This window comes from Devosia sp., from assembly GCF_028290625.1.
Lineage (GTDB): Bacteria > Pseudomonadota > Alphaproteobacteria > Rhizobiales > Devosiaceae > Devosia.
Map to the genome: position 1 here is coordinate 230,686 of NZ_JAQGJM010000001.1, position 101,674 is coordinate 332,359.

88 protein-coding genes and 1 tRNA gene (1 of these 89 cut by a window edge) are annotated in these 101,674 nt (G+C 62.7%); 46 read left to right on the forward strand and 43 right to left on the reverse strand.

Annotation, left to right across the window (positions count from 1 at the left end; all coding sequences use genetic code 11):
• The 3 genes from JWR51_RS00850 to JWR51_RS00860 all read left to right on the forward strand — a co-directional run.
• Positions 1-1,823, forward strand: partial view of an MG2 domain-containing protein gene (locus JWR51_RS00850; protein WP_299742323.1) — the final stretch only. Its footprint begins 3,685 nt before the window's first position; 1,823 of the gene's 5,508 nt are visible here — the last part of the coding sequence; its start codon lies off the left edge, out of view; it ends in the stop codon at positions 1,821-1,823.
• Positions 1,820-3,973: a penicillin-binding protein 1C gene (gene pbpC, locus JWR51_RS00855; protein ID WP_299742326.1), complete on the forward strand. Its 2,154-nt coding sequence runs from the start codon at positions 1,820-1,822 to the stop codon at positions 3,971-3,973. Before JWR51_RS00850 ends, pbpC begins: the two co-directional genes overlap by 4 nt.
• Before the next feature lie 117 nt (positions 3,974-4,090).
• A complete protein-coding gene (locus JWR51_RS00860) occupies positions 4,091-6,274 on the forward strand; it encodes an esterase-like activity of phytase family protein (RefSeq protein ID WP_299742328.1) in 2,184 nt (727 codons plus the stop codon).
• A gap of 67 nt (positions 6,275-6,341) precedes the next feature.
• Here JWR51_RS00860 and JWR51_RS00865 read toward each other — a convergent pair whose 3' ends face one another.
• Entirely contained in the window at positions 6,342-7,382 is a 1,041-nt protein-coding gene (locus JWR51_RS00865) for an ABC transporter substrate-binding protein (protein ID WP_299742331.1), read from the reverse strand.
• Between the two features lie 295 nt (positions 7,383-7,677).
• Here JWR51_RS00865 and JWR51_RS00870 point away from each other — a divergent pair, with 295 nt between their 5' ends.
• The 6 genes from JWR51_RS00870 (at position 7,678) to JWR51_RS00895 (ending at position 15,692) form a co-directional block, all read left to right on the forward strand.
• A complete protein-coding gene (locus tag JWR51_RS00870) occupies positions 7,678-8,664 on the forward strand; it encodes an ABC transporter permease (protein ID WP_299742334.1) in 987 nt (328 codons plus the stop codon).
• Positions 8,664-9,656: an ABC transporter permease gene (locus JWR51_RS00875; protein WP_299742337.1), complete on the forward strand. Its 993-nt coding sequence runs from the start codon at positions 8,664-8,666 to the stop codon at positions 9,654-9,656. Before JWR51_RS00870 ends, JWR51_RS00875 begins: the two co-directional genes overlap by 1 nt.
• Positions 9,653-11,410 carry a dipeptide ABC transporter ATP-binding protein gene (locus JWR51_RS00880; RefSeq protein ID WP_299742339.1) on the forward strand — a complete coding sequence of 586 codons (1,758 nt, stop codon included), beginning with the start codon at positions 9,653-9,655 and terminating at the stop codon, positions 11,408-11,410. Before JWR51_RS00875 ends, JWR51_RS00880 begins: the two co-directional genes overlap by 4 nt.
• A 28-nt stretch (positions 11,411-11,438) precedes the next feature.
• A complete protein-coding gene (locus JWR51_RS00885; protein WP_299742342.1) occupies positions 11,439-12,494 on the forward strand; it encodes an aldo/keto reductase in 1,056 nt (351 codons plus the stop codon).
• Between the two features lie 279 nt (positions 12,495-12,773).
• Positions 12,774-14,390 (forward strand): ABC transporter substrate-binding protein, encoded by a 1,617-nt coding sequence (locus tag JWR51_RS00890; RefSeq protein ID WP_299742345.1) that lies wholly within the window; start codon positions 12,774-12,776, stop codon positions 14,388-14,390.
• Positions 14,391-14,456: 66 nt separating this feature from the next.
• On the forward strand, positions 14,457-15,692 hold the full coding sequence (locus JWR51_RS00895) for an acyl-CoA dehydrogenase family protein (RefSeq protein ID WP_299742348.1): 1,236 nt from the start codon (positions 14,457-14,459) through the stop codon (positions 15,690-15,692).
• A gap of 3 nt (positions 15,693-15,695) precedes the next feature.
• Here the strand turns inward: JWR51_RS00895 and JWR51_RS00900 are convergent, their stop codons facing one another.
• The 3 genes from JWR51_RS00900 to JWR51_RS00910 form a co-directional block, all read right to left on the reverse strand.
• A complete protein-coding gene (locus JWR51_RS00900; protein ID WP_299742351.1) occupies positions 15,696-17,585 on the reverse strand; it encodes an ABC transporter ATP-binding protein in 1,890 nt (629 codons plus the stop codon).
• A gap of 284 nt (positions 17,586-17,869) precedes the next feature.
• Complete coding sequence (locus JWR51_RS00905; protein WP_299742354.1) at positions 17,870-18,856, reverse strand: aldo/keto reductase; 987 nt, start codon at positions 18,854-18,856, stop codon at positions 17,870-17,872.
• Positions 18,857-18,907: 51 nt separating this feature from the next.
• On the reverse strand, positions 18,908-19,927 hold the full coding sequence (locus tag JWR51_RS00910; protein ID WP_299742357.1) for a LacI family DNA-binding transcriptional regulator: 1,020 nt from the start codon (positions 19,925-19,927) through the stop codon (positions 18,908-18,910).
• A gap of 133 nt (positions 19,928-20,060) precedes the next feature.
• Between JWR51_RS00910 and JWR51_RS00915 the strand changes: the two genes are divergently transcribed.
• Entirely contained in the window at positions 20,061-20,429 is a 369-nt protein-coding gene (locus JWR51_RS00915; protein WP_299742359.1) for a VOC family protein, read from the forward strand.
• Between the two features lie 173 nt (positions 20,430-20,602).
• On the opposite strand, the gene JWR51_RS00920 is transcribed toward JWR51_RS00915, so the two are convergent.
• The 3 genes from JWR51_RS00920 to ilvA form a co-directional block, all read right to left on the reverse strand.
• Positions 20,603-21,310: a pyrimidine 5'-nucleotidase gene (locus tag JWR51_RS00920; protein WP_299742362.1), complete on the reverse strand. Its 708-nt coding sequence runs from the start codon at positions 21,308-21,310 to the stop codon at positions 20,603-20,605.
• 95 nt (positions 21,311-21,405) lie between these two features.
• A complete protein-coding gene (locus JWR51_RS00925) occupies positions 21,406-22,665 on the reverse strand; it encodes a hypothetical protein (RefSeq protein ID WP_299742365.1) in 1,260 nt (419 codons plus the stop codon).
• 189 nt (positions 22,666-22,854) lie between these two features.
• Entirely contained in the window at positions 22,855-24,378 is a 1,524-nt protein-coding gene (ilvA, locus tag JWR51_RS00930; protein ID WP_299742368.1) for a threonine ammonia-lyase, biosynthetic, read from the reverse strand.
• A gap of 205 nt (positions 24,379-24,583) precedes the next feature.
• On the opposite strand from ilvA, the gene JWR51_RS00935 reads away from it, so the two are divergent.
• The 5 genes from JWR51_RS00935 to JWR51_RS00955 all read left to right on the forward strand — a co-directional run bounded on the left by JWR51_RS00935 (position 24,584) and on the right by JWR51_RS00955 (position 28,626).
• Entirely contained in the window at positions 24,584-25,021 is a 438-nt protein-coding gene (locus JWR51_RS00935) for a DUF4345 domain-containing protein (protein ID WP_299742371.1), read from the forward strand.
• An 83-nt stretch (positions 25,022-25,104) separates the two neighbouring features.
• Positions 25,105-25,719, forward strand: a complete 615-nt coding sequence (locus tag JWR51_RS00940; protein ID WP_299742374.1) for a TetR/AcrR family transcriptional regulator — start codon at positions 25,105-25,107, stop codon at positions 25,717-25,719.
• A gap of 3 nt (positions 25,720-25,722) precedes the next feature.
• On the forward strand, positions 25,723-27,213 hold the full coding sequence (locus tag JWR51_RS00945) for a DHA2 family efflux MFS transporter permease subunit (RefSeq protein WP_299742377.1): 1,491 nt from the start codon (positions 25,723-25,725) through the stop codon (positions 27,211-27,213).
• A gap of 147 nt (positions 27,214-27,360) precedes the next feature.
• Positions 27,361-28,299: a hypothetical protein gene (locus JWR51_RS00950; protein ID WP_299742379.1), complete on the forward strand. Its 939-nt coding sequence runs from the start codon at positions 27,361-27,363 to the stop codon at positions 28,297-28,299.
• A 153-nt stretch (positions 28,300-28,452) separates the two neighbouring features.
• The gene (locus JWR51_RS00955) at positions 28,453-28,626 is read left to right on the forward strand and encodes a DUF2934 domain-containing protein (protein WP_299742382.1); all 174 of its coding nucleotides are present in this window, start codon (positions 28,453-28,455) and stop codon (positions 28,624-28,626) included.
• 54 nt (positions 28,627-28,680) lie between these two features.
• On the opposite strand, the gene argB is transcribed toward JWR51_RS00955, so the two are convergent.
• Entirely contained in the window at positions 28,681-29,583 is a 903-nt protein-coding gene (argB, locus tag JWR51_RS00960) for an acetylglutamate kinase (protein WP_299742385.1), read from the reverse strand.
• 209 nt (positions 29,584-29,792) lie between these two features.
• Between argB and JWR51_RS00965 the strand changes: the two genes are divergently transcribed.
• The 7 genes from JWR51_RS00965 (at position 29,793) to JWR51_RS00995 (ending at position 34,269) form a co-directional block, all read left to right on the forward strand.
• On the forward strand, positions 29,793-30,338 hold the full coding sequence (locus tag JWR51_RS00965) for a sigma-70 family RNA polymerase sigma factor (protein WP_299742573.1): 546 nt from the start codon (positions 29,793-29,795) through the stop codon (positions 30,336-30,338).
• Positions 30,335-31,054, forward strand: a complete 720-nt coding sequence (locus tag JWR51_RS00970; RefSeq protein WP_299742388.1) for an anti-sigma factor — start codon at positions 30,335-30,337, stop codon at positions 31,052-31,054. Before JWR51_RS00965 ends, JWR51_RS00970 begins: the two co-directional genes overlap by 4 nt.
• A 233-nt stretch (positions 31,055-31,287) precedes the next feature.
• The gene (locus tag JWR51_RS00975) at positions 31,288-31,860 is read left to right on the forward strand and encodes a fasciclin domain-containing protein (RefSeq protein ID WP_366525527.1); all 573 of its coding nucleotides are present in this window, start codon (positions 31,288-31,290) and stop codon (positions 31,858-31,860) included.
• 259 nt (positions 31,861-32,119) lie between these two features.
• On the forward strand, positions 32,120-32,542 hold the full coding sequence (msrB, locus tag JWR51_RS00980; RefSeq protein WP_299742579.1) for a peptide-methionine (R)-S-oxide reductase MsrB: 423 nt from the start codon (positions 32,120-32,122) through the stop codon (positions 32,540-32,542).
• 77 nt (positions 32,543-32,619) lie between these two features.
• Positions 32,620-33,327: a type 1 glutamine amidotransferase gene (locus tag JWR51_RS00985; protein ID WP_299742391.1), complete on the forward strand. Its 708-nt coding sequence runs from the start codon at positions 32,620-32,622 to the stop codon at positions 33,325-33,327.
• A 1-nt stretch (position 33,328) separates the two neighbouring features.
• The gene (locus JWR51_RS00990; RefSeq protein ID WP_299742394.1) at positions 33,329-33,724 is read left to right on the forward strand and encodes a DUF1801 domain-containing protein; all 396 of its coding nucleotides are present in this window, start codon (positions 33,329-33,331) and stop codon (positions 33,722-33,724) included.
• Positions 33,725-33,792: 68 nt separating this feature from the next.
• Positions 33,793-34,269, forward strand: a complete 477-nt coding sequence (locus tag JWR51_RS00995; protein WP_299742396.1) for a hypothetical protein — start codon at positions 33,793-33,795, stop codon at positions 34,267-34,269.
• Positions 34,270-34,455: 186 nt separating this feature from the next.
• Here JWR51_RS00995 and yihA read toward each other — a convergent pair whose 3' ends face one another.
• The 4 genes from yihA to rpmH all read right to left on the reverse strand — a co-directional run bounded on the left by yihA (position 34,456) and on the right by rpmH (position 37,881).
• Positions 34,456-35,106: a ribosome biogenesis GTP-binding protein YihA/YsxC gene (gene yihA / locus JWR51_RS01000; protein ID WP_299742398.1), complete on the reverse strand. Its 651-nt coding sequence runs from the start codon at positions 35,104-35,106 to the stop codon at positions 34,456-34,458.
• A 386-nt stretch (positions 35,107-35,492) separates the two neighbouring features.
• The gene (gene yidC / locus JWR51_RS01005) at positions 35,493-37,328 is read right to left on the reverse strand and encodes a membrane protein insertase YidC (protein WP_299742401.1); all 1,836 of its coding nucleotides are present in this window, start codon (positions 37,326-37,328) and stop codon (positions 35,493-35,495) included.
• On the reverse strand, positions 37,325-37,723 hold the full coding sequence (rnpA, locus tag JWR51_RS01010; protein ID WP_299742403.1) for a ribonuclease P protein component: 399 nt from the start codon (positions 37,721-37,723) through the stop codon (positions 37,325-37,327). Before rnpA ends, yidC begins: the two co-directional genes overlap by 4 nt.
• Positions 37,724-37,746: 23 nt before the next feature.
• Positions 37,747-37,881 (reverse strand): 50S ribosomal protein L34, encoded by a 135-nt coding sequence (gene rpmH, locus JWR51_RS01015; RefSeq protein ID WP_299731626.1) that lies wholly within the window; start codon positions 37,879-37,881, stop codon positions 37,747-37,749.
• Positions 37,882-38,147: 266 nt separating this feature from the next.
• Here rpmH and JWR51_RS01020 point away from each other — a divergent pair, with 266 nt between their 5' ends.
• From JWR51_RS01020 to JWR51_RS01030, 3 genes are all read left to right on the forward strand, one after another.
• Positions 38,148-39,584: an NAD(P)/FAD-dependent oxidoreductase gene (locus JWR51_RS01020; protein ID WP_299742406.1), complete on the forward strand. Its 1,437-nt coding sequence runs from the start codon at positions 38,148-38,150 to the stop codon at positions 39,582-39,584.
• 176 nt (positions 39,585-39,760) lie between these two features.
• Complete coding sequence (locus JWR51_RS01025) at positions 39,761-41,188, forward strand: HAMP domain-containing sensor histidine kinase (protein ID WP_299742409.1); 1,428 nt, start codon at positions 39,761-39,763, stop codon at positions 41,186-41,188.
• 151 nt (positions 41,189-41,339) lie between these two features.
• Positions 41,340-41,416, forward strand: a tRNA-Arg gene (locus tag JWR51_RS01030).
• A gap of 99 nt (positions 41,417-41,515) precedes the next feature.
• Here the strand turns inward: JWR51_RS01030 and JWR51_RS01035 are convergent.
• Both JWR51_RS01035 and JWR51_RS01040 read right to left on the reverse strand, forming a co-directional pair.
• Positions 41,516-42,862: a sigma-54 dependent transcriptional regulator gene (locus JWR51_RS01035; protein WP_299742412.1), complete on the reverse strand. Its 1,347-nt coding sequence runs from the start codon at positions 42,860-42,862 to the stop codon at positions 41,516-41,518.
• Positions 42,859-44,721, reverse strand: coding sequence for an ATP-binding protein (locus JWR51_RS01040; protein ID WP_299742415.1), 1,863 nt, complete (start codon positions 44,719-44,721; stop codon positions 42,859-42,861). Before JWR51_RS01040 ends, JWR51_RS01035 begins: the two co-directional genes overlap by 4 nt.
• A gap of 198 nt (positions 44,722-44,919) precedes the next feature.
• On the opposite strand from JWR51_RS01040, the gene JWR51_RS01045 reads away from it, so the two are divergent.
• The 3 genes from JWR51_RS01045 (at position 44,920) to JWR51_RS01055 (ending at position 48,033) form a co-directional block, all read left to right on the forward strand.
• Positions 44,920-45,900 (forward strand): tripartite tricarboxylate transporter substrate-binding protein, encoded by a 981-nt coding sequence (locus JWR51_RS01045; RefSeq protein ID WP_299742418.1) that lies wholly within the window; start codon positions 44,920-44,922, stop codon positions 45,898-45,900.
• A gap of 153 nt (positions 45,901-46,053) precedes the next feature.
• Complete coding sequence (locus JWR51_RS01050) at positions 46,054-46,518, forward strand: tripartite tricarboxylate transporter TctB family protein (protein ID WP_299742421.1); 465 nt, start codon at positions 46,054-46,056, stop codon at positions 46,516-46,518.
• 9 nt (positions 46,519-46,527) lie between these two features.
• Positions 46,528-48,033 (forward strand): tripartite tricarboxylate transporter permease, encoded by a 1,506-nt coding sequence (locus JWR51_RS01055; RefSeq protein ID WP_299742424.1) that lies wholly within the window; start codon positions 46,528-46,530, stop codon positions 48,031-48,033.
• 76 nt (positions 48,034-48,109) lie between these two features.
• Here JWR51_RS01055 and panC read toward each other — a convergent pair whose 3' ends face one another.
• The 4 genes from panC to panB are packed head-to-tail and all read right to left on the reverse strand — an operon-like array spanning position 48,110 to position 51,155.
• Positions 48,110-48,961: a pantoate--beta-alanine ligase gene (panC, locus tag JWR51_RS01060; protein ID WP_299742427.1), complete on the reverse strand. Its 852-nt coding sequence runs from the start codon at positions 48,959-48,961 to the stop codon at positions 48,110-48,112.
• Entirely contained in the window at positions 48,958-50,169 is a 1,212-nt protein-coding gene (coaBC, locus tag JWR51_RS01065; RefSeq protein ID WP_299742430.1) for a bifunctional phosphopantothenoylcysteine decarboxylase/phosphopantothenate--cysteine ligase CoaBC, read from the reverse strand. Before coaBC ends, panC begins: the two co-directional genes overlap by 4 nt.
• Positions 50,162-50,344, reverse strand: coding sequence for a hypothetical protein (locus JWR51_RS01070; protein WP_299742433.1), 183 nt, complete (start codon positions 50,342-50,344; stop codon positions 50,162-50,164). Before JWR51_RS01070 ends, coaBC begins: the two co-directional genes overlap by 8 nt.
• Positions 50,337-51,155: a 3-methyl-2-oxobutanoate hydroxymethyltransferase gene (panB, locus tag JWR51_RS01075; protein WP_299742436.1), complete on the reverse strand. Its 819-nt coding sequence runs from the start codon at positions 51,153-51,155 to the stop codon at positions 50,337-50,339. The genes JWR51_RS01070 and panB overlap by 8 nt, the downstream gene beginning before the upstream one ends.
• A gap of 370 nt (positions 51,156-51,525) precedes the next feature.
• On the opposite strand from panB, the gene JWR51_RS01080 reads away from it, so the two are divergent.
• The 3 genes from JWR51_RS01080 to JWR51_RS01090 all read left to right on the forward strand — a co-directional run bounded on the left by JWR51_RS01080 (position 51,526) and on the right by JWR51_RS01090 (position 55,050).
• Positions 51,526-52,410 carry a lipid kinase gene (locus JWR51_RS01080; RefSeq protein WP_299742439.1) on the forward strand — a complete coding sequence of 295 codons (885 nt, stop codon included), beginning with the start codon at positions 51,526-51,528 and terminating at the stop codon, positions 52,408-52,410.
• A 136-nt stretch (positions 52,411-52,546) separates the two neighbouring features.
• Positions 52,547-53,695, forward strand: a complete 1,149-nt coding sequence (locus JWR51_RS01085; RefSeq protein WP_299742442.1) for an MFS transporter — start codon at positions 52,547-52,549, stop codon at positions 53,693-53,695.
• Between the two features lie 134 nt (positions 53,696-53,829).
• Positions 53,830-55,050: an MFS transporter gene (locus JWR51_RS01090; protein ID WP_299742445.1), complete on the forward strand. Its 1,221-nt coding sequence runs from the start codon at positions 53,830-53,832 to the stop codon at positions 55,048-55,050.
• 135 nt (positions 55,051-55,185) lie between these two features.
• Here the strand turns inward: JWR51_RS01090 and JWR51_RS01095 are convergent, their stop codons facing one another.
• Positions 55,186-55,950, reverse strand: a complete 765-nt coding sequence (locus JWR51_RS01095; protein WP_299742447.1) for an MOSC domain-containing protein — start codon at positions 55,948-55,950, stop codon at positions 55,186-55,188.
• Positions 55,951-56,324: 374 nt separating this feature from the next.
• On the opposite strand from JWR51_RS01095, the gene JWR51_RS01100 reads away from it, so the two are divergent.
• Both JWR51_RS01100 and JWR51_RS01105 read left to right on the forward strand, forming a co-directional pair.
• Positions 56,325-57,197, forward strand: coding sequence for an NAD(P)-binding domain-containing protein (locus JWR51_RS01100; protein ID WP_299742449.1), 873 nt, complete (start codon positions 56,325-56,327; stop codon positions 57,195-57,197).
• 42 nt (positions 57,198-57,239) lie between these two features.
• The gene (locus JWR51_RS01105) at positions 57,240-58,892 is read left to right on the forward strand and encodes a glycoside hydrolase family 3 N-terminal domain-containing protein (RefSeq protein ID WP_299742452.1); all 1,653 of its coding nucleotides are present in this window, start codon (positions 57,240-57,242) and stop codon (positions 58,890-58,892) included.
• Positions 58,893-58,937: 45 nt separating this feature from the next.
• Here JWR51_RS01105 and JWR51_RS01110 read toward each other — a convergent pair whose 3' ends face one another.
• Positions 58,938-59,813 carry an NmrA family NAD(P)-binding protein gene (locus JWR51_RS01110; RefSeq protein WP_299742455.1) on the reverse strand — a complete coding sequence of 292 codons (876 nt, stop codon included), beginning with the start codon at positions 59,811-59,813 and terminating at the stop codon, positions 58,938-58,940.
• A 147-nt stretch (positions 59,814-59,960) separates the two neighbouring features.
• Between JWR51_RS01110 and JWR51_RS01115 the strand changes: the two genes are divergently transcribed.
• Positions 59,961-60,869, forward strand: coding sequence for a LysR family transcriptional regulator (locus JWR51_RS01115; RefSeq protein ID WP_299742458.1), 909 nt, complete (start codon positions 59,961-59,963; stop codon positions 60,867-60,869).
• Positions 60,870-60,947: 78 nt separating this feature from the next.
• Here JWR51_RS01115 and JWR51_RS01120 read toward each other — a convergent pair whose 3' ends face one another.
• The 9 genes from JWR51_RS01120 to hisD (JWR51_RS01160) all read right to left on the reverse strand — a co-directional run bounded on the left by JWR51_RS01120 (position 60,948) and on the right by hisD (JWR51_RS01160) (position 70,650).
• Positions 60,948-61,679, reverse strand: a complete 732-nt coding sequence (locus tag JWR51_RS01120; protein WP_299742459.1) for a hypothetical protein — start codon at positions 61,677-61,679, stop codon at positions 60,948-60,950.
• Positions 61,680-61,730: 51 nt separating this feature from the next.
• A complete protein-coding gene (locus JWR51_RS01125; protein WP_366525529.1) occupies positions 61,731-62,900 on the reverse strand; it encodes a Gfo/Idh/MocA family oxidoreductase in 1,170 nt (389 codons plus the stop codon).
• 37 nt (positions 62,901-62,937) lie between these two features.
• Complete coding sequence (locus JWR51_RS01130; protein WP_299742461.1) at positions 62,938-63,501, reverse strand: VOC family protein; 564 nt, start codon at positions 63,499-63,501, stop codon at positions 62,938-62,940.
• 13 nt (positions 63,502-63,514) lie between these two features.
• Positions 63,515-64,303, reverse strand: coding sequence for an ATP-binding cassette domain-containing protein (locus JWR51_RS01135; protein ID WP_299742464.1), 789 nt, complete (start codon positions 64,301-64,303; stop codon positions 63,515-63,517).
• Positions 64,304-64,383: 80 nt separating this feature from the next.
• A complete protein-coding gene (locus tag JWR51_RS01140; RefSeq protein WP_299742467.1) occupies positions 64,384-65,322 on the reverse strand; it encodes a sugar ABC transporter substrate-binding protein in 939 nt (312 codons plus the stop codon).
• Between the two features lie 87 nt (positions 65,323-65,409).
• On the reverse strand, positions 65,410-66,429 hold the full coding sequence (locus JWR51_RS01145) for an ABC transporter permease (RefSeq protein WP_299742469.1): 1,020 nt from the start codon (positions 66,427-66,429) through the stop codon (positions 65,410-65,412).
• A gap of 320 nt (positions 66,430-66,749) precedes the next feature.
• Entirely contained in the window at positions 66,750-67,448 is a 699-nt protein-coding gene (locus JWR51_RS01150; RefSeq protein ID WP_299742472.1) for a hypothetical protein, read from the reverse strand.
• 34 nt (positions 67,449-67,482) lie between these two features.
• Entirely contained in the window at positions 67,483-69,285 is a 1,803-nt protein-coding gene (locus JWR51_RS01155; protein ID WP_299742475.1) for a thiamine pyrophosphate-binding protein, read from the reverse strand.
• Positions 69,286-69,348: 63 nt separating this feature from the next.
• Positions 69,349-70,650 (reverse strand): histidinol dehydrogenase, encoded by a 1,302-nt coding sequence (gene hisD, locus JWR51_RS01160; protein WP_299742478.1) that lies wholly within the window; start codon positions 70,648-70,650, stop codon positions 69,349-69,351.
• 181 nt (positions 70,651-70,831) lie between these two features.
• Here hisD (JWR51_RS01160) and JWR51_RS01165 point away from each other — a divergent pair, with 181 nt between their 5' ends.
• The gene (locus JWR51_RS01165) at positions 70,832-71,656 is read left to right on the forward strand and encodes an XRE family transcriptional regulator (protein WP_299742481.1); all 825 of its coding nucleotides are present in this window, start codon (positions 70,832-70,834) and stop codon (positions 71,654-71,656) included.
• 35 nt (positions 71,657-71,691) lie between these two features.
• Here the strand turns inward: JWR51_RS01165 and JWR51_RS01170 are convergent, their stop codons facing one another.
• Positions 71,692-73,308, reverse strand: coding sequence for a GMC family oxidoreductase N-terminal domain-containing protein (locus tag JWR51_RS01170; RefSeq protein WP_299742484.1), 1,617 nt, complete (start codon positions 73,306-73,308; stop codon positions 71,692-71,694).
• 105 nt (positions 73,309-73,413) lie between these two features.
• Between JWR51_RS01170 and JWR51_RS01175 the strand changes: the two genes are divergently transcribed.
• A complete protein-coding gene (locus JWR51_RS01175) occupies positions 73,414-74,307 on the forward strand; it encodes a LysR family transcriptional regulator (protein WP_299742486.1) in 894 nt (297 codons plus the stop codon).
• A gap of 208 nt (positions 74,308-74,515) precedes the next feature.
• Complete coding sequence (locus JWR51_RS01180) at positions 74,516-75,958, forward strand: GMC family oxidoreductase (protein WP_366525530.1); 1,443 nt, start codon at positions 74,516-74,518, stop codon at positions 75,956-75,958.
• Between the two features lie 34 nt (positions 75,959-75,992).
• Here JWR51_RS01180 and deoC read toward each other — a convergent pair whose 3' ends face one another.
• The 11 genes from deoC to JWR51_RS01235 form a co-directional block, all read right to left on the reverse strand.
• A complete protein-coding gene (deoC, locus tag JWR51_RS01185; RefSeq protein WP_299742492.1) occupies positions 75,993-76,646 on the reverse strand; it encodes a deoxyribose-phosphate aldolase in 654 nt (217 codons plus the stop codon).
• On the reverse strand, positions 76,646-77,422 hold the full coding sequence (locus tag JWR51_RS01190; protein ID WP_299742495.1) for a nucleoside phosphorylase: 777 nt from the start codon (positions 77,420-77,422) through the stop codon (positions 76,646-76,648). The genes deoC and JWR51_RS01190 overlap by 1 nt, the downstream gene beginning before the upstream one ends.
• Positions 77,423-77,443: 21 nt before the next feature.
• The gene (locus tag JWR51_RS01195) at positions 77,444-78,682 is read right to left on the reverse strand and encodes a M20 family metallo-hydrolase (RefSeq protein WP_299742498.1); all 1,239 of its coding nucleotides are present in this window, start codon (positions 78,680-78,682) and stop codon (positions 77,444-77,446) included.
• Positions 78,679-79,560 (reverse strand): alpha/beta hydrolase, encoded by an 882-nt coding sequence (locus JWR51_RS01200; RefSeq protein ID WP_299742501.1) that lies wholly within the window; start codon positions 79,558-79,560, stop codon positions 78,679-78,681. Before JWR51_RS01200 ends, JWR51_RS01195 begins: the two co-directional genes overlap by 4 nt.
• Positions 79,561-79,570: 10 nt before the next feature.
• Complete coding sequence (locus JWR51_RS01205) at positions 79,571-80,353, reverse strand: SDR family oxidoreductase (RefSeq protein ID WP_299742504.1); 783 nt, start codon at positions 80,351-80,353, stop codon at positions 79,571-79,573.
• Between the two features lie 40 nt (positions 80,354-80,393).
• Positions 80,394-81,572 carry a pyridoxal phosphate-dependent aminotransferase gene (locus tag JWR51_RS01210; protein ID WP_366525531.1) on the reverse strand — a complete coding sequence of 393 codons (1,179 nt, stop codon included), beginning with the start codon at positions 81,570-81,572 and terminating at the stop codon, positions 80,394-80,396.
• Positions 81,573-81,630: 58 nt separating this feature from the next.
• The gene (locus tag JWR51_RS01215; RefSeq protein WP_299742590.1) at positions 81,631-83,091 is read right to left on the reverse strand and encodes an amidohydrolase family protein; all 1,461 of its coding nucleotides are present in this window, start codon (positions 83,089-83,091) and stop codon (positions 81,631-81,633) included.
• A gap of 2 nt (positions 83,092-83,093) precedes the next feature.
• The gene (locus tag JWR51_RS01220; RefSeq protein WP_299742510.1) at positions 83,094-84,365 is read right to left on the reverse strand and encodes an ABC transporter permease; all 1,272 of its coding nucleotides are present in this window, start codon (positions 84,363-84,365) and stop codon (positions 83,094-83,096) included.
• 1 nt (position 84,366) lies between these two features.
• A complete protein-coding gene (locus JWR51_RS01225; RefSeq protein ID WP_299742513.1) occupies positions 84,367-85,473 on the reverse strand; it encodes an ABC transporter permease in 1,107 nt (368 codons plus the stop codon).
• On the reverse strand, positions 85,470-87,008 hold the full coding sequence (locus JWR51_RS01230; protein WP_299742516.1) for an ABC transporter ATP-binding protein: 1,539 nt from the start codon (positions 87,006-87,008) through the stop codon (positions 85,470-85,472). The genes JWR51_RS01225 and JWR51_RS01230 overlap by 4 nt, the downstream gene beginning before the upstream one ends.
• Before the next feature lie 66 nt (positions 87,009-87,074).
• A complete protein-coding gene (locus tag JWR51_RS01235) occupies positions 87,075-88,100 on the reverse strand; it encodes a BMP family ABC transporter substrate-binding protein (RefSeq protein WP_299742518.1) in 1,026 nt (341 codons plus the stop codon).
• Between the two features lie 665 nt (positions 88,101-88,765).
• Here JWR51_RS01235 and JWR51_RS01240 point away from each other — a divergent pair.
• Entirely contained in the window at positions 88,766-89,497 is a 732-nt protein-coding gene (locus JWR51_RS01240) for a GntR family transcriptional regulator (protein WP_299742521.1), read from the forward strand.
• Between the two features lie 300 nt (positions 89,498-89,797).
• On the opposite strand, the gene JWR51_RS01245 is transcribed toward JWR51_RS01240, so the two are convergent.
• Complete coding sequence (locus JWR51_RS01245) at positions 89,798-90,385, reverse strand: DUF1349 domain-containing protein (protein ID WP_299742524.1); 588 nt, start codon at positions 90,383-90,385, stop codon at positions 89,798-89,800.
• Between the two features lie 286 nt (positions 90,386-90,671).
• Between JWR51_RS01245 and hisD (JWR51_RS01250) the strand changes: the two genes are divergently transcribed.
• Positions 90,672-92,012: a histidinol dehydrogenase gene (gene hisD, locus JWR51_RS01250; RefSeq protein WP_299742526.1), complete on the forward strand. Its 1,341-nt coding sequence runs from the start codon at positions 90,672-90,674 to the stop codon at positions 92,010-92,012.
• 16 nt (positions 92,013-92,028) lie between these two features.
• Positions 92,029-93,843, forward strand: a complete 1,815-nt coding sequence (locus JWR51_RS01255) for a thiamine pyrophosphate-binding protein (protein WP_299742529.1) — start codon at positions 92,029-92,031, stop codon at positions 93,841-93,843.
• Between the two features lie 36 nt (positions 93,844-93,879).
• Here JWR51_RS01255 and JWR51_RS01260 read toward each other — a convergent pair whose 3' ends face one another.
• A complete protein-coding gene (locus JWR51_RS01260) occupies positions 93,880-94,665 on the reverse strand; it encodes a hypothetical protein (protein ID WP_299742532.1) in 786 nt (261 codons plus the stop codon).
• Between the two features lie 521 nt (positions 94,666-95,186).
• Between JWR51_RS01260 and JWR51_RS01265 the strand changes: the two genes are divergently transcribed.
• From JWR51_RS01265 to JWR51_RS01290, 6 genes are all read left to right on the forward strand, one after another.
• Positions 95,187-96,137, forward strand: coding sequence for a sugar ABC transporter permease (locus JWR51_RS01265; RefSeq protein WP_366525532.1), 951 nt, complete (start codon positions 95,187-95,189; stop codon positions 96,135-96,137).
• A complete protein-coding gene (locus tag JWR51_RS01270) occupies positions 96,127-97,029 on the forward strand; it encodes a carbohydrate ABC transporter permease (protein WP_299742535.1) in 903 nt (300 codons plus the stop codon). Before JWR51_RS01265 ends, JWR51_RS01270 begins: the two co-directional genes overlap by 11 nt.
• Positions 97,030-97,032: 3 nt before the next feature.
• A complete protein-coding gene (gene ugpC, locus JWR51_RS01275; protein WP_299742538.1) occupies positions 97,033-98,139 on the forward strand; it encodes a sn-glycerol-3-phosphate ABC transporter ATP-binding protein UgpC in 1,107 nt (368 codons plus the stop codon).
• Positions 98,140-98,145: 6 nt separating this feature from the next.
• Entirely contained in the window at positions 98,146-99,699 is a 1,554-nt protein-coding gene (locus JWR51_RS01280; RefSeq protein ID WP_299742541.1) for a GMC family oxidoreductase, read from the forward strand.
• 194 nt (positions 99,700-99,893) lie between these two features.
• Positions 99,894-100,832, forward strand: a complete 939-nt coding sequence (locus JWR51_RS01285) for a dihydrodipicolinate synthase family protein (RefSeq protein ID WP_299742544.1) — start codon at positions 99,894-99,896, stop codon at positions 100,830-100,832.
• 136 nt (positions 100,833-100,968) lie between these two features.
• Positions 100,969-101,674: ABC transporter substrate-binding protein (locus tag JWR51_RS01290; protein WP_299742547.1), on the forward strand; the 706-nt coding region annotated here is incomplete at its 3' end.

Consider the following 101,674-nt stretch of genomic DNA (forward strand, 5'->3'; position numbering starts at 1 on the left):
TGAGCCCGCCGCGCTTCCTGCGGCTGGACGACACTTCGCGCCTGCTGGTCGAGATCAACAATATCTCGGGTCCCGCCGGCGCCTATAAGGTCGCTCTCACCACCGGCGAAGGCCTCTCCACCGACGCGCCCGAAACCAGCGTCGATCTTGCCGCCGGCGCCCGCACCTCCCTCAATCTGGGACTGACCGGCACCGCCATTGGCGATCAGAAGCTGACGCTGACCGTCACCGATCCGACCGGCAAGGCCACCGTCAAGGACCTGACTTTGGGCGTGCGTGCCGCCAGCGGCCCGCGCACCACCAGTAAGCTCCTGACCATCGAACCCGGCGCTACCGTCACCATTGACGGCAGCTATTTCGCTGGTCTCGTCGATCATTCGGCGTCCCTCACCCTCGGGATCGGGCCGGTGGCTCGCCTCGATATCCCCGAACTGCTGCTGGCGCTCGATCGCTACCCCTATGGCTGCTCCGAGCAGATCACCAGCCGCGCCATGCCGCTGCTCTATCTCAACGAGGTGGCGCAGATGATCGGGATGGGCACCGATGCCGAGCTGGATCAGCGCCTCAAGGATGCCGTCACTTCGCTGCTGTCCAACCAGACCTCAACCGGTGGCTTCGGCCTCTGGGGTCCGCTGGGCACGTCCGATCTGTGGCTGGACTCCTACGTCACCGACTTCCTGCTCCGCGCCAAGGCGGCGGGTTATGCGGTGCCGGACCTGGCCATGAACATGGCGCTGGATAATCTGGGCAACCAGGTCTCCTACGCCGCCGATTTCGACAATGGCGGCCAGGACGTGGCCTATGCGCTCTACGACATGGCCCGCGCCGGCCGTGCCGCCATCGGCGATCTGCGCTACTATCTCGAAGCCCGCCTCGATGCCTTCGGCTCACCCTTGGCCAAGGCCCAGCTCGGTGCTGCCCTCGCTCTCTACGGCGACGGCACTCGCGCGGCGACTGCCTTCCAGGCGGCTGTCGAGGCGCTGAAAGAGCCCGAAGCGAAGAACGTCTACCGCACCGATTACGGTAGCCGCATGCGCGACACCGCCGCCGTCCTGGCGCTGGCGTCGGAGTTCAAGCCGGAGGGCGTCGACATCGCCGTCCTGACGGCGAGCCTCGCCAAGGCGCGAGACCTCGCCCGCTACACCTCGACCCAGGAAGACGCCTGGACCCTGGTTGCCGCGGCCGCCGTCGCCCAGAATACAGCCGGTAGCGCCATCACCGTCGATGGCAAGGACCTGACCGGCTCTGTCTACCAGCGCTTCGATCAGGAGCATTTCGACGGCGCCAGCGTGACCATCGTCAACAACGGCACCGAGGCCACGCAGGCCAAAGTGTCGGTGACGGGCATCCCGGCGACCCCGCCGGAAGCCAGCAGCGAAGGCTTCACCATCAAGCGGGAATTCTTCCAGGCCGATGGCACGCCCTTCGATATCGATGGGGCCCAGGTCAGCCAGAACGACCGCTTCGTCGTGCTGCTGACCATGCGGGCCTCGACCACCGGCTCCGGCCAATATGTGGTCGCCGATCCGCTGCCGGCCGGGTTCGAAATCGAAAACCCCGACCTCTCCGCGGCCGGTGTTGGCGACCTGTCCTGGCTCCCGGCGCTGGATCAACCCAGCCACGTGGAATCGCGGACCGATCAATATGTCGCCGCCTTCCAGTACGGCACCGATCAGGCGCCCTTCAAGGTCGCCTATATGGTGCGCGCCACCGCGCCCGGAACCTTCGTGCTCCCGGGCGCCACGGTCGAGGACATGTACCGTCCTGAACTGCGCGCCAATACCGCGGCGGGCAGCATCGAGATACTCGCAACCGGGCCATGACCGACGCGACAATCAGCGAAACGACGCCGGAGCTCACCCCCGAGCCCCGGCGTAAACTGCCAATCTGGCGGCTCCTCGCCGCCGGCCTGGTCGTGTTGCTGTGCCTCGTTGCCGGCGGCGCCTGGTACGGCTTCGGCGTCCTCCGCGACATTCGCGTCGCCCTGCCGGCCACACCCGATATCACCACGCTTCCAGTCTCGACCGCCGTAGTGGATCGTCAGGGCGATCTGCTGCGTCCTTTCACCACCACTGACGGGCGCTGGCGCCTCCCGGTCACTGTGGCACAGGTTGACCGGCATTTTGTCGACATGCTGATCGCCTATGAGGACCAGAATTTCGAGACCAATAATGGCATCGAATGGTCCGCCATGCTGCGCGCTGTCGGCCAGTTCGTCGGTGCTGGCGGCCACGTCGTGTCCGGCGGCTCCACCCTCACCATGCAGGTGGCGCGGCTGATCGAGGGCGAGCCGACGCGCAATCTCTGGGGCAAGGTGCGCCAACTGGTGCATGCCGACGCGCTGGCACATCGCCTGAGCAAGGAACAGATCCTCACGCTCTATCTGGCGCTGGCGCCCTATGGCGGCAATATCGAGGGCATCCGCGCCGCCAGCCTCACCTATTTCGGCAAGGAGCCGACGCGGCTGACCACGGCGGAATCGGCCCTCTTGGTGGCGCTGCCGCAATCGCCCGAAGCGCGCCGTCCCGACCGCGATCCCAAGGCGGCCGAGGCCGGCCGCAATCGCGTGCTCGACCGCCTGGTCAGCCAAGGCGCCATCGCCCAGGAAGAGGCCGACGCCGCCAAGCGCGAGCCCATCCCCACCGCGCGCAAACCCTTCCCCATGCTCGCCGCCCACATGGCGCAGGAAGCCGTCACCGCCCAACCCACCGCACGGCGCATCGAGCTAACCGTTGATCGCCGCCTGCAATCGGCCCTCGAGCGGCTCGGGGCGGGGCGGGCGACGCAGCTCGGCCCCAAGGTCTCCGTGGCCATCGTCGTCGCCGATCAGGCAAGCGGCAATATCCTGGCGTCGGTCGGCTCGGCCGGCCTCTTCGCGGAACAAAGCCACGGCTATGTCGACATGACCTCAGCCGTACGCTCGCCCGGCTCGACGCTGAAGCCGCTGATCTACGGCCTGGCGTTCGAACTGGGCCTCGCCCATCCCGAAAGCTTGATCGAAGATCGTCCCACCGCCTTTGGCGGCTACGTCCCGGTCAATTTCGACGGCTTCAGCCGCGGCACCGTCACCATCCGCCAGGCCCTGAGCGAGTCCCTCAACATCCCTGCCATCGTAGTGCTCGACGCCGTCGGCACGGCGCGGCTGGTGTCGCGCATCAAGCGCGCCAACGCCAATCCACTGCTACCCGACAATACTGCGCCCGGCCTGGCCATCGGGCTAGGCGGTGTCGGCGTCACCCTGCGCGATCTGGTCTCCATCTATGCCGCCATCGCCCGCGGCGGCTCCCCGGTCATGCTCAACGACGGCGTCAAGCCGCGCGTAACCGAGCCCGCCAATGCCGCTCTGGTGCTCGATCCGGCAGCGGCCTGGTACGTGTCCGATATCCTCGCCGACGTGCCGCCGCCGCTCAATGGCTCTCCCGGCCGCATCGCCTACAAGACCGGCACCTCCTATGGCTACCGCGACGCCTGGGCCATCGGCTATGACGGCAAGACCGTGATCGGCGTCTGGGTCGGCCGCCCCGATGGCGAGCCGGTACCCGGTATTTCAGGCATCACCGCCGCCGCCCCGGTGCTGTTCGAAGCCTTCGACCGCCTCGGCACCCCGGCCGTACCGCTGCGCGCCGCGCCGGCCGGCGTGTTGGTCGCCTCCAATTCGCAATTGCCCGCTCCGCTCAAGCGCTTCCGCCATCCCGATGACAATATGGTCAATCGCGACGCCGCCCCCGAAATCGCCTTCCCCACCGATGGCGTCGACGTCGATCTGGGCATTGCCTCGGGCGCCGATATTCCGCTCGTGGTCAAGGTTCGCAACGGTGTGCCGCCCTTCACCTTCTTCGCTAATGGCGCGCCGTTCGGGCGTTCTGCCTTTGCGCGGCAGAATGCCTGGAAGCCGGATGGGCCCGGCTACGTGACGCTTTCGGTGGTCGATTCCGAGGGCCGCTCCGACGACGTCACGGTCTTCCTCGACTGACAGCAGCCCCGCTACGGTGGCACTAATGCTGTCATCTGGTTGTCATCTCAGTGTCATCCCCCGGTTTTCTTGGGTCCGTATTCGGGACCGGTTCATACCGACCCTGGGGGCCATATCATGCACATTAGAAACCTGTCCGTCGTTCTGACGGCCGCATTGCTCAGCTCGACCGCGATTCCGGCTTTTGCCGCTCCGGTGTTCAACCGTATTGCCAGCTTCCCCGTCGAGCTCAACGCGCCCGACGCCGAAGCCACCTCGTCCGAAATCATCACCGCCACCGATGACGGCATGATGCTGATCTATTCCGATAGCCCCAATGGCGGCATCGGCTTCATCGACCTGACCGACGCCAAGGCTCCCAAGCCCGCCGGCTACATGGATATGGGCGGCGAGCCCACTTCGGTGACCGTGATCGGCGCCAAGGCCTACGTGGCCGTCAACACCCGCAAGGATTTCGTCGACCAGTCCGGCAAGCTTGTCGTGGTCGATATCGCCACCAAGACCGTCGATGGTGAATTTCAGCTCGGCGGCCAGCCCGATTCGATCGCCCACAACAAGGCCGGCACCATCCTGGCCATCGCCATCGAAAACGAGCGCGACGAGTCAGTCAATGACGGCGACATCCCGCAGCTTCCTTCCGGTTACCTCGTGCTGGTCAACCTGGTTGACGGCAAGGTGACCGAAGACGGCATCAAGAAGGTCGAGCTGAGCGGCCTGTCCGACATCGCCCCCGAAGATGCCGAAGTCGAATTCGTCGCCTTCAACGACAATGACGAAGTCGCCGTGACGCTGCAGGAAAACAACTGGATCGCCATCGTCGATGCCAAAACCGGCACCGTGACCGGCGGCTTCACTGCCGGCGCGACGTCGGTCGACGGCATCGACACCAAGAATGACGGCACGATCGACTTCGCCGGCTCCAAGAAAGACCTGCTGCGCGAACCCGACGCCATCAAGTGGCTCGATGCCGATCGTCTCGTCGTCGCCAACGAAGGCGACTGGAAGGGTGGCTCGCGCGGCTTCACCATCTTCAATCGCGATGGTTCGGTGAACTGGGATTCGGGCAATGCGCTCGACGTCATGGCCGCCCAGATGGGCCACTATCCCGATCAGCGCAACAAAAAGGGCGTCGAGCCCGAGGGCCTGGAAGTCGCCACTATCGGCGATAGCCAGTTCATCTTCGTTGCCGAAGAACGCTCGTCCCTGATCGCCATCTACAAGGATGTCGCTGGTGCCGCGCCGGAATATTTGCAGTCGGTTGCCTCGGGCATTGGTCCTGAAGGCCTGATCGCCATTCCCGCCCGCAACCTGCTAATCACCGCCAACGAAAACGACCTGCGCGCCGATAGCCTCGCCGGCTCGCACGTCATGATTTATGAACTGGCTGAAGGCACCCCGGCCTATCCGCAGATCGTCTCCGACATGGACGCCGATGGCCATCCGATCGGCTGGGCCGCTCTGTCGGGCGCCGTCTCCGATGCCGAAAAGCCGGGTACGCTCTACGTCGTCAGCGACAGCGCGCTCTATAACGCACCGGCAATCTACACCGTCGATGCGACCCAGACTCCGGCCCACATCACGGCCAAGACCATCGTTACCCGCGACGGCAACCCTGCCCAGAAGCTCGATCTCGAAGGCATCACGCTCGACGGTGAAGGCGGTTTCTGGCTGGCGTCGGAAGGCGACACCGCCAAGCTCGTGCCGCACGCGCTCTATCATGTCGATGCCGAAGGCGCGATCATGGAGGAAGTGGCTTACCCGGCCGAACTGCTGGCTGGCGAAATCCGCTCGGGCTCCGAAGGCATCACCAGCGTCGGCACCGGCGACGACATGACCCTGTGGATCGCCATTCAGCGCGAATGGAAGGACGATCCCAAGGGCCAGCTCAAGCTCGTCTCCTATAAGCCTTCGAGCAAGGAATGGGGCGCCGTACGCTATCCGCTGGAAACCCCGGCTGAAGGCGCTTGGGTCGGCCTGTCGGAAATCACCGTGCATGGCGACTACGCTTACATCATCGAACGCGACAACCAGGCTTCGCTCAAGGCCAAGCTCAAGGCAATCTACCGCGTGCCGGTCAGCGAACTGGTCGGTGCTCCGCTCGGCGGCGAACTGCCCGTCGTGACCAAGGAACTGGTGCGGGACCTGGTCCCTGACCTGCAGGCCAACAACGGCTATGTCGCCGACAAGGTCGAAAGCTTCACCATCGACGCCGCCGGCAACGGTTTTGTCATCACCGACAATGACGGTGTCGACGACAGCTCAGGCGAGACCTTCTTCTGGTCGATCGGCGAAGTGAAGTAAGTCGCTTCCAAACCTCTGAAATGCGATCGGCCGGGCGCAAGCCCGGCCGATTTCGTTTTTGACGAGTTTAGGCGACGGCGCGCTGGCTCAGTGCGTCATAGGGCCGGCGGTCGACCCAGGCGTCGAGGTCAAAGTTCTGTTCGAGGAAGCCCCACTCATAGAGGAAATCCTTGTAGTGGCCGATGGCCGCCACGAGTTCCGGCTCCAGCCCGATGCCCAAATGGTGGTGCAGGTCCGGCCCATTGGCCGACGCCACCACTTCCTCCGAAGCGCCTACTTCCTTTGCCACGAAGCGGCGAACGTCATCGGGATGCGCCACCGCCCAGTCGCTGGCGCGCTGCAGCGTGGCGATCAGCTTGCTCACCAAGTCCGGGCGATCTTCGGCCAGCCGCTCATCGACAGTCAGCACGCGCGGCGATCCCGAATTGATGCGGATTTTTGGATCGGGATGAAAGCCGAACTCGGCCACCGTATGGGTGGCGAACAGGTTGGCGACGTTGATCCCCGATGTTCCCTTGACGAAGATCGCATCGACCTTGCCCGCCAGCAGCGCCGCGATTTCCGGCCCATAGGCCTGCCGGTTGCGCAACCCATAGAGCTGCGGTCCCTCGCGTCCATCGAGCACGCTATCGCTCAGCGGAATATCGACGATCTCGACTTGGCTATGGTTCAACCCTTCGAGCGATAGCGCCGACGTTAACCCCTTGAGCGCAGTCGCCGCCATGAAGTCGACGATTCCCGCCGGGCGGCGCGCGATGCCGAAGCGACGCCCCACCAAGTCCTTCGTCGTCTTGATGCCGCTGCCAGGCAGTGTGATGATCGCCTGGAATTCATCGGTCCAGGTGATACCCACCAGGCGCGTGGTCTTGCCGTCAGAGCGGGCCCGAATGGGGGGCACATTGCCGCCATGGCGGAACGAGTAGCTCAGGTGATGGTCAAAATGGCTTGACCGAATGGTGCGGTCCTGGCTGTCGATGATCGACTTGAGGGTGATGCCCTCCTTGGCGAAGGTCTCGTCCAGATAGCCGAGCTGTACCGCCAGCCCAACCGGGGTTGGCACCGGGCAGCGCGTGTACCAGATTTCCGAAATGCTGTTCTGAAGCGTCATCGTCCCTCTCCTGTGGATACCAAAACCGTTTTCCAACCCGCTTGCCTGCCTTGGAGCATTATTGCTCAGGCTCTGTTGGAGTAGACAAAATTTGCTTTTGACCGATCTATTCGTCCAGTTCCGGAACTGAAAATCCGGAAACAGCCGAATACCAGGATCAGATTTCCCCAACACGTTTGACAAACGCTATAAACTTAGTCAACATTAATCTGCGAGATCACCCGGCCACTCAGCACGTGTCCGGCGGATCGCGGCGGCGCCTTCGGGGCGCTCCGTTCAATCGAGAGACGACGTCATGTCCAGTCTGCCCAGGATAGCCCGAGCGCTGCGGCGCACCGTCTTGCAGGCGATCCCGACCGTCATCGGCATCGTCATCCTCAATTTCTTCCTGCTGCAATTGGCGCCCGGCGATGCTGCCGACGCCATGGCTGCGGAGGCCGGCTCGGCCACCGAAGAGACCATGGCGGCGATGCGCGAGCGCTTTGGTCTCAATCTGCCGATGCTCGATCAATTGCTGACCTATCTCAACAATCTCGCCCATTTCAGCCTCGGCTATTCGCCCCGCTACAGCATGCCTGTGTCGGACCTGATCGGCCAGCGGCTGCCCGGCACGCTGACTCTGATGGCCATGGCACTGGCCATCGCCCTCCTGATCGGCCTGACGCTGGGCTCGCTCATGGCAGCGTTTGCGGGCCGCCTGCCGGATCGGCTGATCTCGATTTTCTCGCTGCTGTTCTATTCGGTGCCCGGCTTCTGGATCGGGCTGATGCTGATTGTGCTGTTCTCGGTCACGCTCGGCTGGCTGCCCAGCGGCGGTTCGGGCACCATTGGGTCGGACCTCAGCGGCTGGGCCGGCATTGTCGACAAGGCGCGCTATATGGTGCTGCCCGCCACCTCCCTCGCGCTGTTCTATGTCGCCATCTATGCCCGCCTGACCCGCGCCGCCATGCTCGAAGTGCGCAACCAGGATTTCGTGCGCACCGCCTATGCCAAGGGCCTGTCGCCCGCGGTCGTGACCGTCAAGCACATCCTGCGCAATGCGCTGATCCCCATCACCACCATGGCCGGCATGCATGTCGGCGGCATGCTGGGCGGGGCAGTGGTGGTGGAGACCGTCTATAGCTGGCCCGGCCTCGGCCGGCTCGCCTTCGAGGCCGTGATGGGCCGCGATTATACAGTTCTGCTGGGCATTCTGTTGCTGTCGTCCTTGCTGGTCATCCTGGCCAATGCGGTTGTCGACATCCTGCAGACCTGGCTCGATCCCCGCATTGGAGAGCTCTGATGTCCACCACCGACCTCAACGCGCCAGCTATTGCCCTGGCGGGGGCACGACAGGGCGCCGCGCGTCCCGAAGCTAGCGCTCTGCCCGAGTGGCACAATGTGCGCGCGCCCGATGCCCGAACCACGCTGACCGCGGCGGTGACGGTGCCGCCCGGCCGCCGTGAACTGCGCATTTTCTTCAGCAATCCCAATGCGCTGTTCGGCGTCACATTCCTGTCGATCATGGTGTTGATGTCCATCTTCGCCCCGCTGATCTCCCCCGGTGACCCGCTCAACATGGTGACGACGCCCTTCCTGTGGCCCGGCCAGGACGCTGCCTATCCGCTCGGCACCGATGCCATGGGCCGCGATGTTCTCGCCGGCATCGTGCACGGTTCGCGCATTTCGCTGTTTGTTGGCCTCGCAGCCACCGCGCTTGGCCTGACGGTCGGTGTCGTGGTTGGCGCCGTCGCGGGCTATTTCGGCGGCTGGGTCGATGACGTGCTGGTCCGCATCATCGAAATCTTCCAGACCCTGCCCAATTTCGTGCTGCTCGTGGTGCTGGTGGCGATTGCCCAGCCTTCGGCGCTCACTGTGACCGTGGCCATCGCCATTGTCAGCTGGCCCATGGTGGCCCGCCTGACCCGCGCCGAATTCCGCGCCATCCGCGCCAAGGATTACGTTATGGCCGCCCGCAGCCTCGGCTTCGGCTGCGCCCGCATCATCTTCACCGAAATCCTGCCCAATGCGCTGCCGCCGCTGATCGTCACCGCCTCGGTCATGGTCGCCTCCGCCATCCTGATGGAATCGGCGCTCAGCTTCATGGGCCTGGGTGATCCCAATGTGGTCAGCTGGGGCTCGATGATCGGCAGCGGCCGCGAACTGGTTCGCACCGCCTGGTATCTGACCGCGCTGCCCGGCCTTGCGATCGTCTTTACTGTGCTCGCCCTCAACCTCATCGGCGATGGCCTCAACGACGCGCTGAACCCACGTTTTTCCGAGGAACGGTCATGAACGCGATCGTCAGTCCCGCCGCCTTCACCCCCGCACCGGGGAACGGGCATCGCCTGCTCGAAGTGGAAGACCTCTCCATTCGCTTTGGCGCCTCCGATCCGGTCAAGCGTCTGAGCTTTTCCATCGATCGCGGCGAAACGCTGGCCGTGGTGGGGGAATCGGGCTCCGGCAAATCGCTCACTGCTTTGGCACTGATGCGCCTTCTGCCGCGCAATGCCCGCATCCCCAATGGCAGCATCCACTTCGAGGGCACCAATCTGCTGGACCTCAAGGACCGGCAGATGCGCGCCGTCCGTGGCCGCGATATCGCCATGATCTTCCAGGAGCCGATGACCTCGCTCAATCCGGTGGCGACTATCGGCGCCCAGATCGTCGAAGTGCTCCGCCTGCACGAAAAGCTGTCGCGCAAGGCCGCCCGCCAGCGCGCCATCGAACTGCTGGACCTCGTCAAGATTCCCGATCCCGCTCAGCGCATCGACGATTATCCGCACCAGCTTTCGGGCGGCCAGCGTCAGCGTGTCATGATCGCCATTGCTGTAGCCTGCAAACCCAAGCTGCTGATTGCCGACGAGCCCACCACCGCGCTCGACGCCACCATCCAGGCGCAAATCCTCGAACTCCTCGATGAATTGCGCCGCAAGCTCTCCATGGGCCTGCTGCTCATCACCCATGATTTGGGCCTCGTGTCGCGCTGGAGCGACCGCGTCGTCGTCATGTATCACGGCGACAAACTGGAGGAACTGGCGACGGCCGATCTCTACGCGCCCGACCGCCACCCCTACACCAAGGGCCTGACCCAGGCCTCGATCCGTCTGGACGAGGAAGTCCACTACACGGCCCAGACGTTGGCCGAAGTTAAAGTGGCCCGAAGCACCGACGGCCGCAATATCTACGACGTCAAGCCGCCCGAACGCCGTGCGCTGCCCATCCCGGCGACCGATCGGGAACAGTTGCTTGTGGTCAAGGACCTGTCCGTGACCTACCAGGGCGGCTCCAAGGCCAGCAAGGCGCTCGACGGCGCCTCGCTCACCCTGGCCAAGGGCGAAACGCTGGGCATCGTCGGTGAAAGCGGCAGCGGCAAGTCCACCCTGTCCAAGGCCATCATGCGCCTGGTCAATTCCCAGGAAGGCAGCATCGTCTTCCAGGGCCGCGACATTTCCCGCCTCGGCGCGCAACAGTTGCAGCCGGTGCGCCGCGACCTACAGATGATCTTCCAGGACCCGTTCGGCTCGCTCAATCCGCGCAAGACCATTCGCGAAATCCTCGAAGCGCCGCTGGTCGTCCACGGCGTCTCCAACGCCGCCGAGCGCCGGCAGCGCCTGGCCGAAACCTTCGAGCATGTGCGCCTGCCCAGCTTCGTGGCCGATCGCTATCCGCATGAATTCTCCGGCGGCCAGCGCCAGCGCATCGGCATTGCCCGCGCGCTGATCCTGCGGCCATCCCTCGTCATCTGCGACGAGCCGGTCTCGGCGCTGGACGTCTCGATCCAGGCGCAGATTTTGAACCTTCTGGTCGAGCTCAAGACCAGCCTGGGGTTATCCTATCTGTTCATTTCCCATGACCTCGCCGTGGTGCAGTATATCTCGGACCGAGTGATCGTGATGAAGGATGCGCGCATCGTCGAGGAGAGCGATCACCGCACCATCTGGCGCTCGCCCAAGACCGATTACACCCGCGCGCTGATCGCCGCGGCCAATGACAAGGGCGGCCGCCCCCTGGCGCCGCGACCCCAGCTCCACGCTGCGGCACTCTAATTCCACGACCAACTTACGGAGAACAATAATGGCCGATTATCGCTATCTCGGGCGCAGTGCGCTCAAGGTTTCCCCCATCACGCTGGGCAGCATGATGTTCGGCAACCAGACCCCCGACGATGTCGCCTTCCGCATCATCGACAAGGCGCGCGAGCGCGGCATCAACTTCATCGATACCGCCGACGTCTATCATGACGGCAAGTCCGAGCAGGTCGTCGGCGCCGGCATCAAGGCGCATCGCGACGATTGGGTCGTCGCCACCAAGTTCGTCAATTCCCGCGGCACCGTTCCCAACAAGGGCGGCTACTCGCGCAAATGGGTCTATGAGACCGTCGAGAACAGCCTGCGCAATCTCAAGACCGATTATATCGACATCCTCTATTTCCACCGCGCCGTCTTCGACGCCTCGCTGGAAGAGCCCGTGCGCGCCATTGCCGATCTGATCAAGGCCGGCAAGCTGCGCTATTTCGGCGTCTCCAATTTCCGCGGCTGGCGCATTGCCGAAGTGGCGCATCTGGCCGACCAGCTCGGCATCGATCGCCCGGTCGCCAGCCAGCCGCTCTACAACATCGTCAACCGCACCGCCGAGGCCGAACAGCTTCCGGCCGCAGTGGCCATGGGCCTGGGTAATGTGTCCTATAGCCCACTGGCACGCGGCATCCTGACCGGCAAATACAATGTGGGCGAAACGCCTGCCGCCGATACCCGCGCCGGTCGTGGCGACAAGCGCATGCACGATGTGGAGTTCCGCGAGGAATCCATCGCCATCGCCAAACAGGTCGCCGCCCATGCGCAGGCCAAGGGCATCGCCCCCGGCGAGTTCGCGCTGGCCTGGGTGCTCAACAATAAGTTGATCACCTCCGCCATCGCCGGCCCGCGTACCGAAGAGCAGTGGGACAGCAATCTGCGCGCCCTCGACATTACGCTCGATGCCGATGATGAAGCGCTGGTCGATCGCCTGGTCGCCACCGGCCACCCCTCGACCCCCGGCTTCACCGATCCGGGTCATCCGGTTGAGGGCCGCGTCGCCCGCTCGTCAGATGCCGCCATCATCCCGCTGACCCGCCCGCAGCGCGTCGCCTGAGCGAGATTTTCGGACCGGGCAACACTGCCCGGTCCAACCCGTCTTGGAATGAATTTGCGTACGGAAGCTTCCCTTCGTGCCCACGCAAGATTTTTTGCTTCTATTGGCCTAAAGCGCGCATCGGCGTTTCAACAGTCGCCCCAGCTTCGCAATGCAGTATCTCGATAAAATTAGTAGGGTTTCGTAGGGTGATGGCGAGGGTTGGTTTGGACCAGCTCGACATCATTCAGCGGGCATCGGGACTTGGGTCCGTGCAACCGCATATCGGGGACTTTTCGCATGACCACTCACCCTCGCGGCGTTCTGGCGCCAACGCGTCGGGCCTTCCTGCTCTCGACCGCTGCGCTCGCTTTGATCGGCACGCTGCCCGGCGTCAGCTTTGGCGCCGAGCCGGTGCAGGGGGGCACGCTCACAGTCAATATCGGCAATGAGCCCCCGGTCCTGGTCCTCATCGCCCACACCGCCGGCCAGTCGGTCTACCTCTCCAGCAAGGTCACCGAGGGCCTGCTGACCTACGATTTCGATTTCAATCCCAAGCCGCTACTGGCCACCGAATGGGACGTTGCCGAGGATGGGCTACGCTACCACTTCAAGCTGCGCGAAGGCGTGAAGTGGCATGACGGCCAGGATTTCACCGCCGATGACGTGGCCTATTCGATCCAGGCGCTGAAGGACAATCACCCCCGCGGCCGGGCCACCTTCGCCCAGGTCAAGACCATCAATGTGCTGGGTCCGCACGAGATCGAACTGCTGCTGGAAAAGCCCTCGCCCTTCTTGATCACTGCGCTGGCCAGCTCGGAATCCCCCATCGTGCCAAAACACCTCTATGAGGGCACCGATCCGGCCACCAATCCCAACAACATCGCCCCCGTCGGCACCGGCCCGTTCATCTTCAAGGAATGGGTGCGCGGCAGCCACGTGCTTTATGAGCGCAATCCCAACTATTGGGACGCGCCAAAGCCCTATCTCGACAAGCTGGTCTACCGCTTCATCACCGATCCCGCAGCCTCCGTCGCCGCCATCGAGACCGGCGAAGTGCTGCTGACCGTCGGCGCCAACATTCCCTTCACCGATATCGCCCGCCTTCAGGCCAGCCCCACGCTGGGCTTCGAAACGCGCGGTTTCGGCTACGGCAATGGCATCACCCGTGCCGAATTCAATTTCGACAACAAATTCCTGGCCGATCCCAAGGTGCGGGTGGCCATCGCCCACGCCGTCGACAAGAACTTCATCGCCAATACGGTCTATCTCGGCCACGCCAAGGTGCTGAACGGCCCGGTCAATCCGGCGCTAGCCAAGTTCTTCACCCCCGACCTGCCGGTCTATGAATTCGATCCCGCCAAGGCCGAGGCAATCCTCGATGAGGCCGGTTACCCGCGCGGTGGCGATGGCACGCGCTTCACGCTCAATATCGACCCGACCCAGCCGGCTGGCGCCCCCAGGCAATCGGCCGAATATATCGCCCAGGCGCTCGACAAGGTCGGCATCAAGACCACGGTGCGTACGCAGGACTACGCCGCCTTCGTCAAGCGCGTCTACACCGATCGCGATTTCGATATCGCGCTCGAAGGCATGAGCAACCTGTTCGATCCCACCGTGGGCATCCAGCGTCTTTACTGGTCGAAAAACTTCAAGCCCGGCGTGCCCTTCTCCAATGGCGCGCACTATCAGAGCGCCGAAACCGACCGCCTGCTCGAAGCCGCTGCCGTCGAGCCCGATGCCAAGAAGCGCTTCGACCTGTTCGTCGATTTCCAGAAACAGGTGGTCGCCGATCTGCCTGCGCTCGACCTAGTCGCGCCCGACAGTTTCGTCATCTTCGACAAGCGCGTCGTCAATCATACCTTGGGTGCCGAAGGCTTCGGCTCCAACGGCGCCGACATCTACCTCGCCTCCTAACACCCTTACCGGCCGCATTTTCCTCCCTGGATGCGGCCGGTTTCCTTTCAGTCAGCGATGAGTGCCATGACCGCAACCGCTCCCAAGCTCGTTCCCGAGACACCCCGATCCCCCGATCTGGCCACCTTGCTGGCCCGTGTCCCGGCGCTCGCCGCCGAAATCGCCAAGGGCGCCTCCAAGCGCGATCTCGATCGCGAGCTGCCCTTCGAGGCGTTCCGCTTGTTCAAGGAATCCGGGCTGGGTGCGTTGCGCATCCCGGTTTCGATGGGCGGCCCCGGCGGTTCGGTCGCCGACTATATCGAACTGATCGTCACCCTCGGCGCCGCTGATTGCAATGTCGCCCATGCGCTACGCTCGCATTTCAACTATGTCGAAGCCCTTGTGCTCAATGGCCCCTCGCAGCGCGACGAAGGCTCGCTCGAGCGCGTGCTCGAGGGCAAGCTGTTTGCCGGCGCCCATACCGAGCAGGGCACTGCCAAGCCCGGGCAGGTGACCACTACGCTCACGCGCGATGGCGACGTTTATCGCCTCAACGGCCGCAAATGGTACGCCACCGGCAGCGCCTTTGCCGATTTCGTCTCGTTCAGCGCCATGGACGACAATGGCGAATTCACCCATGTACTGCTTCCGGTCGACCGCAAGGGCATCCAGATTCTCGATGACTGGGACGGCATGGGCCAGCGCTTAACCGCCAGCGGTGGCGTCATCCTCGACAATGTCGAAGTGTTCCCGCGCGAAGTGGGCAAGCGCAGCATGGAGAACCTGGTCGGCCGCCACACCTCGACCCTGCGCCAGCTCCATCTCGCCGCCGCCGCCGCCGGCGCCGTGCGCAACGTCCTCTCCGACGCCATCGAGTACGTCCGCAAGCAGGGCCGCGCCGCAGCGCACAGCCCGGCGGCGACGGCCCGCGAGGACCATTTCGTGCAGCAGATCATCGGCGAAATCGCTGCCAATTCGCTGGCCATCGATGCGCTGCTGATCGAGAGCGCCAAGGCGCTGGACCACACCGTGGCGGCCTTCGCCACCGGCAATGAGGTCGCTATCGAAACCTCGCTGGTCGCGAGCGCCTTGACCACGGCCCGCACCCAACTCGTGCTGGGCCAGCTCGGGCCGCGCAGCGCCGAGCGCATGTTCGAGATCGGCGGCGGTTCGGCCACCTCGCGCAAGTATAATTTCGACCGCCACTGGCGCAATATCCGCACGGTGCTCAACCACAATCCGCTGCTGCACAAGGCCCGCGTGGTGGGCGATTACTACCTCAACGGCACCACGACGCATCTCAAAGAAGGCAAGGTTTTCTAGGGCTTAGCGATATCCGGCCGCTTGCAGTTCAAACAGTTCGGCATAGCGCCCGCCTAGTGCCAGCAGGTCTTCGTGCGAGCCGGCCTCCAGGATTTTGCCGTTCTCCAGCACCAGTATCCGGTCCGCCATGCGCACCGTCGAGAACCGGTGCGAGATGATCACTGCGGTCTTGGCGGTGGCGAGGCTCTTGAACCGGGCGAAGACTTCGGCCTCGGCCTTGGCGTCGAGTGCGGCGGTGGGTTCGTCCAAAATGATCAGGTCGGCATCGCGCATGTAGGCGCGGCCGATGGCGATCTTTTGCCATTCCCCGCCGGATAAGTCCCTGCCTTTGTTGAACAATCGGCCTAGAGGCTGGTCATATTTCTGCGGCAGCTTGGCGATGACGGTATCGGCGAGGCTGCGTTCAGCGGCATCCTCGATCCGCGGGATATCGGTGCTGTCTTCGATGCGGCCGACGCCAATGTTCTCCGCGGCGGTCAGGCTATAGCGAATGAAATCCTGGAAAATCACGCCGATATGGGCGTGAATATCCTCGATCAGCATGTCGCGCAGGTCGATGCCGTCGATGGTGATGCGGCCCTCGTCGGGGTCGTAGAGGCGCGTGAGTAGCTTGACGATGGTGGTCTTACCGGCCCCATTCTCACCCACTAATGCTAGCGTTTCGTGAGCATTGAGCGTGAAACTGAGTCCCCTGATGGCCCACGTTTCGGTGTCGGGATAGCGAAAGCCCACATTGTCGAACACGATGCCCTGCACGATCGGCGTCGGGAACGGTTTGGGGTGTTCGGGCGGCAGGATGGTGGGCTGGATTTCGAAGAACGAGAACAGATCGTCGAGATAGAGCGACTGCCCGGCGATCTGGGTGAAGCCGAGCAGGATTTTCTGGAACAACCCGTTCAGCCGCAGGAACGAGCCCGACAAAAACGCCAGATCGCCGATGGTGAATTCGCCCGCAATGGTGCGCCAGACGATGAACGCATAGGCGCCATAATAGGTCAGCGTCGAAATCGAGGAGAACAGCGCGCCCCAGATCGACCGGTCCATGGCGAGCTTGCGATTTTCGAGGAAGATGGTCTGCGCCAGGGTCCGGAACCGCTCGACCAGGAACGCGCCCAGCCCAAACAGTTTGATTTCCTTGGCAGTCTCGGCGCTGGCGCCGATCTGGCGGATATATTCCAACTGCCGCCGCTCCGGCGTGCGGCCGCGCGAAATGTAATAGCTGAGCGTGTTGAACCGCGTCTCGCCCCAGATCGCCGGCACGAAGGACAGCGGCAGCAGCAGGATCAGCCACGGCGCGTAGTAGAACAGGCCGGCCGCCAGCGTCACCACGGTGATCATGTCCTGCGCCTGGCCCAGCAATTGGGCCAAGAGCCCACTGCGTCCCGCTGCCTGCCGCCGCGCCCGCTCAAGCCGGTCCTGATATTCGGCGGATTCGAAATGGCGCAGGTCGAGCCGGGCGGCGTGCTGCATCAGCTCGATGCTGACGGTGTTGGAATGCAGTTCCCCCAGGATCGAATCGACCAGCGAGGTGAAGCGGTTGAGCAGGTCGGTGCCGATCACCAGCGCGAACTCAATCGTCAGCAGTTCAGCGATGCGGGTTAGCTCGCCACTGGCCCACCATTGGGCGAAATCGCTGCCCGCAGCCGGCTGCCCGGTCAGCCGCACCACTTCATCGATGATCAGCTTGCCCACATAGAGCATCACCACCGGCTGCAGCGCCCGGACCAGGCGCAGGCCGATGCTCAGCCCCGTCAGCCAGCGGCTGGTCCGCCAGATCTGGGCGACCAGGCGGCCGAGATGGCGCAGATTGTCCAACTGCTCGCGAAAGCTGCCGGTGGGCTCGGATGAGGAGGGCCGCGGGCCGCGGCGGGAGGGAGAGTCGGTGGAGGTCATTGCGGGGAATATAGTTGCGGTCGACGGCGAGTACCACTGGGGTCCGAATGAAGCCCCGCGCCAACCACCACCACTATTCTTCCCGCGGGCTTGATCCGCGGACCTCTCGCCGCTTGTGCCGGTTTGAGAGTGGCCCGCGGGTCAAGCCCCCGGGAGGAATGGTGGGTGGGGGTGTTGAGAACCACGATATCGGATCGTGGCCAAACATCCCCCCACCCTTGATCCCTCCCCGCGAAGGGGGAGGGAGTCGACTGCGGGTTCCGCGGTCCTAGAACCGCGACGGATCAATACCGCTGTGGCGCTGCCGGCTTATTGTCCACGATCGCTTCGATCGCCGCGATCACGTCCGGGGTCAGCTTGTCCTTGGACTTGAGCGCATCGAGGTTATCTTCCAACTGGCTTTTCTTGGAAGCCCCCAGGATCACGGTCGATACATGGGGGTTCTTGAGGCACCACAGCAGCGCCAGGTGATGGATCGGCAGGCCCACATCCTTGGCCAGCTTGGCCAATGCCTTGACCTTTTCCAGCTTCGCCTTGCCGGCGTCGCTCTCCCATTCCTTCTTCAACCATTCATAGCCTGGCAAGTTCATGCGGCTATCCTCGGGGATGCCGTCATTGTATTTGCCGGTCAACACGCCCGAAGCGAGTGGCGACCAGATCGTGGTGCCAAGGCCCATTTCATAGAGCGGCAGGTAGTCGGCTTCGACCTTTTCGCGCACGAACAGGTTGTATTGCGGCTGTTCCATGGTCGGCGGGGTCAGGTGCTCGCGGCGGGCGACGGCCCAGGCTTCGGTCAGCTGCTGCGCCGTCCATTCCGAGGTGCCCCAATACAGCACCTTGCCCTGGGTGATCAGGTTATGCATCGCCCAGACAGTCTCTTCGATCGGGGTATCGATGTCGGGGCGGTGGCAGAAATAGAGATCGAGGTAGTCAACGCGCAAGCGCTTGAGGGCAGCGTGCGCAGCCTCGGTCACGTGCTTGCGGCTGAGGCCCTTCTGCGTCGGCTTCTCGCCGCCCCAGAACACTTTTGACGACACCGCGTAGCTGTCGCGCGAAAAGCCCAGCTTTTCCAGCGCAGCGCCCATCAGAGCTTCGGATGCGCCGGCTTCATAGCCCTCGGCATTGTCGAAGAAATTGACGCCCGCATCATAGGCGGTGGTCATCAGCTTGAGCGCCTTGCTCTCATCGACCTGCTTGCTGAACGTGACCCACGAGCCGAGCGAGAGTTCGCTGACCTTGAGGCCCGATTTGCCCAAACGGCGATATTCCATGATTGTAGTCCTTGGTAGAGGCGGCGAGAGGGCCGCGGGGTTGAAATTGTTCTACGCGCCCAGCCGTGTGCTGTCGCGGATGATCAGGTCCGGATCGATCAGGCTGACCCGGGGCTGGGGTAAAAAATCTTTGGCGGCGATCAATTCCATCAAGCGCTCCACCGCCATTTCGGAGACCTCGCGCGTCGCATAGCGTACGCTGGACAAGGGTACTCCCGCAAAGGCGGCATATTGAATATCGTCATTGCCCATGATCGCCATGTCCCGCGGCACCGCCACATCATTGCGCCGGCACCAGTGCAATGCCCCGATGGCCAGCGAATCGTTGACGCAATAGACCGCCGTCGCGCCGCTTTTGCGGCTCATCAACTCGTCCATCGCCGATATGCCATGCACAGCGGCGTGGCCGGTGACATCGACAGCCAGACCGGTGTCATAGTCAAGCCCGGCCTCGGTCAGCGCCTTGATATAGCCTTCGCGCTTCTCGCCATTGCCGTGCCGGCTGGAGCTGTCGAGCATGCCGATGCGGCGATGCCCCATTTCGATCAGGTGCCGCACCGCCTTCCAGGCGCCACGCCGCTCGTCGACGCAGACGGCGTCAATCCCCGCATCGGGATCGGCCACCAGCAGCACCAGCGGATAATTGGCGCGCCGCAGTGGGCGAATATGGTCGAGCTGGCGATGGCTGGTGGGATAGATCAGCATGCCGTCGACCTGGCGCGAGCGGAACATCTCGACCGTGCGGATTTCCTCCTCCAGCGTGTTGTTGGAGGTGGCGAACAGCGTGCCATAGCCGCGCGCCGCCAGCGCCAGCTCGATGGCCTGGGCGGCATGGGTCAGCGTCGGGTTGGTGATATCGGTCAGCACCAGGCCAATGGTCATGGTCTGCCGGCTGACCAGGGACTTGGCGATCTGGTTCGGCAGGTAATGCAGCTCGGCCGCGGCCTGCTGGATCAGCACTCGCGTCGGCGCGGGAATGCGCGGACTTTCGCGCAGTGCCAGCGAGACCGTGTTGGTGGAAAACCCGGTCTTGTCGGCAATATCCTTGAGCCTTACGATCGCTTTGCCCATGCTGTTCCCGATCGTCCACCCGTGCGCGAGTTTAGCGCTAATACTTGCTGGGTCAAAGCCTGTAAAGCGCAGCGGCTGAACTTTGGCGGCAGCGCAGCGTTTGTCTGGTCTCGTCAACGCAAAGAGAACGATCATGCTCAAGGACAAGAATTCTGCCGCCATCGTCGCGGTGACCGACATGGACCGCGCCCGTCATTTCTATGAAAGCGTGCTGGGCCTCTCCAAGATCAGTGGCGACGACAACGTCATGCAGTTCAAGACCGGCGCCACCACCCTCGTAGTCTACAAGTCCGATTTCGCCGGCACCAACCAGGCCAATGCCGTAGTCTGGGGCGTCGGCGACGAAGTCGAAGCCATCACCGCCGACCTCAAGGCCAAGGGCGTGAGTTTCGAGCACTATCCGGGCATGGGGCTGCAAGGCGATATCCATGTTGCCGGCGACTTCAAGATGGTGTGGTTCAAGGACCCCGACGGGAACATTTTGCATTATAATAGTATGTGAGCGGGCAGGGCGCCTGTGGCACGAACCCCTCACCCTGCTTGCTCCGCTGAACGCGTCGCAAGCTGTCCCTCTCCCACAAGGGGCGAGGGAGGGCTTTGCGTTTGTTTAGCCACGGTGCCCCCCTTCTCCCCTCGTGGGAGAAGGTGCCCGAAGAGCGGATGAGGGGGCCTAATCTAAGGCAGCGCCCGCAAGAACTGTGCCAAATCCTCGGTCACATGATGCACATGCGCGGCGGCGCTACCGCGCCCCAGCTCCCAGGCATCCACCTGCTCATGGGTAAAATCCTCGCCGGCCACCACCTGAACGGTGGACATGCCTACTTCGTGCGGCACCAGCAGGTTCTTTTCCAGGTCGTCAAACATCACCGCGTAATTCGGATCGATGTCATGCGCCTTGAAGAACCCGTCATAGGCCTCGCGATGCGGTTTGGGCACGTAGGTCATGGCGCGGATATCGTAGACGTGCTCGAACAGCTCGTTGCCGCCCAGGCGCTTGAGCACGGCGCGGGCATGGCTGACATCGCCATTGGTCAGGATGAACTTGCGGCCGGGCAGGGCGCGGATAGCCTCGACCAGATCGGGATGCGCCTCGACCGGCGAATAGTCGATGGCGTGCACGGTATTGAGGAAATGGTCGGGATCGACCTTGTGCGCCTGCATCAGCCCGTTCAGCGTGGTGCCGAAATCGCGGTAGTAGATCTTCTGCAGCGCGCGGGCTTCGGCGAAGTCCAGCTGCGTCAGGTCCATCACGTAATTGGTGATGCGCACGTCGATCTGAGCGAACAGGTTGCAGCTGCGCGGATAGAGGGTGTTGTCGAGATCGAACACCCAGTCGGTCACATGGCTGAGGCTGCGGGGAAGCGGTGGCGTGAGGTCATTCATGGTGTGAGTCTAGCAGAAGGCGCGCGCCGTTTCATCTGACAAGTACGGCAAGGCAAAAGAGGAAGGCGGCGCGCCGGAGCGCGCCGCCAAGGCGATTAGTCGTTGTTTTCTTCTTCGTTGGCGGTGACCGTCACGCCCAGCGCGGTGATCAGGCTGGCCGGGTTGGAGGCGGCAGCCATCAGCACCAGCAGGCTCGTGGGCGAGCCCGGAGCGACGTCGACTTCCAGGCTCTTGGGGTCGTCGAGGAAGGTCGAGACCGGGGGCGCCACCAGATCGACCAGCTCGGGAATGCCGACGCTTGCGATCATCTGCGGCACCATGGCCTTGAGGCCTTCGACCATCTGGGCCTTGTCGATACCCTGCGCCTGGGCGAAGAATTCGAGCAGCTTGCCGGCCAGCGAGGCATCGTCATAGCGGATATTGGCGCCACCGATCGACAGGCCCTGCAGCAGTTCCATGCCCATCATCGCCTGGGCCGCCTGGGCGGCTTCGCTTGTGGGGTCGCCGGCAGCCTCGACGGCCTTGTTGGCTTCCTGCAGCTTGGTCAGCAGCGCCGGGGTCAGGCCGGTCAGGTCGACCGTCATGTCGATGGCGCCCACATCGGCGAAGTCGAACAGGAACTGATCGACGGTCATGTGGCCATCGGCCATCGACCAGTTGAACGAGCCGGTGATGTCGCCAGCGATGTTGGTCAGGCCGAGGCCTTCGACGACGGCGCCAGCCTGCGCATCCTCCTCCTTGACGGTGGAGAGGTCAGCGGTGATGCCGGTGATCGACAGGGTCGAGCTCAGGTTGGTCAGGTCGGCGCTGCCCTGGGCCGGCTCGAACGTCGAGCCCGATTCCATGGATTCGATGCCGATGACTTCTTCGCCATTGCGGGTGACTGAAAGCGGGCCGGTCGAGATGGCGCCGACCAGCTGCAGCAACTGGACCGGGGTGACGGTATCGCCGCCGGGCAGGTAGAAGCCGGTCAGCTCGATATCGCTCAGCGATACATGGCCCTTGGTCTTGTCGTCGCCTTCGAAGTCGGCTTCGACGTCCGGCAGCGAGACGCTGTCGGCGGTGTAGCCGCCATCGCCGGTTTCCTTGACGCCGCTGAAGGTCAGCGAGGTGGTGAAGCTGGTCGGCTCGGTGGCGCCTTCAACGCCCTTGACGCCGATGGTGGCATTTTCCACCGTGATGGTGTCGCCGTCGAGCTGGGGGTCGTTGAGGGTGAGTTCATAGCCGAGCGGGCCCCAGACGGCCTGGATGCGATCGACGAAGGCCTGCGCGTCAAGTGCGAAGGCCGGCTGCAGCAGGGCAACGCTCGCGACGCTGGCGAGCAAGGCAAGGCGGGTGATCTTGAAGGACTTCATCGTCGTCTCCGGCATTCTTGTGGTTGTTGTTGTCGGGGGCAGGCAATTGATTAAAACGGTCGCGTTGCGGCGAACTGATGACCAGTTGGCGGGGCCGTTGCAATGACGTGACGCTCGATTATCTCCCGCGTCCTGAACGGAACATGAATTGCTTCGGTTTCAGCAATACATCGGAATTAGGACGCATTTTTAAACGTCGTCACTGTCCAGAAACAGCCGGTAGGCGGGGTTTTGCGTTTCGTCCCAATAGGGGTAGCCCAGGGCCTCCAGATACTCGTGGAACTGCGCTCGATTGGCCTGTGGTACCTGAATTCCGGCTAAAACGCGGCCATAATCGGCGCCGTGGTTACGATAGTGGAACAGTGAGATGTTCCAGTCGTTCCGCAGCCCCTCAAGGAATTTCAGCAGCGCGCCGGGCCGTTCGGGAAACTGGAAGCGATAGACCAGCTCGTCCCCCAGATGGCTGGCGCGGCCGCCCACCATATAGCGCACATGCAGCTTGGCCAGCTCATTGTCGCTCATGTCAAGCACGGCGTGACCGTTGGCTTGCAGCATGGTGATGATGGCCTGCTTTTCGGCCTCACCCTGCCGCAGTTTGACGCCGACGAAAATCTGCGCTGCCGCGCCGTGCGCATAGCGGTAGTTGAACTCGGTGATCGCCCGGTCACCCAGGAGGCGAATGAACGCGCGATAGCTGCCCGGCGCCTCGGGAATGGTGACGGCCAGCAGTGCCTCGCCGCGCTCGCCGATCTCGGCGCGTTCGGCGACATGGCGCAGCCGGTCGAAATTGATATTGGCGCCTGAATTGATGGCGATCAGCGGCCCGGCGGGGGCGGCGCCCTGCTCGACATGCTTGCGCAGTCCTGCGAGCGCCAAGGCGCCTGCAGGTTCGGAGATGGCGCGCGTGTCGTCGAACACATCCTTGATGGCGGCGCAGATTTCGTCGGTGGTGACGGTGACGATGCCGTCGAGCAACTCATTGCAGATGCGGAAGGTTTCGGTGCCGACCTGGCGCACCGCGACGCCATCGGCGAACAGGCCCACCTGGTCGAGATTGACCGGATGGCCCGCCGAAATCGCCGCCTGCATGCTGGCGGCTTCCTCCGGCTCGACGCCGATCACCTTGATCTCGGGGCGGAGGAACTTGACGATCATGGCGATACCCGCCGCCAGACCGCCGCCGCCGATGGGCACATAGATGGCCCCAATCGGACCGGGATGCTGCTGCAACAGCTCCATGCCGATGGTGCCTTGGCCGGCAATCACGGCCGGATCGTCAAACGGATGCACGAAGACCAGACCATCCCGGGCGGCCAATTCGTTGGCGTGGTCGCGTGCCGCGTCGAACGCGTCGCCGAACAACACCACCTCACCACCCATGCGGCGGACGGAGTTGACCTTGATCGATGGCGTCGTGGTGGGCATCACGATGACGGCGCGGATGCCCAACCGGGAAGCCGACAGCGCTACGCCCTGCGCGTGATTGCCCGCCGAGGCGCAAATCACCCCGCGGGCGCGTTCCTCGGCGGTCAGGGTGGCGATCTTGTTATGGGCGCCGCGAATCTTGAACGAGAACACCGGCTGCAGGTCTTCGCGCTTCAGCAACACCGGAATGCCCAGCCGGCCCGAGAGCAGCGCCATGGGTTCCAGCGGCGTTTCCTCGGCCAGGTCATAGACCGAAGAGGTGAGGATGCGGCGAACATAGTCTTGCATGAAAGGCTCCAGTCATCCGGCGCGGGCGCCGTACCGGGGAAAGCGCGCAGCCGGATGATTTTGTCAACCGGCCTCGCGCTCCGCCAATGCGGCCGATGACGATTGTTAAATTAGAGTATTTACACTAATACCGATCTGTGGTGAATGGCGGTCAGATCCAGACGGGCTTCATCCACGCCCGTTCACCCCAACCAATGGTGCCGCCATGCCGAGCAACCGACCCAGTTACCTGCTGCGTGCCGTCCTGATTCTCGCCGGCGCCGCCATCGTCTTCCTCGGCCTCAATGTCGGCCTTGGCGGCATCCAGACGCTGGGCTGGCAAGGCGGCTCAGCGCCGTTCCTTACCGTGCTCGATCCGCAGACCTTCGGCGTGCGCGACAATCATGTCCGCTTCATCGGCGGCGTCTGGCTCGGCCTGGGTCTGGTCATGCTCGCGGGCGGCTTCGCCTTTTCCCGCCTGCGCACGGCGCTGCTCGCCTTTATGGCGATGATTTTCGTCGGCGGGCTGGCCCGTTTCAGCGCGTTCGACCCCGCCGTGCTCCTCAATTCGGCCGTAGCACCGTCGCTGCTGCTGGAACTGGTGCTGTTCCCGCTGCTGGCACTGTGGATCGCCAAGGCGGAACGTCCCCGCAAAATCGCATAGTTGCGGTTCACCTCAATCAATCATTTGATTGAGACAAAAACTTGAGTTATGAAGCGCTCCGAAATCAAACCGGAGCCCGGTCCATGACCATGCCGATTGCCACCGTCAAGCGCGAAAGCGGAGATGACCGCAAGGTCGCCATCGCCCTCGCGGCGCGGGCGCTGATCGTCGAGAAGGGCCTGGAGGGCCTGCGCACCCGCGATATCGCCGAGCGCGTCGGCATCAATATCGCCACGCTGCACTATCACGTGCCGTCCAAGGAAGCGCTGATCGAACTGGTCACCGAAAACATGATCACCGAGTTTCGGGCTCAATCGATCAACCGTCCGCGCGCTCACCTGTCGCCGAACGAGCAACTGGAGCACGAATTCGCCGACTTCCAGGAAATGTACGACGAAAAGTCCGATGTGCTGGCGGTGATGTCCGAGTTGATCGAGCGGGCGCGCCGCGATGAGATCATCCGCGCCACCATCCTGCCGGTGCTCGCCAAATGGCGCTCCATCGTTGCCAATCTGTTTGCCCTTGGCGTCGCCGATGGCAGTTTCCGCCCTGATCTCGATCCCGAGCCCGCAGCCCAGATGCTGATTGGCGCCATGGTCAGCTTCTCGCGCGGTCCCGATCCTACTCCCGAAAATTTCGAGCGGCTCTGCGCCGAATTGCGCCGCGCCGTTCGCAACCCATTTGCCTCGAGGAATTAATCCATGTCCCAAAGCTTCCATGTACCAACCTCAAAGGCCGATGCCGATCCACGCCGCTGGGTCGCGCTGGTCGTCCTGCTCATCGCCAATTTCATGAACCTGATCGACGTGACCATCGTCAATGTCGCCCTGCCCAGCATGCGCGAAGGGCTGGGCGCCACCGATAGCCAGATCGAATGGGTGATCGCCGCCTATATCATGGCCTTTGCACTGGGCCTGCTGCCGTTCGGCCGCCTTGGCGATATCCTGGGCCGCACCAAGCTATTCCTCTGGGGCGTCGCCGCTTTCACCACGGCCTCGGCGCTGTGCGGTATGTCGCCCAATATCGAGTTCCTGATCACCGCCCGCGTGATCCAGGGCCTGGCCGGCGCCATGATGACGCCGCAGGTGCTGGCCATCGCCACCGTCACCTTCCCGCCCGAAGAACGCGGCCAGGCTTTCTCGCTGTTCGGTCTCTCGGCTGGCCTTGCCTCGGTCTGCGGCCCCATCCTGGGCGGCATGCTGATTTCGGGCCACCTGTTCGGGCTCGACTGGCAGCCGATCTTTCTCGTCAACGTGCCGATCGGCATTGCGGCCGTCGTCGCCGGCTGGTTCCTGATCCCACGCCTGCCCGGGCATCCCACGCTCAAGAACGACTATATGGGCATGGTGCTGTTCGGTCTCGGCATCGTCGCCGTGGTTTTTCCGATCGTGGAAGGCCGCGCCTATGGCTGGCCGCTCTGGACCTTCGGCATGATCGCCGCCGGCTTCGTCCTGCTGGTCCTGTTCGTCTTTTGGACCCGCGCCCGCGCCAAGGCCGAAAAGTCGCAATTGCTCAACTATGACCTGATCACCAACAAGCAGTTCATGTTCGGTGCCTTCGTGATGACCGTGTTCGCCTCCGGCATTCCGGGCATGTTCATGGTGATCTCGCTGCTGCTGCAGGGTGGCTTCGATTTCAGTCCGCTCGAATCAGGCCTGACCAATACGCCGTTCTCGATCGGCGTGCTGGCCGCCTCGCTGATCGCCGGCCGCTTCGGGTCGACCTATCTGCGCTCGCGCCTGGCGGCTTCCGGTGGCATGCTGGTGATCGGCATTGGCTGGCTGCATTTCTATATCGCGGGTGTCGGCGACAGCATCGACCATTGGCAGTTCCTGCTGCCGCTGTTGATCGCCGGCACCGGCCTGGGCCTGGGCTTCTCGGCCCTGTTCCAACTGGTGCTGGCCAATGTGCCGCCGCGCGATGCCGGTGCCGGTTCGGGCTCGCTACAGGCCTTCCAGCAGGTCGGTGGTGCGCTCGGCGTGGCGCTGATCGGGCAAATCTTCTTCTCCAATCTCGGCAACACCTTCGCCACCGGCGCCAGCCAGCATGCGGCCTTCTCCAGCGCCTCGAGTCTCGCGCTCTGGTACGTCATCTGCTCGTTCGGCCTGGTGCTGCTGCTGGTGCCGCTGTTCAAGAGCGGCGGCCAGCAAGGGCGCGGCGCGCCAGTCACTCCGGTGCTGGTCGAAGCCTGAACCAAACTGCAAAGGCCGCCCTTCGGGGCGGCCTTTTTCGTGCCCGCTAAGGTTTCCTCAACCTTGCCGACAAAGGCCACATTTCCGCCGCTCTGGCGGCCAGATCCGCCGTCACCAAAGCGGCACCGATCACAATATGGCTCACCGATGAACCGCTTCACCGCCCTTGCCGCAATCCTGCTCGCCGGCACCGCTGCCGTCACTGCCGCACCCGCCAATTTCGTCTATACCAGCGCCGGCGAACTGGCCGCTGCTCAGGCGATCCTGCAACGCCCCGATATCGAGGGCGCCCAGGTGGTCTATAACTGGAAGCGGCTGGAACCCACCGAGGGCATCTACGACTTTTCCGCCATCGAGGACGACCTCGCCCGCACCGACGCGCTGGGCAAGAAGCTCTTCATCCAGGTCCAGGATCGCTTCTTCAGCCCCGACGCGCGCAATATCCCCGCCTACCTGCTGGAAGACCCCAAATATGGCGGTGGCCTCGTGCAGCAGATCGAGGAGGGCAAGACGGAGGGCTATGGCTGGACCACTATGCAATGGCGGCCCGAAGTGCGCGCCCGTTACCAGGCCCTGCTCGCGGCCCTCGCTGCCCGCTTCGATGGCAAGGTCTATGGCGTCAACCTGCCCGAAACCGCCATCGACGTCACCGAGGATCGCAAGGATGCCGGCTTCTCCTGCGACGCCTATTTTTCAGCGGAGCTGGACAATCTGACCGCCGCCCGCGCCGCCTTCCAGCAGTCGCAGGTGGTGCAATACGTCAATTTCTGGCCCTGCGAATGGGACAACGACCACGCCTATATGAGCCGCCTGTTCGAATTCGCCGAGGCCCATGACATCGGCCTCGGCGGCCCCGATATCGTGCCGTGGCGCAAGGGCCAGATGAAAAACTCCTACCCCTTCTTCAACCAGTACAAGGGCAAGCTGCCCTTCGTCGGCATGGCGGTGCAGGAACCCACCCTGGACTACGTCAACGACAAGACCGGCAAGCCGTTTACCCGCGAAGAATTCGTGGATTTCGGCACCGATTATCTGGGGGTCGACGCGGTGTTCTGGAGCACACAGACGCCCTGGCTGAACGAGTAGCCGGGACAGGGCAAGGGGTGACACCGAGTTTGAGCCGGTTTGGTGGGGCTAGCAAACGCCAGCCAGGCTCGCCCCCCATCACAAATGCCGCGTGTTTACCGATCAGCAACCATACGAGCCCACCCTGCCAGGATCATTGCAGGAGTGTTGCTTATGGAAGACCCGATCCGCCATCGTGCCTATGAGCTCTGGGAAGCCGCCGGCAAGCCGGAAGGCGCGGACCAGCATTTCTGGTTCGTGGCTGCCGCCGAAATGGCCGGCGAGGCCGCCAAGGCCATCAAACCGGCGCGCAAGCGCAGCAAACCGGCCGTAAAAAAGGCCGCCTGATCGGGCGGCCTCTTTCGATCTGGAACCCGCCGGCCTGCCGGCGGGTCAATTGCGTCAGCGTACGATCAGCGTGCCGGCGCCGAACTCGGTGAACAGCTCCACCAGCACCACATGCGGCGATTTGCCGTTGAGGATGACGACGCCCTCGACGCCGTTTTCCAGCGCTTCCAGGCACGTTTCCACCTTGGGGATCATGCCGCCCGAAATGGTGCCGTCGGCAATCAATTCCTTGGCTTCGCGTACGCTCAGCTCCGGGATCAGCTTGCCGTTCTTGTCGAGCACGCCGGGCACGTCGGTCAGGAACAGCAGGCGTTTTGCCCCGAGCGAGCCCGCAATGGCGCCCGCAAAGGTATCGGCATTGATATTGTAGGTTGCGCCGTCGCGGCCGGGAGCCACCGGGGCGATCACCGGGATCATTTCCGAACGCGCCAAGAGGTCGAGCAGCGTGCGGTCGACCTCCACGGGCTCGCCCACAAAGCCCAGATCGAGCACGCGCTCGATATTGGAGGTGGGGTCCTTGACGGTCTTGATCGCCTTCTTGGCGAAGACCATGTTGCCGTCCTTGCCGCACAGGCCAATCGCCCATTCGCCTTCGGCATTGATCAGCGCCACGATTTCCTTGTTGATCGAGCCGGCCAAAACCATCTCGACGACTTCCATCGTGCGCGCGTCGGTGACGCGCAAGCCGCCCTCGAACTTTGATTCGATGCCGAGCTTTGCCAGCATGGAGGCGATCTGCGGCCCCCCGCCATGCACCACGATCGGATTGACCTTGGATTGCTTGAGCAGGGCGATATCGCGCGCGAAAGCGGCGCCCAGCTTGGCATCGCCCATGGCATGGCCGCCGTATTTCACGACGACCGTCTTGCCCTCATAGCGCTGCATATAGGGCAGCGCTTGCGCCAGAATGCCGGCATCGTGCGAGAACCGGTCGGTGGAGTTGTCTTGCTCAGTCATGGGCGAACCCAATCTCCTTCGAAAGCGGCGCAAAAAAGTCCGCCTCCGCTCTAATCGATTTTGCGGCGGAGCGAAACGAACTTGTCGGATAAAATGATGACGGTTGATCCATTCGCCGCCATCATGGGTAACGGCGACATCCAGAATTCCACGGTATCGGGGCAAGGGCGGGGTATTCAGGACGGAGGAGGCGCGCTATGAATTCGGCCATGCAGCCGCAGAGCCAGGACATCGCCGATCTGATCGCCCGCTGCGCACTGCGCGATCGCGCTGCCTTCAAGACCTTGTATGAGCGCACCAGCGCGAAACTTTTCGGCGTAGTGCTGCGTATCTTGAAGGACCGCTCGGAAGCCGAAGAGGCTATCCAGGAGGTCTATATCAAGATCTGGCAGCGCGCCGATCGCTACGTCGCCGGGGGCTATAGCCCCATTTCCTGGCTCGTGGCCGTGGCGCGCAATCATAGCCTTGATATTCTGCGGGCGCGACGCCCGGTTTCGGCCGATATCGACGCGGCCCTCGAAGTACCAGACTCCGGTCCCTCCCCGGAGCGGGCGGCCGAGGACAGCGACGAGCGCGGCCGGATCGAACACTGCCTGGGCACGCTCGATCCCGAGCGCGCCGATGCGGTTCGGGGCGCCTATCTCGATGGCTATAGCTATGATGAACTGGCCGCCAAATATGACGTGCCGTTGAATACGATGCGAACCTGGCTGCGCCGCAGCCTGCTGCGATTAAGAGAGTGTCTGACCCAATGAGCACGAGCGAGCATACCGGCAAAGATGAAGGCGGGCGCAATACGCTCGTCGCCGAGTATGTGCTTGGCCTGCTGGACAGCGCTGAACATGAGCGCGTCGGTCGCCTGATCGAGGAGGACGCGGCGCTGCAGCGCGAGCGCGATTTCTGGATTTCGCGCCTTGGCGCGCTCAACCGCGAATATGCGGAGACGCCGGTCCCCGCTCACCTGTTCAGCGCCATCGAAGCGCGGGCGTTTGGCGATGTGGTCAAGGCGCGCGGCGCCGCCAGCTTCTGGGATAGCCTGGTGGTGTGGCGCAGCATTGCGGCCGGTGCGCTGGCAGTGGCGGTGATTGCCGTCGGTTTCCACGTGTTCCAGCCGGCTCCCGATGCCTCGACGCTGACCACCCAATTGGTCGCGGCGCTGGAAGAGGAAGGCAGCAACGTCAAATTCGTCGCGCTCTATGATGGCGCCGGCAATGTGCGGCTGACCGCTTTGTCGGGCGAAGCGGTGCCGGAAAAGGATTTCGAACTCTGGGCCATCCAGGGCGGCAACAATCCGGTGTCGATGGGCGTCATCCCCGTCAATGCGCGCAGCGCCGTCTCGGTGCCTGCCGACGTGATGAAGGGGCTGGGCGAAGGCTCGGTGCTGGCCATCACGCTGGAGGCCAAGGGCGGCTCAACGGATGGCGCGCCGCATGGTCCGATCGTCGCCAAGGGCGCTGTTACGAAGATCTGACGCGCCACCTTACGACCGATCAAAAATATAACTTAAATATTTCTGCCGCCCGGAAAATCCTCGGGCGGCATTGCTATTTATTGGCGTTCGCGCGGGCCAGAATTGTCTACCTACCGGATAGAGAAGAACTTTTTTGCGGAATTTTTCTATTTCCTGAAACTTCGCAAAAAACGCTCCGTTCCTTCGCATGTCCCCACCGACCAAGGGGAAACAAACACAGGAAGGAACTCACAATGAACATCTCTCTCCGCGCTTTCGCCGTTGCCGCCATGCTGACCGTTGGCTCGCTCTCGGGTGCCGCCGTCTATGCCCAGGAAAATCCGCAGGTTGGCGGCGCTGCCATGTTCGCCGACAAGAACATCATCGAGAACGCCGTCAATTCGACTGACCACACCACGCTCGTCGCCGCCGTCAAGGCCGCCGGCCTCGTCGAGACGCTTTCCGGCCCCGGCCCGTTCACTGTGCTGGCTCCCACCAATGAAGCCTTCGCGGCTCTTCCCGCCGGCACCGTCGACACGCTGTTGAAGCCGGAAAACAAGGAAATGCTGTCCACCATCCTGGCTTGCCACGTCATCCCAGCCAAGGCGCTGTCGACCGATATCATGGCAATGGCCAAGGCTGATGGCGGCAAGCACGTCGTTGACACCGTCGGCGGTTGCAAGCTGACCCTGGAAGCCACCGACAAGGGCGTGACCGTCACCGACGAAAACGGCACCGTGGCTCACGTGACCATCGCCGACGTGCTGCAGTCCAATGGCGTGATCCACGTCATCGATGCCGTGCTGACCCCGAAGTCGGCCATGTAACCAAACGCCGCGCCATAACGAATGGCGCTGTAGAAGAGGGTGCGCGGGTTGCGCACTCTCACCAAATCTTGACGTGTCATTGCCTTGCCCAAGGACTTACACTGGCCGTCAACAGCCCCGCGCCTGGTCCTCCTCCCTCCGGTGGCCCAGCGCGGGGCATCTTCGATCAGGGAGATTTCTGATGGACGCCAACCGCCGCACGTTCCTTCTGGCCGGCACCGCTGCCGCAGCGCTCGGTGCCTATGCGCTGTTTCGCCCCATGGGCGTGACCCCGGCCGCCGCTGCCGAAGGCGATTTCCCCTATAAGCTGACCGATGCCGAGTGGCGCGCCAAGCTGTCGCCCGAAGCCTATGACGTGCTGCGCCACGAAGGCACCGAAATGCCCGGCTCCTCGCCGCTGCTCGACGAGCACCGCGCCGGCACCTTCGCCTGCGCTGGCTGCGACCAGGTGCTGTTCGACAGCAAGACCAAGTTCGAAAGCGGCACCGGCTGGCCCAGCTTCTACGACCACCTCCCCGGCGGCATCGCCACCACCACCGACAACACGCTGGGCATGACCCGCACCGAAGTGCACTGCGCCAATTGCGGCGGCCATTTGGGCCACGTGTTCGACGACGGCCCGCAGCCAACCGGCCTGCGCTATTGCATGGACGGCGTGGCGCTCAAGTTCATCGCCGCATAATTGCCGCTAAGCCCCTGTTGATCTGCGATGCCCTTTGCTATGCGAAGGGCATTGTCGTTTGCGCGGGGGCGATTTCGATGAAACTGACCATCATCCAGACTGGCGGCGTACCGGCGCTGCTTGCCGATCGCTTCGTGCCTTATCCCAAGATGTTCGAGACCATGTTCGACGCGACCGGGCAGGGGTTCACCTACGAGACGGTTCCGATCTTCGAGGGCGCTCCGCTACCCGATCCGGCGGGGCTTGAGGCCATCGTCATCACCGGCTCGGCGGCGGGGGTCTATGACGACTATTTCTGGCTCGATCCGCTGCGCGCTTTCATCCGCGATGCCTACGCCCAGAAAACCAGCATGCTGGGGATTTGCTTTGGTCATCAGATCATGGCGGATGCCCTGGGCGGCGACGTGCGGAAGTCCGAAAAGGGCTGGGGCCTGGGTCGGCACACGTACGTGGTCCAGCAGCGCCCAGGCTTCATGGGCAGTGCACCGGCGAGCCTGGCGGTCGCCTGTTCGCACCAGGATCAGGTGATCGTGCCCCCGGCCGAAGCTGAAGTAATCCTGGCCTCGCAATTCACCCCAAATGCCGGGCTGGCCTATAAGAACGGCGCGGCCTTGAGCTTCCAGCCGCATCCTGAATTTGCCGACGACTATACTACGGCGCTGGTCGAGCTGCGGCGGGGCAAGGCCCCTGAGGAAGTGGTGGAAACGGCGTTGAAGTCAGTTGCCAATCCGTCCAATAGTGCGGAGGTTGCTGACTATCTGGGCCAGTTCTTCAAGGGACGCTGACATGGCTGTCGCTGAAATGCTGTCTTTGATCGACAGTTACCTCGAAACCCTGAACCACAGCCGCAAGGCCGAAGTCGAAACATTGCGTCGGTTGATTCTTGATGCCGTGCCGGGCCTGGTCGAACGCATCAAGTGGAACGCGCCCAGTTTCGGTATGGGCAACGACGACCGGATCACAATGCGGCTGCACCCCGGCGATCGCCTGCAACTCATTCTGCACCGCGGCGCCAAGGCGGCCGCCGACGACCTATTCCGCTTCGAAGACCCCGACAAGCTGATCGCCTGGGCAGCTCCGGATCGCGGCGTCATCACCTTCGCCGACGCCGACGATCTGGCGCAAAAATCCGAAGCGCTCGCCGCAATCCTGCGGCGTTGGGTGGCGATGACGACGCGATAGATCAGGCATCCTGACAGCTTCTGTCATGCCGCAATCCTAACCTTTGGGCATCAACCAGCGAGGGCGCCATGGATGTTACGGGCAAGGGCCAGGTCACCGATTTCGATTTTCTGCTCGGCAACTGGACGGTGGAGAACCGCCGGCTGAAGCAGCGCCATGTGGGCAGCGACGATTGGGATGTGTTCCCCGCCACCCAGCAGTTCTGGAAAATGTTGGGCGGGGTGATGAATGTCGACGAGTTCATCTGCCCGGCCCGCGGCTTTTCCGGCGTCAGCATCCGCACGCTGGACCTGAGCACAAGGCGCTGGTCGATCTATTGGGTCAACAGCGCCAGCGGCATCATGTTTCCGCCGGTGCATGGCCAATTCTGCGACGGGCAGGGGGTGTTTTACGGCACCGACGAGGACGATGGCGTTCATGTCGACGTGCGGTTCAACTGGAGTTTCCAGCCCGACGGGCGGCCGCTCTGGAGCCAGGCCTATTCCACCGATGTCGGCGCCAATTGGGAAACCAACTGGACGATGGATTTTACGCGGGTGGGGTGAGCATGCAGTCGTCTCCCTCCCCCCTTTGCGGGGAGGGATCAAGGGTGGGGGGATGTTTAGCCCCGATTTGAAATCGTGGCTCCGAACACCCCCACCCATCCTCCCCCGTCAAGGGGGAGGAGCCGCTCCGTTGGGTGCGGAGCTATTGAGCTTCAGACGATAGGGAATGACGAAAGAGCCACCGATCTAGCTCTCCATCAACAGTGCAATCTCGGCCCGCAGATCGCGAAGGCCTTCGCCCTTGACGCTCGACGTCAGGATGACATGCGGATGTGCAGCGGGGCGCTTGGCGATGGCGGCCTTGGTCATGGCGATAACGGCGTCGAGCTCGTCCCTGGGGGGCTTGTCGGCCTTGGTGAGGACGACCTGGTAGCTGACGGCGGACTTGTCGAGCTCGTTCATCACCGTTAGGTCATTGTCCTTGGGTCCATGGCGGCCATCGACCAGCACATAGACCCGGCGCAGTGTCTGGCGGCCGGTGAGATATTGGTGGATCAACTTGGTCCAGGCGCGCACCTTGGGTTCGGGCGCCTTGGCGTAGCCATAGCCGGGCATGTCGACAATGCGCAGCTCGGCGCTGGTGCTCTCGAAAATGTTGAGCTCCTGCGTACGGCCGGGCGTGTTCGAGGTACGAGCGAGACCCGAAACGCCACACAGGGCGTTGATCAGGCTGGACTTGCCCACATTGGAGCGGCCCGCAAAGGCGATCTCGACCTTGTCCATCGGCGGCAGGTCGGCCAGTTTCACGCAGCCTTTGACGAACACGAAAGGCCGCGCGAACAGCAGGCGGCCGGTTTCGACAATGTCGGGCGAGTAGTCGACGGCATCAGGCTGCATGAGCGGGACGTTCCAAATTGTGAGCGGCAGCGTTGCGTTGGATCAACGCCCACGCTCGCAGAGGTATTGAAGCTTGGTTTGGAGTTCGCATACACCACTCCCCCGATAAGTCCAAGCTTTGGAGTTTTGGAGGGGGGCCGGCAATGGAGCGGGATTTCCACAACCCCAAGGTGCTTACCCCAAGATTAGCCCACCCACCGGCCTTCCCCCGGACTTGATCCGGGGGCCTCCAGACGCTTGCGCTGGATTGGGAGGGGCCCGCGGATCAAGTCCGCGGGAAGAAAGAGAGGAGGGAGGTGGGAGTGTAGAAGGAGGAGGTAGGAGTGTAGGAGGGGAGGCAGCTGCGGCAAACAGAAAGGGCGCCCCGTGGGACGCCCTTTGGATTTCTAGGCCTTGGGTGTTTCCACCGGCTTGGGCTTGCGCTTGAAGGTATCCATGATGTTGCCGAACAAGTTCACCTCCGCGCCGTGGCGCTTCATGATGAACCACTGCTGGGTCACCGAGAGGGTATTGTTCCAGGCCCAGTAGATCACCAGACCCGCCGGGAAAGTGCCCAGCATGAAGGTGAAGATGATCGGCATCAGGCCGAAGATCATCGCCTGGGTCGGATCCGGTGGCGGCGGATTGAGCTTCATCTGGACCCACATGGTGATGCCCATGATGACGGGCCAGACGCCCAGGTGCAGGTAGCCGCCGATGATCGGCAGGAACGTCGGGTCCCAGGCAATGAGGCCGAACAGGGTGAAAATATTAGTCGGATCGGGCGCTGCCAGATCCTGAATCCAGCCGAAGAACGGCGCGTGGCGCATTTCAAGGCTGATGAAAATGACGGTGTAGAGCGAATAGAACACGGGGATCTGGATCAGCATCGGCCAGCAACCCGAGAGCGGATTGATCTTTTCGCGCTTGTACAGCTCCATCATCGCCTGCTGCTGGGCGGGCTTGTCGTCCTTGAAGCGCTCCTGCATCGCCTTCATTTCAGGCTGCACGCGGCGCATCGCGGCCATCGACTTGTAGGAGCGGTTGGCCAGCGGGAAGAACACTGCCTTGACCAGCACGGTCACGCACAGCACGGCGACGCCGAAATTGCCGATCACGCCGTAAAGAATGGTGAGCAGCTTGAACATCGGGTAGGTCAGGAAATGCAGCCAGCCCCAATCGATCATCAGATCGAGACGGTCGAAGCCGTAGGCCTGCTTGTAGCCATCGATGACGGCCACTTCCTTGGCGCCGGCGAAGACATAGCTCTCATTGCTGGCAGTGGCGCCGGGCGCCACGGTAACCGGTGTCGTTTCCACATAGCTGGACTGATAGATATCCATGGTGCCGGTTGGATTGGACCAGGAGAAGCGCGCATTGAGCGGCACGCCCGGCTTGGACAGAACGGCGGTGGCCCAGTATTTGTCTGTGAAGCCGAGCCAGCCCGACGTGTTCTGCAGATCGATCGTCTGATCCTTCTGCATATCGGTATATTTCTTGGCGACCAGGTTGTTGGACGCCAGAACGCCGGTCGGGCCTTCATGCTGGATGAAGAAGTTTGCCACCTTTGGCGTGTCGTGGCGAGCCACGCGCGCATAGGGGAACAGCGACACTTGAGCCGTGCCCTTATTTTCGACGCTCTGGGTGACGGTGAACAGGTAATGCTCATCGACCGCGAAGGTGCGGCGGAAGATCAAGCCTGCGCCATTGTCGAACTTGAGGGTGACGGGGGTCGCCACGGTCAGCTTGGTATTGGCGCCATCCACGGTCCATACCGAGGCATTGGTAGGCAGGGCGATGGCGGCGCCATTGGCCGGGGCCCAGCCCTGCTCGATGTAATAGGCATTGTGCACGCCCGATGGGGTCAGCAGCGTGATGATCGGCGAAGTGGGATCGACCGTCTCCTGGTACTGCTTGAGTTCCAGGTCATCGAGGCGCGCGCCGGTCAGGTTGATCGAGCCGTGCAGGTCTTCGGTGTCGATGGTGACGCGCTGCGTGGCAGCGATGGCAGCGGCGCGATCAGGATAGACCGTGTTGCTGACGGCGGCCTCGGCCGGGCCGGGGGTAGCGGCAACTGTGGTGGCCGGGGTGGGCACCGGCGTGGCAGCCGCAGCCTGGGCGGCAGCGAGTTCCTGCTGCTGCTGGGCGCGCTGCAATTGCGGCCCCGCAACGAAGAATTGCCAGCCGAACAGCACGAGCATGCTGAGCACGATGGCGATAATCACATTGCGATTGTCTGTCATGGTCGAGTGTTCCGATGGCCGGCGCGGCCGGAAGAATGGGGCTTGTCGGCGGATTTGGGGCCATGCACGCGGGCGATGCAAAAGGCCAGATCCGCGACCAGCCGGTCAAAGGGTTGGCTCAGCGCTTCGCGCCGGCCTACCAGCACATAATCATGCGACGGCATAAAGTCATCGGCGCATGCTGTCACAGCTGCGCGAAGGCGACGCTTGATGCGGTTGCGCTCGGGCGAGTTGCCCGATTTCTTGGTCACCGTAAATCCGATGCCGGGCGCGTCTTCGCGCGCAGAAATTGCCTGCAGCCCAAACGCAGAGCGCCCGGCGCGATTGCCCCGGGCGGCCCGAACGAATTGGGATCGCTTTTTCAAGCGGCGCAGAGCGCTACTCGCTTGATCCATGGCCGTCATCCGGCCAGGCGACCTTAGGCCGAGAGCTTCTTGCGGCCGTCGCGACGGCGCTTGTTCAGAATCGCACGGCCGTCCTTGGTGGCCATACGGGCACGGAAACCGTGACGGCGGGCACGCACGAGCTGACTGGGCTGGTATGTACGTTTCATGACATCAGACCGTGCTTGCGCCCGGTTCCTCTTATTGGCTCTGCTTGCGCAAGACTGTGTGGCATCCGTCGAGTTGGCTCGGACGGTGCGGGTTGAGCGCGTCTATAGGGAAAAGGCCGCCCCAAGTCAACGCATCCCAAACCCCAAAACACAGCCTCGCGCGCGTCACATCGCCTTCTTTAGGGACAAAGCGTTTGGCCCGATTGTCATTATAGCCGTCTTTGCCCATAAGAGCGCAGTCGCTCCTCTTTCCAGCCTTGGCGGACATGGCGGATATCCTCAAGCCCGATCTTTGCATTCTCGGCGCCGGCGCTCCCGGCATTGCCCTGGCCATGGCCGCCCGCGAATACGGCGCCTCGGTGGTGCTGATCGATCTCGGGGTCGAAGGCGACAGCCTGAGGACCGGCGCCGTGCCCTCGGCGGCCCTGGCCGCTGCCGCGGCGACGGCCCACACTTTGCGCAATGCCGCAGCCTTCGGCATGGGCAATGGCGACCCCAAGGTCAATTTCCGCGGCGTATACGAACACGTCCAGGCCACCATTGCGGCCATCGCCCCGCGCGACGCCGCCGAACGGCTGCGGGCCCTGGGCATCGAGGTGATCGCTGCACCGGCCGCCTTCATCGACAAGCGCACCGTCAAGGCCGGCGAGACGCTGATCCGCGCCCGCCGCTTCGTCATCGCCAGCGGCTCCAAACCCGTCGTGCCGCCGATCAAGAACCTGGGCGAAGTGCCGTTCTTCACCACCGACAGCATTTTTGCCAATGCCTACAAGCTCTCCCATTTGGTGATTCTGGGCGGCGGGGCCTCAGGCCTGGAATTTGCCCAGTCCTGTCGCCACCTCGGCTGCGAGGTGACGGTGGTCGAAGCCGGCTCGGCCCTGGCCGAAGTGGATTCCGAGGCCGCCGACATTACGCTGCGCCGGCTGCGCGAAGAGGGCGTCGTCATCCACGAGCGCAGCGCGGTCACCGAGATGATGCCGCGCAGCCAGGGCATCGGCGTGATGATCCGCCACGAGGACGGTACCGAAGCCACGCTCGACGCTTCCCACATCCTGCTGGCACTGGGCCGCACACCCAATTTCGGCGGGCTGGCGCTCGACAAGGCCGGTATCCGTTTCGACAAGGGCAATGCCGACCGCTTGTTGCTGCGGCCCAAACTGCTGACCTCCAATGGTCGTGTCCATGTCATCGGCGAAGCGGCTGGCTCGCCGCCCTCGTTGCCGGCCGCCCAGCATGACGCCCGCGTGGTGCTGGAAAGCGCGCTGTTCAACCGCACCGTCAAGCGGGCGGAAACCGATATCCCGGTGACGGTGTTCACCGATCCGCAACTCGCCCAAATCGGCCTGACCGAGGCCGCCGCAAAGCTGCGCCTCAAGAGCGCATACAAGGTGATCCGCGCCAGCTTTGCCGAAAACGACCGCGCCATCGCCACGCGCCGCACGGTCGGTATCGCCAAGATCGTCACCGATCGCCACGGTGTTATCCAGGGCGCCGCCATTGCGGGCCCGGAAGCGGGCGAACTGGTCGCGTTTTTCGGCGTCGCCATGCGCCATGGCATCAAGCTGCCAGACCTCGCCGATGCCGTGGCGCCCTATCCGAGCTTTGCGGGCATTATTGGCCAACTGGTCGAGGCGTGGCGCCAGCAGGCTGGCGCCGAACCCTGGCGGCAGCGCCGGCTGGCACTGGTGCGGCGGCTGCCCTAGGTCAGGCCGGCCGATAGATCTGCGCCACCGCGCTGCCCGGAAACGCCTTCGAGCTCATCAGCTTGAGACGCATTGGCGCGGCGCCCAAATAATCACGGGCGATGCAGTAAAATTGCATGAGGCCCCAGCCGCGCGGGGGCTTACGCAAATTTGCGCTTGCCCTATAATGGCTTGTAATGACAGCCGAACGCAGCGTTTTGCCCGGCCGGTTCTCCGGTCTATCGATCAAGCTGATCGCCACCATCATCATGGTGATCTTTGCGGTCGAAATCGTCGTTTACCTGCCCTCCATCGCCAATTACCGCGCCAGTTGGCTCGATGACCGCCTGCGCGTCGGCGTGGTGGCGGCGCGGGTGCTGGACGCCGTGCCCGACGTGATGGCCCTGCCGCGCGCCCTGACCGACCGCCTGCTCAATTCGGCGGGCGCCGACGCCATCGTCTATCGGCGGGAGGGCCAGAGCCAGTTGATCGAGCTGGATAATGCGGTGACGCCCACCGTGGCGGTGACTGCCGATATGCGCCTGCGCGATCCGATGACGCTGATCATGGGCGCCGTCGATACGCTCTTGGGCGGGGGCGGGCGCACCCTGCGCATCGTGGGGGAGGGCGATCGCGACGAGAGCCTCGTCGAGCTATTAATGCCCGAACGGCCGCTGCGCTATGACCTGTTCACCTATTCGCGCGACTTCTTCCTGATCTCGCTGATCATCGCCTTCATTACCGCGGCGGTGCTTTACCTCGTGGTGCGCTGGGTTTTTATCATGCCGGTGCGGCGGCTCACCGAGAACATGCTGGCCTATCGCCAGGCCCCCGAAAATGCCAGCCTGATCATAACGCCCTCGCAACGCCGCGACGAAATCGGCATCATGGAGCGCGAACTGGCGGCCATGGAGCAGGACCTGTTCTCGATGCTGCGCCAGCGGCGGCACCTGGCCGATCTGGGCCTGGCCGTCGCCAAGATCAACCACGACCTGCGCAATACGCTGACCTCGGCCCAATTGCTGTCCGACCAGGTGGCGACGCTCGACGATCCCAAGGTGCAACGGCTGGCGCCGCGTCTCGTCACCACACTGGACAAGGCCATCGGCTTCGCCCAGTCGGTGCTCGACTATGGCCGCGAAAGCGCCGCCCCGCCGGTGCCCGGCCCGGTCGACCTGCGTACCTTGATCGAGGACGCGGCCTTCGATGCGCGCCTGGTCGGCCATCCGGGCATCGCCTTCGTCAATGGCGCGCCCGAGGGGCTCAGCATCAATGTGGACGCCGGCCAGTTGGCGCGGGTCTTCGTCAACCTGCTCAAGAATGCACGCGAGGCGCTCGAATCGGTCACTGCATTTCCCACGCCGCCCGAAGTGCGGGTCGAGGTGACCCAAAGCGAGGATGGCCTTGTCATTGCCGTGACCGACAATGGACCCGGCCTGCTGCCCCGGGCCCGGGCCAATCTGTTCGTGGCCTTTGAGGGATCGGCCCGCGCCGGCGGCACGGGCCTTGGCCTCGCCATCGCGCGCGAACTGGTGGAAGCCCATGGCGGGCACCTGCAATGGGTCGAACAGAGCCCGGGCACGCGGTTCGAAGTGAGCCTGCCAACCAGCGCCATTTTGCGCTGATCGCGTCGCACTGTTGTATAACTGACATTTCTGCCCACCCGCGCTTGCAAACCGCAAAAGGCCGCTGTATGGGTTGCCCCGCTTCACGAGGAAGCTGGCGCAAGCCGCTCCCGCATCGTGATTGCTTTTCCGAACCTCGGTTCGGACGTGCGCGCCCTTAGCTCAGCTGGATAGAGCACCAGACTACGAATCTGGGGGTCAGGAGTTCGAATCTCTTAGGGCGCGCCATTCACTTCAAAGACTTAGCCGTAGTCTTGCCATTGCCACGGGCAATGGTTTGCAAGATCTGTGCTGCGCGTTTGTTCCTTCCCGCAGTCAAGCGGGCCGTCACCGCTTTACCCCCAGCCGTGCCATTTTCTCGCTCAGCGTTCGTCGTGGCACCTGCAGGGACTCCACGGCTGCGGCAATGCTGTCCCCGTTCCGGGCCAGTTCGGCTTCGATGATGTGGCGCTCATAGGCGGCGACGCGGTCCGCCAGGCTTGCGGTGGATAGTGGACGGGTTCTGGGACCAAGTATGGCATCGAGCGAGCGGCCTGTGGTGTCGAGGCCGAGGGCAAAGCGGTCGGCAGCGGCTTTGAGTTCACGAACATTGCCCGGCCAGGGATGGATCATAAGTGCGTTGATGTCCGCCGGGTGGAGCGTGGGCAAAGGCTTGTTGAAGCGCACCGCGGACTGGCCGAGAAAATGCTGGAACAGGAGCACGATATCATCGCCCCGGTCTCGCAACGGCGCCAGATCGATCGTCGCCATATTGAGGCGGTAATAGAGGTCGGCGCGGAAACGGCCGGCTTCGCTTTCGGCAGCGAGATCGACCTTGGAGGCGGCGACGATGCGGACGTCGAATGGGATCTGGCGATTGGAGCCGACCCGCTCGACCATGCGCTCCTGGATGACGCGCAGCACCTTGGCCTGGGCGAGGAGGGGCATGGACTCGATCTCGTCGAGCAGCAGCGTGCCCCCATTGGCGAATTCGAACTTGCCGATGCGCTTGTCGCGGGCGGAGGTGAAGGCGCCGGCCTCGTGGCCAAAGAGTTCGCTTTCGATCAGCTCGGCGGGAATGGCCGCGCAGTTGATGGCGACGAAGGGGCCCTTGGCGCGGGGCGAAAAATCATGGAGGCACCGGGCGACCACCTCCTTGCCGGTGCCGGTTTCGCCCAGGATGATGACGTCAGTGGGGATGGAGGCGAGTTCGCGGACCGCGTGGCGGAGGTCTTCCATCACGCGCGACGAGCCGACGAGCCGGGTGGCGAGTTCAGTTTCACCGCCATCCAGCTTGCGGCGCAGTTCGGCGACTTCACGCTTGAGGCTGGATTGCTCGGCGGCGCGGCGCAGGGTTTTCACCAGCTGATCAGGCACGTAGGGCTTTTGCAGGAAATCGAAGGCACCGCCGCGCATGGCCTCGACGGCCATGGGGACGTCGCCGTGGCCGGTTATGAGGATGACTTCGGCAGCGAGCGAGCGTTCGCGTACAGTTCGCAGCAGGTCGAGGCCGGAAAGGCCGGGCATGCGGACGTCGGTGAGGATGACTTCAGGGTGAACGTCGTCCAGCATGGCGAGGGCGTCACCGGCATTGGTGGCGACGTGGGTGGCGAAACCCGAGAGGCGCAGCCACTGCTCGAGCGCGGTGCGCACCATTTCTTCGTCATCGACGATGAGGACCGTTGGGGTGTTCATGCCATGGCTTCTTTGGTCGGGGTGGATTGGAGGGCGAGCGGCAGGCGGATGGTGAAGGTGCTCCCCTTGCCGGGGTGGCTTTGGACGGTGATGGCGCCGCCGATGTCGCGGACCAGGCCATAGGAGATGGATAGGCCGAGGCCCAGGCCACGGCCGGCGTCCTTGGTGGAATAAAAGGGATCGAACAGGTTTGCCAGTTCGGCGGCGGCGATGCCGGAGCCGGTATCGGCGACGCTGATTTCGACGGATTTGACGGTCTTGGTGATGCCGACGGAAAGGACGCGGATGGTGCTGTGCTCCATGGCGTCGGCAGCATTAGCCAACAGGTTTATCAGCACTTGTTCGAGGTGGATCGGGTTGCCGGTGACCATGAGCTTGCCGCGATGGCGGCGGTATTCGACATCGATGCCGAGGGCCCGCAGCTTGTGATCGACAAGGTCGAGCGCGTTGGCGATAGCGGTCGAGATATCGGATTGCATCTCGACGCGGGTTTCCTTGCGGGCGAAGGTTCTCAGATGCCCGGTGAGGGCGGCGAGGCGGTCGACCACCTTGTCCATAGTGGAGAGGATGGGCGCAATGTCGTTATCGGCATTGCGGGCGGCGATCAGCTTGGCGCTGGCGAGATGGGTGGTGAGGGCAGCGACGGGCTGGCTGACCTCGTGCGCGACACCGGCCAGCGCCTGACCAAGGCTGGCCATCTTGGCGGCTTGGACCAGGCCATGTTGGGCCTCGCGCTCAGCTTTTTCGGCGCGGATGCGTTCGGCGATTTCCTCGCGCAGGGCCTGGTTGGTGATGTGGAGATCTTCGGTGCGCTCGGCGACGCGCTGTTCGAGGCGGTCGTGATCGGCAAGGCGCTGGCCGATGATGCGCCGGCGCTGCACGAGGAGCGCGATGATGAGGAGGAAAGCCGCGGCGGCGAGGCCTGCGGTGGTCGCGGCAGTCCAGGCGTCGCGGAACAGTGGGCCGGAGGGGGTAAAGGAGAAGATGCGCCACTGATGGGTGGGCAGGCGCAATTCGTCGAGCAGGAAGAGGCCGGAGGTATCGGGATCATTGCCGGCGACGAAAGCGAAGTTGGCGCCGCGGGACGGCCAGATATCGGCGGCTATCGGCCGGTTGTCGAGGCCGGTCTCGCCGTAGCGACGTTCGTCGGCAATGCGGCCGATTTCGCCGGGGCCGATCAGCGAAAGGGGGCGATAGCGCCAATCGGGACGGGTGGAGAGGATGGCGACGTTGTTGGTATCCACGATGACCAACAGTTCGCCACTTCGCCACCAGTTGGCTTCGATCTCGCCGAGATTGATTTTCGTGACGGCTACACCGAGAGCCCCGTCAGGGCCGTCGATGCGGCGGGCGAGGAAGTAACCGGCGACGCCGGTGACGGTCCCGACGGCATAAAATTTGGCGTCGCCATCGCGTATCGCCTCTTCGAAATACGGGCGGTAGGCGAGGTTTTCGCCGACGAAGCTGTCATAGGCCCACCAGTTGGAGGCGGCGACCACGTTGCCGTCTTTCGCCATGATGAAGAGCTCGCCGGCGCCTGCCGTGTCGTTGAGCTTGGAGAGGAAACCATTGGCGGCTTCGCGCAGGTCCGGATTGGTGGGATCGGCGAGGATGGCGCGGGTTTCGGCGGCGAGGGCCATGCTGGAGGGGAGATAGTGGAAGCGCTCGATGATGGCTTCGAGGGTGCGATCGAATAAGGCGAGGCGCCGATCCGATTGCTGCCCGGCATTGGCAATAGCGCCAGAGAGCGCCACCTCGAACGCCGCCCAACCGGTGGCGAGGACCACGGCCAAGGCGACGCCGGCCAAGATGAGCTGGCGGCGGTGCAGCAATTCGCGGAAGCCGAAGCGACTGGCCAAAACCTCTCCCATACCCGTTCTTGGGCAAGATATTGCCGAAACCTCTGCCGTTCATCGGCAAGTTCTTGCCCGATGTGCTAACACGATCTTGTTGAATTGCATATCTGCCTTGCGTTTTTCACTTGGCATGGGGATTGCAATGCTGCTGGCAAGGATGCGGCGGGGAGCCGGCATCCGTTGCAATCCGGGAGGACAATAATGAAAAAGACCGTAATCACCCTGGCCACGGGCGCACTGCTTGCGGGCCTGGCTTTCGCCGGCAGCGCTTTTGCGCAGGACTATCCGACCAAGCCGATCACCGTCGTGGTGCCATTCTCGGCCGGTGGCCCGACCGATACCGTGGCGCGCCTCGTCGCCGAGGTCATGAGCAAGGATCTGGGTCAGCAGGTTGTGGTGCAGAATGTGGGCGGTGCCGGCGGTACGCTGGGTGCCGGCCAAGTCGCGACCGCGCCGAACGATGGCTATACGCTGCTGCTGCACCATATCGGCATGTCGACCGCGCCAACGCTGTATCGCAGCCTGCCCTATGACCCAACCAAGGACTTTGCGCCGATCGGGCTGATCACCTCGGTGCCGATGACGCTGGTGGCGCGCAAGGACTTTGAACCGACGACGCTGGCCGAGCTGATGGACTACATCAAGGCCAATGGCGAGAACGTCACCTATGCTCATGCGGGCATCGGTTCAGCAAGCCAGCTCTGTGGCATGCTGCTGATGGATGCGCTGGATACGCAGATGACCACCGTGCCCTATCAGGGCGCCGGCCCGGCCATGACCGACATCATCGGCGGCCAGATCGACATGATCTGCGACCAGAGCACCAATACGACCAGCCAGATCAAGGCCGGTGAAGTCAAAGCCTATGGCGTGACCACGCCCGAGCGCCTGGCCAACCTGCCGGACCTGCCGACCACCAAGGAGGGCGGGCTCGATCTCGAGATCGGCGTCTGGCACGGGCTGTATGCGCCGGCCGGCACCGATGCGGCGATCATCACCAAGCTCGAAACCGCGCTGCAGGCCGCTTTGGCCGATGAGACGGTGATCAGCCGCTTTGCCGAACTTGGCACCGTGCCGGTGACCGCCGATCAGGCCACCCCGGCGGCACTTGCGGAGACGCTGACCAGCCAGATCGCCCTGTGGAAAGGCGTGATCGAGAAGGCCGGAGTTTACGCCGACTAAGTCGTCAGCGCCCCCTCGCCCCTCTGGGGAGAGGGTTGGGGTGAGGGGCTTTTCGCTTGCGCATTGCATGAGAAAGGCCCCTCACCCGGCGCTGCGCGCCGACCTCTCCCCAGAGGGGCGAGGTGAACAAGTACAACATCCGGGGAGGGATCGATGGCGGTCTCGAATTTTTCGACCAAGGACCTCGTGTCGGGCGGCATATTTGTCGTGGCGGGGGCTTATTTTGCGCTTGAAGCGCTGAATTATGAAGTGGGCACGCCGTTTCGCATGGGGCCGGGTTTCATGCCGCTGTTCCTGGGTTCAGTGCTGGCCGGGCTCGGACTTGCAGTCGCGGCGAGCGGCTGGAAGAAGCCGGATACGGAAGAACGGCTGACGCCGTCGTGGCGCGGCATTGTGCTGATCATCGGCGTGGTGATCTTTTTTGGCGCAACCATTCGCGGACTTGGCTTCGTGCCGGTGGTGCTGGTTTCGAGCTTTGTCGCGGCGCTCTCGAGCCGGCTCAATTCGCCGCTGTTTTCCATCCTTCTCGCCATCACGCTGACCGTGATGTGCACCCTGATTTTTGTCGTCGGACTGGGCATGAGCGTGCCGTGGTTCGGCCCTTGGCTCGGAATGTAGGAGCGCAAAATGGATATCATTGCTTCGCTAGGCCTGGGCTTTTCGGTCGCTCTCGACCCCATGAACATTCTCTACTGCTTCATCGGCGTGCTGCTGGGCACGCTGGTGGGCGTGTTGCCCGGCATCGGGCCGACGGCGACCATCGCAATGCTATTGCCGATCACCTTTTCTCTGTCGCCCGCAGGGGCGCTGATTATGCTCGCCGGCATCTATTACGGCGCACAATATGGTGGCTCGACCACCGCGATCCTGATCAACCTGCCGGGGGAAAGCTCCTCAGCGGTGACGGCGATCGACGGCTATCAGATGGCCAAGCAGGGCCGCGCCGGCCCGGCCCTGGCTACGGCGGCATTGGGGTCGTTCTTTGCCGGTACGGTCGGCACGCTGCTGCTGGCATTCTTTGCGCCTCCGCTGGCGCGAGCGGCGCTCAATTTCGGAGCGCCAGAGTATTTTGCGCTGATCGTTCTAGGGCTTTTGGTGTCCATTGCGCTGGCGCACGGGTCCATCCTCAAGGCGCTGGCAATGATCGTACTGGGCCTGCTGCTGGGCATGGTGGGGCAGGATATCTATACCGGCCAACCGCGCTTCACCTTCGGCATCCGCGAATTGTATTCGGGGCTCAACTTCGTTTCGGTGGCGGTGGGCATTTTCGGCGTGGCTGAAATTCTGCGCAATCTCGAGAACGAGAAGGGCCGCGACGTGATGGTGAAAGCCGTCAAAAACCTGTGGCTCACCAAGGATGACTTCAAGCGGATCGCGGCACCGGTGGTGCGGGGGACAGTGCTCGGCTCGGTGCTCGGCATCCTGCCGGGCGGTGGGCATATCCTGGCATCCTTCGCGTCCTACTCGGCCGAGAAACGGCTTTCCAAGCACCCCGAGGAATTCGGGCATGGTGCCATCGAAGGCGTGGCGGGGCCGGAATCGGCGAACAACGCCGCGGCGCAGACCTCGTTCATTCCGCTGATGACGCTGGGTATTCCGGCCCATCCGGTGATGGCGTTGATGGTGGGAGCCTTCATCCTCCAGGGCATCACGCCCGGTCCGAACGTGATCAACGACCAGCCGGCTTTGTTCTGGGGCATCATCGCCTCGATGTGGATCGGCAATGTGATGCTGGTGCTGCTGAACCTGCCGCTGATCGGGCTATGGGTGAAGATGCTCTCCATCCCCTATCGGGCGCTGTTCCCGGCCATCGTGCTGTTTGCCTGCATCGGGTGTTACTCGATCAATCAGAACATTTACGACGTCTACGCGATCGGCTTCTTCGGGGTGGTCGGCTATGTGCTGATGCGTTTCGGCTGCGAGCCGGCGCCGCTGCTGCTGGGCTTCGTGTTGGGGCCGCTGCTGGAGGAACACTTGCGGCGCGCCATGATCATTTCGCGCGGTGATCCGACGGTGTTTATCACCCGGCCAATCTCGGCGACATTGCTGGGCCTGGCCGTGCTGGCGGTGGTGATTGCGGTGCTGCCGAGCATTCGCAAGAAACGCAAGGAGGTGTTCGTAGAGGAGGATTGATCTCCGACCTCGCCTGTCCCTCAATGCGTCCTGCGCGCCGCAGGTGCGGCGGGATCCCGCCTAGCCTGCCGCGGCCTCAGAATGGCGCGAGGACGATGTTGTCGATGAGCCTGGTCGATCCGAGATAGGCCGCCACAGCAAGGAGAGCGCCGCCTGTCGGAACCGTGTCGATAGAAGTCAGAGTCTGCGGATCGCGAACATCCCAGTACTGCAAGGTGAAGCGGGGGTCCTGGCCCAGCACCTTTCGTCCGATCGCCGCAAGGGCACTGGCGTCGCGCTGGCCTGCCTCGAATGCCGCTTTTGCGGCCTGCAGGCTGGCATGGATCAGTGGCGCCGCCGCCCGGTCCTCGGGACTGAGATAGACGTTACGCGAACTCAGCGCCAATCCGTCCGGCTCGCGGACAATCGCGCCACGCACGATCTCGACCGGCACGGCGAGGTCGCGCACCATCCGCTCGATCACGGCGCATTGCTGTGCGTCCTTCTGCCCGAACACTGCGAGATCGGGCTGCACGATGTTGAACAGCTTGAGCACGACCGTGGTTACCCCCCGGAAATGCCCCGGCCGTACCGCGCCGCACATTGGCGCGGATACGCTCTCCTCGACCACGAAGGTCGAGGCTCCGTCAGGATAGAGGTTGGCCACTCCCGGCAAAAACACTGCGTCGATACCGGCGGCCTCGAGCAATGCGAGGTCCTTCTCGATGGGCCGCGGATATTTCGCCAAATCCTCATTGGGCCCGAACTGCAGCGGATTGACGAAAATGCTGGCAATCGTCACCGAGGCGCGGCGCTTAGCCAGTTCCATCAGGCTGATATGGCCGGCGTGCAGCGCGCCCATGGTCGGCACGAAGCCGAGAGTCTGCCCTGCCGGCAAGGCTCGACGCCAGGCCCGCACTTCGGCAATCGTCCGCAAGATGACAGTCATACGATCAAGTCCCACAAGCGCCGGGCCAACTCGGTTTTGCTCATCACCGGCAGGCTGATCGCATCGCCGACGCGACGCAGCAAAGTGCCGGCATTGGTGGGGACCGAGAAGCCCGTTTCACTGGTCTCGCCGAGCCGGGCCACCGGGTTGGCGAAAAGAAAATCCAGCCCTTTGCTTTCGAGCTTGGCGCGGCCGTTGGCCTCGACATTGTCGGTTTCCGCGGCAAAACCCAGAAACCATTGGCCCGTGGCCGCCGTACGCAGCGACCCCAGCACGTCGACCGACGGAATCATATCCAGCACCGTGGCTTCTGCTGCCCGCTTGAGCTTGCCCGCTGCCGAGTTCGCCACCCGATAATCCAGCACGGCGGCTGTCGCGATCACGCCGTCTACCTCCGGCAGGAAATTCAGTGCCGCCGCTGCCATCTCTTCGGCTGTCCGCACCTCGACCAGGGTCAGCCGGTCGGCGCTGCCTTTGGGTGCAGACGGCCGTACCACGCCCTTGTCCACGCCAAGCACATAGCGCACCTCGGCGCCCCGCCGCAGCGCTTCCTCAGCCATCGCGGCACCCATGCGGCCGGTCGAATGGTTGGTGATATAGCGCACCGCGTCGATCGGGCTCGTCGTCGGCCCCGCCGTGATCAGCACCTTGATCTCGGCCAGATCCTGCTTCGGCATGACCAGTGCCGCCTCAATCGCCTCGATAATGATCGGCACCGGCGCCAGCTTGCCAACGCCCACCTCGCCGCAGGCCAGCGTGCCCGCTGCCGGGGCGATCATAGCGGCGCCGCGTCCCAGCAGCGTTTCCAGATTCAGTTGCGTGGCCTTGTGCTCCCACATCACCGTGTTCATGGCCGGTGCGATCAGCATGGGGGCGGTCGTCGCCAGCGCCACAGTGGTCAACAGGTCGTCGGCCAGTCCGAGTGCCAGCTTGGCCAACACATTGGCCGTTGCCGGCGCCACCACGAAAACATCGGCCCAACGCGCCAGGTCGATATGTTCGGTTCCCGACACGCCGGGCCCGAACAGGGCTGATTTGACCGGTCGGCCGCTCAGCGTTTCCAGCACCAGCGGGGTCACGAACTGTGCCGCGCTTTCGGTCAGGATGCACTGCACCTGATGGCCGCGCTTGCCCAGTTCGGAGACCACGTCGGCCATCTTGTAGGCCGAGATACTGCCGGTGATGGCGATGAGGATGTTGCTAGCCATTCAACTGCCCATAGCGGAAGAGGCCCAGAAGCGTCACGTCCGGTTCCATGCGAAAACGGTCGGAGAGTGGGTCGGTGCGAAACCGGGCTTCGGCGATCCTCGGTCCACCACCCTGGAACAGCCCGGCGACGGTGTGGGTATTGCCGACATTAAGCAGCAGCCAGTGTTCAACCAACGGCCGGCTCCTTCGCCTTTGCGGCGGGGTGCGCCTTCACTTCGGCGACATACTCGCCGACGGCCTTGCGGATGATCCCCGCAACGTCCGCCTTGGGCTTGGTGAACCCGGGCGCCGGCCGCACATTGAGCCCGATCAGATCGTTGATCACCAGAACTTGCCCGGCACAATCTGGCCCCGATCCGATACCTATAGTGGGGATGTCCAGCAGCTGCGTTATTTCCGCCGCGACTTCAGGAACGATGAATTCCAGAACGATGGCAAAGGCCCCCGCGTCTTGCAGTTCGCGTGCTGCCGCAATCAATTCCTGGGCCGCCGGCACGTCCTTGCCATGACGGTAATAGCCGCCCAGCTGATGCACCGACTGTGGGGTAAGTCCAATATGACCCATTACCGGGATGCCCTGTGCCACCAATCGCGCCACCATCGGCGCTGCGGCGCCACCGCCCTCGATCTTGACGGCCTGGCAGCCTGTTTGCTGCAGCACGGCGATGGCACTGCTCAAGGCCGTTTCCGGATCTTTTGCCGTGCCAAATGGCAGATCGCACACCACCATTGCCCGCGTCGTCCCGCGATAGACCGCACTGGTATGGCGGATCATGTCGTCCAGCGTCACCGGGAGCGTCGTCTCATGCCCCAGCACGACATTGCCCAGGCTATCCCCGACGAGGACAATCTCGACGCCTGCCTGATCGAGCAGCCCGGCCATCACGTGGTCATAGGCCGTCAGCATGGCGATCTTCTCGCCGCTTCGGGCAAGTGCCCGGATATCGCGGGTGGTCAGGCGTTTGATCTCGGCTCGTACGGACATTGGCCTGCCTTGGTGTCGGGGCGGACTTATCAGGTCGTCACGCCACCTCCATAGAGCGTCGCCCCAATTTCGCAAGTGTCCAATAGTGCAATGGCTCAGCCGGATGACAGGTGGTCCAGTGAGGTGATCTATGCAGAGAATCCGGGTTTCTCCGCCAATATTGCAGTGTAACGCGTTGAAATGGCGTTTTCACGGATAGATTGGCCACCTCTCAAAATTCGGTCTCCAATTCGATCCCATCAGAACGATGACAAATAAGCCTCGGCGTCTCTCTCTTCCGGACGCGCCACCTTGCCAAATGATCATGCTGTACGCTTGCATATGAGGGCTTGCCGCTCCATGTGCGGGGACCGTTATCTCCGGACAGCCCATGCCACCCTCCTCTCGCCGCCGCGCTGTTATGCTGATCAATCCCAATTCTCGGCGTGGCACCGACACGCTCGACGCGGTGATCGCGCGGCTTGAGCGGGGCGGCATCGACGTCTCGGTCGAGCGCTTCCAGACCCCGGCCGAGGTGTCCATCGATATCGAGCGGCGGCAGGCCGAGGTCGATCTCGTGATCGTCTGCGGCGGCGACGGAACGATCAATTCCGCGGCCAAGGGCATTACTGCGAGCGGTCTCCCCATGGGGATCATGCCCATGGGCACAGCCAACGATCTGGCGCGCACCTTGGCAATTCCGGACGATCTGGATGCCGCCGCCGATATCATCCTGGCGGGCCACACCCGGCGTATCGACCTGGGCGAGGTCAATGGCCACCCCTTCTTCAATGTTGCCAGCATAGGGCTCAGCGCTGACCTTGCCACCTCCTTGTCGCGCGAAGCAAAACGGCGCTGGGGCAAGCTTGGCTATGCGCTTGCTGCAGTGAAGGTGCTGCTCAAGGCGCGCCCGTTCAGGGCCACCATCATCAATCGCTCGGGCGAAGTCTCAGTCAAATCGCTACAAATCGCGGTCGGCAATGGCCGGCACTATGGCGGTGGGACGGTGGTGGAGGCCAACGCAGCGATTGATGACGGCCATCTCGATCTCTACAGCCTCGAACAGGACAATGTGTTTCGCCTGCTACTTCTGCTTGGGGCCTTCAGGAAGGGCACCCACGGCGCATGGGGAGAGGTTCGCACGGACAAATGTGTGGAGTTCGACATTCGCACGACCCGGCCGATGCCGATCAATACCGACGGGGACCTCGTTACCCATACACCCGCTCACTTCCTCATCCGCCCGTCGGCGGTATTGGTTTTTGCAAGGCGCTAGCGTCTATGACCGTTCAGCAGTTCGCGAATGCGATCAGGGCTTTCCCCGGTCAGCATTCTGCGTGACCCATGTTCGTGCGCATTCTTGCTTGCTTGTGCGTATTCTGCAATAGCACATGCGGCGAGGAGAGAACAGCATGACTGCCATAACCGCGACCGCAGGCAATGAGCGCATTTCTACGCGGCTCATCTTCTCGCTCGGCGGCATCGTGCTGGGGGCGTGGGCTCCGCTCGTCCCGTTGGCCAAGATCAGGCTTGGTCTGGGGGATGGTGCTCTCGGGCTGGTGCTCCTGAGCATGGGCGTCGGGTCCATCCTCGCCATGCCAATGACGGCCTTCCTGACGTCCCGTTTCGGCTGCCGGCAGGTGATCACCGTATCCGCTGCCGGTTTATGCTTGTTCCTCCCGCTTTTGGCGACGGTAGGCTCGGTGTGGCTCATGGCTGCAACGCTGGTGGGGTTCGGCATCGTGATGGGCTGCACCTCGGTGGCGATGAACTTGCAGGCCGTGCTGGTGGAGCGCAAGGAAGGCAGAGCGCTGATGTCCGGCTTTCACGCGATGTTCAGCCTGGGCGGAATCGTGGGATCGGGCGCAATGGCTTTGCTGCTGGCAGGCGGCACGACGCCAATTATCGCTGCCGTGATTGTATCCGTGGTCATGGCCACCCTGCTCGTCACCGCCCGGCCGGGACTGCTGCCTTACAGCGATGACGGCGGCGCCAAGCCTCCCGCCTTCGTCATTCCGCAGGGCGTCGTTCTTGCCATCGGGTGCCTCAGCTTGCTCGCCATGCTGGCGGAAGGTGCGGTCCTCGATTGGGGCGCGCTGTTCATGATCGAAGCCCACGCCGCAGACGTGGGACTTGCGGGTTTTGCCTATACGGCCTTCGCCATCACCATGACGCTCGGTCGCCTGCTCGGAGACAGGTTCCGAACCGCATTGGGCGACCTGACGATGCTTGTCCTGAGCGCATTGCTTGCCACGACGGGGTTCCTTGTAAGCCTGCTGCTGCCATCGGCCATTGCGGCCTTGCTGGGCTTCATGCTGGTGGGCGCCGGCATCTCGAACATTGCCCCGATCCTTTTCACGCTCACCGGGCGGACCAAGCGCATGCCGGCCAATCTGGCCGTCGCTTCTGTGTTGACCGTGGGCTATGTGGGCATCATCGCCGGACCCGCCGCAATCGGTCTTATCGCTCATGCCACCAGCCTGCAGACGGCCTTTTGCCTGCTCTGCGCCGCCATGGTGATCATCGCTATTGCTTCACGCTCCATTTTTCACCGCGTCTAGGCGCCATATCAGCTCAATTTCAAGCGAACCCAATATGTCTGCATCCAGCATAAGCCTGAACGATCATCCCGCCGCCGGGCGCCGGGAGCAATGGGCGACCCGCGCCGCGCTGACCATTCGGGGGAGATGCTGATATGGCAAACGCAGACGTGATGGGCAAACCACCATCGGCGCTCAAACAGGTGCTCGGCTCTCGGCTCTATCTGGGCGCCACGATCGCGATGTTGCTGTCGGGTATCGGCACTTCTGCGGCGGCGCCACAGATCGTGCTCTATCTGGCGCGCGAATTCGCAACACCGCTGCCGATCGCCGGACTGTTTTATCTCACCAGCCTTGCGGCACCGGTCGCTGGTTACCTGATTGGGAGCTATTCGGATCGCACCGGCAAGCGCCTCGGCCTTTTCAGGCTCTGCGTTATTGCCGGCTTCCTCGGATGGGCCGGTATCGCGATAGCCTGGCAGGCATGGATGCCATTCGTGATCAGCACTCTGGTGCTCGGTTTCTCGGGCGCGGCGGCATCGCAGCTGTTCGCTGCCATCCATGATGACCTGACGCGAAAGCCGACGCCCGCCGCCGAGGACATTGTCGCCATCATCCGCATGGCGCTGACGGTAGGATGGGTCGTGGGCCCGGTCATCGGTGCGTGGTTCGCCGCCGAGGCCGGCATCCGCGTGATGTTCTGGGGCACGGCGCTCTGCTTTTTGGCGCAGATCATCCCGCTCGGAACTCTCAACGTCGAGGCGCCGCCTGCGCAACGAGCGGTGAACTCTGCATCCGCCAGTACCATGCCGTCGCAATGGACGGTCATGACGCCGCTGCTCGTCTTCACCGGCCTCTATATCCTCGTCTATGCCGGCGAGGCGATCAAATACGGCTTCCTGCTGGTCTATATGGAGGAGCAACTGCACCTTGAGCCGGCATTGCGTGGCGCGATCATTGGCATCCAGCCATTGATCGAGCTGATCATCATGCCGTTCAGCGTCATTGTCGCACGGCGTATCGGCACGCTCTGGCTGATGACGATCGCCGCCGGTCTGGGCGTTTTGGCGAACCTGTGTTTCGCCCTGTGGCCCAGCGCCGCCGGCATGTTTGCCGGACAAATCCTGATGGGCGGCGTCTGGGGCGTCTTCGCGGCCTTGGGCATCATCGTGGCGCAGCGATTGCTGCCCAGCGCCGTCGCCACCGCGTCGGCGATCTTCATGAGCTCGACTGCGCTCAGCTCGGCTCTCGGGGGTATTACGGGAGGCCTTGGCATCGCCGTGGTCGGGTTGCCCATGGTGTTCCTGTTCCCCGCCGCCTACGCGGCGTTGGCAACTGTCGGCCTCGCCATCATGGCCCGGCGAGCGGCCACATGACGCGGTGGGCTCGGCTTTCCGATCCCTTCGCCGCTAGCAACCCCGGGCGACGGAATTCGCCGTAGGGTCTCCAGATCGGTCCGCCGACGGCGGGTTGCCCACTCCGTCGGGCCGAGTTGCCTCTTCGGTCGATCCTCACAGGCTACTCGCAACCAGGTGCTGAGCCGAAGGCCCGGCGTCGCGGACAGTCACCATGTCCTCAATGCCGATGCGTCCAGGAACTACGACGCTGCAGTACACGCCAAAGCCGCCGCCTTCCCTGGCGATCGCGCCTAGAACACGCTTGTCAAAAGGGAGGTCTCCCTGAGGTAGCACGGTGAAAACACACCGCGTACAGGGCGACGTCACTCGCAACTCCGCGTCGCCGATCAGCAGCGTCTTTCCGATCCAGCGTCTCTCTACATGCGCGCCGGCGGTTTCGGGTACCCTGAGGACAATGTTCGGTCTGAACCGCCGGGAGTCGATGCCGGATTCAGGCAAGGTACGCTGCAGGTCTGCGATGGAAGCCGAACTGACAAGGTGTATCGGCGCGCGATCATAGCGTTCGGGCACCCCATCGGCCGAAGGCATAGTTCCGTGGGGCAGTTGCCGTCGTACGCTGACCGGGAAACCGAAGTGATCGGACAATGAGGTCCACGTGGCTGGGGAAGTGCCGTCCATCCAGCTGCTATCGGCTAGGCTGATTTCGAACTCTGACGCTCTGGACCGCGAGCGCAGCAGGAGTGCGGCCCGCCACCGCTTCTCCCTGTCCGGCCAAGCGGGATTTCCTTCAGCATCGACCACGGCCCATTCGCGGTCTCCCTCGACGCCCGCCTCCGCGACCGAGATGGCGTCTAGCAACTCACCGCCCACGGCGCTGACCGGGTATCGCCAGAGTTCAGAGATCATACCGACAGGCATCACACGCTCTTCCCTTGTGCAGCCGGCAAAATCCACCACAAAGCTGCCTGGCGCCGCCACAGCAGCTCACCACGCCTGGGTTTCGCGCAGACCACTTTAGATCGATCCAATCGAGTATTGATCATGCTCAGACGTGTCAAGACGGTTATTGTGAGGGTAGGGAGTTTTCGCCTGCCCGATAACGCCCTCTGCCCGGATCACAAGAGCCTCTTGGCCGTGGCCGCTCCAACGACGGCTCCTCAAGGCCAGCGGGCGCTTCGCTTCCCACCTTTACGCGAACGACAAAGTTGCCTATTAGATCGATGCAATGAATCTCGGCGTGGGTGAGAGCCGGACGTGATGCCGCCGCCGCTCCACCAGCCAACGAGGGCGAAATGGTCGAAAGCATAAGCGTAATCGGGCTTGGGAACATGGGTTCTGCGCTGGCGAGGGCGTTGGCGGCCGCCGATAAGACGGTGGTGTGCTGGACGCGATCGGCCGAGAGGCGCGCCAATACCGCGGGTTTCCATGACGTTCGGCAAACAGCTGCGGAAGCCATTAACGCATCTCCGGTGATAGTCCTCTGCATCGCCAACTTCGAAGCGTCGATGGCACTGCTGGGCGAACCCGGCATTGCGGGCGCCCTGGCGGGTCGGACATTGATCCAACTCACTTCAGAGACGCCTGATGAGGCCGAGGCCTTCAGCCAGGCAGCCTCGGCCAAAGGCATTGTGGTTCTCGATGGGGCAATTGCCACCATGCCGTCAGGCATTGGCCGGCCCGATGGCGTTATCTACTATTCGGGCGCGAAGGATGTCTTTGATCGCGAACTCCACAACCTTCGCTCCATGAGCGGGCGTCCAGTCTATTGTGGCGCCCGGGCAAAAGATGCCTCGATCATGGACATGGCATGGCTGAGCTTTTTTTACGGATCGGTCCTCGGGCTGGTTCAAGGCATTGCGACATGCAAGTCGTCGACCATGGATCCCTCGATATTTTTGCAATCCGCGCCATCATACCTGATGGAGATAGCCGCGGTCGCAAAGGACCTTGAGCGCCAAACCAGGTTGAATAACTTCAAAGGCGACCAGGCCACCAATCGGGTGCACCTGGCTGGCGCGGAGCAGTTATTGGCTTTCGCCGACGAAATTGGCCTGAACACGGCGCTTCCCGCGGCATCAGTTGAAATATTGAGAAGGACTGTGGAGGCAGGCCACGCCGATGAGGAGGTGGCCGTCGCTGCCAAAGTCGTCGCCGGTGTTGCTTGAGGAGCGCTTGCATGGTTTGGGTCTATCCGGATGGTGATGCCGATGCTTTCTAACGCCGTAGTGCCTTTCCAACTGGACGATGCGGCATGCCGATGGGTCGTTGACACCCAGGGTTCGTTGTCGCTGGACCTCAAGCTCAGACAGCTGCTCCACGTCCTGTGCCGTGATCTGTCGCAAACCTCCCTGGATTCGGTGGTCGCCCAAGGGGTTGGCGGTATCCATCGCCTGTTGTCGCGCCCGGCTGAGCAGCTCCGCAGCAGCGCACAATATCTCCAGCGCCGGGCAAACATCCCGCTGCTGCTGAGCGGCGATCTCGAATTGTCCGAGCGGTTCAGCATGCGTACCGCGCTACCCAACCAGATGGGCATAGCGGCAGCCGGCGGCGAAGCGGCAGCACTTGCGGGAAAAATTGCGGCAAGCGAAGGTCGCGCGCTCGGCTTCAACTGGTCCTTTGGACCCTCCCTCGACCTGGATATCAACCCTGCCAATCCAGTGGTTAACACGCGGTCCTTCGGCAACGACGTTGCTCGGGTGAGCCAGTGTGCGACGGACTGGATCGTGGCCACGCAACAGAGAGGCATGGCCGCGGCGGGCAAGCATTTCCCCGGCGACGGTGTCGACCATCGGGACCAGCATTTCGTTTGGAGCTGCAACAGCCTCGGCCTGGCGCAGTGGCGCGGCAGCTATGGGGCCGTGTTCAAGACCGCTATCGATAGTGGCTTGATGTCTATAATGGCAAGTCACATCACCTTCGATGCCTACGAGGCAGAGACGGGCCGCATGTCCAGCGGGCTGCCGGCGTCACTCAACCATGCCCTGATCACCGATCTGCTGCGCGGTGAACTCGGCTTCGAGGGCGTGGTGATTTCCGATTCCCTATCGATGGCGGGCTTTGCCTGTCTTGGGGACCTCTCCGAAACCATTCCCGCCAGCATCGCAGCCGGCTGCGACATGTTGCTGTTCCCCGATGATGTGGACGCGACCGTGGCGATCCTGAAACAGGCGATCGAGGACGGCAGGCTGTCGATGGTTCGCGTCGATGCCGCCGTTGGGCGTGTATTGGAAATGAAGGCCGCGCTGGGGTTGCACAAGGCTGCGGACAGCGATGCAGGCGAGGATGCAGAAGTCTCATATGCCCAGGACGCCGCCGACATTGTCGCAAATAGCATCACCCTGGTGCGCGACGATCAGGCGATGATTCCCCTGTCTGCCGTTACCCATCGGCGCATCCTGCTCCTGATGCCGAAGCTGCGCGAAAGCGGCTCCGGGCCGCTGCCGCAATTGGCGGTTCGACAACTGCTGGAGGCAGAAGGCTTCGAGGTCCACCAGCATGAACCGGGGATGCCATTGCGCATCGAGGACTATGACGCGGCGATCTACGCCATCGGCGACGAGGCGGGGAGTGCCAAGCCCAGTCTCAGCATGCCCTGGTCAAGCCTGCATGGAGCGTTTCCCGACAGCATGGTACGGCTCTGGCGCAAACTACCGACGGCAATCATTTCCTTTGGCACACCGTACTATTTGCACGACGCGCCCGAGTGCCTGACACTAATCAACGCGTATTCGCCCATCATTGCCAGCCAGGCGGCGGCTGTGAAAGTCCTATTGGGCCGTGTTCCAGCACGCGGCATAAGTCCGGTGGCCGTCACCTACCGTCCTCTGCACCAGATAATAGCCGCGCTTGGCTCCGGCTAGGGGGAACCCAAGTTGGTCTTGGCTTGGGACGCCCTATTTCCTGCCCTAGGCGGCCGCCGCTTCGCGGTGGACGAGCCCGGCAATGACCGCTTCTGCATCCGTGGTACCCTTGACCGCCCGGGCACCGCCATCGGGGAAGTCGATCCAGCCTTGGTTGAACCCATCCAGCATGCGGATGCGTGGATTGGGGTTTAGCCCGCCCTGCGCACGGAACAGGCCATCCCAGCTTTCATGGGGAACGGCTTCGGCGCGGACCGGGCGCCCCAACACCTTGGCAAATGCCGCCGCGAGATCGTTCGGCGATACGCGGCGCGGGCCTTCCAGCTCGATAATGCGTTTTCCCGACCAGTTCTCCTGCATCAACTGCGCGGCGAGGGTTCCGACGTCCGCGGTTGCCACCATCGCGAAGGGCTTGTCGAGCGGCATGAGGAAGCTGTGGATGACGCCCTCGTCGCGCGCCGACGCCACGTCCCAGGCGGCGTTCTCCAGGAACCAGGCCGGCCGCAGGAACGTCACCGGCAGCGGTAGCGCCGACAATGCCTGTTCCAGCAGGGTACGCTGGGTCAGCAGATTATCCTGTCCAGCATCCGCGCCGATCGTCGACAGGCATACCACCCGGTTCGGGCGGGCCAGGGTCAGAGCCTCGACCAGCGTGTGGTTCAGCTCTTGCGCCTGCACGTAGCCGGGCTTCGGGTCGAACTCCGAGGGCGGCAGGATGAAGACCGCCTCGGCATCGGCAAAGGCGGTGCCCAGTGCCGCCCCATCCGCCATATCGGCGATTGCGACCTCGCAGCCGCGCGCTACCCACGCGGCGCCCTTGCCAGCATCGCGAACGATGGCGCGGACGGGTAGTCCCTTATCGAGCAGGGCATTGGCCAGCGTTCCGCCGACCTTCCCGGTAATTCCAGTGATTGCGTACATGATGTGTCTTCTTTGACTGCAGAGAGCGCCGAGATTGCTGCACGTCAGCTCCTTCGGCAGGTCCAATCTACGCAAAACAAGGCGATGATTTTAGCGCATAAAGATCCATGTTAAGATGATATTTGATCACTGCTGGGGTATTGCCGCATGACCTTCGACACACGTATTCTTGCCGGCGTCGGTGTGCTGGTAGCGGTCTCGGAGGTTGGCAATTTCGCCCGAGCCGGAGAAGTGCTCGGGCTGACCCCGTCCGGCGTCAGTCGGGCCGTCGCGCGGTTGGAAGCGCGGATCGGGGTGCGCCTCTTCGACCGGACGCCGCGTTCGGTAACACTGACCGAAGAGGGTCGACGCTTCCACGCGCAGATGATGCCGCTGCTGGCATCGATCGAAGAGGCCGCGGCCGAACTCGCTGGCGCCGCAGTGGCGGCGAGCGGGCGGTTGCGCGTCAATGTCGATCCCTGGTTCGCGCGCATGGTGCTGGCGCCTAGCTTGCCGCGTTTTCTCCAGCGTTTTCCGCTCATCTCGCTGGATCTCGCGGTCAGCAACCATCGTGAGGAAATGATGGTCGGAGTCGATGTTGCCGTCCGGTTCGGGCCTGCCGAAGGCGGGACACTGATTGCGCGTAAACTGCTGGAAACGCGCGTGCTGACCTGTGCGGCGCCGGCCTATCTCAATCTGCACGGCACGCCCCAGACACCCCATGACCTGCTCTCGCACGAGGCGCTGCTGTTTCGGGACCCGCACAGTGGCCGGCCCTTCGAATGGGAATTTTCGCGCAATGGCGAGACCTTCACCGTCGACGTGCGGGGCCAACTGACAACCGATGATCCCTCGGCCGCCATCGCGGCGTGCGCGGCTGGCCTCGGCATATTCCAGAGCTTTGCACTGGGGCTCGATCCCTGGTTGCGGCGCGGCGATCTTGTGCGGATTCTGGGCGACTGGTCGGACGAGGTCTTTCCGCTCTATGCCTATCACCCCTCACGCAATCTGCCGCCGGCCAAGGTCCGGGCGTTCCTCGATTTCGTGCAGGAAATTGCGATGGAGGGCGCCGACTGACCTCTTTCCGCTTCCGAGCAGCTCGCGGCGTTTGCGTAGGAGCGAAAGCGGACACCGTCCGGCATTTGGCGGACGGCATTAAAGGCAGGCGAGCAGCGTTTTCATGTCCGCTGTCCTGTAGCTCTCGGTCAGATGACCGTTCGCCCTCGACATTTCCAATCTGGCCCGCGCTGCGCTTTGCTCGGACGGAGGGATCTCGCCCAGCCGGGCCAACAACGTGTCCCTCCAAAATGGCGTTTCACCCGCCGTATGGGCTTCAAGCGTGTGTTGGGGATCGATCACACCAAGTACGCTGTCGAACGCTATTTTCAACTCCGAACGAAGCGAAAACTGGGGGGCTTGAACCATCCCAGTCGGCGAATAGACGAACACCGACTTGATCCGGTCCTTGGCCGCGCCTGTTTCCTCCCAGCGGTAGCTCTTTTTGGAGTTTTTGTTTTCGGGAATGAGGATGCGGGTCACCCCACACTGGTTGACGGCCGCCAGCGTTTCTTCGGGTGTATCGACGAACACCTCTTTGCGCATGGGCTCGAAATCGAACATGCGCATGTCGCCGTGCCGACCGCCGACGTGGAAAGCATACATCTCCGGATAGTGCACCGCATCGAGCCCGATGGCGCGGCGATGGGCAAAGTAGGTGGCCTGGAACGCCTCAATGAGGAGCGACGCCCCCACCGCCCCGGCCGATTGCCGTATGACGATGCCAAGCCGGTCATAGCGGTGGAAGTGCGGGAACAGGTCCTGCACGGGGATATCCATGCCGCCAACCGCAGCCCCCAGATCATCAATCCTGAGTTTCCTGCTGCGCATTCGAATACTCCAATCGATATGGCACGACCGGTGGCCGCGATGCCGAACGGTTCATTCGTCCGGAAAAGCGACCCAGGCGCGTTGCTTGTTGGACTGCACCGCAACCTCGCTCAGCGCGACGCCGCGCAGTCCTTGCCGGATATCCGGCAGAGGTACGGCCGTGGCATTGCGCCAGTCGGGCCCAGCCTCCAGTGCCTGAGCAAAATCGGCATAGAGTGTCGCTAATGCTTCGAGATATGATTCAGGGTTGCCCGCCGGCAGGTTGACGCTGTCACGCCCGTCCTCGGTCATGTCGCCTCCCCCGCGGCGATAAACCAGGTCTGCCAGTCCCAGCCGCGAGAAAAGCAGGGTCTCCGGCGCTTCCTGGCACCATTCCGCGGTAGCCTTGGTTCCCACGATCTTGAAGCGCAGGCCATTACGATGCCCTGGCGCGGCAATGCTCGACCATAGCAACCCGTCAATGCCGCCCTCGAACTCCAGCTGCAGCACGTCGGTATCGTCCATGCCCCACCCTGGGACCACCGTGGTCAGCTTGGCATTGAGTGCCGTGCACTTCTTGCCCGACAGAAACTCCAGAATGTTGAAGGCATGCGTGCCGATATCGCCAAGAGCGCCCGTGGGGCCCGCTTTGAGCGGGTCGCCGCGCCACACTCCGCCTTTGCCCAGTTTGGACGGATCGTTGGCCAGCCATTCGCAGAGATACTCGACATACATGAAGCGGATTTCGCCCAGCTCACCGGCGGCGATCCTGGCCCTGGCATCGCGCACCATCGGGTAGCCGAGATACGTATAGGTCAGAGCGAAGAAGGTGTTGCTCTTCTCGGCGATACGCACGAGTTCGCGGGCTTCGTCCGTGCTGTTGACCAGCGGCTTGTCGCAGATGACCGGGATGCCAGCTTCGAGCAGCAGGCGGCACGGCTCGAAATGCAAGTGATTAGGCGTGACCACGATTCCGACGTCGATGCGATCCGAACGCCCGGCCTCCTTGGCCACCATGTCGGTAAAGGACGGATAGATGCGGTCGGGCGCTATATCGAGAGCCTCGCCGGCCTCCATCGCCACTGCTGGGTCGGAGGAAAAGGCGCCCGCGACCAGATCGAAGCGGTTGGCGATGCGCATGGCCGCTCGATGATAACTCGCGAAGAATGCCCCGCGTCCTCCACCGATCATGCCGACCTTAAGTCGCTTCCGTTTCGGAATATCACCAGTCAGTCTGTACATCGTCTTGTTCCAAACTCAGGACGCCCGAGACGGGTGGTCAGCGCAGCCGCACAAAGGGCGACTTAGGCGCATTGGTGCTGCGGGGGTCCCACAGGCGAGCTGTCGTTTCCTTCTCGTAACCCTTGCCATTGGGATAGGAGATCAGTTCCATCTGCAGGCCCCAGGGCGCCAGGAAGTAGAGGAAGCTCTCACCGGCGATCTTGCCCTCGGTCTGTGTCAGCGGCGTGCCAAGCAGGCGAACCCCATTCGCTCGCAGGTAGTCAGCCGCAGCGTCGATGTCATCCACGTAGAAGCACACGTGGTAGCCGCCGATGTCGCTGTTGCGAGCCGCGACGTCCCTCTGGTCGGGCGAACTATACTGAAACAGCTCGTAGTTGCAGCCATTGCCGCAGCGCAGCAGGGCCACGCCTTCGATCACGGCGTCCGGGTGCACGTTGAGCCGGCCCGCCATATAGGCACCGTCGCCGCCGAAGCGACCGGTGCTGTAGACAAGCTCGCACCCGATCACATCACGGAAAAAGGCAACCGCCGCGGTAAGGTCCGGCACGGTAATTCCGATATGCTCGGTGCCGCGCAGGCCAGGCAGACCATTGGGCCGCATGACAAGTCTCCGATCAGCCCTTGGCACCAGTGATGTAGCTGATGATTTCGTCGGCACTGGAATTGGCCGTTTCCAAATTGCAAACGATCTTGCCGCGGCGGAAAACGTAGACACGATCGGTGAGCTGCAGCACCTGCTGCATGTTGTGGCTGACCAGCAATACGGCGACACCACGTGCCTTCAGGCCCAGGATGATGTCGTGAACATGTTGAGTCTCCTGAAGACCCAGCGCCGCGGTGGGCTCGTCCATGATGATCAACTGCGAGCCCCAACCTGCCGCACGCGCAATAGCCACGCCCTGACGCTGTCCGCCCGACAATCCGCCCACCACATCGTTTACGCCGGGAACATTGACGCCAATCTCGCCGAGCAGCTCCTTGGCGCGTATCGCCATCTTCCGGCGGTTGAGAATGCTCAGGCCGCCGAATTTGAACAGAACTTCCTCGCGCCCCAGAAACAGGTTCGACAGCACGTCCAGATGCTCGGCCAAGGATAGATCCTGGTACACCGTTTCAATGCCGGCGCTGCGCGCGTCCGTGGGGGTCTTGAAGGTCTGCGGTGCGCCGGAGATACGAATCTGCCCTGCCGTCGCGGGCTGCGCGCCAGACAGGATTTTGACGAGCGTCGATTTGCCGGCGCCATTGTCGCCCATGATGCCGACGACTTCACCCGGGTTTATGTGCAGGTCTGCATCCGATAGCGCATGGATGCCGCCATAGTGCTTGGACAGGCCGATGGCCTCAAGGATTGGCGTTGTCACGGTCTTGCTGTGATCGAGCGATGCTACGGAGACTTGGTGCATGGTGGCTCCCCTCGAGGGCGACGTGTGCTTGGGTTCGGAGAGTGGTGACCGCGATCTGCGGCCACCACACCTGGCTCGGATCAGTAGGCGGCTGGGCTAGCTTCGACGTTTTCCGCAGTGACGACCGGAGTGTCGATCAAGATCACGGGCTCGACGGCGCCACCTTCAAGAGCCGTTTTGACGGTCTGCAGTGCTACTTCGGCCATGGTGGCCGGGCTCTGGTTGATGGTCGCATAGAGGATGCCGTTCTGGATCGCGGCGCGAGCATCCGCGGGGTAGTCGAGAGCGATGAACTTGACCTCGTCACGACCCTGGGAGTGCGCATATTCCGCGGCGGCGACCAGTTCCGGACCATGGGCCAGCACGGCGTTCAGCTCGCCCTTGGGGTACTTGCTCAGCCAGCCCTGGATCAGGCTGACAGTCTTGTCGCCCTGCCAGTCATTGGCCTGCTCCTCGACGACCTTGATGCCAGGCGTGGCATCGAAAATCTCATGCTGCCCCTGGGTGCGGCCGATCTGCGGGCTGGTACCCAGGATGCCGGTCATCAGGGCAACGTTGCCCACACCGTCGAGCACTTTGACGGCCAGTTCGGCCTGGGTGCGGCCCATCGAGACCTCGTCGGCACCCACATAGGAGGTGGCGTTGGCGTCGGGGGAAAGTGAGTGGCTGAACGAGACGACCGGAATGCCGGCCTCGATGGCGCGCTGCACGCTGCCCACGATGCTGTCGGGATCGGCCGGCTGCACGATGATGGCATCGACACCCTGCACGATGAACTGCTCCATGGCGGCATTCATCTGCGCGACGTCATTGCGGCCGTCGGCCACGGTGACATCAAAGCCCATCTCGGCGCCCTTGGTCTCGAAGGTCGAGGTCGCCACGTTGATCCACGGGTCTCCGCCAACGTTGTAGATCAGCACGCCAAGTGTCGGCTTGTCCTGGGCGACGGCAGCCTGGACGGTCAACGCGGCCGCAGCGAGCATGGTCGCGGTAGTCAAGAGTTTGTTCAACTTGATCATCTCATTCCTCCTTGCGTGAAACGTCCGCCAACTGCGTCCGTATTTGTTCGCGCCGCGCCGGTGTGGTCATGGAGCGAACCAATTTCCTCAGGCTTTCCGCTTCTGGCGGCTGGCCTCGTAGCCCACGGCGAACAGCACGCCCAAGCCCATGAAGGCGGGCTGCCAGAAGGCCGAGATGCTGTAGAGCGTCATGGCGTTGTTCAGCACGGTGAGCGCAAAAATGCCGACGACTGCCGAGCTGATGCCGCCAACACCGCCGGTCAGGGGGGTGCCGCCGATGACCACCGCCGCGATCGACAGCAGCGCCCAGGTCGTGCCGGCCTGCGGGCTTCCTACGCCGGTGATCGAGGTGAGCATTACGCCGGCAATCCCGGCCGTCAGTCCGCCTATCGCATAGGTGGCGATGATGACGCGGTCGACCTTCACGCCGGCGCGGCTGGTGCCGACCTTGTTGCTGCCCACCGCATAGATGTGCTGCCCGAAGCGCGTGTAGCGGAGCACCAGATGGAGCCCGACCACGACCACGATGAACACCATGCTCGAGAAGGTCAGGCCGCCAATGTTGAAGAAGCCCAGTTCGCGCCATTCCCGCGGCAGCGGTGCAATGGGCCGCGCATTGGTCAAGGCATAGAGCACGCCGGTAACCACCGCCTGCGAACCGAAAGTGGCCACAAACGGATTCATGCCGACTTTTGCGATCAGGCTGCCATTGATCACGCCGACCCCGAGCCCGACGGCGAGCCCCGCAACCATGCCGGGAGCAATTCCCATCTGCAACGAGACATAGGCCGCAAGACATCCCGAAGCGGCGGCGGTAGCGCCGACCGAGAGATCGAAGCCGCCAGAAATGATCATCAACTGCATTCCGCAGGCGATGACGCCTACCATGGATGCCTGTTGGATGATGTTGAGCAGATTGGCGGGATTGCGGAAACTTGGGTTGGCGATCGCCAAGGCCAATACCGACAATACCAGCATGACCAACATGACCCGCTGGACGACTGCGGATGGTGTTGGCGGCAGAAGGAGTTGGCGAAGGCGTTTCGACAGCGTCGATGGGCCAGAATATCCCTGATGGTCCAGAACCTGGTTTGTCGCTTTGCTCATGCCATTCCCCAAAATTCTTCGCCGCGGGTGTCTTTGGGGGCCAGTTGTGCCCTCTGTTACCGCAAGCTTAATCTGGCAAATTGATTGGGCAATTTCGCAGGATGCGCATTTATGAAGCAACTAGACGCACGGCGATTGAGCGGGCCTTTTGCGGCGCACAGCCGACCGATTTGGGCCTGTTATGGCCACCTAACACGTTGTTATAGATTCCATTTTTGTAGTTCGACCAGAAATGCAACCGCGGGAGAAAGAGAAATGGAGTCAGCAGGTCTGGGCCTGCCGACTCCACTGAGGTCCTCGCAAGAGAGGAGTGGAGGACGCTATGACGCTGGGTGAAGCTCTATAGCCATCCAGATCGCGTCCGTATCAGTCCAGCCGCGATGCCATGGATAGGCAAACTCTCGATCGCCGGTCACCCGCACGAGAGGATCGTGCGTGTCGCCGACAGCAGTCGTAATCTCGCGATAGAGTGTCGCTACGTCGCGTTCATGGCAAATCTGGATGCGGCCCTGGCCAAAGATCTGCGTATGAATTTCCAGGAACGGATGCTCGTTGTGCAGGAAGCAATCGGTCTTGGCCGGCGCCCACCACAGGTTCAGGCGGATGTCGTAGTTGTCGATGAAGTCCCTGGGGTTCTCGGCGTTCGAAAACGCATAGGGATTGAGCCTGACCTGGCCGACAACGTCATGGGGCGAAATGTAGAGCGGGGTGGTCCGCGGGAATTTGTCGAAACGGTTGCCGAACCAATCCCAGCCGTCGAACACGACGCCACCCAGATTGGCGTCGTCTGGAATAGCCACGATCGAGACCAGGTCGGCGCTCGCTATGATGCCATCGACCATGATCGTCGATTTCCAGGGTGGGATGGTGCCGGGAACCTCGCCCCCGACACGCATCGGCCTGTTCGACAGGTTGGTCACGACCCCACGCGCCTTGTAGTCCCGAACGTTCTGGACCACTTCGGCCTTGACGTATTTTCCGTCGAAAGCCAGCGGGCGCGCGCGGTTGGTTTCGGTCATCTGTTCCCTCACTGGCCAGGCCTGCCTGCGTTGATCAGAAGCCGCGGCCCTTGACGTACTTGTCACGCAGGTCGCCAAGATACGCCGGGACGGTGATGTCCCACCAGCCGGTGACATGCATGTTCGAATACGGCCGTTCAAGCGCGGTGATCGCATCGATGACATAGGGCTTGCCCGAGGCCAGCGCGCGCTCGATCGCCGGACCGATTTCGGCCGGGTCGGTGACGCGCTCGCCTTCGCAGCCCAGCGCTTTGGCCACGCCAGCGATGTCGGCCATCCAGCTCTTGCCGTCGGGATAGGTGAAGTTCGTGATGATTTCGCGGTCTTCGCCGAACATGTTCAGCTGCAGGTTGCGGATCGCGCCCCAGCCGCCATTGTTGATGACGAGGAAAATCACTGCCGCGCCCAATTGTGCCGCGGTGGCCAGTTCGGTGCCGGTCTGCAGGAAGGCGCCGTCACCAAAGATGGCGCAGACCGGAACCTCGGGCTTGCCCAGCTTGGCGCCGATTGCCGCCGGCAGCGCAAATCCGATCCCCGAGAAGCCGCCCGGCGTGATGTGCTGGCGCGGGCCATAAACCGGGAATTCGTTGAACACCTGGTTTTGCGGGTTCGAGCTGTCGGTCACCACGATGGTGTCGCGCGGCAGGGCCTTGCGGGCCTCCACCAAGACCCGGCTTGCGGTCATTGGCTGCACGTCGGCGGTGCGCAGCGGGCGCAGGAATTCCTCCCACTCGACCTTGCGGGCCTCCAGTTCCTTGAACTGCTCGGTGTTCTTGTAGTCCCGCGGCTTGCCCTTGGCTTTCAGGCCCTCCAGGATCGCGGCGAGAACCGCCCTGGCGTCGCCCAGGATGCCGACTTCGACCGGATAGTTCTTGCCGATCTCGAATCCGTCCAGATCGATCTGGATCAGTTTGGTCTTGGGAATGTCGAAAGTTACGCCCTGCTTGTAGGACGAGGTGATACGGTCCGAGAAGCGACAGCCGATGGCCAGCAGCACGTCGGCCGAACGTGTCATGGCATTGCCGGGGATCGAGCCCAGATCGCCGCAGGCGCAAGCGAACAGTTCATGATCCTCGGGGAAGGCACTCTTGCCCATGAACGAGGTGGTCACCGGCGCGCCCAGGAATTCGGCAATCGCCTTGAGTTCCTCGGTAGCTTCGGCCTGGATCACGCCGCCGCCGGCCAGCAGCACCGGACGATCGGCAGACAGCAGCAGATCGACGGCACGGGCGATGTATTCCGGATCGCCGAAGACGCGCGCGGCGGTGCGGCGCGACTTGCCGTCGGTGACCTCGACCTCGGCGGTTTCGGCCTGTACGTCTTGCGGCACGTTGACGAGAACCGGGCCTTTACGGCCTTCCAGCATGGCGCTGAAGGCCTGTTCCATCATGTTGGGCAGCTGCTCGACATGGCTTGGGTTGAACCAGCGCTTCACCACAGGCTCGGCCATGCGAGGGAAGTTGTCCGAATGCGGACGATCCAGTTCCTGCAGCAGGCCGCGACCCATCATATAAGTGTGCACGCCGCCGGTGATGACGATCTGCGGCAACGAGTCGGCAAAGGCCGTGGCGATGCCGGTCAGCGTATTGGTCGCGCCCGGACCGATCGAGGTCACTACACCCGCAACCTTGCCCGACGACCGGTAAAAGCCGTCCGCCATGTGCGAGGCGTTCTGTTCGTGCATTGCCGGCAGCAGGTGAATATCGGCTTTGCGATCCACGAACGCGTCTATCAGCGCGGTGTCGCCATGGCCGGGAATGCCGAAGACATGGGTTACGCCTTCGCGGATCAGTGCATCGACGATGATCTGACCGCCCGTTTTCTTGCTTGAGCTCATTGCGGATTTTCCTTGGTGTTTTCACGCACGAGCGGTTCCCCAACCACCTCGTCCGGTTGTGAACTATTCGGCAGCAGTTGCGTACGGCACGTTCTGGCCGCCGAAGCGGCGCAGGCGGACATTTGCCTGCTCAGCATGGCCGGCGAAGCCTTCCATCATGGACAGCCGCGACGCGTATTCCCCAATGATAGCGGAGGCCTCATCGGTGACGATGCGCTGGTAGGTGCAGGTCTTGAGAAATTTGCCGACCCACAGTCCGCCCGTGTGGCGGGCGGCACGCATCGTTGGCAGCGTGTGGTTGGTGCCGATCACTTTGTCGCCATAGGCGACCGTAGTGCGCGCACCCAGGAACAGGGCGCCATAGTTGCGCATGTTGTTGAGGAAGTAATCGTCGTCCTGGGTCATGACTTGCACGTGCTCCGAGGCGATCCTGTCCGCCTCGGCGAGCATCTCCTCGCGCGTGTCGCAGACGATGATCTCGCCATAGTCTTCCCAGGCCTTGCCCGCAACAGGAGCGGTCGGCAGGATGCTCAGCAGCCGATCGATTTCCAGGAGCGTCTCACGAGCCAGCCGCTCCGAATTGGTGATCAGTATGGCAGGAGAATTCACGCCATGCTCGGCCTGGCCCAACAGGTCCGTCGCGCAGATTTCGCCATCCACACTCTCGTCGGCAACTATCAGCACCTCGGTTGGGCCAGCGAACAGGTCTATGCCGACACGCCCGAACAACAGCCGCTTGGCCTCGGCAACATAGGCGTTGCCTGGCCCCGCCAACATATCGACCGGAACAATGGTCTCGGTACCGAACGTCATCGCGGCGATAGCTTGCACACCACCCAGCACGTAGATTTCGTCGGCGCCGGCCAGGTGCTGCGCGGCAACGATCAGGGGGGCTGGTTCGCCATGAAACGGCGGAGCACAGGTGATTACGCGATCGCAGCCAGCCACCTTTGCCGTCAGGACCGACATATGCGCCGACGCTAGCAGCGGATACTTGCCACCCGGAACGTAGCATCCCACGTTCTGGATCGGAATGTTGCGGTGCCCAAGGATTACCCCTGGAAGCGTCTCAACCTCGATGTCTTGCAGCGCGTTCTTTTGTACCACGGCGAAATTGCGAACTTGCGTCTGGGCAAACTCGATATCGTCCCGCTGCCGTGTCGACAGGCCTTCCACACAGGCCCTCACTTCGCTGTCAGTTAGCCGATAAGATTGCCTGTCCAGTCCATCGAATTTGATCGAAAGCTTGCGGATGGCCGCGTCGCCGCCGCGCTCCACTTCATCAAGCAGGCCCTGCACGGCGCTCGTAATGGCGGCATCGTGAAATTGCCCACCCTTGCTCGCAGCCTTGAGCTTTCTAATCATTTCCACATGCCTCCATGGATCACTGCTCCGGCCCCGGCACTGAACACGTCAGCGCTCGCATGCGGAGGTGATTGATGATCGACCATTGCCCGGAGGGCTGAAGCACACAATTTCGCAAAGCGTTGATATTTGGCGCAGAATGACGCATTCTACGGTACGAACTGCGAAGGGGCGCTCATTGATGAATTCCGAGGGCGAACACACAGCCAATTTCAGCGCCAACTTGCGCTATCTGTGTGAGCAGCACGGGGCGATTTCGACGATCTGTCGAAACATCAACATCAATCGACAGCAGTTCAATAAGTATCTCTCGGGGCTGCACCTGCCATCCCCGCAAAATCAACGGATGATCGCAAATTTTTTCGGGATGAGCCCGGCGATATTGTTTTCCGAACCCGACGACTTTCGGATGTTTTTTGAGGGAAACTACTTTCACGCCATCGAATCGCTGCGAAATTCCAGGAGAATGGGCGACTTCCTGGAGACGGTGCTGTTTGAAGCCAAGTCATCCGATGACGCCCTGCTCGGAACATACGACCGCTACCACTACTCATCGATCTATAGCGGCAAGATCCTCAAGTCCGCCTTCTGCATCTACCGCCACAAGGATTTTCTGCAGCACTATTACGTCGAACGGTTTCCCAGCTACGACAGCCCGGGACGGACTGAGTACGTCTTCAAGTATCATGGGTTTACGATGCCTGTTGCTGGGCGCATTTTTTGTGTCGACTTCGAAAGTCTGCAAAAAAACGAGCTGACATTTGGCATTTTTGCGCCCGTACAACGGTCATCGAAGAATTTCATGTTCGGCATCACCAGTGGCATCGCAGCGTCCATGTTCCGCCAGCCATTTTCGGCGCGGGTCGCCTTGCACTATCGTGGGCCGGGCCTGACCGGCCGCGAGCACCTCAAGGAAATCGGCGTGCTGGAGAGGACCGATCCGAGCATTCCCAAGGAAGTGTTGCAGTTCCTTGAAAAGGAAGGCGATCTGGTGCGGAGCGCCTGAGCGCCCACACCAGGATGCCGACGCAACGTGGCGTACTAAGCGCGGGCATCTTCCAAGATCATCTGGGAGGCCATTTCGGCGATCATGATTGTTGGCGAGTTGGTGTTTCCAGAGACGATATTGGGCATCACGGAGGCGTCGACGATACGCAGATGGGATGTCCCATAGACCCGGAGCCGCTCGTCAACGACCGCCATTGGGTCGTTCGCCATGCCCATTTTGGCCGTCCCCACGGGGTGGAAAATCGTCGTGCCGATCTCCGCTGCCGCAGCAACAAGCTCCGCTTCACTGACAAGGTGCGCACCAGGGCGAAATTCTTCCGGCGAATAGGCGGCCATGGCCTTTTGCGACATAACGTTCCGAACCACCTTGACTGAATCCACGGCGACCTGTCGATCCTCCTCGGTAGCGAGATAGTTCGGTGCGATCACCGGCGCCGCGTTCGCATCGCTGGAACGCGCATGAATAGATCCCCGGCTGGTCGGTCGAAGATTGCACACACTTGTCGTTATGGCCGGGAAGCCGTGCATGCTATCGCCGAATTTGTCGAGCGACAGCGGCTGGATGTGCATCTGGATATTCGGCGTTTCGAAACGGTCTGAGCTGCGAGTAAAGGCCCCCAATTGCGACGGGGCCATCGTCATCGCCCCGCGCCGCATCAGCGCATATTCGAGCCCCATCAGCCCGCGACGCAGCAACGACTTGTACTGCATGTTCAGGGTCGGCACGTTGGACACCTTGTAGATGGGCCTTAGCTGCAGATGATCCTGCAGATTCTCGCCGACCCCAGGCGCATCATGGGTGATCGGCACGCCCAGATCGCCAAGGCGTTGCGCGTCGCCGATACCGGAACGTTCCAGAATCGCCGGTGTCGCCACCGCGCCGGCGGAAATGATCACCTCGGCTCGGGCGTTGATCTGGCGCTCCTGCCCGTTCTGCAGGACGACAACTCCGGTGGCACGCTTGCCGTCGAACACGACCCGATCAACCGTGGCATTGGCGATAACGGTGAGATTGGGACGATTGAGCGCCGGCTGCAGAAACCCTCGCGCGGCACTCCAGCGGCGACCGCGCTTTTGGTTGACGTCAAAGTAGCCGCAGCCCTCATTGCTGCCGGTATTGAAGTCGTCCGAGGTGGGAATGCCCGCTTCGCCGGCCGCCTCGATAAAGGAATCCAGCACTTCCCAGCTCAGGCGAGGGCGGTCAACCCGCCACTCCCCGCCGGCTCCATGCACCGCACTGGCGCCGCGCCAGTTGTCTTCATGCATCTTGAAGATGGGGAGGACGTCGTCCCAACCCCAGCCTTTGAGCCCCTGCTGCTTCCAGCCATCATAATCCGCGGCCTGACCGCGCATATAGATCATGGCATTTATGGCTGATGACCCGCCCAGTACCTTGCCGCGTGGATAGGCCAGATCCCGTCCATTGAGACCCGCGATCGGCTCGGTCCGGTACAACCAGTCCGCCTTGGGATTGCCGATGGCAAACAGGTATCCCACCGGAATGTGAAACCAGATCCAGTTGTCCCTGCCGCCGCCTTCGATCAGAGCCACATGATAACGGCCCCCTGCGGACAGGCGGTTTGCCAGCACGCAGCCCGCCGAGCCACCTCCCGCGATGATGAAGTCGAATTGCCCAAGTTCGGTTGCCATAGTGCGCCTCCTCTTTGCCGGCGTTGCAGCGTTGTACTGTGATAATTTAGTCTGCTAAACTGGTATTTTCGCCGACAGGCTGTGCAAAATTTCACGGGCCAGCGCATGCGCTACGACTGGAATGATCTGAAGTTTTTCCTCGAAGTGGTGCGCGGTGGCACGCTAAGCGCCGCCGCACGGGCCTTGTCGTGTGACCACGTTACTGTCGGTCGGCGGGTTGTGGCGCTCGAGCAGGCGCTGGGTGCGTCGCTATTCCATCGCAGCGCGGGGGGCCACATGCTCACCCCGGCCGGTGCCACCCTGCTGGGTTTCGCCGAGCGTGTCGAGGCGGCTACCTTTGCGGCAGCAGAGGCCCTGGATCGGCCAGAGCTGGGCATTTCGGGGAAGGTGAAACTGGCAACGCCCGATGGGTTCGGCAACTACTTCCTGGCCAAATATCTCGGTGAGTTCGCCCAGGCCTATCCTCTGTTGACGCTCGAATTGATCACGGTGCCTCAAATCCTGTCACTGTCACAGCGGGAGGGGGACGTGACCGTCTCTCTGGCTCCGCCCAATCGCGGCAAGTTCAAGACAGAGAAACTCACCGACTACGATCTGAGCATTTATGCCGGCCAGGGCTATCTCGATCGATGTACGGCACCACTCCGCCGCGACACGCTCCGCAGCCATCGGTTCGTTGGTTATGTGGACGACCTGATCTTCAGCCGGGAACTGGACTATCTGGGCGAGATCGCGCCGGGTCTGCGGGCACAGTTGCAAAGCACGAGCCTGCTCGCCCAGGCGACCGCGACCAGCCGTGGTGATGGTCTCTGCGTGTTACCCAACTTTGTTGCAAATGAAACCCCCGGCTTGACTAGAGTAGTCCCCGAGGTCTCCCTCCGACGGACCTACTGGATGAATTGCCATGACGAGGTGGCCGACCTGCCGCGCGTGCGCGCCTTGCGGAATTTCATTGGCGACATTTGCCGGCAACGGGGTCGTTTCATCGCGGACGACTGAAATGGCGGCATCCCAAGTGCTGCAGTTTGCGTCAGATAGTCCAGGGTTGCGCACTTGCTGAGCGGGAACAGGTCGGCATAGTTGCTTGATGGCCTTCGCCACAGGAACGACTATGGGCATCGAGACGGCAGCAGCAGACGTCATCATAATCGGCAGCGGCGTCGGTGGCGGCGCGGTCGCGCGGCGACTGGCCGAGAATGGCGTCAAAGTGCTGCTGCTGGAGCGCGGCGACTGGGTGCCGCAAGAGCCAGACAACTGGAGCGTCGGCGCGGTGTTCTTCGACAAGAAGTACACGGCGCACGATTCCTGGACGGACAAGACCGGCAAGGCCTTCCGGCCAAACATGTACTACAATGTCGGTGGTGCCACAAAATTCTTCGGCGGCTCGATGATCAGGCTGCGGGCCGAGGATTTCGACGGGCTTGAGCACTACGAGGGAAAATCGGAACGTTGGCCGGTCCGCTATGCCGACATCGAACCCTATTATCAGCAGGCCGAGGAAATCTTCACCGTCCATGGCGACGATGAAGGTGACCAGTCGGCACCGCCTCGCAGCAAGCCCTACCCCTATGCGGGGATGGACCATGAGCCGATTGTCCAGAAACTATCCGACGATCTCAGAAAGATCGGTGTCTCCAATTCGGCGATGCCGATCGCGCTCGATTACCGCGCCCGCGGCAAATGCATCCGCTGCAGGACCTGCGACGGGTTTCCGTGCAAGCTCGAAGCGAAAGGTGATGCCGAGACGCGTCTCGTCAGCCCCGCCCTTGCCACCGGCAATGTCGAACTCTTGACCAATTGCCTGGTGCGCCGCCTCATTCTCTCTCCAGACGGCAAGACGATAACCGGCGTTGAGGTGGATCGCGCCGGCGAGATCGCAATCCTGAGCGCCAAGGTGGTGGTTCTGTCCGCCGGGGCCGTCAATAGTACGGCCCTGCTGCTGCGCTCGGCGACCGATGCCGCGCCGCGTGGTGTCGCCAACAGCTCGGACGTCGTGGGTCGCTACTACATGGCGCACAATCAGACCGCGCTGATGGGTCTCTCGTTTCGCCCCAACGACACGGTGTTCCAGAAAACCCTGTCGATCAATCACTTCTATCTTGGCGAGCCCGGGTTCAACTATCCAATGGGCCACATTCAGATGCTCGGAAAGCTGCAGGGTGGCATGTTGTCGGCCAATGTGCCGTTCTTGCCCAAGATTGTCGGCCAGACCATGGCCAAGCACAGCATCGATCTGATCGCCTTTTCTGAAGACCTGCCCGATCGCGACAATCGGGTCACGATCAAGGACGGGATGATCAATCTCTCGGTCAATCGCAACAATCTCACGGTGCATGATCGACTGGTCAAGCGGATGGCAGGCGCCCTGCGCCGAGTGGGCTACCCGCTCGTGTTGATCAAGCCGCTGATAAAGCACTCGACGTCTCACCAATGCGGCACAGCCCGGTTTGGCGACGATCCGGCCACCGCAGCGCTCGACCCGTTCTGCCGCAGCTACGATCATAAAAACCTCTTTGTGGTCGACGCCTCGTTCATGCCGTCTTCGGCGGCGGTCAATCCTTCCCTGACGATCGCCGCACAGGCACTCCGCGCGGCCGATCACATGCTGCGTCACGATTTTGGGATCACCGCGTCGGCTCAATTGTCCTGATCGGCCCGCGGGAGCGGTGCTCGCCCCGCTCAGCTCAACCGACCAGCTTGAGACTGTTGCTGGACCCGATGCGCGACGCACCCGCGGCGATCAACTGCAGCGCCAGCTCCCGCGTGCCGATGCCTCCCGAGGCCTTGACGCCCATGCTCGGCCCAACGGTTCGCCGCATCAAGGCGACGTGGGAGACGATGGCGCCCTGGGCCGCAAAACCCGTCGAGGTCTTGACGAAATCGGCGCCTGCATCCTGTGCCAACCGGCATCCCACAACGATCTCATCGTCGGTGAGCAGCGAGGTCTCGAGGATCACCTTGAGGCACACTGGCCCGCAGGCGCTCTTCAGCGCGGCGATTTCGTCGCGCACGGCGTCATAATTGCCCGCCTTCAGATCGCCGATGGAAATCACCATGTCGATTTCCGCCGCACCATTGGCAATGGCCCAGCTGGCTTCGGCGCATTTGAGTTCGGTCGGCGCCGCGCCGAGCGGGAAGCCGACCACCGAGCAGGTCAAAACTCCTGAGCTCTTCAGCCGCTCCACGACGCGGGCGACGTGAATGGGGTTGACGCACACTGCCTTGAAATCGTGGCTCAGTGCTTCTTCGCAATAGCGCTCGATATCTGCCGCCGTCGCTTCCGGGCGCAGGATAGTGTGGTCGATGATGGCGGCCAGCGCCTGATCCGTTGGGGCCATCAGCGCTTGCCCTGCGACAGGCGCGAGGCGGCGAGCGAGGCGACCCGGCAGGCGTCGACCACGGCGCTTTCCACGTCCATACGCTCCTTGGTGACGCGGTTGGAGCCCACGGCGCAGATGCTGCCGGTGCGCAGCCCGAATAGCGAGCCGAGCACGAACAGCGCTGCCGCTTCCATCTCGAACGTCGCAACGCGGCGCGAACGCAGATACTCGGCCGGGCCTTCGGCATCGGTCAGCACATGGCCCCCCGGAATGGGGTTACCCTGGCCGCCATAGAAGGAATCGACGCTGGCGGTCAGCCCCACATGGTAGCGCACGCCCAGTTCCTCGCAGGCCGCGACGAGGGCATTAGTCACCGTGAGGTCGGCGATCGAGGGATATTCGCGCCCCACATAGGCATCCACCGTGCCGGTCAGCCGCACGGCGCCGTGCTGGATGACGAGGTCGCCGGGCGAGATGTGCTCTTGCAACGCCCCGCAGGTGCCGACGCGGATGAAGGTATCGGGGCCGGCTTCCGCCAGTTCCAGCACGGCGATTTCGGTCGAGGGTCCACCGATGCCGGTCGAGCAGGCGGCGATGTCCGTGCCATGCACGCGGCCCTTGGCGAGGCGAAACTCGCGGGCGAACGAGATTTCCTCATAGCTGTCCCAGACCTTGCCGATCAACGGCACGCGCCCGGGATCGCCGGGCACCAGCACGCAGCGTGGCAGCTCGGCATCACCGATATCCACGTGGCGCTTGCGGCGGCCGACATTGGCGTTTTGAGGCGTGTTCATCATGGTGTCCAATCGAAACGGTCAGGTGTTGGCAAGGTCCCAGAGCAGGTCGGCAAGCAGGCGCGTCGCGCCGGCCAGGTGTGCGGGCTCTGCCCATTCCTCGGGTGAATGACTGATCCCGTTGCGGCAGGGCACGAAGATCATGCCGCTCGGGCAGAAATAATGCATCTGCCGCGCGTCGTGGCCAGCAGCGGAATACACATCCATCCCGTCGATGCCGAGTGCCGCAGCATGGCGGCTAATCGACTGGCGAATGGCGAGGGGAAATTCGAGCGAGGCCGCATGAACGATCTGACGCACCACGGCGTCGCACGGCCCCTGTTCAGCCTCGACGATGCGGCGCATCGTCTCGTCGAACCCGTCGACGGCGGCATTGTCGGGGTGGCGGATGTCGATTGAAAACAGGACTTCCTGCGGCACCACCGAGGGCGCGTTGGGCGTGACGTTGAACATGCCGACGGTGAATTTGAAATCGTCGACGCTGTTGGCCGCGATCTCCATGGCGCCGATCATGCGCACCGCAGCGAGCAGCGCATCACGCCGTTCTTCGCGCGTTGCGGTTCCTGCATGGGCCGCCTCGCCGGTAACCGTGACGCGATAGCGCCGCGTGCCCTGGATGCCGGTGACGACGCCGAGCGGCTTGCCGGCGCGCTCCAGCACGCTGGCCTGTTCGATATGGGGCTCGATATAGGCGGAAACCGGCCAGCCAAAGGGCCGCACCGCCACGTTATCGTCGCCGGCGAGAATAGCTGCAATTGCGTCGCCGGCGGTGACGCCTTGGGCGTCCTTAAGGGCCTCGGCATCGGCCAGGGCCATCTGCCCGGTGAAAAGATGCGAGCCGGTCATGCCAGGCGCGAAGCGGCTGCCCTCTTCGTTGGTCCAGGCGACGACTTCGATGGTGCGGTGTGGACGCTGGCCCGAGGCGATAATGGCTTCGAGCGCCTCCAATGCGGCAAGGACGCCGAAGGCGCCGTCGAACTTGCCGCCGGTCGGCTGGGAATCGGTGTGGGAACCGGAAACCACCGGCGGCAAGGATGGGTCGGTGCCTTCAAGGCGCAGAAACAGGTTGGCGGCGGCGTCGGTGAACGGGGTGAGGCCGATGGCGCGGCCCCAGGCTATCACCTGGGCGCGCGCTTCGCCTTCCGCAGCAGAAAGGGCAGGGCGATCGACGCCGCCATCGGCCCGTGCGCCGAAGCGGGCGAGGTCCATGAGGCGCGACCACAGGCGTTCACCGTCAACGTGATCGGAGGGCCGGCTCATTCGGTTTTCATGATCTGGCCGGGATTGGCGCGAGGATCGCGCTTCTCCCATCGGCCGGCCTGCACCTGCGCCAGGAACTCGCCGACGGTACGGTTGAACAGCTCTGGCTCCTCGAGGTTGAGCGTGTGCCCGGACTTGGGGAAGATTGAGAGGCCGCTGCGGCTGATGGTTTTCTTGAGGAAGATGCCGGTCTGCAGGCAATGGTCGTCCTCGTCGCCCACCATGACCAGCACGGGCACGTCGAGCGCCCTGAACTCGGCTTCGAGGTCGTAGAGCGACGGCCGCTGCATCTGGACACCGCGCATGGTGTTGGCCGCGCCCGCCGAGGAATGCTTGCCCAGCCGGTCGGCGAAAAGCTTCCAGCCCTGTGGGTCCTTGTTCTGGAACTGCACCCGCGACGGCCCGGAGCCGTAGATCGGCGCGAAGGTGGCTGCCCCCAATTGCTCAAACTTTTGCGCCACGCCTTCGGAGACGCCGCGGAAATAGTCTTCCCACTGCTTCTCGGCGCCATAACCGGTGCCGGCGGCGACCGCCGACAGTACGCGTTCGGGGCGGCGTAGCGCTGCATGCAGCACCGCGAAGCCGCCCATGGAAAGCCCGACAAGATGGGCTTTCTCGATGCCGGCAGCATCCATCACCGCAAAAATATCGTCGGCGGCGCGGGCCTGCGAATAGGCATCGATCGAAGCGGGAATGTCGGAGGGCGCAAAGCCGCGCGCCGCATAGGTGATGCAGCGGTGGCGACGGGCGAAATAGCCCATCTGCGGCTCCCAGCTCCAGTAATTGCCGCCGAACTCGTGGACGAAGACGATCGCCTCGCCCTGTCCGGCTTCCTCGTAATAGAGCGTGATGCCGTCGTCGGTTTTTGCCCCGGCCATACCCGCCCCCCTAGATGATGGAGCGGCGCGAGGTGATCCCGCCGTCGACGGTGAAGATGGCGCCGGTCGTGTAACCCGAGCGCTCGGAGGCGAGGAAGACGATGAGATCGGTGATTTCGCCCATATGCGCCGGGCGGCCGAGCGGATAGCGCTCCTGCAGCTCCCCGAAGCGGCTCTCGTCGCCGTAAAGGGTCAGGGCGCGTTTTTTCAGCATGTTGTAGATGCGGTCGGTATCGACCGGGCCGGGATTGACGCCGACGACACGGATATTGTCGTCGAGGCTATGGCCGCCCATGGCGCGGGTGAAGGCCATGAGGCTCGCATTGCCGGTGGTGCCGGCGACGTAATGCGGGTCGAACACCTCGCCGCCATTGCCGATATTGTTGATGATGACGCCGCCGCCGCGCTGTTTCATCTGCGCGTAGACGGCGCGGGTCATGTTGATATAGCCGAAGACCTTGAGTTCCCAGCCCTCGCGCCAGCGTGGTTCGGTGACGTCCCACAGTGTTCCACTGGGAATAGCGCCGGCATTGTTGATGAGAATGTCGATATCGCCCGCTGCTGCCACGACGGCATCGACCGCCTCGGCCTCGGTGAGGTCCATGGCCTGCACCGTGACCGTCACGGTATTTTCGGCGAGGATTTCGGCCTTGATGGCTTCCAGCTTGGCACCCGAACGGGCGACGAGGTGCAGGTCGCACCCTTCCTCGGCGAACGAACGCGCCAGCCCTTCGCCGATGCCCTGCGAGGCGCCGGTGATGAGGACTTTTTTTCCTTGAAGATTGAGATCCATGAGGCCTGCTCGAATTTGTTATTGCGGAAAGGGATTGGGGTCAGAACAGCTTGGTGTCGCCGGTGCCGGCGCGCGCCTCGTCCACCATGGCGGGCAGCAGTGCGACGAATTCCTCGACCCATTGCGTCGGCACGCTGACGCTGACCTTGACGAAGCGGTCGCCGAAATTGGGCGTGTGGTAGGAGCCCTGGCGGATCATGATCGAATGCTTCTGGTAGGCGGCGACCAGCGCTTCCGGCTTGATGCCAAGCGCGTCGCATTCGAGAACCAGGAAATTGCCGTTCGAGGGATAAACCGGCACCAGCATGCCCGGAATGGCATCGCACGCCGCCTTGACCATGGCCTGGTTGGCACGTGTCTGCGCCAGCACACCCGGGAACCATTCGTCCTTGATCGCCAATCCCGCCATGGCGGCGCGCTGGGCCAGCAGGCTGGAGCCAAGGTTGTTGGGCGGAGAAGCCGCCAGCTTTTCGATGATATCGGGATGGGCGACGACCGCGCCGACGCGCAGGCCGGCCAGGCCTAGCCATTTCGAGAAGCTGTATATGGTCAGCGTGCGCTCGGGATAAAGCGTCGCCGCCAGCGTGTGGCTATAGGCGAAGTGCCGATAGGTACAGTCGTGGATGAGGTACGCGCCGGCCTTTTCGACGACCTCGACGATAGCGGCAATCTCCTCGGGCGTGCAGGCGGTGCCCAGCGGATTGTTGGGATCGACGAGATAGACCACTTTGGTCTTGGGAGTGATCGCCGCCGCCAGCCGCTCGGCCGAGAGGCGATAGCCGTGCTCGGCGCCATAGATCGGGATCTGCTTGACGATGGCGCCCTTGGAGCGCGCGAAGGCCATCGGCCAGTTCCAGGTCGGGTCCGTGGTGATGAACTGGTCGCCCGGTGAAAGCAGCGTGTGGCAGACGTGATAGAGCGCCGCCACCGCGCCGTCAGTCACCATCGCGGACGCCTCGGGCAGACCGAGATCGTTGAGGATTCCCTGGCGCAGCGCCTCGAACCCGGCCGGAGGCGCGTAGACGTGGAAACCCTCCTCGCGGATGCAGCGCGCCATGGCTTCCAGCACCGCCGGATGAGAGGGGACGTGGTTAGTGTTCTGTCCCATCCAGCGCAGGTCCTCGTTCGCGACCAGGCGATCGAAATGCGCGTTGCGGATATCGAAATTTCTCATGGGAAGGCGCCTCACGCGATCTGTGTCATGGAAGGAGTTCTGCACTTGGGTAGACCAAAGTCAAGTTTGTGTATTCAGAAATGACGTTTGTGAATACACAAACTTAGCGCCATTGCGGTTGGCGCGTCGCGCCAGGATAAGAATCGAAGCGCAAACCCGTACGCTCGCTCGCGAGCCGCAGGATGCGATCCGCTGCGCCATTGGACTTTTCGATGAGATTTGCCGCATCGATATCGATCATCCGTCCACAATGGACGCGTGGCTTGCCATGGACGACGGTCAGCAAGGCGCTGGTATCGGCACCCGACATCAGCAATGCGCCAAGGGGATCGGCCGGCGCGCCGGCGAAGGTGGGGGAGGCAAGGTCGAAGGCCGTGAGGTCGCCGCAGCATCCCACCGACAATTGCCCGATATCGGGACGTCGCAGGATCGCCGCACCCTCCCGGGTTGCCATCAACAGCGTGTCATAGGGCGTGAGCCAGGCTTCGGGCGTCGCCTTGTCCGGCCCGGAGCGGTGCAGCAACTGGGCGAGACGCATGTCGCCCAGCATGGAGCCGGAATCGTTGCTCGCCGCGCCGTCGACGCCAATACCGACCTTGATGCCCGCGCTACGCATGGCCGAAACGCGGGTGATCTCATAACCCAGCCGCACCACGGTGCGCGGCGAGTGCGATACCGAAACGCCCCGCTCGGCGAACCGGGCGATCTCACCATCATCGAGTTCGGTGCAGTGCGCGAACCAGGTCAGCGGCGTCAGCCAACCGCTTTGGTCGAGATAGTCCACCGGCGTGCGCCCGGTCAGTTGCAGCGAAATCTGCCGTTCGATCGGGCGTGGGTGATAGTGCGTATGCAGCCCGCAATCATAGTCCCGTGCGAGCCTTGCATGGGCCGCCATCAGCTCGGGCATGTCATAGGCCAGGCCGCCGGGCCCGACCGACATGTCGAGCATGGTGCCCCAGGCGCGCGACTGGTGGGACTTGAGGGCAGTCTCGATGATCGCCATGAGGTCGTTGCCGCGGCCGAGCAGGTGATCGATCTTGTCACCCATCAGCGGGCGCAGCCGCGCCTCGATGCCGGCCTCCATGCTGGCGAGCGAGCCGCGCACCAGGTGATAGCGCAGGCCCGCATCGCCAACGGCGCGTACCTGTTCGGAGATGGTGTCGAGCCCTGCTGTCAGGTGCAGGTTGGAGTGGTCGGCGCTGGTCGTCGCCCCGCTCAGCAAAAGTTCAGACGCCGCGAGCAGGCTGCTCCAATACATCGCTTCGAGGTCGTATTCAGCCCAGAGCGGATAGAGCGCGAACATCCAGTCGAGCGACAAGGTACGCTGCGCCAACGGCACGGCGCGGGTGATGGACTGGAAGAAGTGGTGATGCACGTTGACAAAGCCCGGCATCACGATGGCGCCGGCCATGTCGAACACATGGTCCGCCTGCTGCCAGGGCGCCGGTCCGCCACCGACGGCGACGACCAGGCCGTCTTCGATGCAGACATGGCCGTCGCGAAAGACCTCGTCATTGTCGTTGCAGGTATAGAGGTATCTGGCGTTGTGGATGAGCGTCCGCATCGTCACGATTTTTCGTAATTGTGGCCGTCGGCAGCCGGGGCGCGGGCGCGGCCGACAAGGCCGGCGACAACGATGATGGTGAGTATGTATGGCGCCATCGCGAGGAATTCGGCCGGCACCGGCGTGCGCAGGATGACGAGCTTCTGCTGCAGCGTATCGGCAAAGCCGAACACCAGCGCCGCCGCCAGCACGCCCAGCGGATGCCAACGGCCGAAGATCATCGCGGCAAGGCCGATGAAACCACGGCCCGCCGTCATGTTCTCGTCGAACTGCCCGACCGAGCCGAGCGTGAACCAGGCGCCACCGAACCCGGCCACCATGCCGCCGAGCATGACGTTGATATAGCGCGTGCGGAATACGTCGATGCCCAGCGTATCGGCGGCGCGCGGATATTCGCCGACGGCGCGGGCGCGCAGGCCCAGCCGCGTGTGGAAGAGATAATAGGTGGCGCTCAGCAGCATGATCAGCGCGGCATAGACGAAGATGTTGTGGGAAAAGAACATCGGCCCCAGGATCGGGACATCGCTGAGATAGGGAATTTCGATGGGGCGGAACACCGGCGCCTGGTTGAGCGCCCGGTTCGACACCAGCACCTGGCTCGTGGCGTACGAGGTTATGCCGAGCACTAGCATGTTGATGACGACGCCGGCGATGATGTGGTCGAGCCGGTAGGTCACTGTCAGCAATGCCAGCAGCAGGCCGATGCCGCCGCCGACGACGGTTGCCGCGACCAGCCCGCCGACGCCGCCGATCAATGAGCCCGCCACCGCGCCGGTGAAGGCGCCGGCCATCATCATGCCTTCGATGCCGATATTGACGACGCCGACGCGCTCGCACAGCACGCCCGCCAGCCCGGCGAAGGCGATCGGAACGGCGCGCACCACCGTGGCCTGCAACAACCCGATGAGGGACAGCGACTTGCCCGCCGTTGCCCAGGTGAGGAAGGCGGTGATGGCCAGCGCCAATGCGATGCCGAGCAGTAGGTTGGCGTAGCGCGAGCCCGATTTCATCAGGAGCCGCACGCCCATGAAGGCGATGATGGCGGCGATGACCAGGACATAGGGCGCGACGGGTACGATCAGGCTCCCGATGGGGATCAGCGCGCGGGGCGGCGTGAGATTGAACGCCGCATTGCCTTCCACCCCGATGCCGAAACCCGAGGCGATGACGGCGGCCAGAACAAGCAGGACAATACCGATGATGCGATTGCGACGCACGAGAGCGGGATCGAGGAACACCGTCTGTGCGCGGCCGGAAAGAGTAGTGGCGGTCATGTCAGCTTTCCCTCGCGGGGCGGAAGAGGAAGGGGTAGATGGTCCGGATCAGCATCGGCGCGGCGATGCACAGCAGCACGATGGCCTGCACGATGGTGATGAGGTCGAGGCTGACGCCCGCCGCCACCTGCATCCGTCGCCCGCCTGCGGTCAGCGCGCCGAAGAGGATGCCGGAAAACACCACACCCACCGGATGGGACCGCGCCAGCAGCGCCACCGCGATCGCCTCGAATCCCAGTCCTGCGGCGAAGTCTGGCGAGGCGCGGCCCAGCACGCCTTGCGTCAGGGTAGCGCCGGCGAGACCGGCAATGCCGCCCGAAAGCATCATGGCGACGATCACAGTGCGCGCGGTGTTCATGCCGGCAAAGCGTCCGGCCTGTTGGTTGGCGCCCATGACGCGGATTTCAAAACCAAGCGTGGTGCGCCACAGCAGCCACGCCACGAACACCGCCACCAGCACCGCGAGCAGGATGCCCAGATTGACCCGCATCGACGGGTCGAACCAGGCGAAAAGCTTGGGCAAGGTGGCAGTATCGGCGACGAAACGCGAAATCGGATCGCTCCGCTCGGGATTCTGCACGGGCGGATTGCGCAGCAGGAAATCGACGAAGCGCAAGGCGATGAAGTTGAGCATGATGGTGGTGATCACCTCATGGGCGCCCGAGGCCACCTTGAGCCAGCCGGCAATGCCCGCCAGCAGTGCCCCGCCGACAAAGGCACAGCCCAGTGCCAGCGGCAGGTGGACGATCATCGGCAGGTCGGGAAAGCTGAAACCGGCGACGAGGCCAAACATGCCCCCGATCAGGATCTGCCCCTCGACGCCGACATTGAACAGACCCGCCTTGGCCCCGATGACAAAGCCCAGGCCGGCAATGATCAGTGGAGTCGCCGCCACCAGCGTCTCCGAAATCGCCTGAGGCGAACCGAAGGAGCCGGTCGCCAGCGAGGTCAGCGCCAGGCCGATCTGCGGCATGGACACACCGGAAAACACCATGATCAATGCGGCAACCACCAGGGCCGTGACCAATGCCGCCAGCACCAGCATCACCGATCCGGCCAGTTCGGAGCGCCAGAAACCAGCGGGGCGGACCGCGATATCGGTGGTCATGGTGCGATCTCCGGCGCGTGAGTTTGGCTTTGCGTGACGACGCCGGCCATGGCCAGGCCGATGAGCGAACGGTCGGCGGTGCGGCTGTCGAATTCGGCCAGGATCCGGCCATCGAACATGACGAGGATCCGGTCCGAGAGCGCCAGCACTTCGTCGAGCTCGGTGGACACCAGCAGCACGCCGACGCCTTCGTCGCGCGCCTCGACGATGCGCTTGTGGATATATTCGATCGAGCCGACATCGACACCACGCGTCGGCTGCGCCGCGATCATCAGCTTGATCGGCCGCGACATTTCCCGCGCGATGACGACCTTCTGCTGGTTGCCGCCCGAAAGCGAGGCGGCACTGGCGTCAACCGATTTGGTGCGCACGTCGAACTGGGAGACCAGTTGCGCCGCCGCCTTGCGGACGCTCGACCAGTCGATCCGACCAAAGCGCGAGAAACGCGGTTCGTAGTAACTGTCGAGCACCATGTTTTCGGCCACGCTCATCGTCACCGCGAGGCCGGCGATCGAACGATCCTCCGGCACGTGGGCGAGCCCGCGCCGATGGCGCTCGCGGGGGGAAATGCCGGCGATATCGCCACCGGCAAAGCAAATGCGGCCATCGACTATGGGGCGCAGGCCCGCGATCACTTCGATCAGCTCGGTCTGGCCGTTGCCATGCACGCCCGCAATGCCGACGATTTCGCCGGCCTTCACCACCAAGTCGATGCCGTCGAGCGCCAGCTTGCTGGTGCCGTCGGTGACATGGACGTTTTCGAGCGCCAGCACGACGTCACCGGCCTTGGCCTCGGTGCGCGACACCAGCATCGATACCGGCCGGCCGACCATCAGATTGGCCAACTCGCCCGACGATGTGGTGGCGGGATCGGCCTCGCCCACCACCTTGCCGTGGCGCAGCACGGTGATCCTGTCGGCGATCTCCATGACTTCGTTGAGCTTGTGGGTGATGAACAGAATCGCCTTGCCCGCGGCTCGCAGGCTCTCGATGATCTTGAAGAATTCGATGACTTCCTGGGGCGTCAACACCGCCGTCGGTTCGTCGAAAATCATGATGTCGGCGGCGCGATAGAGGATCTTGACGATCTCCACGCGCTGCTGGATGCCCACCGGCATTCCCTCGAGCGGCGCATCCGGGTCAATCTCGAGGCCGAACTGCGCACTGATATCGCGCACTCTCTTGCGGGCCGCATCGAGATCCAATCGGTCGCCGAACAGCGTCGGTTCCAGGCCGAGCACGACGTTTTCGGTGACGGAAAAGGCGGGGATCAGCATGAAATGCTGATGCACCATGCCGATGCCGGCGGCGATGGCATCCTTGGGGCTGGCGAACTGCACCGCCTTGCCGTCGATGCTGATTTGCCCGCCATCGGCCTTGGACAGGCCATAGATCACATTCATCAGCGTCGTCTTGCCGGCGCCGTTCTCACCCAGCAGGCAATGGACTTCGCCCGATCGCACGCTGAGCGATATGCTGTCGTTGGCGACGAAACTGCCATAGCGCTTGGTGATGTTGTCGAGCGTGATGATCATGCGGGGGCGGTTCCGATCGCAAAGGGTGGAAGCGCACCGGGATGCGCTTCCACGAGGTCAGGCGGCCTATTTTACCGAGAGCGTGCCGGCGACGATCTGGGCGCGGACATCGGCGAGTTCAGCCTTGAGTTCGGCGGGTACCGCGTCTTCGAAGGCATGCAGCGGAGCGAGGTCGACACCGCCATTGGCGAGATTGCCTTGCAGCACGCCGCCCTTGAAGGTGCCGTCGGCGACGGACTTGACGACGTCGAACACGGTATTGTCCATGCGCTTGACGATCGAGGTCAGATAGACGCCGCCGCGATCGGGATTGGTCTCGAAGAGATCGGCATCGACGCCGATGATCTTGAGCTTGTCGGCGCCTAGTTCGTCGGCAAGCGCCGCGCTGCCCTGGCCGACGGTGCCAGCCACCGGCAGCACGATGTCAGCGCCTTCGTCATAGAGCGACTGGGCGAAGGTGCGGCCATCATCGAGGGAATCGAAGTTGTTGGTGAAGAGGCCTTCCTTCTTGTCCGGGTCCCAGCCCAGCACGTTGATCGAGGCGCTCTTGGCGGTGTTGTAGTATTTCACGCCGCGCACGAAGCCATCCATGAAGATGGTGACGGGCGGGATGTTGAGGCCACCGAAGACGCCGACAGTGCCGGTCTTGGTCATGCCGGCCGACAGATAGCCGGCAAGGAACGCCGCTTCATCGGTGGCATAGGTCTGGCCGACGACGTTGGGCAGCACGGGATCGTAGGAATAGTCGACGATCGAGAATTTCTGGTCGGGATTGGCTTCGGCGAATTTCTGCGTGGTGTCGCCAAGCAGGAAGCCGATGGTGAGGATCACATCGCAATCGCCGCCGAGCAGGGACGTGATATTGGGATCGAAATCCACTTCCGACTGGGATTCGAGCACCTTGACCTTGGCGCCGAGTTCGGTTTCGGCCTTCTGCATGCCGTGCCAGGCGGTTTCGTTGAAGCTGCGGTCATCGACGCCGCCGGTGTCGGTCACCTGGCAGGCCGAAACCGGATCGGCGGCCATTGCCACGCCACCCAGCAGCAGGGTGGCGACGGAAACGGCGCCGGCAAGTTTGATCAGTTTTTGCATTATTGGATTCCCTCCAGAGTTGATATGTCCCGGCGCGGATCGCTCCGCCTGCCGGATGTGCATCGGAAACACCGCTCTCGGCATTGCGCCTCGCACGGGCAGTCGATCAACGACACAGGCACGGGCAGAGCCTGTACGATTGAGGCGGCGCACGGCTGGATTGCCGCCATCCGTACGCCCCGAATGCCGCCTTGCGACCTCGGCAGCATCCAGAAAATATGCGACGCTCGCCAAGACCGAGCTGCGATTGTCCGACAGCTGCCACGCACCCCTCCCGCGGCAGCATCGTGTCCATCCTGCTCTGGCTTGCCGTCGTGGCGCGGGCCTTTGCAAAACGTCCGATATACAAAACCTCACATACTGTATTCTTGATTGCAAGTGGCGCCGAACGCTGGAATTTTAAGCTAGGCCGCTGTGCCGCCCAAAATCCCGGCAAGTTAGAATATTTTGTCTCGTTGCGGCCGAAAACCTGCTGCAAATGACGCCGGCGTTTCACGTCCGAGGGCTTGGCCAGCAAAGATTTTCGCCTCGACCACCTATTAGAAATGCAGACTTCGACTTTCTGCATACAAGGCTGGTGACTTTTTATGCTTCTTGCCTTTCCTTTAGGCCTGATGACGGTATGCTAGCCCACCAAACCAATCAGGGACCGACCCGGAGAACACATGGCTGAACCCAGCGCGCTTACCCTTTCCGAGCAAATCCGGGTAAGTCTTGAAGCCGATATCCTGAGTGGGGCTCTGACGCCCGGCCAGCGTCTCGACGAGCAGGAGATCGCGGTTCGCTTCAATGCCTCGCGTACACCGGTGCGCGAAGCGCTGCGTGGCCTGGAAGCGCGCAGCATGATCATCTGGGAGGCGCGGCGGGGTCCGACCGTGCGCGTATTGTCGCTGGGAGAAGTCATCGACATGTTCCAGGTCATGGCTGAGATGGAGGGCCTGTGCGCCCGTCTCGCCGCCCGTCGGGCAACGGCGGAAGATGTTGCCGAACTGGAGGCGCTGCATGCCGTCTGTGTCGAATGGGCGACCAAAAGCGATTACGATCGGTTCTACGAGGCCAACAAGAACTGGCATGAAAAGATCTATCAGGTCGGCCGCAACCGGTTCCTACAGGTGCAAACCGAAGACCTGCGCATGCGCGTGGCGCCTTACCGGCGTTTCATCACCCAGCAGCCCGGACGCATGTCGGCCTCGATCGGAGAGCACGCCGCCGTGCTCGAAGCCATCCGCGACCGGCGCGACGAGGACGCTCACGTCAAGATGCGCGACCATGTCAGCATCCTGGGCTACGAGGTGACGGACTGGATGCACTGGCTTGGTACCGCCAAGGACGAAACAGACCGCCGTTCTGGCCCCGAAATTGTGAGATCAAAGGGGAGTGACAATCTCGGCCAATGAACCCAACGCGGATCAGCATCAAGAGTTGGGTATGAATTGGCCTCTAGATTGACCGGCCAGGCGACTCCAATATCAACCCGTTAGCGGCCCTACGCGCAGAGACCGTCGTCGGGCGTTGTGCGTTGCGCCAACGTCGCACCACCAGTCGATAACTGCGCGGCGCCTGTCACGACGACGCTTTTTGGCCAGACCCTTCGTTTGGTAGTCTCATTCTTTAGAAAGCGGTAGCCACAAGCCTGACGGCGAGAGGCAGCCTCGCATAGCAGGGCCCCCTCGTTCGGCCCGGCGACGCTTCCGATCCTATCGGCCGTCGCGGAGGTTCTCGATTTTGTCGAACCGCAGTTCAACCTCGGAAAATCTTGCAAGGCATCCATTGCCTGTGGGGGACTGCGAGGACATGCCGATGGTCAACGGCCCCGATCCAAGGGGCAGGGCGAACCAGCGCAGGAAGCGCCAGTACTTGCCGTCGGATGAGAAGTGGAAGGCAAATACGCCATTCTCCGCATAGAGTCGTAGGTAGGCGAACTCCGCGTCAAGACGCGGCCCGTCGGAATCGTCGGACGTAGAGTTGGTTATGACGCTGACAATGGTCGGCAGCTGTTGCGGCGAGTATTCAAAGGCGAGCTTGCCCCATGCCGCTGCCGATGTTTCGACGAACAGCGCGCCCGCATCATATGACGAGGCGAAGATCGGAGCGACTTTCGCCTGCAGCGAGAAAACCGGAGCATCGATCTGTCTGGCGAGCCTGGGGACGTTCTGGCGCCGTGACTTGCCATAGGGCTCGTAGAACCAATCGGTATCGGCATTGGCCGCGATGGTCGCTTCTGCCGCGAGAGCGGTGATGGATCCAAAGGCCAGGCTCTGCTTCTCAAAACCGGTGATGGTCATATGCGAGTTCCAATCGGGTATTGTATCGATCTAATATTGATTTTCGATATACCGCATTTTCATGCCGGGGCAAGCGGCAAAACCGGAGCGACTTCAATATTCGCGACCTCCAGACCATGCCTGTCAGGCACGCGCCAATCTGGCGCAGCGTAGTACGTCAGGTTGCGCCATGCCCGCTGCACGTTGCGAAATAGTCGGCGTCGGCAAAACGGTATCTGCTCCTGTCATGGATCTGACATGGGTGCTGACGGCGCCACGTCATCAATTTGACTGACCGGAGATACCTATGGCCCGTGTGCTCAAAAAAGCGCGACTCAACACAAAGGATGAGTCGGTCGGCGTCGAACTGCGAAGCACCGTCAGCCAGATCCTGCTCGATGTCGAAAAGCGGGGCGACGACGCGGTCCGCGACTGGTCAATTAAGTTCGACCGCTTCGAACGGCAGAGCTATCGTCTCGAGGGCGCCGAAATCCGCCGCTGCATCGAAAGCCTGACGCCGCGAGCGGTAGCCGATATCGAATTCGCCCAGGAGCAGGTCGCCAACTTCGCACGCGCCCAGCGCGCTACCATGTCCGAGCTGCGCGTTGAAACGTTGCCCGGGGTCATTCTGGGTCACAAACACATACCCATCGGCAATGTCGGTTGCTACGTTCCCGGCGGGAAGTACCCGTTGCTGGCGTCGGCGCACATGTCGGTACTGACCGCCAAGGTAGCGGGGTGTGATCGCGTAATCACCTGCGCGCCGCCTTATCTCGGCGAGCCTGCCAGGGCGATTGTCGCGGCGCAAGCCATGGCTGGCGCCGACGAGATCTATGTCATGGGCGGTGTTCAAGGTATTGCCGCTATGGCGATTGGCACCCAGACCATCCAGCCGGTGGATATGCTGGTGGGTCCCGGCAATGCCTATGTGGCCGAGGCCAAGCGGCAATTGTTTGGCAGGGTCGGGATCGACCTGTTCGCCGGTCCGACCGAGACCCTGGTGATTGCCGATGACAGTGTTGACGGTGAGCTCTGTGCCACCGACCTGCTCGGGCAAGCCGAGCACGGCCCCAATTCGCCCGCGGTGCTGCTGACGACGTCGGAAAAGCTGGCGGCGGACACCGCGCGCGAGATTGAACGGTTGCTTGAAATCCTGCCCACCGCTGCAATCGCGCGCCGGGCTTGGGAGGACTACGGCGAGATCATCCTCTGCGCTGACAATGAGGACATGCTTGCCGAAGCGGACCGCATCGCTTCGGAGCACGTGCAGATCATGACGGCCGACAATGATTTCTTCGTCCAGCGCATGCAGAACTACGGTGCCATGTTCATCGGACCACGCACCAATGTGGCCTTCGGCGACAAGGTGATCGGCACCAACCACACGCTGCCCACCAACCGGGCCGCCCGCTACACCGGCGGCCTGTGGGTCGGCAAGTTTCTCAAGACCTGCACCTTCCAGGAAGTCGTCACCGACCAAGCGAGCGCCATGGTCGGGGCCTACGCGTCTCGGCTTTGTCACCTCGAGGGATTCGTCGGTCACGCCGAGCAGGCCAACATCCGCGTGCGGCGCTATGGCCGCAGAAACATCCCATATGGCGGCATCGTCGAGCCCGATCCGGCGTCGGCACCGGCTGAACCTGAATAACATCAAGGGGAACGAAATGAGTAAAAAGGTAAAATTGACCGGCGGCGAGATCGTCAGTCATTCGCTGAAGAACTACGGCGTCGAGTATGTCGCCGGCGTGCCGGGGCACGGCAATTGGGCCCTGATCGATGCCTTTCTGCAGAAGGGTGGCGACATTCCCTTCATCCAGACCATGCACGAGCAGAGCGCCGTGCACATGGCGGATGGCTATTTCCGCGCCAGCGGCAAGCCCATGGCGTGCACCACTTCGGTCGGGCCTGGCGCTACCAACACGATCATCGGCCTCGCGACCGCCTACACGGACTCCACGGCCTTGTTCTACATCAACGGCGCTCCCGCCACGCACATGAAGGGACATGGCGTGATGCAGGAGATCGAGCGCCAGAACGAGAACTCCTTCAGCCGCGTCGTAGAGCCAGTGGTGAAGCGCTCCTACAAGGTGGGCCGGGTCGACGAGGTGCCTTTCATCATGCATCGCGCCTTCAACACCATGCTGTCGGGCCGCCCCGGCCCGGTGCATGTGGAACTGCCGATGGACCTGCAATGCGAAAGCGCCGAGGTCCAGCTGCACGACCTGGCAACGCGTATGCCAGTAGGGGTCACCCATCCGGATCCGCGGGCAATCGAGAAGGCCGTGGAGCTGTTGCTCAAGGCGGAGCGTCCGGTGATCGTCGCCGGCGGCGGGGCCATTACAGCCAATGCGTCTGCGGCCCTGACCGCGGTTGCCGAGCGGCTTGGTGCCGCCGTTTGCTACACTTGGAACGGCAAGGGCGCGATCGATGACACGCACGAGTTGTGCATTGGCGCCGTTGGCCAAACCGGCACGAGCAGCGGCAACACCATTACCGCCTCGGCCGACGTGGTAATGTCGGTGGGGTGCCGCTTCACCGACTGGTCGGCCTCGTCCTATGCCAAAGGCGTGAGCTTCTCGATCCCACCTGGCAAGCTCATCCACATCGATCTCGATCCCCATGAGATCGGCAAGAACTATCCGACAGAAGTCGGTATCGTCGCCGATGCGCGCGTCACGCTGGAGGCGATCCTGGCAAGCGTGTCAGACCTCCAGTCTTCCCGTGTCCGCGCGCGGCGGGAGCCGTTCCTGACCGACGTCAAGGCCGCCAAGGCCAAGTGGGAAGCGGCCCTGTCGCCGCGTCGCGATTCACGCGTTTCGCCTTTCACCTCGCAGCGTCCGCTCGCGGTCCTGCGTGAAGTCCTCGATCGCCGTGGCATCGTTGTGGTCGGCTCTGGCAATGCCCAGGGTGCCGTCAAGCAGGGTTTCCCCGTCTACGAGCCGCGCACCCACATCACGTCCGGCTCATTCTCGCCCATGGGTTGGGCGCTGCCGGCCGCGCTGGGCGTCAAGCTCGCCTGTCCGGACCGGCCGGTGGTCTGTATCCTCGGGGATGGTGACTTCATGATGTGCCTGCCCGAGATCGCCGTCGCGGCGATGCACAACATCCCAGTGGTGTTCTTCGTGCAGAACAATTCCGGCTACATGTCGATCCGCGGCGGCCAGCGCAAGTTCATGGGTCGCCATGTCGGGTCCGAGTTCAACCGCCAGCCGGGCAACAGCGAGCCTTACTCGGCCGATTTCGCCGGTGTCGCCAAGAATTTCGGCATCGAGGCGTGGCGCGTCGACTCCGATGACCTGCTCAAGCCTGCGATCGAGGCGGCACTGCGCTGCGGTGGCCCGGCCTTGGTGGAAGTCATCACCGCGCGCGATGCGGCCGGCCCGTTCACGCCGGGCTGGTGGGATTTCCCGTCGCCCGAATACTACGAGAAGGAACAGGCCGCCTACGCCGAGATGCGCGCCAAAGAACAGCACATGTAGCATGCCGATGCCGCCCGGCTCTGCCGGGCGGTCCACCTATTGGGAATTGATGTGTTGGGACACTTCGAGCGGTATCGAGGGATCGTCGGGCGGGACAATCGAAGCGCGCCGGATCATGTCGCGTGTCGGTTTCACGTTGCCGCGAAAGTCCAACACGGCCTTGGAACAATAGGGTTCGCGTCCCGCATTGGCGGCGATCCCCGATGTCACCCCTACCAGGAACCGCATTGGCTTACGCAGCACGGGCGCGAAAATCGAAAACGTCAGTTCATTGGCCTGCAGGCGCTCGAAATCCATGAGATAGAGGCGGCCCGCTATACCCAGCACGACGCCCGAATACCTGAAGGTGAACTCGATATGCCGCGGATCGGCGCTGCTGGGGAAAGCCTCATAGTTCGAATAGAGGAACATGCCGTCCCGCTCCGTGATGCGAAGCAGCGACCGGACCACGTCGCCCCGGCAGATGGACGAATAGTGGTATTTCTCATAGACGCCGACCAGCGTTCCGAGCCAGCGCGCGTCGCTGGTGGCCAGCAGCGACGCGACCGGTTCGCTCGCCAGCAGCCGGGCGTGACCGCCCAGCGCCGCAATGACATCAAGGGCTGCGGGCCGGAAATTGGGGTCGGCGAGATCCTGCAGCGAAATCCCGAAGAAATCGGTGATCGCCGCGAGGTTGGATCGCGAGGGGAAATGCTGCCCGGCCAGATATTTGTTGAACTGCTGTCGGTTGATCAACAATTGCCGGCAGATTTCCGACACGTTGCCATGCCGCAGCGACAAGACGCGGATATTGCTAAGCACGACGCTGCGGTTGATTTCCATCGATCCAATTCGCTCCTGACGATCCGTTTGGATTACCCCGTTTCATGTGGACGCTTCCCGACCCGCTAATGCTGCTTGTCCAGCGGGTCGACAAACTCGAGCTAAGCGGCTGCAACGTCAACAGAATTTGTGGTCGGCTGGATGTTTGTCATCCGTGTTGGAGTGCGCCGACTGCACTAGTTTGATCAATCTATACGCAAACCGTGCATTTGCCCTTGCAAAGGCAGACAAAGTCTTTTAGATCGATCTAACGAAATCATACGGAAGCTGGGCCATGTTTGCAATCCGCAATCTCTGTCGTTTCCAAGCCTTCGACGCGCTTACCCGCCACCGGCACTTCTCCTCCCGCGGTGGCTTACTGGGCCGGTGTGCGGCAGCTCCGCATGCCGGCCATATTTACTCCCGGCGCGGGGCAGTTTCGACTGCACGCACCGCCGCGCCGATCCCGGCGTGACGTTTCCGGACGCAGGGCCACTCCCGGACGGTCCGGGACACCGCATTGACTGCCTAGGGGGAATACGATGACCGAAAACTTAGTCGATGGAAGGGCGCTGGACAGGCCCGGTGGAGCGGCAAGGCGCACATCGCGCTGGCCCCGCTGGCTTGCCGACGCCGTATCGCCGCTGATGCTCACGCCGACCCTGCTCATCCTCAGCGTCTTCGTCTACGGCTTCGTGCTCTGGTCGATAGTGATCTCGTTCACCTCGTCCAAGCTCATACCCAAATATGACTTTGTCGGCCTCGAGCAGTATATTGCGCTGTGGTCGATGGATCGCTGGTACGTGGCCATCGGAAACCTTGCCATATTCTCCATCCTGTTCATCGGCCTCTCGGTGAGCCTGGGCTTGATCCTCGCCATCTTCCTGGATCAGAAGATCCGCGGCGAGAATGCCATCCGTTCGATCTATCTCTATCCGATGGCGATCTCCTTCATCGTCACCGGCACGGCCTGGAAGTGGATACTCAATCCCGGCCTCGGTATCGAAAAACTGGTGCGCGGATGGGGCTGGACGGATTTCAGCTTTGACTGGCTCGTGAACCCGTCAATGGCCATTTACACGCTGGTCATTGCCGCGGTGTGGCAGAGCTCGGGCTTTGCCATGGCCATCTTCCTTGCAGGTCTGCGCGGCGTCGACGGGGAGGTCGTCAAGGCGGCCAAGATCGACGGCGCCGGAACCTGGCTGACCTATCGGGCGATCGTCATTCCAATGCTCCGGCCGGTGTTCCTGACCGTGTTCGTCGTCCTCACCTACCAGGCAGTGCGTTCGTTCGATCTGGTCATCTCGCTCACTGGCGCCGGCCCCGGCTTCGCGTCCGATCTGCCGGCGACCTTCATGTATCAGATGGCGTTCAGCCGCAATCGCATGAGCCTGTCGGCCGCCAGCGCCGTCATGATCTTCATGACCGTCGCGGCGATCATGGTCCCCTACATCTATTCCGAACTGCGGCGAGAGGTGAAAAATGAGCGCTGATATGGCTTTGAGTCCACGGCGTTCATCAAGCCGGGGCAACATCGGACGGACCTTGGGCCGCATCTTCATCTACGGCATCCTGATCCTCTTCGCCCTCTACTATCTGATGCCGCTCTTCGTGATGATCGTCACTTCGCTCAAGAGCATGGCCGAAATCCGGGGGGGCAACCTGATCGCCCTACCACAGAGCCCCACCTTCGAGCCGTGGCGCGTGGCCTGGATGGAAGCCTGCGTCGGAGTCGAATGTCCCGGCATCAGGGGCTTTTACGCCAACACCTTCTTCATGGTGGTGCCGGCGGTGGCGATCTCGACGATCCTGGGCGCAATCAACGGCTTCGCGCTGACCAAGTTTGCCTTCCGCGGTCACCGGTTGATCTTTGGCCTCATCATGTTCGGGTGCTTTACGCCGTACCAGGCCATTCTCATCCCAATGGCAACCGTGTTGGGAAAGCTTGGGCTTTCCGGGCATCTCTGGGGCCTGGTGCTGATCCACGTGGTCTATGGATTGCCCTTCACCACGCTCTATTTCCGCAACTACTACGTCTCGATCCCGCAGGACCTCGTGAAGGCCGCGCGGGTCGACGGGGCTGGGTTCTTCCGCACCTTCTGGTACATCATGCTGCCGATTTCAGGACCGATCGCCATCGTCTCGGTGATCTGGCAGTTCACCAACATCTGGAACGACTTCCTGTTCGGCGCTTCGTTCACTTATGGCGCCAACGCGCCGATCATGGTGGCCCTCAACAACATCGTGAATACCTCGACCGGCGAGCGTCCCTACAACGTGCAAATGGCCGCGGCCATCCTCGCCGCGCTCCCTACTCTCGTCGTCTACATCCTTGCAGGTCGATACTTCGTACGCGGCCTTGTCGCAGGCTCCGTGAAAGGCTGATCCATGACCTCCCTCACCGTCAGAAACATCTCCAAGTCCTTCGGCAACTACACCGCGCTCGACAATATCAACATCGAGGCAAAGTCGGGCGAGTTCCTGGTTTTGCTCGGCCCGTCCGGATGCGGCAAATCCACCCTGCTCAACATGATCGCCGGCCTTGAAAAGGTGCCCGAGGGGCAGGTGCTGATCGGCGACGAAGTGGTCAACGAGCTCGATCCCAAGGATCGTGACATCGCCATGGTGTTCCAGTCCTACGCGCTCTACCCCAGCATGACCGTGCGCCAGAACATGAGCTTCGGCATGCGGGTGCGGAAGGTGCCGGCGGCCGAACAGAAGGTCGCGATCGACCGGGTCTCGAAAATCCTGCAACTGGATCAAATGCTCGATCGCCGGCCGAGCCAGCTCTCCGGTGGGCAGCGGCAGCGCGTGGCGATGGGCCGGGCCCTCGTGCGGGATCCCAAGATATTCCTCTTCGACGAACCGCTGTCGAATCTGGACGCCAAGTTGCGTGTCGAGATGCGGACCGAGATCAAGAAGCTGCACCGCAAGCTCGGCGTGACCATCGTCTATGTCACGCATGACCAGATCGAGGCCATGACGCTGGCGACCAAGGTTGTGGTCATGCGCCAGGCCCGCATCCAGCAGATCGGAACGCCGCAGGAAATCTACGATCGCCCGGAGAATCTGTACGTGGCCGGGTTCATCGGCTCGCCGCCGATGAATTTGATCCCCGGGATACTATCCGAAACTAACGGAGTGGTGTCGGTCAACCTCGTCAGTGAAGGTGGCACGATTGCGGTCCCGCTGGGCCCGGTCACCGCGGCGCAGCGGCCATTCATCGGCAAGCCGATTATCTTTGGCGCACGTCCGGAGACGATCACCGAGGCCGGGATGCTGCACGAAGGGGCCGTACCGTTCGAATTCGAGGGCAAGATCGAGGTTGTCGAGCCTACAGGTTCGGACAATCTGGTCATCATCCAACTGGGTGGCAGGGAGGCGATCGCTCGCCTGCGGCCAGGCGCGGGTGTCGTCGGCAACAAGATGCTGCTGAGCATCGATACCAAGCGCGCTCTGCTGTTCGACCCCGCCACCGAGCAGCGGATCGGATAATCCATCGTGGCCAGCGACCAGACCTTCGACGTGGTGATCGTTGGCAGTGGCGTGGGGGGCGGGGCCGCGGCGCTCCGCCTGGCGCGCACCGGTCTCTCTGTCGCGGTGCTTGAACGGGGCGAATACCTGCCGCGCGAGGCCGCCAACTGGGACCCGGCCGCAGTGTTCCCCGGCCAGCGCTATGTGGATAAGGGGGAGTCCTGGTCGTTCAACGGAAGCGCCCCTGAGCGTCCCAGCGCTTACTACTATGTCGGCGGCGCAACGAAAATGTTCGGCGGCGTGATGATGCGCTTGCGCGAACGCGATTTCGGCGAGTTGGAATATGCCGACGGTCGTTCGCCGGCGTGGCCAATCCAGTACAAGGACTTGGAGCCGTACTACGGAGAGGCGGAACGGCTCTTCAATGTCCACGGCAAGGCAGAGCTCGATCCTACCGAACCGCCAAGGGTCCACGGCCTGCCGTATCCGCCGGTCGATCACGAACCCGGCATGGAACAGCTCATCTACAAGCTTCGCGACCAGGGCTTGCAACCATTTGCATTGCCGCTCGCCATTCAGCGACATAGCGGCGGCAGCTGTCTCCGTTGCGCTACGTGCGACGGTTTTCCCTGCAAGGTTGATGCCAAATCGGACGCAGAAATCGCTCTGATCCGGCCTGCACTCGCATACCCAAATGTCACCTTGTTCACGCGCACCAAAGTCGACCGTTTCGATCTGGGCAGCGACGGCAAGTCGATTGCCGCTGTCCGTGGCAGCCGGGACGGTGAAGAGCTGACCTTTCGCGCCAAGACCTTCATTCTCGCAGCCGGAGCGATCAACTCCGCCGCGCTGCTGCTGAGATCCGCGCAAGGCAGCTTCGAGCAGGGGTTGGCGAATTCTTCCGGCGTCGTCGGCCGCCATTATATGGCGCACAATTCCTCGGTGATTATGGCGCTCGGTACCAACCGGCCAGGGACCGTTTTCCAAAAGACATTCGGTCTAAACGACTTCTATTTCGGCGATCGCGACTACCCATATCCGATGGGCAATGTGCAGATGATCGGCAAGGTGCATGGACCCATGCTGCAGCATCGCCTTCCGTTCCTCCCGAGTGGCATCCGCCAGGCTATCGCCGAGCACAGCGTCGACTGGTACGCCCAGTCAGAAGACCTGCCTCACCCCGATAGCCGCGTCACGGTGGGGCGCGGCGGGGACATTGCACTGACACGCGTCCCGACAAACCTCGGCGCTCATCGCGAACTCATAAAACGCACCAAGCGGTTCATGCACGCCATGGGCTTTCCGATCGTGCTCGTGGAAGGGCTCGGGATCAAAACCACATCCCACCAATGCGGCACGATCCGGATGGGCAAAAATCCCGGGAGCGCGGCGCTCGATCCGTTCTGCCGATCGTTTGATCATCCGAACCTTTTCGTCACTGACGGGGCGTTCTTCCCGTCATCGGCCGGGGTCAATCCGTCGCTGACCATCGCGGCCCAGGCTATGCGGGCCGCCGACCACATCATCCGCACTGACTTTGGTGTCGCGCGGCCAATTTCCTCAATGGCGGGGGCAGCATGAGACAGATCGCTTTCCAACTTTTCACGGCTCGAGAATTCGGTGCGGTCGCCGCGGATTTTGCCGCTAGTTCACTGAACAACATGCAGAATTCGTAGAGTAACGCCGTTTCGCGTATATCAATTGCATCGATCTAATCAAGATGCTAGCGTCAGTAAATTCCTTGGGAAAGACTTCCCTTCTTGCGGGAGAAGAACATGAAGACCACGCCAGTCACTTTCGCCGACCTTGAGAGCTCCGTCATTGCCGTGCCGCCTATGGCACGCAATGCAGACTTCACGGTCAATCGCGGTGAGACCAGCAAGATCATCGACCACATCGAGGCGGGCGGGATTCGCAGCTTGATGTTCGGCGGCAATGCTAATTTCTACCACCTGCCAAATTCCTGGTACGCCGAAACGATCGACTTTCTCGCCGACGCTGCTGGCGACGACACCTGGGTGCTGCCGGCGATCGGTCCCGATTTCGGCAAGTTGCACGACCATGCGGCCATCCTCAGGGAGCGCCAATTCCCGGCCGCAATGCTGCTTCCCTCGACCGCGATGTTCACGGCGACGGGCGTGGCCACAGCCATTCGTCACTTCGTCGAGCGGTCCGGCATCAAGGCCGTCATCTACCTCAAGTCCGAGGGTTTTCTGACCCCGGATCTGGTCAAGGCGCTGGTGGAAGACGATTTGATCTGTTCGATCAAATATGCGGTCGTCCGGCAGAATCCGTTGCGGGATGATCTGCTGGCCCGGCTCGTTGATCTTATCGATCGACGCTACCTCGTGAGCGGCATTGGCGAGCGGCCCGTGGTTGAACATTTTTCGGGATTTGGCCTCACCAGTTTCACCACGGGTTCCGGCGTTATCGCGCCACGTCTCGCCATGCAACTGCGTGAGACCTTGCTGGCCAAGGACTACGAGCGCGCTGCTGAAATGGTGCGCCTGTTCATCCCGCTTGAGGATGAGCGCGACCGTGTCCACCCCGCCCGGGTGCTTCATGACGCCATCGGAGCCGCCGGAATTGCCGATACTGGCCCGCAGGCGCCGCTTTTCTCCGGTCTAGACGCATCGGAATTGCGCGCCACAACCACCGCCGCGCGACACTTGCTGCTCGAGGAGGAGAAATCGCGAGCTCTGCTGGCTGCGTAGTAAGCGCCTGGTTTGGGGGCGGTGCTCACTGATTTTAGATCGATCTAATCGGTCTTTGGAATGCGGCCCCGGGAGGGGCGGAATGGCTGGGTCCGGGCCATTGGAAGCAAGGATGGGACGAACAAGGGAGACGACAATGACTCTAACGATGCGTACAGGCCGCAACGTCGTTCGCGGGACAATTGCCGCGGGACTGCTGGCGACCTTCTTGACTGGAATGGCCCTTGCCGATGGCAAGGTGGAGGTGATGCACTATTGGACGTCTGGCGGCGAAGCGAACGCCCTCAACGTGCTCAAGGAAGCGCTGCAGAAGGATGGCATCGCCTGGGAAGACTCGGCCGTCGCTGGTGGCTCAGGTACGAACGCTATTCAGGTTCTGCAGGCTCGCGTGGCCTCCGGCAATCCGCCGGCAGCGATGCAGATGCATGGCGAGCAGATCAAGTCTTACGCAGCTGAGGGGCTGCTGGGCGATCTGAGTGAAGTGGCTACTGCCCAGAACTGGGACGCTGTGATAGCGCCAGAACTGCAGGCCTATGCCAAGTCGAACGGCGTCTATGTCGGCGTACCGTTCAACGAACACCGTCACAATTGGATGTGGGTGAGCAAGAAGCTCATGGACCAGTATGGTGGCGTCGTGCCCACCACCTGGGACGAATGGTTCACGCTTGCCGACAAGATGAAGGCCGATGGCATCCAGCCGCTGGCTCATGGCGGTCAGCCCTGGCAGGAATTCATGCTCTGGGAAGATATCCTGGTTGCGACCGGTGGCGTGGAATTCCACAAGGCGGCAATTTCCAACCTCGATGCAGCCGCTCTGTCGAGCGACAACATGATCAAGACCT

Coding starts and splice junctions, on each gene's coding strand:
- pbpC (WP_299742326.1), top strand. CDS start 1,820: ATGACCGACGCGACAATCAGCGAAACGACGCCGGAGCTCACCCCCGAG.
- JWR51_RS00860 (WP_299742328.1), top strand. CDS start 4,091: ATGCACATTAGAAACCTGTCCGTCGTTCTGACGGCCGCATTGCTCAGC.
- JWR51_RS00865 (WP_299742331.1), bottom strand. CDS start 7,382: ATGACGCTTCAGAACAGCATTTCGGAAATCTGGTACACGCGCTGCCCG.
- JWR51_RS00870 (WP_299742334.1), top strand. CDS start 7,678: ATGTCCAGTCTGCCCAGGATAGCCCGAGCGCTGCGGCGCACCGTCTTG.
- JWR51_RS00875 (WP_299742337.1), top strand. CDS start 8,664: ATGTCCACCACCGACCTCAACGCGCCAGCTATTGCCCTGGCGGGGGCA.
- JWR51_RS00880 (WP_299742339.1), top strand. CDS start 9,653: ATGAACGCGATCGTCAGTCCCGCCGCCTTCACCCCCGCACCGGGGAAC.
- JWR51_RS00885 (WP_299742342.1), top strand. CDS start 11,439: ATGGCCGATTATCGCTATCTCGGGCGCAGTGCGCTCAAGGTTTCCCCC.
- JWR51_RS00890 (WP_299742345.1), top strand. CDS start 12,774: ATGACCACTCACCCTCGCGGCGTTCTGGCGCCAACGCGTCGGGCCTTC.
- JWR51_RS00895 (WP_299742348.1), top strand. CDS start 14,457: ATGACCGCAACCGCTCCCAAGCTCGTTCCCGAGACACCCCGATCCCCC.
- JWR51_RS00900 (WP_299742351.1), bottom strand. CDS start 17,585: ATGACCTCCACCGACTCTCCCTCCCGCCGCGGCCCGCGGCCCTCCTCA.
- JWR51_RS00905 (WP_299742354.1), bottom strand. CDS start 18,856: ATGGAATATCGCCGTTTGGGCAAATCGGGCCTCAAGGTCAGCGAACTC.
- JWR51_RS00910 (WP_299742357.1), bottom strand. CDS start 19,927: ATGGGCAAAGCGATCGTAAGGCTCAAGGATATTGCCGACAAGACCGGG.
- JWR51_RS00915 (WP_299742359.1), top strand. CDS start 20,061: ATGCTCAAGGACAAGAATTCTGCCGCCATCGTCGCGGTGACCGACATG.
- JWR51_RS00920 (WP_299742362.1), bottom strand. CDS start 21,310: ATGAATGACCTCACGCCACCGCTTCCCCGCAGCCTCAGCCATGTGACC.
- JWR51_RS00925 (WP_299742365.1), bottom strand. CDS start 22,665: ATGAAGTCCTTCAAGATCACCCGCCTTGCCTTGCTCGCCAGCGTCGCG.
- ilvA (WP_299742368.1), bottom strand. CDS start 24,378: ATGCAAGACTATGTTCGCCGCATCCTCACCTCTTCGGTCTATGACCTG.
- JWR51_RS00935 (WP_299742371.1), top strand. CDS start 24,584: ATGCCGAGCAACCGACCCAGTTACCTGCTGCGTGCCGTCCTGATTCTC.
- JWR51_RS00940 (WP_299742374.1), top strand. CDS start 25,105: ATGACCATGCCGATTGCCACCGTCAAGCGCGAAAGCGGAGATGACCGC.
- JWR51_RS00945 (WP_299742377.1), top strand. CDS start 25,723: ATGTCCCAAAGCTTCCATGTACCAACCTCAAAGGCCGATGCCGATCCA.
- JWR51_RS00950 (WP_299742379.1), top strand. CDS start 27,361: ATGAACCGCTTCACCGCCCTTGCCGCAATCCTGCTCGCCGGCACCGCT.
- JWR51_RS00955 (WP_299742382.1), top strand. CDS start 28,453: ATGGAAGACCCGATCCGCCATCGTGCCTATGAGCTCTGGGAAGCCGCC.
- argB (WP_299742385.1), bottom strand. CDS start 29,583: ATGACTGAGCAAGACAACTCCACCGACCGGTTCTCGCACGATGCCGGC.
- JWR51_RS00965 (WP_299742573.1), top strand. CDS start 29,793: ATGCAGCCGCAGAGCCAGGACATCGCCGATCTGATCGCCCGCTGCGCA.
- JWR51_RS00970 (WP_299742388.1), top strand. CDS start 30,335: ATGAGCACGAGCGAGCATACCGGCAAAGATGAAGGCGGGCGCAATACG.
- JWR51_RS00975 (WP_366525527.1), top strand. CDS start 31,288: ATGAACATCTCTCTCCGCGCTTTCGCCGTTGCCGCCATGCTGACCGTT.
- msrB (WP_299742579.1), top strand. CDS start 32,120: ATGGGCGTGACCCCGGCCGCCGCTGCCGAAGGCGATTTCCCCTATAAG.
- JWR51_RS00985 (WP_299742391.1), top strand. CDS start 32,620: ATGAAACTGACCATCATCCAGACTGGCGGCGTACCGGCGCTGCTTGCC.
- JWR51_RS00990 (WP_299742394.1), top strand. CDS start 33,329: ATGGCTGTCGCTGAAATGCTGTCTTTGATCGACAGTTACCTCGAAACC.
- JWR51_RS00995 (WP_299742396.1), top strand. CDS start 33,793: ATGGATGTTACGGGCAAGGGCCAGGTCACCGATTTCGATTTTCTGCTC.
- yihA (WP_299742398.1), bottom strand. CDS start 35,106: ATGCAGCCTGATGCCGTCGACTACTCGCCCGACATTGTCGAAACCGGC.
- yidC (WP_299742401.1), bottom strand. CDS start 37,328: ATGACAGACAATCGCAATGTGATTATCGCCATCGTGCTCAGCATGCTC.
- rnpA (WP_299742403.1), bottom strand. CDS start 37,723: ATGGATCAAGCGAGTAGCGCTCTGCGCCGCTTGAAAAAGCGATCCCAA.
- rpmH (WP_299731626.1), bottom strand. CDS start 37,881: ATGAAACGTACATACCAGCCCAGTCAGCTCGTGCGTGCCCGCCGTCAC.
- JWR51_RS01020 (WP_299742406.1), top strand. CDS start 38,148: ATGGCGGATATCCTCAAGCCCGATCTTTGCATTCTCGGCGCCGGCGCT.
- JWR51_RS01025 (WP_299742409.1), top strand. CDS start 39,761: ATGACAGCCGAACGCAGCGTTTTGCCCGGCCGGTTCTCCGGTCTATCG.
- JWR51_RS01035 (WP_299742412.1), bottom strand. CDS start 42,862: ATGAACACCCCAACGGTCCTCATCGTCGATGACGAAGAAATGGTGCGC.
- JWR51_RS01045 (WP_299742418.1), top strand. CDS start 44,920: ATGAAAAAGACCGTAATCACCCTGGCCACGGGCGCACTGCTTGCGGGC.
- JWR51_RS01050 (WP_299742421.1), top strand. CDS start 46,054: ATGGCGGTCTCGAATTTTTCGACCAAGGACCTCGTGTCGGGCGGCATA.
- JWR51_RS01055 (WP_299742424.1), top strand. CDS start 46,528: ATGGATATCATTGCTTCGCTAGGCCTGGGCTTTTCGGTCGCTCTCGAC.
- panC (WP_299742427.1), bottom strand. CDS start 48,961: ATGACTGTCATCTTGCGGACGATTGCCGAAGTGCGGGCCTGGCGTCGA.
- coaBC (WP_299742430.1), bottom strand. CDS start 50,169: ATGGCTAGCAACATCCTCATCGCCATCACCGGCAGTATCTCGGCCTAC.
- panB (WP_299742436.1), bottom strand. CDS start 51,155: ATGTCCGTACGAGCCGAGATCAAACGCCTGACCACCCGCGATATCCGG.
- JWR51_RS01080 (WP_299742439.1), top strand. CDS start 51,526: ATGCCACCCTCCTCTCGCCGCCGCGCTGTTATGCTGATCAATCCCAAT.
- JWR51_RS01085 (WP_299742442.1), top strand. CDS start 52,547: ATGACTGCCATAACCGCGACCGCAGGCAATGAGCGCATTTCTACGCGG.
- JWR51_RS01090 (WP_299742445.1), top strand. CDS start 53,830: ATGGCAAACGCAGACGTGATGGGCAAACCACCATCGGCGCTCAAACAG.
- JWR51_RS01095 (WP_299742447.1), bottom strand. CDS start 55,950: ATGCCTGTCGGTATGATCTCTGAACTCTGGCGATACCCGGTCAGCGCC.
- JWR51_RS01100 (WP_299742449.1), top strand. CDS start 56,325: ATGGTCGAAAGCATAAGCGTAATCGGGCTTGGGAACATGGGTTCTGCG.
- JWR51_RS01105 (WP_299742452.1), top strand. CDS start 57,240: ATGCTTTCTAACGCCGTAGTGCCTTTCCAACTGGACGATGCGGCATGC.
- JWR51_RS01110 (WP_299742455.1), bottom strand. CDS start 59,813: ATGTACGCAATCACTGGAATTACCGGGAAGGTCGGCGGAACGCTGGCC.
- JWR51_RS01115 (WP_299742458.1), top strand. CDS start 59,961: ATGACCTTCGACACACGTATTCTTGCCGGCGTCGGTGTGCTGGTAGCG.
- JWR51_RS01120 (WP_299742459.1), bottom strand. CDS start 61,679: ATGCGCAGCAGGAAACTCAGGATTGATGATCTGGGGGCTGCGGTTGGC.
- JWR51_RS01125 (WP_366525529.1), bottom strand. CDS start 62,900: ATGTACAGACTGACTGGTGATATTCCGAAACGGAAGCGACTTAAGGTC.
- JWR51_RS01130 (WP_299742461.1), bottom strand. CDS start 63,501: ATGCGGCCCAATGGTCTGCCTGGCCTGCGCGGCACCGAGCATATCGGA.
- JWR51_RS01135 (WP_299742464.1), bottom strand. CDS start 64,303: ATGCACCAAGTCTCCGTAGCATCGCTCGATCACAGCAAGACCGTGACA.
- JWR51_RS01140 (WP_299742467.1), bottom strand. CDS start 65,322: ATGATCAAGTTGAACAAACTCTTGACTACCGCGACCATGCTCGCTGCG.
- JWR51_RS01145 (WP_299742469.1), bottom strand. CDS start 66,429: ATGAGCAAAGCGACAAACCAGGTTCTGGACCATCAGGGATATTCTGGC.
- JWR51_RS01150 (WP_299742472.1), bottom strand. CDS start 67,448: ATGACCGAAACCAACCGCGCGCGCCCGCTGGCTTTCGACGGAAAATAC.
- JWR51_RS01155 (WP_299742475.1), bottom strand. CDS start 69,285: ATGAGCTCAAGCAAGAAAACGGGCGGTCAGATCATCGTCGATGCACTG.
- hisD (WP_299742478.1), bottom strand. CDS start 70,650: ATGATTAGAAAGCTCAAGGCTGCGAGCAAGGGTGGGCAATTTCACGAT.
- JWR51_RS01165 (WP_299742481.1), top strand. CDS start 70,832: ATGAATTCCGAGGGCGAACACACAGCCAATTTCAGCGCCAACTTGCGC.
- JWR51_RS01170 (WP_299742484.1), bottom strand. CDS start 73,308: ATGGCAACCGAACTTGGGCAATTCGACTTCATCATCGCGGGAGGTGGC.
- JWR51_RS01175 (WP_299742486.1), top strand. CDS start 73,414: ATGCGCTACGACTGGAATGATCTGAAGTTTTTCCTCGAAGTGGTGCGC.
- deoC (WP_299742492.1), bottom strand. CDS start 76,646: ATGGCCCCAACGGATCAGGCGCTGGCCGCCATCATCGACCACACTATC.
- JWR51_RS01190 (WP_299742495.1), bottom strand. CDS start 77,422: ATGAACACGCCTCAAAACGCCAATGTCGGCCGCCGCAAGCGCCACGTG.
- JWR51_RS01195 (WP_299742498.1), bottom strand. CDS start 78,682: ATGAGCCGGCCCTCCGATCACGTTGACGGTGAACGCCTGTGGTCGCGC.
- JWR51_RS01200 (WP_299742501.1), bottom strand. CDS start 79,560: ATGGCCGGGGCAAAAACCGACGACGGCATCACGCTCTATTACGAGGAA.
- JWR51_RS01205 (WP_299742504.1), bottom strand. CDS start 80,353: ATGGATCTCAATCTTCAAGGAAAAAAAGTCCTCATCACCGGCGCCTCG.
- JWR51_RS01215 (WP_299742590.1), bottom strand. CDS start 83,091: ATGCGGACGCTCATCCACAACGCCAGATACCTCTATACCTGCAACGAC.
- JWR51_RS01220 (WP_299742510.1), bottom strand. CDS start 84,365: ATGACCGCCACTACTCTTTCCGGCCGCGCACAGACGGTGTTCCTCGAT.
- JWR51_RS01225 (WP_299742513.1), bottom strand. CDS start 85,473: ATGACCACCGATATCGCGGTCCGCCCCGCTGGTTTCTGGCGCTCCGAA.
- JWR51_RS01230 (WP_299742516.1), bottom strand. CDS start 87,008: ATGATCATCACGCTCGACAACATCACCAAGCGCTATGGCAGTTTCGTC.
- JWR51_RS01235 (WP_299742518.1), bottom strand. CDS start 88,100: ATGCAAAAACTGATCAAACTTGCCGGCGCCGTTTCCGTCGCCACCCTG.
- JWR51_RS01240 (WP_299742521.1), top strand. CDS start 88,766: ATGGCTGAACCCAGCGCGCTTACCCTTTCCGAGCAAATCCGGGTAAGT.
- JWR51_RS01245 (WP_299742524.1), bottom strand. CDS start 90,385: ATGACCATCACCGGTTTTGAGAAGCAGAGCCTGGCCTTTGGATCCATC.
- hisD (WP_299742526.1), top strand. CDS start 90,672: ATGGCCCGTGTGCTCAAAAAAGCGCGACTCAACACAAAGGATGAGTCG.
- JWR51_RS01255 (WP_299742529.1), top strand. CDS start 92,029: ATGAGTAAAAAGGTAAAATTGACCGGCGGCGAGATCGTCAGTCATTCG.
- JWR51_RS01260 (WP_299742532.1), bottom strand. CDS start 94,665: ATGGAAATCAACCGCAGCGTCGTGCTTAGCAATATCCGCGTCTTGTCG.
- JWR51_RS01265 (WP_366525532.1), top strand. CDS start 95,187: ATGACCGAAAACTTAGTCGATGGAAGGGCGCTGGACAGGCCCGGTGGA.
- JWR51_RS01270 (WP_299742535.1), top strand. CDS start 96,127: ATGAGCGCTGATATGGCTTTGAGTCCACGGCGTTCATCAAGCCGGGGC.
- ugpC (WP_299742538.1), top strand. CDS start 97,033: ATGACCTCCCTCACCGTCAGAAACATCTCCAAGTCCTTCGGCAACTAC.
- JWR51_RS01285 (WP_299742544.1), top strand. CDS start 99,894: ATGAAGACCACGCCAGTCACTTTCGCCGACCTTGAGAGCTCCGTCATT.